The organism is Synechococcus sp. RS9909, from assembly GCF_014279595.1.
In the GTDB taxonomy this organism is placed as follows: domain Bacteria; phylum Cyanobacteriota; class Cyanobacteriia; order PCC-6307; family Cyanobiaceae; genus Synechococcus_C.
In genome coordinates, this window is sequence record NZ_CP047943.1 from 279,346 (window position 1) to 389,604 (window position 110,259).

Below are 110,259 nucleotides of genomic sequence, written 5' to 3' on the forward strand. Positions count from 1 at the left end.
GGCGAATAGGCGCCGGTGGTGGTGATCGCCGAGCCGCTGAAGTTGGCCGACACGCTGTTGCCACTGCCCCCGGCGGAACCGGAGCCACCCACCGACGGGGCGACGGCACCGGCACCGGCGGAGATGCTCAGACTCTGACCACCGCTGCCGCCACCGCCGCCGATGCTGGCGGCATTCAGACCGGGAGACTGGAATCCAGATGTGGCGATCGTGCCATCGGCAAAGACATTGACCGGGCCGGAATCACCACCACTGCCACCAGTGCCGCCCACGCCGACGCTGGCGCTGATCCCAGCGCTGAAGGAGATGGCGCCCGCGCTGCCACCGGCGCCGCCGCCACCGCCAATGCTGGTGGCACTGATGCCTGGTGAGAAATCACCACTCGTGCTGATGTCAGCAGAGAAGGGCGTGCCGCTGGTGCCCACGTTCACAGTGCCGCCCGTGTTGCCGGATCCGCCACTACCGCCCACCGCGACGCTGACGGAGAACCCTGCTCCGACAGAACCGGACGTGGAGCTGCCGCCGTTACCGCCGCCGCCGCCGATGCTCTGCACCAACAGACCGGGGGAGCTGTTGCCGGAGGTGTTGATCGTGATCGGATCGGCGCCGCCAGGTGCGGTGACCTGAGCTGTGCCCCCCTTGCCGCCGGCGGCACCATCGCCACCCACGGCCACGGAGATGCCAACACTGGCCGAGCTGGCATTGCCGCCATTGCCGCCGCCGCCGCCGACCGATTGCACGATCACACCCGGGGCGAAGTCTTGGAGGGTGGTGATGCTGCCGCCGGAGAGTTCGGCCGAAGCTGTGCCGCCATTGCCACCGGTGCCGCCTTCGGCTCCGAAGGCAATCAGTCCGGCGCTGGTGCCGGCACTGCCGCCGCCGCCACCGATCGACTGCACCAGGATGCCGGAGGAAAGGGTGCCGGCGCTGCTGGGGCCGGTGGTGATTGATCCGCCCGAAAAGGTGAGTGAGGCCGTGCCGGCATTGCCCCCTGCTCCAGCTGTGGAGGATGACCCCAACGTGATGGCTGAGGTCATGCTGCCGATGGCGCCGCCGCCGCCGCCGATCGACTGAACGATGATCCCCTGGGAGTTGTCACCGTTGGTGGTGATCGTGCCGGCGCTCATCGAGGCGGAGGCCGTACCGCCATCACCGCCGGCCCCCCCCTCACTCAGGCCGAGATTGACGATCGATGTGGAACCGGGGACGGAACCGCCACCGCCACCGACGGACTGGGCGTTGATGCCCGGAACACTGTTGCCGGTGGTGCTGATCGTGCCGGTGTTGCTGGCGCTCACGTTGCCGGCGTTGCCGCCGGTGCCACCGGTGCCGCCATAGGTGACGATCACGCCACCGCTACCGGAAGCGCCACCCTGGCCGCCTACCGATTGCACCAGGATGCCGGCGCCGCCGGCGTCACCAGCGGAGTTGACGGTGATCGTGCCGGCATTGGTTCCGGTGGCTAGGCCGGAAAAACCGCCCGTGCCGCCCGTGCCACCGGAGCCGAAGGTGCCGCTGCCGCCGTTACCACCGATGCCACCGGTGTTCTGCGAGAGCACACCGATCGCTCCACCATTGTCGGAGCTGGTGGAGCTGTTGCTGACGGTGACGGACGCACCGCTCTGAATCGTGATTCCTGCCGTCTGGCTGGTGGAGCTGCCACCGACGCCACCATTGCCTCCACTGGCTAAGCCTGCATCACCTGCATCACCTCCCTGACCGGAGATGGCTGAGGCCTGAACGCCTACCAGTTTTTTGGCGTTGGCTGAGAGGGAAATCGAGCTGCCGCTCGACATCGTGACGGAAACGTTGCCTGGCGAGCCACCGGTTCCACCATCGCCACCATCGCCGACGGAAGTGCCACCCGTACCGCCGTTACCTCCTGTGGATTCGGAGCCCAGACCTCCACCCTCGTTGCCGGAGATCGCTCCGTAATTGCCAGTGACCGTCTGGGTGATGTTGGGGCCTTGCCCGCCGCTACCACCGGTTTCGCCGGTCGTGCTCCAGGGGTCATAGCCCTTGTTCGAACCGTTGCTGCCGGTTCCGTAGAGATAGGGATCGGACGGAGGAGAGGTGTAGTTTCCTGATCCGACGTTCTGCGTCTGGGCGAGCACACTCGTCGTCTTCCCCGCCATCAGCATGAAGGCGGGGAGGAGAGCCAGTACCGAAGTTGCTCGCCGATTCAATGCGGAATCCGCATTTCAACTCGGCAGAGATTAATGGCAGAGCGGGGCCTGTCATCGGTTTTGTTGCCAGATGCCGCCAGTTCCCGGAGTGGTTTCAGAGCAGCCGATCACTGCTTGAATCCCCCCAGTCGCCGTGAATTGCTTGGCTGCACGATTTGCTTCGGGGCGAGCTGCTTTTGGCTCGTTGGTGATCGCTGCGGGATTCGGTGCTGGAGGGCTGTTTTCAGCGGCCCGAGCGCTTCCCCCCGAGCAGGTGGATCAAGCCTTTGCCACGGTCACGGTCTTGACCCCGGTCACGGCAGCCGGCGAGGTGAGAGCCCTGAAAGACGTAGGCATGGTGGCGTTCTTCTCCCCACTGGCCGCCGATCTATTCGCTAGAAACTGGCGCCAGCGACAGCCCGGCGAAGCTGAGTTCCGGGTAGCGCCTCTGGCTCTGACCACGTTTGAGGCGGCCTATCTTGCGGCGCGCCAGAAGGATGAAGCGCTGCAGCGGGCCTACCTGCCCGATCCTGCCCAGATTCCGGCTGTGGTGGGTTTGCTGCAGCAGCAGGGTGTTCAGCCCGAGCGGGCCAGAACCCTGGCACGGCAGCAGCCCTACGTGCTGTGCCCCGATCCCTTGGTGCGGATCACCCCAACGGCTCAGGGGGCTGACCGCGGCGCGTCATCACGCACGGTGGTGCCCTGTGCCTTCTCCTTCACCACGATGGCTCTGCTGGTCAACCAGAGCAACGTCTCAGCCAAGCGGCCCACCGTGCTGAAGGCCTATTCGCTCGATGAGATGGTGCGCTTCCTTTCAAGTGAGAACGGGGAGGATGCCCGCAACCTGGTCATCACCTCCCCGATCCCCCGCCCCGCCAGCCCGGCTCAGGCGGCTTCGCCTTCCGATTGAGCGGCGTCAACCTGAGCTCCATCCACTGTGGCGATCGGCTCCAGGCCAGCGGCGGCGATCAATTGTGTGAGCGTGACCGTCATGCTCTGCTGAGCTGATGCCAGCTGACGCAGGCGGAAGCGGTGCTCATTGAGTTCGTTCTCACAACGGATGAGGTCGTTGAGCACCACCACAGCATCGGCGGGCAGGGCCTCCATCGGATAGACCCGACCGTCGAGGGTGAGGGTCTGCTGACCGCCATCTGCCGACGTTGGGTTCAGGGCTTCCGCCTGCACCATCTCTGAGGCGTTCTCGTGGTCGCTCATGGTTGTTGAGGTTCAACGGATGAAAAGTTGTCGAACCTTAGGTGAGTTCTTTTCGAGGGCTGCAGCGAATCCAGGGGTTGTGATGGCTCGGCACGGGGTCACCCTCCCGCAAGCCAGGGAAGCAGGAACGATGGAGGCCTTCACGCAGCAGGTGGGATTGGCCGCGCAGGCTCTGCGGAGCCAGGCTCATGGCCGGGGCCAGTCGCAGCACCCCTTCTCCGCAGCCATACACGGCCACAATCGCCAGCCGTTCACTGGCGGCCTCGTGGCGATCGCTGCCATGCAGGGTCCAGCCGTCGTGGTAGCTGCAATCCCCAGGCTTCAGGCCCAGCGTCGTGGCGTGGTCACGCCCATCGGCTGTCCAGGTGCGTCGATTTTGGCTGTGGCTGCTGCTGCTGCTGCTGCCATCCAGCAGCTCACAGCAGGGATGGGGCGCGCGCCAATACTCCAGTGGTGCGTCGGCCTGGGATCGGATCGAGCTGAGGGGGATCCAGATCGTGAGGAACTCGCAGCCCTCCACCGGAATGAACAGGGCATCCTGGTGCCAGGGGGTGTGTTCACTGCCGGGGCGCTTGCAGTAGGTCTGATCGCGCAGCAGCCACACCCGATCACTGCTGAGAAGATCGGCGGCCAGTTGGGCCGGTTCTCCCTCAAGCAGCCAGCGCTCCAGTTCCGGGTGGTCTTTCCAGAGATTTTCGCGAAAGTCCCAGTGCTGGCCGTAGCCCCGCACGCTCGCTTCGAGTGAGCTCTCTGAGGCGGATGGCTGCTGAATCAGGGAGCGGATCCGCTCCACCTTGGTGACCGCGCAGAATCCGCGCATCACCCCCTGGCGATCGATCCAGGCTGCAGCAGGCACGCTCGGATGGCAGGAGGCTGTCATCATGACGCTCCTGAGGTTGTTGCATGCGCCCCACCTGGGACTCCTTCTGGCATGGTTCGCCGGCCGCATCGGCGTTGCTCGAACCCCTGAATCCCTCCCCGGTGCAGCGCAACTTCCTCTGCGGTCTTTCGCCGTTCGATGCCCCGGCCATCGGTCTGGAACTGTCCAAACGGGGCCTGCGTCGCCGCCCCCACATGGCGGCCCTGATCCTCAGCAACCGACTCCAGCGCTGGCAATCCATCCTCGCGCCGTTTCTCGATGGTGACGGCGGTTGTTCCGGAGGACTGTCGCCTCGGGATCTGCAGGGCCTGCTCGAGCCGATGGTGTGCCTTCAGGCGGAGACCTGGCTGGAATTCACCGAGGCTCCCCGCGTCTGCGCCGGCCAGTCGTTTCTGCTGTTCCGTCGTCTCGCCGACGCCATGCCTCAGGAGAGGGTGGGCGCATGGCTTCAGGGATGGCATGCCGGCCTTGCCCCAGTGCTGCGCTCCAGGCTGCCTCTGCCCTCCGGGGATTGGTGGGCCGATCTGGCTCCGCTGTCGCTCGGATCCCTCGATCAGGTGGGGGTGGATCTCCATCCCGGCCGCGAGGAATGGCGGTTGCTGTTCCTCGTGCCATCGCCCCAGGCCCTGTTGCAGCAGTTGAATCTGGCACCGCCGCTCCAGGCGGCGTTGCAGGGGTTTCCACTGGCTCTGGCGCTCGGTAGTCGCCAACGGTTTCGGGATCGCTACGCCCTCGAGGTGTTTCCCCTTTATCGCCTGCAGCACACGATCACCGGTCATCCGGGGCCGATTCCCACGGGGCCTCAGCAGTGGCCGCGTTGGCCGGCCCATCCGGCCCTGCTGCCGGCTCGAAAGCTCGACGCGCTCACCCAGCTCGGGTTGTATCACCCCTCCCTTCCCTGTGGCTCCCGAAGGGTTGCGCTGCGGGGCGGACTCAGTCATCAGAAACTGGTGTTTGAGGCCTCCGCGTTGGTCGACCACAAGGCCTACATGGGGGCGATGGTCAGTACTCCCATCGCAACGAGCTGGGATCATGCTCTCGCCTGGTTGGCCCAGGCCGATCAGGGCTGGGGTGGCTTTGCCCTGCGTCCGGGGGTGTCGGATCAGTGGGTGCCTCTGGCCTGTCTCACCCTGCTGGCTGACTGGCGAGAGCATGCCCGCCTGAAGGCGGCCTATACCCATCAGCAGCGAGCGCTGGAGTTTCTGCTCGAGTGTCCCCGTCCGGTGGGTTACAACCGTCACACGCCGGTGGATGGCGACAGTTCGATCTGGCTGCGCCGCTGTCTTCTCGCTCTCGACCGCCCCTCATCCCCGGAGCTGGATCGCTGGCTCGAGCGGATCTGGCGAGCGGATGAGGGGGTGCGCACCTATCCCGACCCTGGGTCGATCGCCGCTTTCATCCAGCGACCCGTGGCTCAACTCAGGGGTTGGTGTGCTCCCCACGACTGTGTCCTGGCCAATTTCGCCAGCGATCCAGGCCTCCCCCATGCGGCAGAGGCACTGCAGCTTCTGCGTCAACGTCTCGATCAGGGCTTCTTTCGCAGCACCTGGTGGCCCCATGACGGCCTGATGCTCAGCCTGCTGCCGCGCGGCTGTCTGCCCCGTTTGCTGGTGCGGCGTGTTCAGGCTCAGACCCTCACGCCGGCCGTGCGAGCAGCGATGCCCGAAGAGGCGGCGGAGCGCCTCGAGCGCTTTGCTCATGCGCTGTTTCTGCTGCGTCACGGCACCACCCCAGAGCAGCACCTGGCCAGTGAGCAGTTGGATCGACTGATCACCGCACCGGCGGCCTTTCAGTCGTTGCTCGTGATGCAGCTTCCCGATCCGGATGTTGAGGATCCGGCGGATCAGGCCAACTGGCGCTGGGCTGGTGACCGGGAAGGGGGCCTGGCGCCTGACCCCCATGGCTATCTCGCTGCTGCGTTAGTGCTGAGCGCTCAGGTGCGATCCAGATAGGCCTGGAAGTCGTTCATGCCGAAGAGGTCGTCGATGCCGCCCTCCACCAGTAGATCGAGGTCGTCGTCGCTCATCGCCAGGATCTGCTCCGCCTGGGCCCGGAGCAGGTCGGCTGCCCTCACCTGAAATCCCTTCTCCCTGGCCAGGCTCAGTACCCCCTGGAGATCGAGGCTGCTGAGCTGGTCCTGCAGGTCGGGGCTGCTGTCGATGCTGTTGAGAAAGGCCTCGAGATCTTGGCTGGCCATGGCAAGGCAGGTGGACGCTCTGGTCTGAATCCTGTCATCAGCGCGATTGGCGCCCCATAGGATCGGGCCACGTGGCTGAAATCAACGTGCATCTCCACTTTCTGATCCCTTGTTACGGCGGTCAGATCTCGGAAGTGACCTTCACCAGCTTTGTGCGTTTCATCGCCAGGGCACCGCAGTGGGGACTCGAGTGGAGCCTGGACACGTTGGTGAATGAAAGTCTGATTCCCCGCGGCAGGAATGCGCTGGTGGCCAGGGCGATGAACAATCCCCGGGCGACCCACCTGATGTTTGTGGATGCCGATATCGGCTTCGACCCTGAATACATCCTGATGCTGCTTCAGGAGGATGTCGATGTGATCGGGGGCGGCTACCCCAAAAAAAGCCTGCCGATCGACTACGTGATCAATCCGCTCCCTGATGGCGAGGTGGATGACACCAAAGCGGAGGTGGAGCGCATCGGCACCGGTTTCTTGCTGTTGAAGCGTGAGGTGTTCACACGGATGGCGGAAGCGATGCCGGAGCTCCGTTACACGGACGACTGTGGCCTCGACCCCTCCATCAACACCCATCTCCATGCCTTCTTCGAATGCGGGTTGTTCGGTGAAAAAGTGTTCATGAGCGAAGACTGGCTCTTCTGTAATCGCTGGCGCTCCCTTGGGGGCAGGATCTTCATTTCCAAGCGTTTTGCCCTCACCCATGTGGGCAGCTATGCCTTTTCGGAGGCTTCGCAGGCGGCTTTGTTATCGCGCCTGAGTTCCCAGATGGCAGTCAATCCGGCCTCGGCCGCTTCGGTGGCAGCGACGTCTGTTGTCGACCTGGCGGTGAAAGAGGCGAAACCCGGGAAATCAGCCAAAACCAGCAAAACCAGCAAAACAGCCAAAACAACGTCCAAAACCACTGCGGCGGCCCGGCGTCGCACCAAGCCGGCCGACAGCCGCCCGGCAGACTGAGCGACGGTTTGTCGCTCAGCCCTTCCATGACGCAACTGCAGAGCCTGCGCGGCATGGTGGATCTGCTGCCGGAGCAGACCCGGCGCTGGCAGGCGGTGGAGGCCGTGGTTCGGGCTCAGATGCAGCGGTGGTGCTGTGAAGAGATTCGAACACCCCTCCTGGAAGTCACCGAATTGTTTGCCCGCGGCATCGGCGAGGGCACCGATGTGGTGGGTAAGGAGATGTATTCCTTCATCGATCGGGGTGATCGCTCCTGCACGCTTCGGCCGGAGGGAACGGCCTCCGTGGTGCGCGCGGCCCTGCAGAACGGCCTCCTCGCCCAGGGGGTGCAACGCCTCTGGTACGGCGGCCCGATGTTCCGCTACGAGCGACCCCAGGCTGGCCGACAACGCCAGTTTCACCAGATCGGGGTCGAATGGCTCGGCGTCTCCACAGCCGCCAGCGATGCCGAGGTGATCGCCCTTGCCTGGGATCTCCTCGCGGAACTGGGCGTGACGGGTCTGGCCCTGGAGGTCAACAGCCTCGGCACTCCGGAAGACCGAAAGCTATACCGCAGCACGCTGGTGGCCTGGTTGGAGAAGCGAAGCGACGCCCTCGATCCCGACGCTCAGCAGCGGCTGCAGACCAATCCCCTGCGCATTCTCGACAGCAAACACCCCCAGACCAAGGCGGTGCTGCAGGACGCTCCCACCCTCGAGCAGAGCCTTGCTCCGTCCAGCCGGGCTCGCTTTGAGGCCGTGCTCGAGGCGTTGCAGGATCTGGCGATTCCTGTGCAGCGCAACCCCCATCTGGTGCGTGGTCTGGATTACTACGGCCACACCGCCTTTGAAATCACCAGCAACCAGCTGGGTGCCCAGGCCACCGTGTGTGGAGGCGGTCGATACGACGGCTTGGTGCAGCAGTTGGGTGGCCCGCCAACGCCGGCCATCGGCTGGGCCCTCGGCATGGAGCGCCTGTTGCTGGTGCTCGAGGCGGCGGCCCAGGTTGATCCAGCTGGCCGGGCCGCGCAGTTGGTGCGTGCCCAGGGGCCTGTGGCTTATGTGGTGCATCGTGGCGAGGCGGCGGCGCGCCAGGCGCTGGTGCTCTGTCGCGGTTTGCGTCAGCGCGGTGTGGCCGTGGAGCTGGATGCCACCGGATCGGCCTTCGCCAAGCAGTTCAAACGGGCTGATCGCAGCGGCGCTGACTGGGCGCTCGTGCTGGGTGACGCCGAAGTGGAACGGGGCGTTGTGAAGCTCAAGCCCCTGCAGGCTGAAGTCGGCGAGACGGCCCAGGAGGAGCTGCCGGTGGCCGATCTCGATCGACTCGCCCTATGCCTTGGCCATTGACATGCCCGCAGCTCAGAAGCCCCCCGCAGACCTGCACGGCGCCGCGATCGGGCCCAGGGGAGCTGCGGTGGTGACGCCTTATCACCTCGAACCGCTCGAGTGGCTGGAGCGTTGTCATCGCAGCTGCCTGGATCAGCAGGGTGGCTGGGCTCTGCGTCACGTGATGGTGGCGGACGGGCATCCGCGCGACGACGTGGACGCCTGGGATGTGGAGCACATCCGCTTGCCCCGGGCCCATGCCGATAACGGCAACACCCCTCGCTGCCTCGGTGCAATTTCCGCGATCAATCAGGGCTATTGGCCGATCCTGTTTCTCGATGCCGACAACTGGTACCAGCCTTGGCATCTCGACAGTGTGGTTGCCTTGCGTCACCGTCATCCCATTGCTGATGTGCTGGCGATGGGCCGTCAGTGCGTGCTCCCCGACGGCACCCCCATCCCCGGCCTGCCCGAAGAGGACCTGGAGCATCGCCATGTCGACACGTCCTGCTACGTGTTCTATCCCTCCGCTTTTCGTGCCCTGCCCCTGTGGGGGATGATGCCTCCGGCATTAGGCCCTGTGTGCGACCGTTTCATGCTGGGATCACTTCATGAGCTTGGCCTTGTGATCGCCGGCACCCATCACCCGAGCGTCGTCTTCACGACTCACTACAGCTGGGGCTATCAGGCTCTGGACCAGCCTGTTCCCGATGACGTGCATGACGTCGATTGGAAGCGGGTGAATGCCGGCTTTGATCCGGTCGAGGTGTTTCGTCGCACCGGCCTCTCCGTTCAGCTCACGCGGCCGTCGGTCGGTGCGCCTCTGGAAGCGTCCTCTCGGGGGTCGAGCGTCAGTGGTCCTCCCCTGGATGCCGCCACGACCATGCCAACGATGATCACCTCGCGCCCCACGGCATGACATTCCCTTCGATCCGCACCATCTGCTGCATCGGCGCCGGCTATGTGGGCGGTCCGACGATGGCGGTGATCGCCGACCGCTGCCCGGCTGTGCAGGTGACGGTGGTGGACATCAACCAGGCCCGCATCGAGGCCTGGAATGACGCTGACCTCAGCAAGCTGCCGGTGTATGAGCCGGGGCTGGATGCGGTGGTGGGCCGGGCCCGCGGCCGCAACCTCCACTTCTCCACCGCCGTGGAGGAGCAGATCGCCGCCGCCGATATGGTGTTCATCTCCGTGAACACCCCCACCAAAACCAAAGGGCTCGGGGCTGGGCAGGCCAGTGACCTGCGCTGGGTCGAGGCCTGCGCCCGCAGCGTCGCCAAAGCCGCCACCGGCCACACGATCGTGGTGGAGAAGAGCACCCTGCCGGTGCGCACCGCCGAGGCGGTTCAGTCGATCCTTGCTGCTGCCGACCCCAACGGCGGCGCGCGCAGTTTCTCGGTGCTCTCCAATCCGGAGTTTCTGGCGGAGGGCACCGCCATCCGCGATCTGGAGGCGCCGGATCGGGTGTTGATCGGCGGTGAGGACCCTGCTGCGATCGAGGCCCTCGCCGCGATCTACGCCAGCTGGGTGCCCGATGAGCGGATTCTGCGCACCAATCTCTGGAGCAGTGAGCTGTCCAAGCTCACCGCCAATGCCTTCCTGGCGCAGCGGATCAGCTCGATCAACAGCATTGCCGCCTTCTGTGAGGCCACCGGCGCCGATGTGCGGGAAGTGGCGCGGGCGATCGGCACCGACAGCCGCATCGGCCCGAAGTTTCTCCAGGCGGGGCCGGGGTTCGGCGGCAGCTGTTTCCAGAAAGACATCCTCAATCTGGTGTATCTCTGTCGCCATTTCGGCCTGCCCGAGGTGGCCGATTACTGGGAGTCGGTGGTGCAGCTCAACACCTGGCAGCAGCACCGCATCGCCAGGCTGGTGGTGCAGAAACTCTTCGGCACGGTGACCGGTAAGCGGTTGGCGATCCTGGGCTTCGCCTTCAAGGCCGACACCAACGACACGCGCGAGGCACCGGCGATCCGCATCTGCCGCGATCTGCTCGAGGAGGGGGCCCAGCTGGCGATCCACGACCCGAAGGTGGAACCGGATCAGATCGAGCGCGACCTGCGTCTGTCCGCCAGTGAGGCGCCCGATGCGGAGGCGGGCCCCACCCGGGCGGCCCTGAGCGGTGAGGGCACCTGGTGGAGCAGCGCTGTGGTGGAGGAGGCCCTGGCCGGTGCCGATGCGGTGCTGATCCTCACGGAATGGCAGCATTACCGCTCACTCGATTGGGCGGCCCTGGCGCCGCTGATGCGTCAGCCCGCCTGGGTGTTTGATGCCCGCTCCGTGGTGGATCCCGATCAGGTGCATGCCGCCGGCCTGAAGCTCTGGCGCATCGGCGAGGGCCAGCCATGAACAGTGAACGTTCGAGGCCGGTGCTCGTCACCGGTGCGGCCGGTTTCATCGGTGCCGCCCTCTGCCAGCGCCTGTTGGAGCGCGGTGATCGGGTGATCGGTATCGACAATCTCAATAGTTACTACGACCCGGCCCTCAAGCGGGCCCGCCTCGCTGAGGTGGAGGCCGTGACCGCTGCACCTGGCGCCGGTCGCTGGCGTTTTGAGCCGATCGCTCTTGAGGATGCTGACGCCCTGATGGCTCTGTTCGCAGCGGAGCGCCCAGCTGTGGTGGTGAATCTCGCCGCCCAGGCTGGCGTGCGCTACTCCCTCGACAATCCTGCTGCCTACATCCAGAGCAATCTGGTGGGCTTCGGGACCCTCCTGGAGGGCTGCCGTCACCACGGTGTGGAGAACCTGGTCTATGCCTCCAGCAGTTCCGTGTATGGCGGCAACCGGAACCTGCCTTTCCACGAGCAGCAACCGGTGAATCACCCGGTGAGCCTTTATGCCGCCAGCAAGAAGGCCAATGAGTTGATGGCCCACACCTACAGCCATCTCTACGGTCTGCCCGCCACCGGTCTGCGCTTTTTCACTGTGTATGGCCCTTGGGGCCGCCCCGACATGGCACCGATGCTGTTCGCCAAGGCGATCCTGGCCGGTGAGCCGATCAAGGTGTTCAACCACGGCCGCATGCAGCGGGATTTCACCTACATCGACGACATCGTGGAAGGGGTGTTGCGCTGCTGCGACAAGCCGGCCACTGCCAATCCCAGCTTCGATCCGCTCGCTCCCGATCCCGCCACGGCGGCAGCCCCCCATCGGCTGTTCAACATCGGCAACAGCGAGCCGATTGAGCTGCTGCGCTTCATCGAGGTGATGGAGCAGGCCTTCGGCCGGGAGGCGATCAAAGACTTTCAGCCGATGCAGCCGGGCGATGTGGTCGCCACCGCAGCCGACACAACCGCCCTGGAGGCCTGGGTGGGGTTCCGCCCTTCCACGCCGATCGCTGAGGGGGTGCAGCGGTTTGCTGACTGGTATCGGAACGTCTACAGCCCCCTTCAGTCGTAGAAACGTTTGCCGTCAACCCTTTTCTGACGATGGCGGCGCGCTTCGCGTCGGGTGTATTCGCTCACTGTGGGGTTGGCCGCGATCGGATCCACATGGGCGACCTGCTCCCACAGCTCTCGAGGCGCCCAGCGCACGGTGTGCTCCACCCGGTCGTGTTTGGTGATGTGGCACCAGCGGGAGGAGCCGCATTTGGGGCAGAAGAGTTCTTCCAGCCACTCATTGCTCAGCACCAGCACCGGGTAGGCATTGATCACCAGCTGGGCTCTCTTGGCTGACATTCCCCGGCGTTGGAGTTCCTCGGCACTGAGCAGGTGGAGGTAGTACTTCTTGCCGTTCCCTTCGATCTTCTGCTCGGGATGGGCTGGGCAGAACAGTTCCCTGCGTTTGGGGCGGCGATCGCGGCGGCTCCGGGTCGGCTGGCTCTGATCAGGACGTCCCTTTGGGGAAGTGACCATGGTCAGCTTGCTGCAAAATCCAGCCTATGAGGCCGAGGCGACATCGACTCTCCTCTCGCTGAAACCAATCAGGATCAATGCGTTATTGGCATAAAAAACCCGGATGCAGAGATCCGGGGGCTGAGATTGAGGTCCAACGGGCTGAGGTTCAGGCGGAACCGACGCCGGTGTAGGAGCCGTAGAAGAAGAGGCCCACCACGAAGATCACGGCCATGCCGCCGGCGGTGGCCACAAGCCAGAGGGGAAGGGCACCCTCGGTCCAGCGGGAGCGCCAGGCCACCGCAGGTCGACCGTCGGGGAGGCGATCGGGAATGCGACCGTCAGGCAGATTGGATTTCTTGCCGCTCATGGGGTCAGTTCCTCAGTTGAAGAAGTAGCTGGAGAACAGGATCCCGGTGGTGAACACCAGCAGCAACCCCAGATAGAGGCTGGTGCGGTTCAGTTCCACCGGCAGGTTGTTCGGATTCGGGTTGCGCTGCATGGGAAGGGTCCGAAGAGGAAATCAGCGGCGGATGAACTGCATGGCAGCCAGAGCACCGAGGAAGAACACCGTGGGGATGCCCAGGGTGTGCACAGCGAGCCAGCGCACCGTGAAGATCGGGTAGTTGCGCGGCGTGGACGTGGCGGATGATTGGGTCATGGCTTATTGCAGGCGCAGGTCGAGCTGGGACTTGCCTTCATAGCGCTGGCTCACAACGGGAGCTTTACTTTCCGAGGCCTGGAAATAGGCGTCGGGGCGGGGTGTGCCGAAGGCGTCGTAGGCGAGGCCAGTGGACACGAACAGGAACCCGGCGAGGAAAATCGCGGGCAGGGTCACGGCGTGGATCACCCAGTAACGGATGCTGGTGATGATCTCAAAAAACGGGCGTTCCCCGGTGGAGCCGGCGGCCATGGCTTCGGGCGTATCAGCTTGGCGATCCTAAGGCGCGATGCTGGAGGGCCGGGGCTGGCTGAGGCGCTTGGTTACACAGCGTTGTGGCGCTCAGCCCTGCCAGCGCAGCAGCACCCCCCGTTCGCCGAGCAGGAAGATCTTGCCGTCGCTCTCTTCGAATCGGGTGAAGTTGGTGGGCTGTTCAGCGCCCACGGGATCCCGTTGCCAGCTCTCGCCGCCATCGCGGCTCATCAGCAGGGTGCCGTTGCCGCCACCGGCCCAGATGGCGCCATCGGGGGTCCAGGCCAGATCCATGTAGCCGTAGCCATTGGTGATCGGAATGATCGGCTTGCTCCAGCTTTCGTTGTTGCCGCGCTCGGTGTTGAAACGAATCTGGGCGCCGCGCGCCAGCATCCAGAGATTGCCGTCGGGCTGATAGCCGATGCTCTGCAGCCGCTGACTGCTCACCCGTTGGTGCACCTGCCACACATCCTGGCCGGGATCCCAGCTGGCATAGAAGTTGCCCAGGCTGCTGACGCTCACGTAGCGACCGTCATCGCTGCGGCGCAGATCACGCACGGCGCCGGCGGCATCGCTCACTTCCGCTTCCCAGCTGCCGCCGCCATCGCGGCTGCGATACACAGCCCCCACGTTGGTGGCCAGTTCGGCAGTGTTGGGGCCGAGGGCTGTGATCAGATAGGGCTCGCCGGGCAGCTTGGTGTCGAGGAACAGACGGGTCCAGTTGTTGCCGCCGTCAGTGCTGTGCATCAGCAGGCCGGGCTGGCCGGCGATCCAGCCGTCCTTCCCGTCGAAGTCGATGCTGATCAAGCGGAAGTTCTCCTCCTCCGGCAGGTCCAGGCTGCGCTCACTCCAGCTGCTGCCGCCATCGTTGGTTTCCAGAATCATCCGATTGCTGCCCACCAGGAAGCCATGCTCGGCATCGGTGAAGGCCACATCGAGAGGGTTGGCCTTGGTTTGCAGGTCTATTGCCTGCCAGGGGCTGGTTTCCGCCGCCGCCAGGCGGGTGGACACGCAGCCGCCGAGGCCGAGGCCGAGGCAGGCCACGAGCAGCAGGTGGAGCAGGGGATGGAGCAGGCGCTTCATGACGGTCGCGACGTGGGGCTGGGTCAACGAGGACTCAGCGGAGGGAATACAGGGAGAGGAAAAAGGCGAAGGCGAGGGCGAGGCTGCCGAAGATCAACACATTCTTCTGGCCGGGCGTCAGCCGGTTCACCCCGAGGCCGTAGTTGAGGTTCTCTTCGAAACCACTGGCCTTCGTGCGCGGACCGATGTCGCGGAAGGCCCCCACCTTGCTGCGACACACCGGGCAGCGGAAGCTGATCGCGTCGAGGTCCTCGAAGGCGGTGCCGGCGGTGATTCCCAGCTTTTTCACCCCCTCATCGGGGTCATACACATAGCCGCAGCTCCGACACTCGAAGCGGTGGGTGCGCGGATCGCTGCTGACGCTGTCCTGTTCGGGAGCTTCGGTCGGCTGCTCTGGCACGGGAGCGCTCGGCTCCTGTGCTGGGGTCTCGTCGCTCACCGCTGCTCGGCCTGGCCCCTCAACTCTATCGGGGGGCTCCAGGCAACAGAGTGCGGCAGCGAGTGTCAGACTGCCTTGAGATCGGGCCTGCCCAGATGTTTGCGCTGCCGGGTTATGACGCCTTTCTCGGTTTCCTGCTGATCGCGGCGGCGGTTCCGGTGCTGGCGTTGGTGACCAACAAGCTGTTGGCACCGCGCAGTCAGCAGGGGGAGCGGGAGCTCACCTACGAATCCGGCATGGAGCCGATCGGTGGTGCCTGGATTCAGTTCAACATCCGCTACTACATGTTCGCGTTGGTCTTCGTGATCTTCGATGTGGAAACGGTGTTTCTCTATCCCTGGGCTGTGGCGTTTCACCGCCTCGGTCTGCTGGCGTTCATCGAGGCCCTGATCTTCATCGCCATCCTGGTGGTGGCCCTGGCCTACGCCTGGCGCAAAGGCGCCCTCGAGTGGAGCTGACCGATGCCTGACCCAACCACCTCTTCGCTCCCCGCCACGCCATCCATCGATGCCGTGCGCGACCTGCGGGCCGCCAGCTGTGGTCCCGTCGCCGGTGCCGCTGAAGGGGCCCCTGCGGTGACCAGCGATCTGAGTGAGAACGTCATTCTCACCAGCCTCGATGACCTCCACAACTGGGCCCGCCTGAGCAGCCTCTGGCCTCTTCTCTATGGCACCGCCTGTTGCTTCATCGAGTTTGCGGCCCTGATCGGTTCCCGCTTCGATTTCGACCGTTTCGGTCTGGTGCCCCGCAGTTCACCGCGCCAGGCTGACCTTCTGATCGTGGCGGGCACCGTGACGATGAAGATGGCCCCGGCGCTGGTGCGGCTCTACGAGCAGATGCCGGAGCCCAAGTATGTGATCGCCATGGGGGCCTGCACGATCACCGGCGGCATGTTCAGCGCCGACTCCACCACCGCGGTGCGCGGGGTCGACAAGCTGATCCCTGTGGATCTCTATCTCCCCGGCTGCCCGCCCCGCCCGGAAGCGATTTTCGATGCGGTGATCAAGCTGCGCAAGAAAGTGGCCAACGAATCGGTGGCGGATCGTCGTCAACTGCAGCAGACCCACCGCTATTGCACGGTGCAGCACAGCATGCAGCGGATCGACCCAGCCGTGACCGGGGCTTACCTGCGGGCCGAAACCCAGGTGGCGGCCCTCAAGCCTGGGGCCGGTCTGGCGATGCCAGATCTCCCCGCATCCCAGCCTGAATCCGCCCCTGCGCTTGATCCCATCACCACTTCTGAGCCGTCATGAGCGCCACCCCTGAGAAGCAACCGGTTGCCGATGCGGTCGTTCCCAGCGCGCCGGAGCCTGGTCCGGTCAGCCAGTGGCTGAGTCAACAGGGTTTTGAGCACGAGTGCTTGCCTGCTGACCACATCGGTGTGGAGACCATCGGCGTGGAGGCGATCTTTTTGCCAGTCATCGCGGCTGCACTGAAGAGCCACGGCTTTGATTACCTCCAATGCCAGGGCGGCTACGACAAAGGGCCCGGCCAGCAATTGGTCTGTTTTTACCACCTGGTGGCGATGGCCGATGTGGTGGAAGGGCGCAGTGATGCCGTGCGGGAAGTGCGCCTCAAGGTGTTTCTCCCTCGGGAAGGCCAGCCCAGTGTTCCCAGCCTCTATGGCCTGTTTCGTGGAGCGGATTGGCAGGAGCGCGAAACCTTCGACATGTTCGGCATTCAGTTTGAAGGCCACCCCCATCCCAAGCGTCTGTTGATGCCGGAAGACTGGAAGGGCTGGCCGCTGCGCAAAGACTATGTGCAGCCCGATTTCTACGAAATGCAGGACGCTTACTGACTCCTTCAGATGTCCCGTTTGTGCTTTCGATAAAACCGCATCACCGCCAGGGCCAGGCTGCGGGGATCGTGCCGAAGGGTGGCCGTGGGGCGTGCACCTTGCAGGGGTGCTTCCATCACGTCGTAACCCTCTGCTTCGAGATGGTGTCGGTCGCAGATCACCGGTTCGGCGCCCCGTTGGCGGTAATGACCGATCAAGGCAGACTCCGCCAGTTTCTCCTGGGCCAGCACGGCACCGAAGAGCCGTTGGCTGACGCCGAGTGAGGCCAGCTGGGCTTCGATCGCTCGCAGATGGCCAGCCACATCCAGGCCATCGGTTTCACCGGGCTGGGTCATCAGGTTGCAGATGTAGAGGCGTGGCGCCCGGCTCCGCTGGATCGCCGTGACCAGTTCCGGCACCAGCAGATTCGGCAGCAAGGAGGTGTACAGACTGCCGGGACCGAGCAGGATCAGATCGGCCTGGGCAATCGCCTCCAGGGCCCTGGGCAGAGCTGGTGGCTGCTCCGGTAGGCAACCCAGGCGCACGATCGGGCTCGGAGCATGGCCAATCGCTGATTCACCTTCAATCCGGCTGCCGTCCTCCAGCTCAGCCCAGAGACGCACATCCACATTGGTGGCGGGTACCACCTGCCCCTGCACCGCCAGCACCCTGCTGGAGGCGGTGATCGCCGTTTCCAGGCTGCCCGTGATTGCGGTGAGCGCTGAGAGAAACAGATTGCCGAAGCTGTGGCCCTCGAGGCCGCCTCCGGCGGAAAACCGATATTGGAACAGCTTGGTGAGAAGCGGCTCCTCGGTGGAGAGGGCCGCCAGGCAGTTGCGGATATCGCCGGGGGGTTGCACGCCCAGTTCCCGGCGCAGCACGCCGCTGCTGCCGCCGTCGTCGGCCACGGTCACAATCGCTGTGATGTGGCTGCTATAACGCTTCAGGCCGCTGAGCAGGGTGGAGAGGCCGGTGCCGCCTCCGATCGCCACGATGTTGGGGCCCCGGTTCAGCCTGCTTTTCGCCCGCAGGGCATCCACGAGCACGGTGTCTTTTTCAGGCGCCAGGGCCTGTTGAATCGAGCCGAAGCTGCGGCTCTGCCCCCAGAGCACCAGGCCGATTCCCAGCAAGAGAACGAGAGGGCCGGTGATGCCGCGGGGCATCACCCGGGTGATCCAGCTCAGGGCTTCCTGGATTGCCCAGAGAGCCCAGTAGATCGGTTGGAGATCGGCCCAGACCGCCGCTCCGAGCAGGGCCAGCACCAGGCCGATGCCGGAGGTCAGCACCCAGCGCTTCACCACCAGGCCCGGCTGCAGCCAGCGCACCGCCCGGCGAGACCGGCTCATCAGATCCCTCTGGCGCATCGCCTGCTGCTGCCGCCGTTGGCTGCGGCGACTGTCGCGGCGCGGGCTGCGTTGGGAAGGGGGGATCGACGAGGTCAAACGGTCGGTCGCAGTTCGGAGCCACTGGGACGACTGTAAGGACGCTGGGCCGCTGCACCACCCTTGGCAGGGACAGGCAGGATGGGCCTGTTTCTGCTGCCAGATCCTCGTGCCCAGTTCCGCTGTGGCCACCCCGGTGGTGGAGATGCGCAACCTCACCATGCAGTGGGGTCCGAAGCCGGTGCTGGATCGGGTCAATCTGACGATGCAGCCCGGCGAGCGGTTGGCGGTGGTGGGGCCATCCGGCGCTGGCAAGTCGACCGTGCTGCGCTTGCTCGCAGGCCTGCAGCTGCCCACCTCCGGCGACCTGCACTTATTCGGTCAGCCCCAGATCTATCGCCGCCTCGATCAGCGCCAACCCCCCGATGTGCGCCTTGTGTTCCAGAACCCGGCCCTCCTGGCGTCGTTGACCGTGGAGGAGAACGTGGGTTTTCTGCTGAGTCGATTGGGGCGCATGCGGCCGGCGGAGATCCATACGCGAGTGATGCAATGCCTCGATGCGGTGGGCTTGAACGACGTGGCCGACAAATATCCCGGTCAGTTGAGTGGGGGCATGCAGAAACGGGTCAGCTTCGCCCGTGCCCTGATTGACGATCCGGATCGGCAGGAGGGGGCGATGCCCCTGTTGCTCTACGACGAGCCGACGGCGGGTCTTGATCCGGTGGCCTGCACCCGCATCGAAGACCTGATCATGACAACCACCACCGTCGCCAACGGGTGCTCGGTGGTGGTGAGTCATGTGCGCAGCACGATCGAACGCTCGGCTGAGCGGGTGGTGATGCTCTATGCCGGACAGTTCCGCTGGGATGGCTCGATCGAGGAGTTCCGTCAGACCGACAACCCCTATGTGCGTCAGTTCAGGACGGGTAGTCTTCACGGGCCGATGCAGCCCTCTGAGCACTGATCCCCATGCGTCGCAGCGTTCGAGAAGCAATCGTCGGTTTTTCCATCGTGGGAGCGATTGCGGCTTTCGCCGGCGCCATGCTCTGGATGCGCGGCATCCGTCTCGGGGCGGAGACCTGGACGGTGACCGTCAGTTTTGACGACGCCGGCGGCCTGGATGCGCGCTCCCCGGTCACCTACCGGGGCATCCTGGTGGGCTCGGTTCGCTCGATCAACGTCACCCCGGAGGCGGTGTTGGCCACCCTCGAGATCAATGAACCCGACCTGCGTCTGCCTCTGCCGGTGACGGCCAGCGTGGGTGCGGCGTCGCTGCTCGGCGGCGACGCCCAGGTGAATCTGATCAGCCAGAACAAGCCGTTGCCGGCCGATGCGCCGCGGCCCAAGTCGAAGCGCTGCTCCGGCAGTTCCGTGCTGTGCGATGGCGCCCAGATCAGCGGCGTGGAGGCTCCCAGCCTGGATACGGTCACCGCCTCGATGCAACGGCTGCTGCAACAGGCCGAGCAGGAGAAGCTGGTGAGCAACCTGGTGGGGTCCACCAAGCAGTTCGATGCCACGGCTGAAGACGTGCAGAAGCTGATCGAGCAGCTCAGCCGCGAAGTGGCCAGGGCTCAGCCCACGATCAACAACCTCAACAAGGCCACAGCGGAGGCCGCTGAAGCTTCCGTGCACATCAAGAACATCGCCGCTGCCTTCGACAATCCTCAGACAGTGAATCAGCTCAAGCAGACCGTGAGCAATGCCCGTTCGATGACGCAGAAATTTGATGCGGTGGGCGGTGATGTGGAGAAGCTCACCTCCGACCCCACCTTCATGAAGGCGGTGCGGGATGTGACCATCGGCCTGGGTGCCTTCTTCCAGGAGCTCTATCCCGCCCAGACCAGCCAACCCTGAAGCGGTTGCTGGTTGGTGTTCACCTGGCTGGTGGTCACACCGAGCTGATCGCCTCCATGGCAATGGCGGCGATCGCCTGGTCGCTCGCTTTTGGGAGCTGCACATACTTGCCGCCGGCGGCTTCGGCCAGGTCCTTGCCCATGCCGCTGCCGATGAACTTGCGCTCGGTGTCGATCACCAGCAGCTTGATGCCCAGCAGCCGGTAGCGGCTGGCAACATCCAACACCTCCTGTTTGAGGTCGGGCTTCTCATCACCCTCCAACTGGGGCTGGCCCAGAGACGTGCTCAAGGGCACATTGCCGCGGCCGTCGGTGATCGCCACCACCACCACCTGGCCGAGATCGCCCGTGGCCAGAGCATTGGCTCCCACCCGGGCGGCCTGGGTGAGGCCATGGGCCAGCGGTGAGCCGCCGCCGCAGGGCATCGATTCCAGCCGCCGGCGGGCGGCGGTGATCGAGCGGGTGGGGGGCAGCAGCACCTCCGCCTGGTCGCCACGGAAAGGGATCAGGGCCACTTCGTCGCGGTTTTCGTAGGCCTCGGTGAGCAGGCGGATCACGGCGCCCTTGGCGCTCTGCATGCGGTTGAGCGCCATCGAGCCGCTGGCATCCACCAGGAAAATCACCAGGGCGCCGGCCTTGCGCTGCAGCAACTTGGCGCGCAGATCGGCCTCCTCCACGATCACGGTGCGCTCCGGCTGGCGTGCCCGGCGCGCTTTCTGGTACGGCGCCGCCGCGCGCAGGGTGGCATCGACGGCGATCCGGCGCACGGGGCCGCGGGGCAGCATTGGTTTCACGTAACGGCCGCGGCTGTCGCTGAACACCAGCGAACGGCTGCCGCTGCTGCCGCTTTGGCTCTTGGCGGCATTGAAGAGCAGCAGATCGGGATCGATCGCCACCGCTTCCGGATCGAGCATGAACTCCTCGGGCACCGAGGGCGGTGCTTGGTCGTCTGGGGAGTCGTCCTCCGGGCTGTCGTCCTGGTCCGGATCGTTGTCGTCGCTGCTGTCATCGCTGCTGTCGTCGTCGGGCGGGTCGCTCTCGTCCTCGCCGGATCCTTCCGGCGGTGGCGGTTGATTCTCCGGGTCCTGATCACCGGCCTCCGGTGGCGGCGGGCTCTGGTCCTGCGGCTGTTCGGGGGGAGGTGGCGGCTCCATCTGCTGATCCGGTGGCGGCAGCTGGGAGGCGCGCGGTGCGATCACCAGGGCCACGGCCACCTGCAGGTCATCGGCCTCCACCCGGTCGCGGCCGCTCAGGGCGGCATGGGCCTTGGCGACGCGCACGGCATAGAGCTCGGAGCGGTGGCCCTCCACGCCGCCCCGAATCGCCTCGGTCACCAGGTATTCGATCTGTTCGCCGCCGATCTGCACATCCGGCAGCCATTGGCGGGCCAGCAGCAGCTGGGTGGCGAGGGCATCGGTCTCCTCGCGCCAGCGCTCGGCGAAGCTGCGGCTGCACTGGCCGTGGGTCAGCACCGCTTCGGTGATCTCCACCCGTTGTTCGGTGCTCACCAGCTGATTGGCGGACAGGGCGATTGCAAAGCGATCGAGCAGGTGATCGCGCACCGTGCCCTCCTCCGGGTTGTAGGTGGCGATCAGCAGCGGCCGGCAGGGATGGCTGAGGCTGAGGCCCTCCCGCTCCACCTGGTTCACGCCGCTACCCACCGCCGCCAACAGCAGATTGACGATGCCGTCATCGAGCAGGTTGAGCTCATCCACATAGAGCACGCCCCGGTGCGCCTCTGCCAGCAGGCCTGGTTGGAACACGGCGTTGCCACTGGCCAGCGACGCGGTCACATCCACGGATCCCACGAGCCGATCTTCGGTGACGCCCAGGGGCACCTGCACGAACGGCGCCGGAATCACCCGGGTGGGCATCAGGGCGTCGGAGCTCCTGTTGTCGGGATCGCCGCCGAGGGCGGTGATGCGTCGCCGGGCGTTGTCGTCCCAGTCGTCCGGCCTGGTGGGGTCGAGGTTGCGGCCGTGGCTCTGGGGGCCGTCGCCCCCCTCCACATCCAGCACCTCAATCGGTGGCAGCAGGGCGTGCAGGCCGCGGGCCAGCACGGATTTGCCCGTGCCCCGGCCACCGGCGATGATCACGCCGCCCAGGCCGGGATCCACCGCCGCCAGCATCAGCGCAAGTTTGAGGGTGCCATGCCCGGTGATCGCCGCCAGCGGGAAGGCGCGGTTGGCCTGATCCTGGGCTGCCGTGCTGGCCACTCCGCTTGCCACCATTGATGCGTCCAGCGCTGTTCAGGTGGCTCAGTCTCGCTGATGCCCTGCGTTCAGAGTGCGTAAGGATGCAGCACGTCGCCCAGGCTGATCGGGAAGTCCCTGCTGTTGCGCGTGGCCAGGGTCAGGCCATGGCAGCGGGCCGTCGCCAGGATGATCGCGTCGGGAGCTTTGAGGCCATGGCGCTGGCGGGCCTGCACGGATTCCCGAGCAACGTCGCTGTCCAGAGGGAGCCGCTCAAAGCAATCCAGCCAGGATTCCACTGCCCGGCTTTCCGCGGGGCGGCAGCCGACCAACACTTCGATCCAGGTGATCACGCTGACAGCGGGCTGCTGCTGCCGCTCAAGCCAGTCGCGTGCTGTGGCTTCACCTTTGAGAACGTCGATCAGCACATTGGTGTCGAGGAGCAGTCGCATCAGCGTGTCCACTCCTGCCGCAACTCGGATTCGAGCGTGAGGGCATCGGTGTTGCGGTCGCGCCAGAGGCCGAACACATTGTCTGATCGGGGTTGCTGGTGTTGCAGCCAGAGGTGCAGCGCTTCGCGGATCGCTGCGGCGCGGGAGAGGCCCCGTTGACGGCAGTGGGCATCGAGCACAGCGCGTTCGTCCTCGGGGAGATCGATGATCGTGCGCATGCAGGCAGCGTTATCAGATGTCGTCATCATAAGATTCAAGGTTTCTTCTGTCAGTTCGCGCGTGTCTGTTGCTTTGCGGGCCGCTGATCGTCCGCCCAGCGTCGGCAACGGCCTGGCGGTGGCCCTTGGGGCCAACCGGCCCAGTGCGGTTGGATCGCCCCGCGACACCCTTCTGGCAGTGCGGCCGCTGCTGGAAGAGCACGTGCGGGGCTGGGCTAGCCAAGATCCCTGCTTTCGCTGGTCATCCCTGCACGACACGGCACCCGTCGGGGGTCCTCCCGATCAGCCCTTCTACTGCAATGCGGTGCTGCTGGTGGAGGGGCTGAAGGCCTCGCCGAGCGGGAGCGCCGCTTTGGCGCTTCTGGATTCGCTTCAGGCGTTGGAACAGGCGTTTGGCCGTGACCGATCCCATGAGCAGCGCTGGGGCCCCCGCAGCCTCGATCTGGATCTGCTGTTTTGGGGTGAGCTGCGCCTGGAGCACCCGCGCCTGCTGCTGCCGCATCCGCGTCTGCATCTACGTGCCTTCGTGCTCGAGCCGCTGCTGGAGGCGATGGCTGGTTCCCGCACCCGTCATGCTGGTGCCGAGTCCTCCCCCTGATGTGATGGCATCCCTGCCGGCTTCCGAGCCCTGCGAGCTGCTCGAAACGCTCGAGACGGTGGAGGCCCGCAAAATCCGGTTTGAGCGCCAACGCATCAGGCTGCCGATGGGCGTGGAGGGCAGCTTCGGCATCATTCGCCATCCTGGCGCCTCCCTGGCGGTGCCGATCACGAACGAGGGCCAGGTGGTGGTGCTGCGTCAGTACCGCTTCGCCGTGCAGGCCCGCCTGCTGGAGTTCCCCGCCGGCACCCTGGAGACCGGGGAGGACCCCCTGGAATCGATGCAGCGGGAGCTCGGCGAGGAGGCGGGCTACAGCGCTGCCCGCTGGGATGCGCTGGGGCCGATGCTGCCCTGCCCCGGCTACTCCGATGAGGTGATCCATTGCTTCCTGGCCCGGGAACTCACACCCCTGGAGCACCCGCCGGCCGGTGACGACGATGAAGATCTTGAGGTGCTGCACATGACTCCGGTGGAGCTGGATGCCCGCCTCGCCTCCGGCGAGGAGTGGCTCGATGGCAAGAGCGTCACCGCCTGGTTCCGCGCCAAGCAGCTTCTGGGTCTCTGATCAGCTCGGCCATGAACGCTCTCCGCACCCTCTTCTGGCATCGCCGCGATCTGCGTCTGGCCGATAACACCGGTCTGCAGGCGGCTGTCGGCCTCGGCCCCGCCGTCACGGGGGTGGTTGTGCTCGATCCGGCGATCCTCTCGCCGCCGCCGCACTTGCCGCCGATGGCGCCGGCCCGGCTCTGGTTTCTGGTGGAGAGCCTGATCGAGCTGCAGCAGCGCTGGCGTGAGGCCGGCAGCCGTTTGTTGGTGGTGGCCGGCGATCCCGCCACCGTGCTGCCCCGGCTGGCCAGCCTGCTTGATGCGCCTGCGGTGGTGTGGAGCCGTGATGTGGAGCCCTATGCGCGCGAGCGCGACCGGGCGGTGGCCAGAGCGTTGCAGGCCGATGGCCGCAAGGTGCTGGTCGACTGGGACCAGCTCCTGGTGAATCCGGAGCTGCTCAAGACCGGCGGCGGTGATCCCTACCGGGTGTATGGGCCGTTTCTGCGCAACTGGCGCGGCCAGGTGGAACGCAGCGAGCCCAGCACGGTGGCGTCTCCCAGTGGATTGATCGATCTTGAGCCGGAGACGCTTGCGCTGATCAGCAGCGGCGAGGGGGAGCTGGGTCGTTTGTGCCTGGAGGGTCAGCGGCAACTGGAGCACTTGCGCGCCGCCCATGGCTTTGCGGGCATTGAGCTTTGCCCCTGCCGGCCTGGAGAGGCCGCGGCGGCGGAACAGCTGGCCACGTTTGTGGCTGGCCCGTTGATGGCCTACGAACCCGACCGCAACGTTCCGAGTGTGGTGGGTACGTCGTCTCTGAGCGCTGCGCTGAGTGTGGGCACCCTGAGCCCCCGTCAGGCCTGGTGCGCCGCTCAGGAGGTGAAGCAGTGCGTGCGCAGTGATGAACAGCTCCAGGCGATCACGGTGTGGGAGCAGGAGCTGGGCTGGCGTGAGTTCTATCAACAGGCGTTGTTTCATTTCCCTGAGCTGGCGGATGGCCCTTACCGGCCGCAATGGCGCCGCTTCCCCTGGGAGAACAACGACGACTGGTTCGACTTCTGGAAGGATGGCCAGACCGGCATGCCGATCATCGACGCGGCGATGCGCCAGCTGAATCAAACCGGCTGGATGCACAACCGCTGCCGCATGATCGTGGCGTCGTATCTGGTGAAGGATCTGATCTGCGACTGGCGCTGGGGCGAGCGCGCCTTCATGGAGCTGGAGGTGGATGGCGATCTGGCCGCCAACAACGGCGGCTGGCAATGGAGCGCCAGCAGTGGCATGGACCCCAAGCCACTGAGGATCTTCAACCCGGCCACCCAGGCCTCAAAATTCGATGCGGAAGGGGAGTACATCCGCCGCTGGTTACCGGAGCTCCGCCACGTCAACACCAACGATCTGTTGAGTGGTGAGATCCCTGCTCTGGAGCGACGCGGCTATCCCGAGCCGTTGGTGAACCACAAAAGCCAGCAGGCGCGCTTCAAGGCGCTTTACGCCACCATCCGCTCCACTTGAGCAGTGCGGGCCAGCAGGGTTCGCAACACGGCAATCACCTGATCCTGCTGCTCCAGGGACAGTTCCGGGAAGATCGGCAGGCTCAGCACCTCGCTGCAGAGTTGTTCGGTGACCGGCAGGCTGCCGGGGGCCGGCTGCTGGTCGGCGTAGGCCGGTTGACGGTGGATCGGGATCGGGTAATAGATGATCGTGCTGACGCCCTGCTCCTGCAGGCTCTGCTTCAGCCAGTCACGGCAGCGGCTGCTGGGTAATCCGAAGCCACTGGCTGGGTCGTCGCACCGGCCGGCGCAATGGGGCTGGTTCTCGGGGCAGAGGCGCACGCGCACCACGAACTGGTTCCAACCATGGCCGACTGCAGCGGCAGAGGCAGGGTGGGGGAGTTGCAGGCCCGGCAGACCTTCCAGGGCCTCCTGATAGCGGCTGGCGATGGCACGGCGCTTCTCGACCCAATCGCCCAGATGGGGCAGTTTCACGTTGAGAACGGCGGCCTGCAGGGCATCGAGGCGGCTGTTGTAACCCAGCGCGGTGTGCAGATAGCGCCTGGGCATGCCGTGCACCGCCAGTTGGCGCATGCGTTGGGCCAGCTCCGCATCACGGCAGGTGACGGCGCCGCCATCACCGGCGCCTCCCAGATTCTTGGTGGGGAAGAAGCTGAAGCAGCCCACATCGCCCCAGCTCCCCACGGCCTGGCCGTTCCAGCTGGCGCCGGTGGCCTGGGCGCAGTCCTCTACCACCTTGAGGTCATGGCGCCGGGCGATCGCCATCAGCTGATCCATGTCCACCGGGCGGCCGAACAGGTGAACGGGAATGAGGGCCCGGGTGGCGGGGGTGATCGCCGCTTCGATCTGATTGAGGTCGATCAGATAGGTGGCGGGATCCACATCCACAAACACCGGGGTGGCGCCCACGGCGCTGATCGCTTCGGCTGTGGCAAAGAAGCTGAAGGAGGCGGTGATCACCTGATCGCCGGGTCCGATGCCCAGGCCCCGCAGCGCCAGAATCAGGGCATCGGTGCCACTGTTGCAGCCCACGGCGTGGGGCGTGCCGACGCTGGTGGCAAACCGTTCCTCGAAGCGTTGAATTTCGCCGCCGCCGATGTATTGACCACTGCGCAGCACCCGCAACACGGCATCGTCGAGCTCCGGCCCCAGATCGGCGAGCTGCTGACTGAGACTGAAGGGAGGCACCTGCATGCCGGGCACCTTAGGCCGGGTTGCGACGCCAGCCATCACCATGGTGGAGCGTGAGAGGTCCATCGTTCCGTGATGACGCGTTGTCGGACTGCAGCACGGGCTCTGGTGCTGGTCAGCGGACTGTTGGCTGGGCTGTTGAGCGGTTGCATACCGGGCCAGCAGAAACCGAGCTGGAGGATCGTTCCCCTGCAGCGCAGCCAGCCCCATGACGGCCTCGGCGTGGTGAGCCAGCCGGATGGCTATGGCGTGCACCTCTACCTCGAAACCGACACCAGCGACCCGGCGATCTGCAAGCCGCGCTGGCTGGCGAGTCCGGCGCGGTTGTTCAACGGCAATGGCACCGCTCCCTTCTCATCGGGATTGGCCTCCCAACAGGAATTTTTTGCTGTTGTGCAGCGCCGCGACGTGCGCGAGGCGCTGAAGCGCGAGCTGGAAGCGCTCTGCAAAGCCCGTGCTCCCCAGGCCCGCTGGCAGTGGCAGGACCCTCCCACCAAGGCGTCGGAGGTCAGGCCCGTGCGCCTTCCCGCCTGGGAGGGGGAGGATCTGCTCACCGACCCGAGCGAGGAGCGTCGCCGCCAGGAGGCCCTGCTGCAGGGTGATCGGCTCAATGCGGATCAGCCCTGAAGCCTTCCCACACGATCGGCTCCGCTTCGCGCCAATAGCGGCTGAACCGTCCCAGCCGGGGCGGCCGCGGCAAGCGCACGAACGGTTCAGGTTCCAACAACCGCACCGGCAGCTCACGGTCGATCGCCGCCGCGATGCCTTGCAGCCGGGGATCCACCGCTTCACTGGTGATCACGCCATCGGCGCCGTGGCGCCGCGCAAAGCCGATCACCTCGGTGGCCACATCGCCGCTGCGGATGCTCACGGGCAGGGCCAGAGCGCATTCGTAGAGAAAGCCCAGGCGTTTGCGGCTGATGTGCTGCTCGCGGATCCAGCGGCTGTCAAACACGAACAATGCTGGCGCTCCAGGAGAATCCTCCAGAGCGGGATTGCTGGGGCCAAGCGCTTCCTCATGAATCCAGAGGATCGGCTGTCGGAGCTCCATCAGCGACGCCTCCGTGCGGTCACGGCCCGCACAGACCTGGGGGCGGCGAACAACTGCTGCTCCAGCTGCTCGTAGCTGCCGTCAAAGGGGCATTGGGCTGCACTGGCACAGTCGCGGCAGAAACGCCCGTTGCTGTAACGCTCCAGATTGTCGCGATTGAAAAAGTAAGGCTTGTGGCTGAAGCTGCTGGCCACCCACTGCCAGCTCAGGTGATTGCTGGCGGGGTCGCCATCGAGCAGGTGCTCGAGGAACCAGTCGGCGCCGGCCTTCCAGTGGACGCGTCGCCAATGCACCACATAGGCGGCCAGCCACATCCGGGCGTGGTTGTGCAGCCAACCGCTGTGCACCAGTTCCGCCCGGAATGCATCGATGCAGGCCAGTCCGGTGCGGCCATCCCGGATGTCTTCAGGAAGTTCCACGCGGTAGCTGGCGGGGTCATGGCCGGTTTTGAGCTCCTCCTGGCTGTCGTGGATGCGATCGCCGAGGGCTTGCCACATCCGCTGCCAGAAATCCCGCCAGCCCAGTTCATTGATCAATTTGGCGCCGTCATCGCGGCTCTGCCCTCGCTTCTGCAACTGCAGGAACACGGCATCGCGTACCTCCGCCAGGGAGAGCACGCCATGACGAATCCAGGGGGAGAGCCGGGTCACGGCGCCGTCCAGGTGGTTGCGACTGCGGCCATAGCGCTTCGGCTCCAGCTGCTGCAGCTGGGCCGCCGCCGCTCGGCGGCCGCCCTGGATTGGGCTCAGCGGCCCCTCGGCCTCCGGGAACGTGGCCGCGAGCAGTTGCTCCAGAGCGTCTCGATTGGGCAGATCGCGCGGCAAGTCTCCGGGCTGCGCCGGCCAGGGCAGGGGCGGAGAACTTGGCAGGGGTGGCACCGACGCGTGGGGGCAGGGGCCGTCATCCTGACGGTGATGGGAGAGAATCGCCCCCACAGACACCACCGCCGGTCCGATGCTTCTCGATCTCACGGGCAAGAAGATCCTCGTTACCGGCATTGCCAACAACAAATCGATCGCCTGGGGCATCGCCCAGCAGCTCCGGGCGGCCGGGGCCGAACTGGGTATCACCTACCTCCCCGACGAGAAGGGCCGTTTCGAAGCCAAGGTGCGTGATCTGACCGCACCCCTGGAGCCCAGCCTGTTTCTGCCCCTGAATGTGCAGGACGCGGCCCAGATGGAAGCGGTGTTCGCCGAGATCAAGCAGACCTGGGGCGTGCTCGATGGTCTGGTGCACTGCCTCGCCTTTGCCGGCAAGGAGGAGCTGATCGGCGACTACAGCGCCACCACTGCCGAGGGTTTTGCCCGGGCCCTGGAGATCAGCGCCTATTCCCTTGCCCCCCTCTGCCGCCACGCCAAGCCCCTGTTCAGCGAGAAGGCCGGCGTGGTCACCCTCACCTATCTCGGCGCTGAGCGGGCGATCCCTAACTACAACGTGATGGGTGTGGCGAAGGCGGCCCTGGAAGCCTCGGTGCGTTACCTCTCCGCCGAGCTGGGCCCGGAAAAGCAGGTGCGGGTCAACGCGATCAGCGCCGGCCCGATCCGCACCCTCGCCAGCTCGGCCATCGGCGGCATCCTCGACATGATCCACAACGTGGAGGAGAAAGCGCCCCTGCGCCGCACCGTCACCCAGACCGAGGTGGGCAACACCGCCGCCTTCCTGCTCAGCGAGCTCTCGAGTGGTATCTCCGGCCAGACGATCTACGTGGATGCGGGCTACTGCATCAACGGGATGTGAGTCCGGCATGATCGGTTGGTTCTGACTGAGTCAGCGCTTCGGGCGCCAGCTAGCCATGCGCACCGGCACCATCCATCGCGTCACCGGTGAAACCGATGTGCGCGTGAAGCTCAACCTCGACGGCAGCGGCAGCTGCACGGTGAGCACCGGCGTGCCGTTCCTCGATCACATGCTCCATCAGATCAGCAGCCATGGCCTGATCGATCTGGAGATCGAGGCCAGGGGTGACACCCATATCGATGATCACCACACCAATGAGGATGTGGGCATTGCCGTGGGTCAGGCCTTAGCCCAGGCCCTGGGCGATCGGCGTGGCATCCATCGCTTCGGCCACTTTCTGGCGCCTCTGGACGAGGCGCTGGTGCAGGTGGCCCTGGATTGCTCCGGCCGCCCCCACCTGAGCTTCGGTCTGCAGATTCCCGCTCAGAAGATCGGCAGCTACGACACCGAACTGGTGAAGGAGTTCTTCGTGGCGGTGGTGAACAACTCCGGTCTGACGCTCCACATCCGCCAGCTGGATGGGGTGAATTCCCACCACATCGTGGAGGCCTGCTTCAAAGCCTTCGCCCGTGCCCTGCGCCTGGCCACGGAGATCGATCCCCGTCGGGCCGGCGCGGTGCCCAGCAGTAAGGGGGTGCTGGAGCAGGCCGGCGCCGGCTGAGCCGTGCCGCGGGCTCCATGGCGGCCGCGCTTCACAGTCCGTTACGAGAGGATGGGGGCTGCCACGCCCGCCGCCCGTGACCGTTGCTCCCGCCGCTGATCGCTTCAACCGCGACGACTGGGCCAGCGCGTTCCGCAATGTGGAGCAGGAGCTCACCAACGTGGCCCTGCATCCCGTGCGCGGAACCGTGCCGCCAGAGCTGGTGGGCACGCTGTACCGCAACGGTCCCGGTCGCCTGGAACGGGGCGGCCAGCGCGTGCACCATCCTTTTGATGGCGACGGCATGATCACCGCCCTGCGCTTTGACGCTGGCGGTGCGGTCAGCCTCAGCAATCGTTTTGTGCGCACCGCCGGTTGGTTGGCGGAGGAAGCAGCCCAGAAGGTGCTGTATCGGGGAGTGTTCGGCAGTCAGAAGCCCGGGGGGCCGCTGGCGAATGCCTTTGATCTGCGCCTGAAGAACATCGCCAACACCGGTGTGGTGCGCCTGGGCGATGCGCTGTTGGCGCTGTGGGAAGCGGCTGAGCCCCATGCCCTTGATCCCGACACGCTCGAGACCCATGGCCTCTCCCTGCTGGGCGGCGTGCTCAGCCCCGGTGAGGCCTTCAGCGCCCATCCGCGGTTTGATCCCGGCCATCACGGCCGGCCGCGCCTGGTCAGCTTCGGCGTCAAGACCGGTCCGCGCAGCACGATCCGGCTGATGGAGTTCGCCACGGAGGACGATGCCGCTGCCGGCATCCGCGCCGGTGATCTGCTCAGCGAGCGACGCGACAGCTTCAACGGCTTTGCCTTCCTGCACGACTTCGCGATCACGCCCAACTGGGCCGTGTTCCTGCAGAACGCCGTGGCCTTCAACCCCCTGCCTTTTGTTCTCGGTCAGAAAGGTGCGGCCCAGTGTCTGCAGTCCAAGCCCGGCGGCCAGGCGAAGTTCTGGTTGATTCCCCGCGATGGCGGTGTCTTCGCCGGCCAGCAGCCGCGGATCATCGACGCCCCGGAGGGCTTCGTGTTTCACCACCTCAATGCCTGGGAGCAGGAGGGCGATGTGGTGGTGGAGAGCATCTACTACAGCGATTTCCCCTCGATCGGCCCGGATGTGGATTTCACGGCCGTGGATTTCGACCTGATCCCCGAAGGACTGCTGGAGCAGTGCCGCATCCACCTGGAGAGCGGTCAGGTCACAACGACGCGGTTGAGCGAGCGTTGCTGTGAGTTCGCGATGGTGAATCCCCACAGGGAGGGCCTGCCCTGCCGCTTCGCCTGGATGGCCGCGGCGGAGCGGGAGCGGGGCAATGATCCGCTTCAGGTGATCAAGAAGCTCGATCTCCACACTGGAGACCGCCAGATCTGGAGCGCCGCGCCCCGCGGTTTTGTCAGCGAGCCGCTGATGGTGCCCAGGCCCGGTGCGGAAGCTGAAGATGATGGCTGGGTGCTCGAACTGTTCTGGAACGGGGAGCGACAGGGCTCGGATCTGGTGATCCTCGATGCGGCTGACCTGCGTGAACTGGCGGCGTTTGAATTGCCCCTGGCCATCCCCCATGGCCTGCATGGCAGCTGGGTGCCTTCGCTTACGTCGGCACCTGCAGGCGGTTCACCAGATGGCGCTGCTCCACAGACGCGCGCCAGTTGATCTTTCGCCCCACGCGCATCCCCACGCTGGCGCCGATCTGACGCGCCGCGGGGTTGTTGCCGCCGAGCAGGGAGCCGATCCGGGCGGCGAGCGACTCGCTCAGGGCTTCGCCGGCGCTGTCGTCCACCATGCTGTTGAACCAGCGCCGTTTCCCCACCCCCTTCCAGCCCGTGGTGAGGTCGCTGCCGAGCTGGCCACCGAGCATGCCGCCGACGGCAAAGCCAGCCAGACCACCCACGGGGCCGGCGATCGCCAGGCCCAGCGCTGTTCCGGATCGGGTGCCCATCTCTTCTCCGAGCTGGGTGGAGAGTCGGTTCCAGGTGAGGGGAATCACCTGACTGTGGACGGGGTTCTTGCCATCCGCCAGGGCGCTGCCCAGCACGGATCCGATCACTGCACCGAAGAGGGACCCCGTGGCCCCCAGGATCAGGGCGCCCTTGGGGCCGAACAGCACGGCGCCCACCGTGCCGGCGGTTCCCGCCAACAGCACCTGACCGGCCACGGCGCCGATCATGCTGCCGCCCACGTCCCGGCTCACCTGATCCCAGCCGCCGGTCGCGGGCGCGGAGGGCTCCGGCGTTGTCGCTGGGCTGGCATGGTGGCCATCGCTCAGTTGCCAGCCCATGGCGGCCAAGGCGATCTGCCAGCGCACGGCGGTGCAGCCAGCCGCCAACGTGATCACCAGTGATCGGCTCGCGGCTGAGCAGCGCAGCGCGGCCACCCAGGGTTCCGCCAGCAGCATCGATTGCAGGCCTCGCTGCTCCTCGGCGGTCAGATCCGCCGGCCAGCGCAGCCGCAGGCGACCGGGCAGCTCATGCACCACCTGCAGGGTGTTGGATCGCGGGTTCATGGCGCCGGTTCACCTCCCAGCATGCTGCTCGAGCCTGGATGGATCTGGTGATGATTGGCATCCGGCCGGTCATGCCTGCGTCACATCGTCGGCAGCGGAACGACCTAGACAGCCAGGGTCATCGCCGTGAGTCGCTCGGATGCCTCCTCGTTCCCCCTTCTCTGCTCTGCCTCGGTTGCGCTCCTCCGGGTTCGCCGCGGTGTCGCTTCTTCCCGTGATCGCCCTGCTGCCCCTGGAGGTTCAGGCCCAGGTGCGCCCCGCCGCCTGCGCTGGCACGGTGTTGGAGCTGAGTGTGCTGGAGCGGGGGCAGACCCAAACGGATCGTTTCCGCTTTTCCCTGCGCCTGGAGGCGGAGGCGGCCACGACGGCGGCGGCACTGGATCAGCTCAACCAGCGGCTGGAGGCCACACGCACAGCGTTGCAGGGGCTGGCGCAGGGACCGCTGACGATTCCGGCACCACGTTCTTATGCCAGAGGCGGCGGCAGCCAGGGACCGCGGCGTCAGCTGGCCAGCACCAGCATCAGCGGTGAGGTGGGGCGGGGCGGCTATGACCAGCTGATTCAGGTGGCTGGCCGGTTGCCAGGTGTGCGGCTCCAGGGCATGACCTCCCTGGCCTCAACGCAGAACCAGAACGCCCTGGCCGATCAGTTGCTGGAGTCGGCCCTGAAGCAGGGACGGGAGCAGGCCGAGCGCACGGCAGCGGCGCTCGGCCTGCGGCGGGTGACGTTGCTGCGGATCGATCAGCGCCGCAGCGGCGCGGTGCGGCCCCTGGCCTATGCCGCTAATGCGGGCCGTCAGTTCCGACCCGAGGAGGCGCCCCAACCCAGTCAATCCCTGGCGTTGAACCTGGATTACTGCCTGTCCTGATCGCTCCCGCCACAATGGTTAGCAGCGGTTCGGCTGCTGAACACCATGCGCGCTCCGCTTCGCGCCCGTCTGCTCTGGTGGGTGAGTTTGGTGTTTGTGGCCTGGATGATCTGGGCGGAGACCAGCTTTCAGACCTACGACCGCTCGCTCGGGCAGGACCTGACGCTCACGCCCGCCCAGCTGGCTGTGATCGGCGGAGCTTTTCTGCTGCCTTACAGCCTGGTGCAGATTCCCGTGGGCTGGCTGCTCGATCGCTGGCCGGTGGAGCGACTGCTGCTGCTGGGCGCCTTCACGGCAGCCGCCTGCAGCCTCGGTTTCGCTCGTGCGGAAAGCTGGAACGCCCTGCTGTGGCATCGCTTCGGGCTCGGGTTGAGCTGCGCGGTGGCCTTCCCGGCCTCCGGTCTGCTGGCGCGACGCAGCCTGCCGCCTCAACGGTTTGCTCTCGCCATGGGAGCCACCGACAGCTTGTTGGGGTTCGGTGCGGTGGTGGCCGTGCTGATGCCGTTGCTGTTCGGAGGCCTGGGGTGGCGCCAACAGGTGCTGCTGCAGGCGATCGGCCTGATCGCTCTGGTGCTGGTGCCCCTGGCTTGCCTGCAGCAGCGCACAGCGATGACCTCTGCCGCTGCGCTTGCGGCTGGGGCGGCACCAGCTCGCTGGACCTCCCGTGCCCGCCGCACGGTGGCGCATGCGGCGGCGGTGTATGCCTGGGCCGGTGGGCTGTTGTTCGGGCTCGGCCAATACGGCCTGCTCTCGCAGTTGCAGCACTGGGGTGAGACGTTGATGCTCAACGTCACCCTGCTGCTCTCGCTTGGGTTGGTGGCCGGCATGGTGCTGGCCGGTGCTCTGGGGGGTGAGCCCCGCCGCCGCCGCACCCTGTTGCTGTGCGGGGCGGTGCTCACGGCGCTGGCTCTGGGGTGGTTGATGCAAGGGGATGCTGATCCTTCGCTGCGCCTGCTGGCTGGCGCCTTGTTCGGCCTTGGGCTCGGCCCTTGCGTGCTCGCTTTCCCGATGGCGGAGGCCGCCGCACCGTCGGGACGGACCGCGATGGTGGTGGCGATGGTGAACACCGCCGGCACGTTCAGCGGGGCGGTGATGACCCTCGTGTCGGGTTGGATGCTGCAACGGGCGGCCCAGGCTGAGCCGCCGCTGCTGTTGCCGATTTATGGCGCCCTGGCCCTGCTGGGTGTGCTGTTGGCCTGGACGGCCTCACGGCGTTGACGCCTCTTGTTGGCGCCATTCCTTCCAGGCCAGGCGCGGGGCGCTCCAGAGACTGGTGAGCACCAGTGGCGTCACGGGGACGGCTGTGATCACGATGAAGGCCTGCAGGGCATCGATCGAGGTGCTGTCGCCCAGGCCGCTGCCGATTCGTAGCAACACCAGAGTGAGGCTGCCGATCATCAGGGCCCAGAACAGCCGCAGCAGCGCCGGCGGCGTGCGTTGACCACTCACCACCATGGCGGCGGCGTAACTCATTGAGTCGGCGCTGGTGGCCATGAACAGCACCACCAGCACCAGGCCCACCGGAATCAGCAACCAGGCCAGGGGCAGCTGACCGAGGATCGCCAGCAGGGCGGCGGCCGCCCCGTTGTTGCTGAGCGGGCCGCTGACACTGCCGCTGTTGCTCAGCTCCAGGGCCATGCCGGTGCCCCCCAGCAGGGTGAACCAGAGATTGGTGACGATGGGGCAGAGGATGGCGACGGCCAGCACCAACTCCCGCACGCTGCGGCCGCGGCTGACGCCGGCGGTGAACAGGCCCATCAGGGGCGCGTAGCCGAGAAACCAGCCCCAATAGAAGACGGTCCAGCCGTTCACCCAGTTGTCGGGGCTGCTGTTGGCCGCCAGGGCCATCTGGGGCAGGTTGAGCAGATAGGTGCCGAAGGCGGTGAGGAAGTGGCGCATCAGCCACAGCCCCGGGCCCAGCAGCAGCAGCCCTGCGGCCATCGCCAGGGTGAGCCACACGTTCAGCTCCGAGAGCCATTTGATGCCGCGCTGAATCCCGCTCACCGTGGAGCTGGCGAAGATCGCGGTCAGCATCACCACCACCAGCGATTGCAGGCTGGCGCTGTCTTGCAGCCCAGGCAGCTGGCCGGCCGCATGGCTCAGTTGCAGGGAGAGGAAGCCGAGCGGGCCCACGGTGCCGGCGATCGCCGCCACCACCGACACCCCATCGGCCAGATCACCCATGCCGCCTTCAACCCAGGTCCTGGGCAGCAGCCCCACCAGCAGCGATCGGGGCCGCAGCGGTTCGCCGCGACGCTCGCGGATCGAGAGGGTGATCGTGACCGTGGTCGCCACAAGCGCCCAGGCCAGAAACCCCCAGTGCAGAAAACTCACGGCCAGGGCTGGATCCACCGCCGCCGCCGTCGATCCTTCGATGCCCGCGAAATAGGGCGCCGGCGTCTGGAAATGGAACAGCGGTTCAGCTGCTGACCAGAACACGCCACCGCCGGCCAGCAGGGTGCAGATCAGAACGGCACACCAGTCGAAGAATTTCAGACTCGGCCTGGCGTCGACGCCGCCCAGGCGCAGGCGGCCGAGCGGACTGATCGCCAGCCCCACGGCGATCAGAAAGAGCACCACGGCCATCCACTGCCAGAGGCTGCCCAGCAGGGCGCTGCTGATCGCTTTGCCCGACTCGGTGAATGCTCTGGCGGCCGCCAGGTCGGCCGCCGCCAGGACCAGAAACAGCACCAGTGGAAGCGCCCCGATCCAAAGCGGGGGCTGGCGCCACCAGGGGCGCGGAGCGTTGGGGGAGGACGGCACGGCGTCAGGCGCGGACGGCATCCCGCTGATGGCTCCAGCAGGTGAGATCGACTGCCGGTGGGCGGCCCGACGCCAGTCGGGCGAGCGACTCACCGATCAGGGGCGCAAACTTGAACGCCTGGCCGGAGCCGCCCGCGAACACACTGAGGGTCGGGGTGAGACGGTCGAGCACGAAATTCACATCACTGGCCATCGAGTAAGGGCTGATCACGGTGTCCACCCGTTCCTGCACTCCCTCCAGTGCGTTGAACAGGAAGTTGTCGAGCAGCTCCAGCAGGCGTGCCGGGACCTCTCGGGTCATCGCATTGGGGTCCTGCACCCGCAGCGCCTCGGGAGCCCAGTCGATGCCCGCCTTGATCCGGGGGCGACCATCGGCAGTGCAGCTCAACACCGGAAAGCCGTAATACAGGCCGCCGTCATCGCCCCGCTCCCGTTGGAAGCAGAACCATTGCGGGTAGCGCTCGGCCAGGGCCGGATCCACGGTGTAATGCGCCCAGAGCATGGGCCAAACCTCCAGCTTCGGGGCGAGGCCGAGGGGAGCGAGCAGCAACTGGCTCCAGATCCCGCAGGCCACCACCACCTGATCGGCGCTGATGTGGTGGCCGTTCTCCAGACTCACGCCCCCACCACGGGCATCGATGCCGGCCACCGGGCAGTGTTCGATCAGTTGATGGCCGGCAGCGCGGGCGGTGCGGATCCAGTGGGCCACCACCTTGTCGCTGCGCACGGCCCCGGCGGTCGGTTCGAACAGACCGGTGAAGTTGGGTTTCGGGCGGAGCGGGAAGCGGGCGGCGATCGCTTCGGCGTTCAACGCTTCATAGGGAATGCCCTGGTCGTCCATCACCCGTCGGGCGCCGGGGATGGAACCCTCGATCGTTTCCTCCTCCCAGCTTTCGCCGTAAAACAGCAGGCCATGGGGTTCGCGCAGCGCTTCGCCGGCGTGGCGTTCCTCCTCGCGCCAGAGCCGGTTGGCTTCCTGCGCCAGGCGGCAGAGCACGGGATCGGAATACATCTCCCGATACATGCGCGATTCACCGAAGCTGCTGGCGCCCGCATGGGCCAGGGTCTGTGCCTCCAGCAGCACCACGTCGCCCACGTCCTGGCGGGCCAGGGCGGCTGCGCAGCTGAGGCCTGCCATGCCGCCGCCCACGATCACAACAGCGGCGCGCTCGGGAAGCGTGGTGGTGCTCATGCTGCCTCTCCGAAACTGAGACCGATGGGGGCACCGCCGCCACCGGCCGTGACCCGCTCCAGGGCAGCATCAACGCTGAGTCCATCCCCGCGTTGGGCCAGAAATTCGTTGGCCCTTTGCCGCACTTCATCGCGCACAAAGCGATACACCTCATCGGCTGTGGCCGTTTTCCAGGCCTCGGGGGCGAAGCGCTCGATTGAATCGGCGATCACGGCGCCCGCATTCACCAGTGGATCCGGCAACACCCGAACGCCGCGGCGGCGCAGGTCATCCGCCAGCTGGGGCTGCTGGAAGGGGGCGTTGGCCGCCGGCACGATCGCCTTCACGGGCAGGGCCGAGGCCATCTCCGTGTTGATCAGACCGGAAATCGAGCAGGGCAGCACCAGGTCGAGCCTGAGCTCCCACCAGGGGCAGTCAAGCGGTAGCGGCGTGGCACCGGCAAAGCTGGCGCGCTCCCGGTCCATGTCGACGGTGAACACCGTCCAGCCATGGGCGACCAGCACCCGGGCGACGGTGCCACCGACGGCGCCGCAGCCGTGCACCAGCGCGCGGCCTGGCCTGGCCTCGGCCAACGCCTCACCCAGCACCGCTTCGATGGCGCCCAGGGTTCCATGGGCCGTGGCGGCACTGGCATCCACAGGGCTGCCGACGGCGGCGAGCACATGGGGCGTCAACTCCGTCAGACGCTCCATGTCTTCCAGGCTGGTGTTGAGATCACAGCCGGTGATCATCGAGCCATCCAGAGCCTCGAGCAGCGTGGCGGTCACGCTGATCAGCTCCTCCTTCACCGCTGCAGGTTCCGCGGCGCGGGCCACGATCTTGCCGCCGGCGAAACCGGTGCCATATAAATCATGTTTGTGGGTCATCAGGCCCGCCAGGCGCTCGCCATCGGCGATGCAGGCTGCGTCGGAGGGGTAGTTGAGGAGGCGCAGGCCACCGTTGGCTGGCCGCCCGGTGCTGGTGTCTTCGGCCACCACAAACACCGAGAGATGGTCGGAGACGTGTTCAGCCAACACCGACACCGCTGGGGCGGTGGGGGCGGTGGCGATCGGGGTGCTCATCAGGCCAGCTTCTCCATCATCTGGTGGTGCTCCACGTAATCCAGGCTCCAGTCGCTCGGGGCGTCGGCAATGCGTTGTTCCAGGCGCTGATACACCGCGTCGGCTGCGGCATCTCCAGCGGCGCTGGCGAAGCTGTGCCGGCTCCAGCTGCGGATCGTGGCCATCAGGCCGGCGGCGAAGGCGGCGGTGTCGCCATCGGTGTTCCAGCGCTGTCTGTAGGGGCAGCGCACGTGGACGGTGCGTTCATCCACCAGGCGCAGGCCGTTGCGGTAAGGGGCCGAGCTGGCGTCCTTCAGCGGCGCCATGAACTCCTCGGGCGACTTGTAGAAGTTCAGGATCGTGCCGTTGCGGTACTGCGCCTCGCTGATCACACCCTCATCGGCGAGGCTCCGCCAGATCCGGTGCAGCTCGTCGTGGACATTGCGCGTTTCGCCACCGTTGTGCCCCAGATAGCGACCCTCCGGATCGCGGGAGAGGTTCACCGTCAGCAGCCTGCCGCCCGGTTGCAGTTCGCGGCTGCGCAGCTCGAGGATCGCCGTCCAGTCCTTCAGCGCCTGGGCGGTGAAGCGCTTGATCGCCTCGGCATCACCGGACGCGAGCACGTGGGTGTGATGCGGCAGCGGGCCGGGGGATTCGCTCAGCCAGTGCATCGCCGTGGCGGAGAAGCCGAAGCTCACGCTGTTCGGCGCCACCGAGGGCTCGTAGAAGCTGCGGGCACTCACCAGCACGGTGGGCTGCGGTGGCCTGGGGATCTGCAGGGCCAGATTCGCCGCCAGGGCAACGTTGTCGTTGCTGGGCAGATCGTTGCCGATCAGCGTCAGATGGGCGTGGGGCTGGCGGCTGTGGAGGTGATCGAGCACCTGGTTCCAGAGGCCAACGGCGGTGCCGCCATCGGCAGCGCCGTAATCGATCAGAACGTGATGGTTCTGGTGGGGAAGTTGTTCAACACAAGTCAAGGCCCAGTCGGAGGCGGCATCGATGCAGAGACGTGCGCCTTCGGTCTGTGCGCTGTAACCCGTGGTCATGGCAATGGCCATGGACCTCGTCAGCGACAGGGTGCACCGTACAGGGTGGGTCTGTCAGGGCTTCGTGACAGAGAACACGCTGCGCTGCTCTCAGCAGGCTTCAACCCTGTTGGAGAAGTTGCTGGAGCTGGGGCTCGAGGAGGGCGAAGGCCCGGCCGCGGTGTCCGTGACGTTTCTTCTCCTCCAGGCTCATCTCGGCAAAGGTCAGTCCGGTATTGGCGACTTCAAAGATCGGGTCGTAGCCGAAGCCCTGGTCGCCCCTGGGGGCGGTCGTGATCAGTCCATGGCACTGCCCTTCCACCTCCGCCAGCACGCTTCCATCCGGCGCGGCGATGCAGAGGGCCGCACTGAAGTGGGCGTCACGGTTTGGGTTGTCGCCCAGTTCCTGCAGCAAACGAGCGATCCGCTCGGGATCCGTGGCTGCGTAACGGGCGGAGAACACGCCTGGAGCGCCCTGCAGTGCGTCCACGCTGAGGCCGGAATCATCCGCCAGCGCCCATGCGCCTGTGGCGACTGCCACCGCACAGGCTTTGAGGCGGGCATTGGCGGCAAAGGTGGAGCCGCTTTCCTCCACGTCCAGACCCTCGGGTTGGGGCTTCACCTCCAGCGGGACTGCGCTGAGCAGGCGGGCGAATTCGCGGATCTTGCCGGCATTGCCGCTGGCGATCACCAAGGTGCGCTGGCTCATTGTGTTCAAACCGCCGTCGCCAAGGCGCGGGCCCAGTCGAGCACCGCGGCGACCCGTGCGGCATCGGGGCCTTCGCAATAGAGGCGCAGCAAGGGTTCGGTGCCCGAGAAGCGCAGCATCAACCAGTGACTCGGTCCCAGTCGCAGTTTCACTCCATCGGTGCGGATCACCTCCTGAACGGGGGCTCCCGCCACCTCCTGCGGCGGTTCCTCTGCCAGCAGGGTCTCCAGACGCCGGCGGCAGTCCATGTCGGCCAGGCGGAGATCGAGCCGGTCGTAGTGGCTGGCGCCGCCACAGCGCTGCTGCAGAGCATGGATTCTGGCGCCCAGGGGCTGGCCACCTTCCACCAGAGCCTCGAGCACCAGCAGGGCTGCGAACAGCGCATCCCGTTCCGGCAGATGCATGCCGAAGCCCACGCCTCCGGATTCTTCGCCACCGATCAGCACCTCGCCAGCCAGCATTTCGGCGGCGATGTATTTGAAGCCCACGGGCAGTTCAAGCACCTCGCGGCCCAGGTCTTCCGCCACCAGACGCATCAGATCGGAACCACTCACGGTTTTCACCACGGAGCCGGGGAGTTGTCGGGCTCGGGCCAGGTGATCGATCAGCAACGGCATCAGCTGCTGGGTGCTGCAGAACCGCCCCTCTTCATCCACGGCGGCGATACGATCACCGTCGCCATCGAAGACCAGGCCAACGGCGTGCTGGCCCGCGGCGGTGGCCTGCTTCACCGCGGCGATCAGGTCGCCCAAATAGGGGGCGAGGGGTTCGGGTGGATGACCCCCGAAGAGGGGATCGCGCTGACTGCGGATTTCCTGCACCAGCCGACGATCATTGATCCCATCGCCGAGCAGTTCTGCCACGCAGCCCGCTGCCGAACCATGCATCGGATCCACGATCACGCGCAGGTGCATCGCCTCCAGGCCACGACAGAGGGAGGGCAGATCCAGCTTGCGGCGCAGCCCGTCGAGATGCTCGCCTCGCCCGTCGAATCGGGAGGTTTCCCCCGCAACGGGTGGCGTGATGCCACCAACCGCCAGGCGCTGCTCCACGGCGGCAGTGAAGTCTCCCTCCACTGATCCTCCGAAGGGCCCCTTGATCTTGAGCCCCAGCCATTCCGGTGGGTTGTGGCTGGCGGTGATCACCAGGGCGCCGAGGGCCTGGCGCTGGACCACCGCCCAGCTGCACGCCGGCGTGGGAACGGGGGTGTCGGTGAGCAGGGGCTCGAGGCCGCAGCCTCGGACGGCGGCGGCGATCGCCGCCGCCAGCTCAGGGGCGAGAAAGCGGCGGTCGTAGCCGATCACCACGGTGCGACTGCGCAAGCCTTCGGGCGCCCGGGCGGCGAGTTCCTGCGCCGAGGCGGCCGCCACCGGCAACAGGCGTTCCACGCTGATGTCCACGCCGAGGATGCCGCGCCAGCCATCGGTGCCGAACTTGATCGGAGCAGCAGCCAGGGGCAGGGGAGCGGAGGCCATGGGCTGCTGATGACAGGGAGTCTCTGACCAGGGATCTAGCAGCTGGCCGCCGTAACGTCGCTCCATGGGTGACACCCCTGCTGCTGACAAGCCCGAAGGGCAGGTGCTGAGTGATCGCCTGCTGCGCAGCTGGTTGCGCTGTCGGCGTCGCGCCTGGCTCGATCGGTATGGCGATCCCGCCGATCGTCGTTACACGGCCCATCGCACGCTCCAGCTCGATGATCAGCAGCGCTGTTTCGTGGCCCTGCTTCCGGAGAAACCCCGCCACGGCTTGCGGGCGATGGAAGCGGGCGCGGCGTCGGTGGTGGGGGTGCGTCTGCACGGTCAGGGGCCGCAGGGCTGGGCACTCGAGTGCCACCCTGCCCTGCTGCAGCGGGTGCCGGGCCAGAGCCGCTGGGGCGATTTCGCCTACCGGCCGGTGCTGGCGCGCCAGGGGCGTCGCCTGACCCGCGAGCATCGATTGCCTCTGGCTCTGGCCGGGCGGTTGCTGGCTCCTCTTCAAGCGGCGCCCGTACCGGAGGCGTTGGCGGTGGCCGGCGCCGGGCGCCGCCTGGAGACCGAGCGTCTGCCCCTCAGCCATGGCCTGCAGAGTCAGTTGGATGAGGCCCTCCGCAAGCTGGCGCAGGATCTGCAGCGGGGTGCTCCGCCGCCGCTGGCGGCGGATCGGCGCAAATGCACGCTGTGCAGCTGGCGTGGCGTCTGCAATCGGGAGGCGGCAGAGCAGGGGCACCTCAGCGAGGTGAGCGGCATCGGTGCCAAGCGTCGGGAGATGCTGCAGGAGCTCGGGTTTGCCGGGCTCGCCGATCTGGCGGCTGCGGATCCGCAGCAGCTCGCGGTTCGTTTGGAGCGCTTCGGCGAGCAGCACGGTGCGATGGCCGAGCCCCTCGTCGCCCAGGCCCGGGCCCAGCGGGACGGACGGGTGGAACGTCTGGATCCCCGCCCCGCGTTGCCGGAGTTGACCCATGCCCCCGGAGTGCTGCTCTATGACATCGAATCGGATCCCGATGCCCGTGATGACTTTCTGCATGGTTTTCTGCGGCTTCCCCGCGATCCCGCCGGTGGCTGGGCACTGGAGCAGGCGCGCTATCACCCGCTGCTGACGCTTCAGGAGCAAGGGGAGCGCTCCTGCTGGCGGCGGCTCGAGCGCCTGCTCGAGCGTTACGGCGACTGGCCCGTGCTCCATTACGGCGAAACCGAATCCCTGGCTTTGAGGCGGATGGCTCAGCGTCAGGGGCTGGGGGAGGCAGGGCAGGCCGCCATCCGGGCGCGGCTGGTGGATGTGCATGAACGTGTGCGCCGCCACTGGCGCCTGCCCCTGAACAGCTATGGCCTCAAAACGGTGGCGGCCTGGCGGGGATTCCGCTGGCGGCAGCCGGGGGTGGATGGGGCGCGGGCCCTGCTCTGGTGGCGGCAGTGGCGTGGCTCCGGTCGCCAGAACCGCGGGCACGTGCAGGCGCTGCGCTGGATCTTTGCCTACAACCACGACGACAACCTGGCCACCTGGGCCGTGGCGCAATGGCTGGCAGAGCAAGACAGCCTGTCCGATCAAGACAGCCTGCTGCGTCAGGATGATTCCCTCGGGTCGCGGAACCCCGTCGGTGGGGAGATCTGAAGCGTGAGCCCCTCGTCGCCCAGCTGCAGCTGCAGCTGCGGAGCCTCCAGGGCGGCTCGACGCACCAGCGCCAGCCCCTGCCAGCCACCTGGGGTGGGCAGGGCTGAGGTGATCAGCCCTGCCCGTTCGTTGCTGAGATTCAGGGGCGTGCCCGGTTCGATCGTCAAGCCGGTGGGAGCCTCGACCAGCTGCCAGTGGCGCAGTTTTTGTTTGACGCCATCGCGTGCCGTCAGCTTGGCGATCGTTTCCTGCCCCAGGTAGCAACCCTTGCTCAGGCTCAACCAGTCGCCCAGCCCCAGCTCCAGCGGATTGGTGTCTCCGTTGAGTTCGGCGGGGTGGCGTGGCAAGCCGACCCGCAGCCGCCAGGCCTCCAGGGCGCTGGCCTCGGCCCGCGGCAGCGCCTCCCATGCCGCCGGAAGGCAACTGTCGTCGCACCAGAGCACGTCGTCACTCCAGGGGCGATGGACGCCTGGGGCCTGCAGGCGCTGAAGGCGGCGTTGCTGCGCCAACGGCAACAGGCGCACCCGATCGGCCGGGAAGATCACCCGATCAAAGCCGCTGGCCAGCGCTGCCGCCTCTCCGCTCAGCACCAGCACATCGGCGCCCTCGTCATCGAGACGCACCTCCAGCAGCGCCTGCACCCGTCCGGTGGCCGTCAGCCAGCAGCTGCGGATCAGGGCATGGTCGGCGGCCTGCTGCAGGTCGGCGCTGGTCTGCCCATGCAGGAAGTCGCGGGCGCCCACGCCCTGAAGGCGTAGCAGGGGAAAGGTGGCATCCCAGAGCAACACGTCAGCGGTTGGTGCCGTCATGCCATCAGCTCCTGGGCGCGGGCGGCCACCTCGCTGAGGCGAAACAGGCTCACCAACTCCAGTTCGGCGGCGGTCATGGCGGCGGCGCCCCCTTCCTCCCGGTCGACGATCGTCACCACCCGACGCACCTGATAGCCCGCCTCACGCAGTTGGGTCACCGCCTTGATCGAGGAGCCGCCGGTGGTGACCACGTCTTCGAGCACGGTCACCCTGGCGCCGGCTGCTGGCAGGGGCCCCTCCAGCCAGGCACCGGTGCCATGGCCCTTGGCTTCCTTGCGCACGATCAGGGCGTCGAGATCGCGTCCCTGCTGGGCCGCGGCCATCGCCACGCAGCTCACCAGCGGATCGGCTCCGAGGGTGAGTCCGCTGACGGCGACGGCATCGGCGTCCACCAGGTCGAGCAGAGTGGGGCCGAGCAGGGCGAGGCCGCTGCCGCTCAGAGCCACCGGCTTGCAGTTCACGTAATGGGCACTGCTGCGGCCTGAGGCAAGCGTGAACTGGCCGTGGCGGTAGGCCTCCCGGGCGAGGCGACTGAGCAGTTGATCGCGCGCCTCACGGAGGCCGGGAGATGGGGTGCTCATCAGGGCTGGTGCAGGCAGCGTTCTGTGCCTAGTTTGCGCCTAGCCATCTGTGATCCGTGGCGCGGTTCTTCACGTCCCTGGCCCTGCTTCCCCTGGGCGTTGTGCTGGCAACGGCGGCCCGGGCCAACACAGTGGTCTGCACCACCACGCTGGAGGCGCCGTCAGGCCTGGCGCAGGTGGCTGCCGCTGAGCCGCCGGCCCCGGTGGAGGTGAGTCGCTGTGCCCCGGTGCAGACCACTGACGCTCTGGTGGTGAACCGCTTCTACACCTGGACCGCGCCTTATGCCCGCGGTGTCGACCTGATCCATCAGGTCACCGATCTGCTCGGCATTGCCATGGCCGGACCAGAAGGCAATCGCCTCATGGGCCTGGGTTTCCCCGACCAGACGATCATTTGGGATGGATCGGCGCTGCAGAACACCTACCAGGTGTTGCTGGAGCAGCAGAGCGCACCGATTCCCTGGCGCACGGTCGACATCTCCAGTGGTTTCAGCGGCAGCCTCGCGGCGGAGCAGGCGCAGCCAGCCGAAAGCCTGGAGGTGCTGATCCCGGTGGAGGCTTCGGCCCAGCCGGTGCGCGGCCTGTGGTAATCCTGTGGCGAGCCGGGGGTCTAGCAATCTGGTGAATGCAGCGAACTCATAATTCGCCTAAGGCGAGTTCGATCCTCGCGACCCCCATCACCAAAACCCTTTCCAGGACAAGGCTTTTCAAGGATTCTCCCTCCCTCGCACTCCGCTCCGTTTAGGCACCGATTAGGCACAAAAGGGCGCATTTCGGGGCAGAGTAGGCACGCTTTTAGGCACGCCTGCATGGCCACCAGGGACCCCTATCTGGCACGCATCAACCGGGCTCTGCGGGACCTCGGGTCTGCCGTCAGCCTGGAGGTGTCCCCCTCCGGCGGCCGCCTCAGGCTGCGGGCGTCATTGCCGATGCCGGATGGCAGCTGGAAGCAGAAGCGAATCAGTACTGCCTGCCCCTATCCCGCCGGAGTCGATCAGGCACGCCAACTGGCTGAGGAGCTCGGTCGGGATCTTGAGCTGCATCGCCGGGGCTTGGAGGTGTTCCCAATCGAGCGATGGCTGCAGCCCAGCAAACCGCCGGGAGAATCCTCTGATGCAGTCAGCGGCCAGGAAGCCGTCAGCCGCACCGAGACCTGGTGGAGACAACAACGCAAGCGTGGCCCCAGTGCCGATGTCACCTGGTCGACCACCTACGCAGCTCCATTGCGCCCTCTACTGGGCCAACGCGCCGTCACGATGGACACCCTGCGTGCGGTGGTGGAGGGCAAGCCGGTCGGGAGCTGCAGTCGTCGCAAAGCAGCCTTGGCGGCCACGGCTGTGGCCCAGGCGCTGGACATGGGTGGGGAAGCCGTTCAGGAGCTCCGGGCGCTAGGCAAGGGCTATAGCCCTCTGAAAGATGCGGCGCCTCGGGACCTGCCAAGCGATGAGGCGATCGTCGAAGTCATTGATGCCCTGCCATCGGGGTGGCAATGGGTCGCTGGAATCTGCGCTACCTACGGGGCCAGGCCCCATGAGGCGCTGCTGATGGCCACCGTCGAAGGCAACGGCCTCGTAGTCATCCGTGGCGGCAAAACAGGCGCCCGGCAGGGAATGCCGCTACCGAAAGCGTGGATTGAACGCTGGGACCTGGAGGCCAAGCGTTTGCCTGCGATCAATCTCGAACGGGATCACCGTACGGTTGGCTCTCAGCTTGGGGTGGCTCTGCGGCGTCACCAAGCTCCCTTTCTGCCCTACGACCTGCGCCATGCCTGGGCCGTACGAGCGATCCATAACCCGCAAATCAGCCCATCGCTTGCCGCCAAAAGCCTGGGGCACTCGCTGATGGTTCACACCTCCCTGTACCAACGCTGGTTCGATAGCGCCTCCATGGCGTCACTTGTTGCGCAGATGTGAGGCAAAGCCTTCGACATCGACATAAAGAGTGCGGCGCTTCCCGGTATCGCCAACGGTCGCACTCACAAATTGAGGGGGAATCCGGCCACGATCAATCGCGGTGCGCAAGGCGCGACTGCTCGGGAAATGCAGTGCTTTGGCGGCTTCAGATAAGGGCAGCCAGGGACTGCTGCTGAGCGTTGGCTTGAGTTCAAGACGTGCCTGAATCACATTGAGTTGGGCAGATATGAGATTCAGCTGCTGCTTGATGTCTTCTGTGGCTATAGGCGATGTGGTCATGGCAATTGGATTCGCACAAGACCATTTGAATCTCTAAAACACACGAAAGGGCGTATCTAAACCGTGCAAACCGTGCGGGTCTGGGGATTGCGCACGGTTTGCACGGTTTACGGATGTCTCATTCAGTCGATTACAGGCTCAAATGAAAAAGCCGCAGCGAAGTCGCCGCGGCCTTGGTGTTTCTGTAGATCAATTATGGCATCTCCGGCGACTGTCACGGCTTCTTTCTGCTGCACTGTTCCACAACAGAAAGGTGCAATCCGGGCTGCCTACTGCCAGGGGGATCGCCCATGACCCCTTGCGATTACGGCGCGATCAGGGAAGCGGCTGGTCATCTGGCCCAGCTGGGGCTCAGTCTGCAGACGGTGATCCCGGTGGAGCTGCCAACGGAGCTATACCCGAAGAGCCGCAAGAACCAGGCCACCGGCGAGTGGGAGCCTGTTCTCAAGAACGGGGCCTTGCAGCCTGCGATCACGGGCAAGAACCCATCGTTCTGGCGTGCCGATGGAAAGCCCCAGTTGATCAGCCATGCGCGCCTCGTTCAACCGAAGGTGCTGCTGGAGCGGATCGCGATCGCTGAGCGCCTAGGGAAGGAACTGGGGCTGGCGATCATCCCATCGAAGGACGTGGTTTCGATCGACTTCGATACCAAGAACTACGACAGTGTCCAGCATCTAGAAGCTGACTGGATGGCGCTGCTGGACAGGTTTCCAGTGCTCACCGGCACGCGCATGGAGCGCACCCCCAGCGGCGGGCTGCACATTTATGTCCGGGTCACGGATCGGATGGCCAGCTGGCAGCGACCAGGAGGTGGCCTGTACTGCCAATTCACGACCAAGCAGGGCGATGACGATCCGCATCGCGGCGAAGTGCTTGCTGGCACGCGGGTATCGGTCTGCGCTCCGACTCGCAATGGCAAAGGCCCCTATGAGCTGATCAACCCCGAGGCGGCCTATTGCTTCGTGGAGGTGCCTGATCTGGCCTCAATCGGCATCTACCCGAAGGTCAAAGCAGCGCCCGAGCCTGCCGCGCCGCAGCAATCGTTGCCATCGCCGCCGGCCAGTGCGCGGCAAGCAGCGACGGGTGAGAGCACCATTCCGCAGTTGGCCGACCTGATCGGTAGCAAGGCGCAGGAGGTGCTGCGGGGAGGACGGCCCTATGGCGGTGATGGATCGGCCGCGGCTGATCGGAGCCTCCAGCTCACCGGCTTCGTGAAGGAGCTCTGGAGCTGGCACAACCTACTGCTGGAGCAAGGGTGGAGGTTTGAGGGTGATCCCGATCAGCTGCTGGCGCAGGCGATCGCCGCCCTCGACATCGGCGACAAGGCGGAGCGGGTTCTGGCGTCGATCATTCGGGCGGATTGTCGCCATCGGGATCCCAACCGGGCGCAGCGTCATTACGCCTGGCTGGCCGGTAATCGCTCTCACCATTGGGGCGGCCGCGGCGATGGCTACAGCACGAACAGCAGCGCACGGGATGGTGATGTCTCTGATCCCAAGAAGCCGCCGCCGCTGAGCCGCGAGGAGTGTCGCGATCGGTTGCGGGATGCAGTTGCCGCCCATCGCTCGCCCACCGAACTGGAGCTGCTGCTCGGGAAGCTGGTGGATGAATCCCAGCTCCATCCCCAGGAACTACGCCAGCTGCTGGCCGCTGTTCGACTGGAGGATGAGCAGCGGGATGTCCTGCGGCAGGAAGCCAGCGCCCTGGAAGAGAATCTGGCTCGGCAGCAGGCCCGCGCACCCATCACCCTGGATCGCCTGTTCCCACCACCGTTGGCGGAGGCGATCCGGAGGATCACAGAACACCTGCCGTACTGCGATCACGTGGTGGCGACGGCCTACCTGGCTGGCGTGAGCGGCCTGGTAAAGCTGGGCACGAGCATCTGCGGTAACCCCTACACCGATTTCGTCACCCCGGCCAACCTCTACGTGGCCACAGTGGGGCGCTCCGGTCAGAAGAAAACGCCCCTAGAGAAGCTGCTGGTGCGCCGACCGGCGCAGGAACTCAAACAGGAAATGGCAGCCGCCAATACCCGTGCGATGGAAAGCTGGCGTGAGCAATGCAAAAGCTGCAAGAACAAGGACGAGCGACCACCCAAGCCGGTAGCGATCTACCTGCAGATTCAGGACTACACCGGGGAGGCCTTCGTTCAGCAGCTGCAGGAGCTCGATAAACGAGGCCTGAGTGTGCTGGTGCTGCGCGATGAGTTGTCGGGCCTGTTCGGTGCGATGAATGCCTACCGATCCGGCCGCGGGTCCGATGAACAGCAGCTGCTGGAGCTGTTTGACGGGCAGGCCTACACCTCGCTGCGGGTGTCAGCCGGCGATCGCAGTTATGAACGCTGTCAGGTGAGCATCTACGGAGCCATTCAGCCCGGCGTGCTGCGGGAGCTGATCAAGGGCGGCGACCCCTCAGGCAAATGGGCGCGATTCCTTTTTTCTCCCTTGCCGGAGAACACGGTGCCCCTGCCCACCGCGGTCAGTGCGGAGGGCGTGGCGGCCGTGAACAGGGCCAATGAGGATCTGCAGGCCTATGCCCGCCGGATCTACACGATGCCGCCGCAGCGCTATCAGCTCGATCTTGATGCGATCGTGGCCTTCAGTGCCTACGAGCACGACAAGCAGATCCAGGCCCAGCAGGCCCGACTGGATGCGCAGGGTGCGCTCTATGGCAAGTCAGCGGGCAAGGTGTTGCGGGTCGCGGTGTTGCTGCACCTGCTGGAGCTGGCGGTGCTCAACGAGCCTGGTGCGGTGGAGGTTCCGGTGGCCACGCTGCAGCGGGCCATCGAGTTGGTCGATGCCATGGATGACTGGGCCCTTGGCTTCCATGAGCAGGCTGCGGCGGTTGAGGAGGAAGGAGGCGTTTCGTCGCTGATGCGGCGCATCCACACCCTGGCCCGCAATGCCAAGGGGGCGGCGAGTTGGACGCAGCTGCGTCAGCAGATGAGCGGCCGCGAAAAGAGAGGCATTAACGCCGCTCTGGCTGATCAGGCGATGCGGGCCCTGGATCAACTGGGTGTCGGCAAAGTCTGCAAGGGGCCCCGTGGGGGCCTGCTGTACCGGGCCACAGCAGACCTGCCCATGTGAGGGAGAGGGACACCATGGGGGAGGCGGATGTGTCCCCCTGACGAGTCCAGTGGCCACAAGGGGAGAGAAGGAAGGGGGGAGAGGGAAACCTGTTGTTGCTCTTTCTTGGCTGCTGCTCCCCTTTCTGTGGGCGTGATCGAAAAAACACGACTCCTGCTCCCTCCTGTCCCCCCATGGAGAGAGCCCAGTCAGGCAGAGCGTTCTGGTGGAGGAGCGTGGTGCGTCCCCTGGGCCGTCCCCCCACTGCTTTGCGACGAAAAGGGCATGACTGAGCCTCAATGTGCAGGTTTTGTCGCATGATTGGTTCATGCTCCCCGTCCTGGACAGGAAAGAAACGGCCCTCAAGCTGGCCCGCAGCCGCGGCCTCCTACGCGCCAGGGAGGCCGCGGCGGCTGGCGTTGATCGTTCGACCCTGGCGCGGCTGTGCGACAGCGGCCTGCTGGAGCGGCTGGAGCGGGGGCTTTACGGCCTGCCGGCCGCGGCCGTTCGCGAGCACGTTGACCTGGAGATCGTCGCTAAGCGGGTGCCCCAGGCGGTGTTCTGCCTGCTCACGGCCCTGAGGCTGCACGGTCTGGGGACGCAGCAGCCCCGCCGGGTCTGGATCAGCCTGCCGCGGGGCGTCCATCGCCCCACCCTGCAGTTCCCCCCACTGGAGGTGATCCATGTGCAGCCGGAGCTGCATCGCCTGCAGGTGGAATCACGGCGCTCCGGTCCGATCCGGCTGAAGATCTACGGGGTGGAGAAGACCCTGGTCGACTGCTTCCGCCATCGCCGCAGGCTCGGCATGGAGCCGGTGCTCGAGGCCCTGAAGGATGCGATCAGCCAGAGGCGGCTGAACGTCGATGAGCTCTGGCGTCAGGCGCAGGCGCAGCGCATGCAGCGGGTGATGACTCCGTACCTGGAAGCACTGCTGTGAAGGCCAACAGGGCCGCCTCCATCCGCCAGCGGTTGCTGAACCGGTCCCGGCAGGAGCAGGAGACCTTCGATGCGGTGCTGAACCGTTTCGGCAGGGAGCGGCTGCTGTATCGGATCGGGATCTCGGAGTACTGCGACCGGTTCCTGCTCAAGGGGGCAATGCTCTTCGCCCTTTGGTACGACATGCCGCACCGGCCCACGCGGGACATGGACCTGCTGGGCTTCGGGCCGGGAGAGCTGTTCGTGCTGGAGCGGGTCTTCCGGGAGATCGCCCAGCAGCGGGTGGATGACGGCCTGGCCTTCTCCGAGACCGTCACGGCAGCAGAGATCCGCAATGAGGCCAACTACGCCGGTGCCAGGGTCACGTTGCTGGCCACCCTGGAGCAGGCCCGCATTCCCCTGCAGGTCGACATCGGCTTCGGAGATCCGGTGACGCCTGAGGCTGAGCAGATCGACTACCCGGTGCTGCTGGAAGACCTGCCCCCTCCGCGTCTGGGGGCCTATCCCGTGTACACGGTGATCGCCGAGAAGCTGCAGGCGATCGTCAGCCTCGGCATGGTCAACAGCCGCCTGAAGGACTACTTCGACCTGCAGGTTCTGCTGGTGCGAGAGGAGCTCGATGCGCAGGTGCTGGCGGAAGCCGTGCGGCGCACCTTTGCCGTGCGCTCCACACCGTTGCCGCAGCAGGTTCCCCTGGGGCTGAGCAGTGAGTTTGGCGAGGATCCGGATAAGCAGGCCCAGTGGCGGGCCTTCCTGCAGCGCAACGAGCTTGCCGAAATACCACTGCCTGCGGTGGTGTCGCAGATCCGGGAGGGCCTGGTGCCTGTGTTGTTCCAAGCAGGAGAGCTGTAACGCCGTAGAGGCAGCACCCGTCATCGGCATCTGCTTGCCGCTGGGTTCCGGCTGCGCTGACGATCCGCTGCGGTCGTCGTCGGCCGTCCTGAACTTGCCACGGCTACGCCGTGGCTGACGTCAGACGTCCGCCGCCGCCCTCCGCTCCGGGGCCGGTGTTGGGGTGGCAGGCAGAGCTGCTCTCCCGCGGCTGCGGTGCCGCCAATGCTCTGTAGCGAGAGGAGTGAATCAGAGAGGGGCCTGATTGCAGGGGCTGCCTCGCGCGGCTGCGCGGCCGAGTGATGATTCAAAGCTGAATCTGATGGATCTTGTTGTGAATGTTTGGGTCTGCTAGCGGATGGCTTTGATGCGCTTGGATCCATTGCCCTGCAACCAGTCTGGAGGGTCAAAGAGTGCATCTCTACTGGTAGAATAAGGGCTGCGCCAAAGGCCACGAGCCCATCGCCTGCGGCATTGTCATCCCCTGATCTCGCCATCGCTGTCGCACTCTCATCAGCGGCATGATGCCCCGGTCAGTTGTCCTTCAAGGCAGCTGATTTCATGGTTTTTTGTCATTTGTCTCAGCCAGGCTCGGGCCCCGCTCGTTCGCTTGTGATCGCCGCCGGTGGCGGTCGTGATCTGGCCTGGTCTCATCAGCGGGTTGCCGCTGAGCTGCTGGCCCGCAGCGGTGGCCGGTTGGTTCATCTGCTCCTTCACGGCGGCGCCCGCGGCGCCGATGCCGCCATTGCTCGGGCCGCTCATCAGCTGGGCTGGCCCTCTTGTGTGATGCAAGCCGAGTGGCAGCGGCATGGGCGTGCCGCTGGGCCGATCCGCAATCGCGAGCTGCTCGAACAGGCCATCGCCCAGGCCGTGCTCCACACCTCCCCCGGCTCGATCGCCTCGGTGCTGGTGGTGGCCTTCCCCGGTGGTGCCGGCACCGCCTCACTCGTGCAGCAGGCGCGGCGCATGGCGTCCCGCTCGCCGGTGCCGATCTCCGTGGCTGAGGTCCAGCCGCCATGCGCCTGCCCCATCCCTTGAAGCCTTCTGCGCCTGCTGGCGCTGCCTGTTCCTTTTTTCTCCTTCTCTTCATCGAATCGTCATGACCGTTCTGATTCCCAATCCCGCAGCTCCAGCCGATGCCCCAGCGCCAGGCCCCTCGGCAGGAGGCCCTGCCTGTTCGCTGCAGCGGTCCGGTTCCCTCTGGCAGCTGGGCATCGAGGCCCAGGAGCTCACCGCTGCCATCGGCCAACTGGCCCAGCAGCTGGAAGCTGATGACCCCGAACAGCGGGCCTCAGCCCTCGCTGAGCTGGAGGCCGCCCTGCTGGCAGAAGAGGGCAACAAGAAAGCCCTTGCCGCCAAGGCCGATGCCACCTGCTGGGTGATCGAGCACCTGCGCGGCCAGGCCGCTTACCGGCAGCAGCAGGCCAAGCGCCTTGCGGCCCTGGCCACTGGTGACGCCAGCCGTGCCGATGCGCTGGAGGAGTCGCTGCTGTTTGTCCTCACCCAACTGCAGCCGGCGGCCACCCGCTTCTCCTTCCCCAATCACGAGCTCAGCAGCCGCAAGTCCCAGGCCGTTGTGATCGACGACGAGGAAGCCCTCGATCCCGAGTGGCTCGCCGTCACCACCAGCAGCAAGCCGGACAAGAACGCCATCAAAGAAGCCCTCAAGGCCGGCCGGCAGATCACCGGCGCCCAGCTGCTCTTCCGCCGCTCCTGGCGCATCCACTGAGGGGCAGAGCCCCCTTCGAAATCGGCCTGCGCCATCGGCAGGCCCTCTTCTCCAAACCCCATCCCTCCTCACTCCTGAGCACTGTTATGACGTGCACCTTCTCCGCCGAGCAGATCACAGCCCTCTCTGCCCCTCTGGATCGCGCCAAGGTGCGTCAGCGGGAGCAGGGCCGCAGCCAGGTGAGTTACCTGGAGGGGTGGCAGGTGATCGCCGAGGCCAACCGCATCTTTGGTTTTGACGGCTGGCAGCGGGAAACCGTTGCTCTCCGGTGCGTCAACCAGAGCGAACGCACCATCGGTGCCAGGGGCACGAGCCGGGACCAGAAACCCGGCTGGGGTGTGACGTACATCGCCCGGGTGCGCATCAGCGTCAGCAGCGCCGGTCAGCCCGCCTTGATCCGCGAGGGCTGTGGCGCCGGCCACGGCATTGATGTGGATCTGGGTCAGGCCCATGAATCGGCCCTCAAAGAAGCTGAGACCGACGCCATGAAACGCGCCCTGATGACCTTCGGGAACCCGTTCGGCTTGGCGCTCTATGACAAGCGCCAGCGGGAAGTAACAGGAGCGTCGGAGTCGAGGGAACAGCCCCGTTCCAGGCCGGCCAGCAGCGTCAGGCCCTCGTCGCTGCGGGTGGTGGCTGCACCGGCCTCCAGGCATCAGCCTGGTCAGGAGCCCGAGGCGGAGGCGACATCGAAAACTGAGCCACCCAGATCAGACAGGTCAGCAGCTCCAGAGGATCCAGGCCTGGCGCCCCTCGATTCAGCCACCATCCACCAGCTCTGCGACACGATCCGGGCCCTCCCCCGGCCAGCTCTGGAGGGCTTCACCAAGGCCTTCCGCAAGCGGTTCCAGGTGCCGCCGGAAGTCACGACGATCGCTGATCGGATCTGCGAACGCAGGCATCACGACTGGATCGAGGCGTTTCTGGTGCAGCGCCGTGCCAGCTTCTCGACTCAAGAAAGTCGCATCCAAGGAGCTTGTGACTGATCGGTAGCTGCTGACCAAGCTGGGAAGTGGTCAATGGATGTAGATCGGCGAAAAGTTTCTGGCGGATGGAAGGTGGATTTGTGAAGCGAGCAAGAGAATTCATTTCCTGAGCAAAAAGATTTTGAACATGGCGCTCGAGTCAGTTCATTGTCTGCCACACAGCGGGCTCTCTGTTGCGGATTGCCTCTTGAGTGGTTTGGCTTGGATGCCTGAGAACCCCTGCGCTACATGCGTTTACGAGATTTCTGCATGTAATCTTTAGGCCTAATAAATGAATCGTTCTTGTCATTAAATGAATTTCCTGTTTATCGATTTTCGGGCTATTGCACTATCCGGCTATGTCGGTTCATTGTGTGGAAGTTGATGCGGTTTAGCTATGCGTTCGCTCCTGAGAGAGGCTGAGTGCCTTGGGTGGGTGATTTCCCGAGGCTCGAAGCATTGGAAGCTACGTCATCCTGTTAGTGGTGGCACAACGATCCTTCCTTATGGGTCGCGTATTTCAACTTCGAGTGTCAGGAATATCCGCTCTCGCCTGCGCTCTGCTGCGCGACTTGAGCTGAATCGTTGAAGTGGCTCTCAAGGTTCACCTCGTGTCGACGTCCATGTACATCCTGCGCATTCCTTCAATGAACGACATCTCCACCCTTCTTGAGCAAGCTCTTCAGGAACACACGCTGGAACGCGAACGCGCCATTGCCGAGGCTGCCTCAGGTCGAGGCCCTCAGCCGTGGGAACGAGACTGGCCTTTGGGAGAGTTTGATCTTGCGGAGCATCTCTCCTCTGCTGCGTTCAATCCTGACGACGAGGTGTTGAGACATCTCCTAACCATGGTGAGCTGGGCGTTGGAGTCCCCGTTGGGCCGGAAGGCCCTGATTGCAGACGGTGTTGCCACCAACCCCGGCCAGCACACCCTGGATACCTTGCGTGTCTTCCGATCCGCCTTGGTTTCACGCCGGCGCCAGCTGCTTGCTTCACGCTTGGAGCAGGACGCTGAGGGCTGGGTGGAGAGTTACCCTGTGGGCGAGTTCAACCTCTTTGAGTACATCGCCACCTGCCAAGACTTCAAGCCTGACTGGTTCACAACCGGAGAGCTGCTTGAGATGGCTGATTGGGCTCTTGCCTCACATCACGCCCAGCAGGGAACTTTCGAAGATCTCCTCGACTGGCAGAAGAAGAAGCCTGTTCTTCAAGTCATTCGACAGTTTGGTGAGGGCCTCGGCATTCACCGGCGGCGTTTATTGCTGGAGCAAGCTCATCTCAGTCTGGGCTATTCCGGGCAGGCGTTGGCATGCCTCAAGCGCTGTCTGGAGGAACAGCATTCAGCGTGAGATCGCCAATATCAAAGCATTGATGAGCCAGGTGTCGTTGGATGGCTGTTGAAGATGCTCTGGGCAGGCCCTGCATGCCCTCCTCCCTTTATGGGGCGTCAAGGAATGCCGATACATCCATGGCGGGGATGTATCGGCGAAGGTGAGAAACACTGAGTCGCCGTTGGGATGCAGAGCATCTGCAGTGTGCATAGAACCAACAACCTGGTGGACAGCACCCGGGGAAGCCTTCACCACCCCTCCAGCAACCGCTCTGCGTCCCGGGCCGACTGCTCGAGTGCATTAAACCAGTACTCCTGAAGCATGGGCTTGAGTTCGCTGGCTACCACGTCGGTGAACCAGTTTCGGCTGGAGCGGCCCGCCAGGCTCTGGTGGGGGGGGTGGCGTAGCTGTGACCAATGCAGAAGGCCTGACCGATGCGGCTGTCGGCGCTGATGATGGCGTTGAGCTGCTTCAGGCGCTGCCCGATCTCCCGGGCGGCGCTTTCCTCCATCTGCTTCTGGTTCACCACCCAGGTGCCCCAGGGCTCGCTTCGGCTGGGCTCGAGGTCGATGAAGGCGAAGCGGCGGCGCAGGGTCAGATCCACCATGGCCAGGGAGCGGTCGGCGGTGTTCATGGTGCCGATCACAAACAGGTTTTCAGGCACGTGCACGGGGCGGTTTACGCCATCGACATCGTGGTAGCAGAGCTCCATCGCCTCAAAGAGGGGTGCGCTTGACGGCCTCAAGGAGGGTGAGCAGCTCCCCAAAGATTTGGGCGGGGTTGCCGCGGTTGCCGCTGGCCTGTCCCATGACCTGATCGTCGGTCTGCTGGATCGCCATGCCGCCCGCGACTGGGGCGACCTCGATGCCGAGGACAAGGCGGCCAATGACTCCGATCACAGCTACGCAGAAGGGCGCCTGTTCTCCAGCTACGACATCCCCGAGCACGGAACCATTTGGGTGATCACGGAAGACCTGCGCAGCGAAGGCGGCGGCCCGATCACCACCGCGCTGTTCCCCGAGGACTACTGAGCACCGGGAAGCCTGGGCAGCACCAAAACAACCGTGCTAGTACAGGTGTACGCATCTGAAGCGGTTCATGGGTGTCCCTCTGCCCCGGCCAGCGGCCCTGGTCGCCCGACTCAAAACCCCACCCGAAGAGTGGCCCTACCTCGATGAGGGCACCCTGGTGAAAACCCGCAGCCGCAAGGTCTGCATGACCTGCCACTGGTTCAGGCATCACGCCGGCGTCAACTGCATCCCGGTGCTGACCTGCCAGCTGCACCAGGGTCTGATCGCCCATGGCGAGCACCTGTTGAGCCGCTGCCAGGGCTGGACTGACGACATGGTCCGCCAGAACGGCTGGGCGCCGGAGGTGTCCTGAGCAGCGCTCAATGGACGTCGTCGACCGGCCCGGTCGTCCGCCGCTCTCGCCTCAGGAGGGCTGGATCAGCGATGGCCGGCAGGTGCTCCACTTCAAGCCGCTCCGCTACGACCGCTGGAGCCAGGCCCTTGAGGTGACACTCGGGGAGGAGATGCCTGCCGGGGAGCCACCGCTGCTGAAGAGCAGTAAGGAGATCACCCGTGAGCAGGCCATCAAGCTGTGGAGGCAAAAGCGCCAGCAAGGCTGGTGGACCAGTGGGCCGCAGTGGCAGCTGCAGAAGAGATGCCAAGGCACGAGCTAGCTAGCACTGCCTTGCAATAAGCAAGTTGGCTCTACAGTGAATCATTGTCCATTGATAAGTGACTTGGAAAAAGATCGTATCGAGAGCCTCATGAGCGAATTCGAGCTCCATGCGCAGTGTCACGAGGATGGTGTGGAGTATTGGCTAGCACGAGATCTGCAGCACCTTCTTGGCTATGGCGAATGGCGAAGCTTCTGCGGTGTAATGTCAAAGGCAAGGACAGCATGCGAAATATCTGGCAAGGCGGTAAAAGACCATTTTGTTGAAGTCACCAAAATGGTCAAACTTGGGTCTGGCAGCGAGCGGCAGATTGACGATCTCATGCTGACCCGACTTGCCTGTTATCTCATTGCGCAAAACGGAGATAGCAGCAAGCCGCAGATCGCATTTGCCCAAAGCTACTTTGCAGCTCAAACCCGTCGGGCCGAGTTGATCGAAAAGCGGCTCTTAGAATCTGAGCGGTTGACGGCTCGCCAAAAGCTTAGCTCGACCGAGAAAGAGCTTTCTCAAATTATATTTGAACAGACAGGCGACGAGAAGGGGTTTGCCCTTATCAGGAGCAAAGGTGATCAGGCCCTTTTCGGGAAGAACACCAAAGCCATGAAATCCCAGTGGAAAGTCCCCGAAGGGCGACCTTTAGCGGACTTTGCGCCTACAATTATCCTCAAGGCCAAAGACTTTGCGGCTGAAATAACGATATTTAATTCAAAGGCTAACGATCTAAAGACAGAGCCGGAGATCTCTTCAGAGCATGTTACCAATAACAGTGCGGTGCGCGAGACTCTGCTTCAGAGGGGTATTCGGCCTGAAGCCTTGCCAGCAGAAGAAGATATCAGGAAGGTAGAGCGTCGTATTGCTTCGGAAGACAAAAGCATCGTCAAGACAGCCGAATCCTTGCCTGGTGATCAATAAGGGTTTTTGCGATGCAGTCTGTTGGCTCCAGAGCCTGCCGGGCGTTTGGCACGACCTGCCGATGACCTCCCTGATCCACGTGGGCATGAAGCTGCTGACGCCCGATCAGGACTCAGGGCTGGGGATCGAGGCGGAGTACCAGGAGGCGGTGCGGTTGCATGGTGCCGGAGGTAGGAAGCCATGACCCTCTGGCTGATCCGCGCCGGATCCCGCGGCGAACACGAACAGAAGTTCCTTGATGAAGGCAGGGTCTATGTGGCCTGGGACGGCCTGGACGCTGATCTTGGAGCTTTACCTGATCGCGAGGGTTTGATCCGCGAATTAGAGGTGCGCTTCCCAGACGAGAAGGCCAAGGCGCTGATGAATTGGTCATCCCAGATCTGGCCGTTTGCCCATGGGATGCAAAGCGGCGACTGGGTGGTGATGCCCTCGAAGCTGCAATCCGGTCTCTACTTCGGGGAGCTGACTGGGGACTATCACTTTGAGGCGGCAGGACCGAATCCTTACTACCACTGGCGATCGATCAATTGGTTCAGCGGCCTGATCCCCCGCAGCGTCTTCCCCCAGGACCTCCTCTATTCCTTCGGGGCGTTCATGACGATCTGCCGGGTGCAACGTAATGACGCTGAGGCCAGGGTCAAGGCGATGGCCGCAACCAACTGGCAGGCCGAGGGTGTTGCAGCCTCTGCTCCCCGCATGCCGCAGACACTTCAGGAAGGTTCTGATCGTGCAGGGGTTCCAGAAACCGGTGACGTCAATCTCGAAGAGCTGGCCGGTGATCAGATTGAGCGTTTGATCGAGGCGCGCTTCAAGGGGCACGAACTGGCAACGTTGGTGGAAGCGATTCTCCAGGCGGAGGGCTACGCCACCTATCGCAGCCCGGCAGGTGCCGATGGCGGTGCCGACATCCTTGCCGGGGGTGGGGAACTGGGTTTCGAGAAGCCGCAGATCTGCATCGAGGTCAAGTCAGGCTCCGATCCAGTGGATCGCCCGACGGTCGACAAGCTGATCGGCGCCGGACAGAAGTTCGGGGCGGAGACCTGCCTGTTCGTGAGCTGGGGTGGCTTCAAGCCGAATGTCCAGAAGGAGCTGGCACGGGACTTTTTCCGCGTTCGGCTGTGGAGTCGCAAGGAGCTGCTCGAGAAGCTCTTTGCTCATTACGACAAGCTCCCTGAAGACCTTCGCCTGGCGTTGCCACTGAAGAGGGTCTGGATGGTGGCCAATCAGGGGCTGGATTGAGCTGGTCTGGCCGAAATCGTCATCCAGCAACAATGCATCTATGCATGCGCTGCATAAAACCAGTGCCGACAGATTCTTCCGGTGGCTGGGCTCACTACACCGGCTGCCAGAAGGTGCAAACTGATGAAGACTGCTGCTGAGCTGCATGCGCACCCAATCGCAGTGCGGCCTTCACCAGGGCCTTCCCAGGGCAGCCCAGACCATCAGCTGCATGCCTGCCCGCCGTTCAAAACCCAAGCCCCCAAAGGCCCAAAACGCCAAAGGCGACCTGACGGCCCAGGGCTTCCGGGTGGCCGACAGCGGCCCCCACACCAGCAAGACGCTGATGCTCCAGGAACTGGAGACCCTTCTGGCGGCGGTCCCGGATGACGCTCCGGCCAAGGCCTACCGAGCAGCAATCGTGGAGGAGAACGTGCTGGGCAAGCGCACCCTCTCCACGCGCAAGGAAACCGCCTCCCGGCTGACGGCCCTGCACGCCCTTGACCCCACCAAGCCCCTGTTTCGGGTGCTGCGCCGGCTCTGGGACGTGGAACCCGCTGCCCGGCCCCAGCTGGCACTGCTCAATGGCCTGGCCCGCGACCCGCTGCTGATGGCAACCAGAGAGCAGGTGATGGGGATGGCCGCGGGCCAACAGGTCCAGCGCTCCGAGATGGTGGCGGCGGTACAGGGTTTCACCCACGACCGCCTCAGCGCCAAGGTGCTCGATGCGGTAGCCCGCAACACCGCCAGCAGCTGGACCCAGAGCGGCCACCTCAAGGGCAAGGTCAAAAAGCTGCGCCAGCCCCTCCAGCCTCACCCCGTCGCCCTCGCTCTGGCGATGTGGCTGGGCTACGCCAGCGGCAAACGCGGCAAGGCGCTGCTCAACACCCCCTGGGCCAGGGCGCTCGACACTTCAAACTCAGGGCTGCTGGAACTGGCGGAGCAGGCCAAACGCCTCGGACTACTCAAGCTCTCGCATGGAGCTGGGGTGGTGTCGATCGATCCCAGTGGCTTGGATCCACTCCACGGAGGCCAGCAGTCATGAGCCGGATCGATGAACTGGCGGCGCAGTACGCAGACCACATCACCGTGCCCTGGCAGCAGGGCCTACCCGCTGCCAACCGGGTGGTGATGCTCGTTTACGAGAAGGAGCTGGAGCGGCACCTGCGGGCCAAGCTGCTCGAGTTCGAGCAGGCCACCAAGACCGCCGGGCATGGCTGGCAGTTGGTCGACCTCACCACCGCCTTCGCGGAGTGGATGGGGGCAATGAAGTACCGCGACGAGTACTTCGAGCGGCCCGATGACATCCGCCTCAAGCTCGATTCCAGCTTCCTGCGCCACGTGGCGGACCTGATCAAAGCCCAGCTCAGCCAGGCGAGTGAGAACGACGTGGTGGCGCTACTCGGGGCCGGGAGCCTGTTTGGCTTCCTGCGGCTCTCGGATGTGATCAAAGAAGTGGAACGCGAGATCCAGGGCCGTCTGGTCGTGTTCTTCCCCGGTCAGAAAGACGGCAACAACTACCGGCTGCTCGATGCCCGAGACGGCTGGAACTACATGGCGGTGGGCATCTCCCGTCATCACACAGGAGCGGTGGCATGAGCCAAAAAATCTTTGAGACCCTGCAGCGCGACCCGCGCTCCAGCCCGCTGGCCAACAACGGCCAGGCACGCATCACCACACTCGACGACGACAACTCCCGCATCGAGCTGGAAGGTGAGCTGACCACCTTCGTCTGCGACGGCCAGTACGGCCAGGCGATGGAGCGGATCCTGCAGAGCTACCTGGCGCAGCAGGGCCAGGCCCGCCAGAACTGTGCCTGGGTATCGGGGTTCTTCGGGAGCGGTAAGTCGCACCTGCAGAAGATGCTCGGCCACCTCTGGGCCAACACCGAGGTGAGCTCGGGCAAGCGAGCTCGCGATCTGGTTCTGGAACTCCCAGATGGCGTGAGGGACCAGTTCCGCGAGCTCGACACGCTCGCCGCAAGAAGTGGCAAGCCGCTGATGGCGGCCAGTGGCGCCATGCCCTCCGGAGCCAAGGACGCGGTGCGCAAGACCGTGCTGGCGATCCTGCTCAAAGCGGTGGGCATGCCCGAGAAGGTGCCCCAGGCACGCTTCTGTTTCTGGCTGCGGGAGAAGGGCTACCTCGATGCCGTTAAATCCACCGTCGAGGCAGATGGAACTCTTTGGCTGGAAGAGCTTGATGAGCTCTACGTCAGCCCGTTGATCGCTGGGGCTGTGCTGGAGCAAGACCCCGACTTCGCTGCTGGCAATCGGGAAGCCCGCGATGTGATCCGCCAGCAGTTCCCCAACAGCGACGGCGACATCACCACCGCCGAATTCGTGCAGCTGGCCCGTAAGGCCTTGTCGCCCGATGGCGGCGAGCTGCCCCACACGATGCTCGTGCTCGATGAGGTGCAGCAGTACATCGGCGACTCCAACGACCGTGCCACCGACTTCGTGGAACTGGCCGAGGCACTGCAGACCGAACTCGATAGCCGCGTGATGTTGGTTGCCTCCGGGCAGTCGGCGCTGTCGTCGGAAACGCCACAGCTGCAGAAGCTCAAAGACCGCTTCCGCGTCACGGTGCAGCTCTCAGACACCGACGTGGAAACGGTGATCCGCAAGGTGATCCTGCAGAAGCGGGCCGATGCCCAGGCCGATGTGCAGCAGGTGCTGGAGACCAATGCCGGCGAGGTGTCCAAGCAGCTGGAAGGCAGCCTGATCAAGGAGCGCTCGGAGGACCGCCAGGTGGCCGTTGCCGACTACCCGCTGCTGCCCACCCGCCGCCGCTTCTGGGAGGAATGCTTCCGCAGCGTCGATGTGGCCGGCACCAACAGCCAGCTGCGCTCCCAGCTGCGCATCATTTTTGACGCGGTCAAAGACATCGCCGAGGAAGACCTGGGCCGGGTGATCACCGGCGATGTGTTGTTCCAAGCGATGGGGCCCGACCTGGTGAACTCGGGTGTGCTGCTCAACGAGCTCAACAACCGCATCTCCGGGCTGGATGACGGCAGCGAGGAGGGCAAACTCAAGCAGAGCCTCTGCGGCTTGGCCTTCCTGATCAGCCGGCTGCCGCGGGAGCAGGGGGCCGACAAGGGCATCCGAGCCACGGCCCGCACCCTGGGCGATCTAATGGTGCCCGACCTGCGCAAGGACAGCGGCCCGCTGCGCAATCAGATCGCCGGCCTGCTGGAGGCGATGGCAGAAGACGGCACCTTGATGAAGGTGGGTGAGCAGCCGGGGCTGGAGGAATACCGCCTCCAGACCACTGAGGGTGCCCAGTGGCAGCGCTTGTTTGACGAGAAGCGCCAGGCGGTCCGCAGTGACACCAACGAGGTGAACACGTTCCGTGAGCAGCTCCTGGGGGCTGAACTGCAGAAGGAACTCAAGGCTGTGCGCCTCCTACATGGCGACGCCAAGATTTCCCGTTCGATCGTTCCATGGGTCAATCCTGAGCCCCCTGCGCCATCGAATGAGCAGGTGGTGGTGTGGGTACGCGACGGCTGGGGCTGCAGTGAGAAGGAGGTGCGAGAAGCAGCTCGCGAGGCCGGAACCGATGACCCCGTGCTCCACGTGTTCCTGCCACGCCGCAATGCGGAGGAACTCAGGAGCCGGATCATCGACGCCACGGCGGCCAGGCGGGTGCTTGGTCACTACAACCCGACAACACCAGAGGGCAAAGAAGCACGGCAGGCGATGCAGAGCCGCCTGAGCCGGGCAGAGGAAGACTGCAACGAGCTGATCGCTGATGTGATCGCCAATGCGCTGGTGCTCAAGGGCGGCGGCATCGAGGAGTACGGCACCAAGCTGGGCGAAAAATTGCAGGCGGCAGCGAACGAGTCATCGCTCGCCAGGCTGTTCCCGGAGTTCCCCAAAGCCGATCACGGCAGCTGGGGCACAGCCGTCAAGCGCGCCAAGGAGGGCAGCGACTCGCCGCTGGGCGTCGTCGGCCACCAGGGCAGCAACGACAGTCACCCAGTGGCTCGCCAGGTGATTAATTCCATTGGTGGCGGAAAGGAGGGAACCAACATCCGCGTCGAGCTACGCATCGCCCCGTTCGGCTGGCCGCAGGATGCGATCGATGCGGTGCTGCTGGCGTTGCATCGCGATGGCACCCTCAGCGCCAAAGACAGCCAGAACAACCCGATCGCAGTCGGCCAGCTCGATCAGCAGAGCCTGGGCAAGGCTCGCTTTTACCTGCAGGAGGTGCGCCTCACCACCCGCGAAAAGCTGGCGGTACGTGGCGTCTTTGGCATCGCCAGCGTCAGCGCCAATCAGGGGCAAGAGGAAGCCAAGGCAGTCGAGTTCCTCGATGCCATCGAGAACCAGGTGGCGCAATCCGGGGGTGAGCCGCCCCTGCCGCAACCGGTCAGCGCTGGCCTGATTAAGCAACTGCGCAGCCTCAGCGGCGCGGAGCAGCTCAAGGCGATCCTGGATGCCAAGGAGCAGTTGCAGGAGCTGTGGGATCAAGCCTGCAGCCTGGTGGACCGCAAGCAGAAGCGTTGGCCCAGTTGGGAGAGCCTGACTGGTCTGCTTCATCAAGCCCAAGGTCTTGAGATCCATGGGGAGCTGGCCCCCCAGGTGGAAGCGATCCGTTCCCATCGCTCATTGCTCGACCCCACCACCGACTTTGTGGCCCCGCTGCTGCAGCAACTGGAGCAGGCGCTGGCCGTTGAACTGGAGCAGGCCCAGCAACAGTTCAGCCAGGTGGTGGCAGCTGAGCTGCAACAGCTGCAAGCCAGTGCCGAATGGCAGGGCCTGCCGGAAGCGGAGCGCGACCGCATCAGCCAGAGCCTGCAGTTACCGGCCACGGCTCCGGCGGCTGAGCCTGTTGAGCGGAGCCAGTTGCTGGAAGCGCTCCAGCAACGTTCCATCACTGGACGCAAAGAGCAGGCCGAGAGCGTGCCCACGCGTTTTGCCAAGGCCCGCACGGCAGCGGCCAAGGCACTGGAGCCCTCCACCCAGGCCCTCAGGCTCAATAGCGGGGTGATCAAAGACGCAGCAGCACTCGATGCCTGGTGGGCGGCTGAGCGTCAGAAGCTCGCTACCGCTCTCGAAAACGGTCCGATCCAGATCAACTGATCCCCATGCCCACTCTCGCCTCCGATCTGCGCAAGACCCTGGAAAACACCGTGGTGAAGGCCAGGGATCTGGCCGAGCGCGGTGCACGCGATGCCCTCACGGCCCTGGCGGTGGGAGCCAGCGAGCCGTTCTCGTCGATGAGCGATGAGGAACGCAAACTTCGCAACCGCCTGCGCGCCCGCGGCCGCCAGCTGGGGGATCAGCGCGATCCCCAGAAAGGCACGCAAAGCATTGAGCGGCTGGTGCGGGAGATGGCCTACGAGCACTGGCACCGCATGCTGTTTGCTCGCTTCCTGGCCGAAAACCAGCTGCTCATCGAGCCCACGTCCGGGGTTGCGATCAGCCTTGATGAATGCGAAGAACTGGCAGCAGAGGAAGGAATAGATCTTTGGGAGTTGGCTGCGCAATTTGCTCAGGAGATGCTGCCGCAGATCTTCCGGGTTGATGATCCGGTGCTGGCAGCCAAGTTGCCACTGGAGATCCGCCAACTGCTGCAGGGGTTGGTGGCCGGCCTAGAGGTGGAGGTGTTCACCGCCAGCGACAGCCTTGGGTGGACCTACCAGTTCTGGCAGACGAAGCGCAAAAAAGAGGTCAATGACTCCGGCGTCAAGATCGGCGCCGATGAGCTGTCCCCGGTGACACAGCTGTTCACCGAGGACTACATGGTGGACTTCCTGCTGGACAACACCCTCGGTGCCTGGCACGCCGGCAAAGTGTTTGCGGCTAATCCCCAGCTGGCTGCCTCAGCCGAGAGCGAGGATGAACTCCGCAAGGCCGTATCTCTACCTGGCTGCCCGTGGGCCTATCTGCGTTTTATTCAGACAAAAGAAGGTGCCTGGACTCCTGCTGCTGGCATCTTTGAGGGCTGGCCGAAAACAGCGGCAGAGCTGAAGTGCCTCGACCCCTGCATGGGGAGTGGACATTTTGTTGTCGCGATGTTTGAGCGTCTGGTGGCTCTTCGTATAGCGGAAGAGGGGCTTGCTGAAAAGGCAGCATTGGCGACGGTCATCGAGGACAACCTGTTCGGATTGGAGATCGACACGCGCTGCACGCAGATTGCCGCGTTCAACCTGGCGCTGGCCGCGTGGCGGCGAGTGGGACACTGCAAGCTGCCCGCCATGAACCTGGCTTGCTCAGGCTTGGCGCCCAATAGCAGTGAGTCCGCTTGGCTGGCCTTGGCTGGCGATAACGAGCGACTCAGGAATGGAATGGAGAGGCTTTACAGGCTGTTCCAAAAGGCTGCGGTGCTGGGCAGCCTGATCAACCCGCGCGCTGCTGAGGGCGATCTGCTGGTAGCCGCGTTCCATGAACTCCAGCCGCTGCTGGAACAGGCACTGGTGCAGGAGGTCCATGACTACTCCACACTTGAAATGGCCGTGGCTGCGCGCGGCCTAGCCAAGGCGGCTGAGATTCTTGCAGGCCAATTCACGCTCGTCGCCACCAATGTTCCTTACCTCGGACGACGCAAACAGGACGAAGTACTCAAAAACTACTGCGGGCGCTTTCACCCCGATGCAAAGACAGAACTCGCAACATGCTTCATTGAACGTTCCTTGGCCTTCTGCGCCAGCAGTGGCTCTGCCGCTCTTCTTGTTCCGCAGAATTGGCTCTTTCTTGGGACATTTCAAGCACTCAGAGAAAAGCTACTCAGGAGCGCCAACTGGGATTTCGCCTGCCGGATGGGCTCAAAGGCATTTCAGACACCCATGTACGACTTTGGGGTGGTCATGCATTCTTTCACGAAAAGGCTTCCCCAAATATCTTCGAGCCTCGTTGGCCTAGATGTGGGCTCTGAATTATCACCTGAGAGCAAATTGGAGGTTTTGCCAGATTGCTCAATCTCCGTTGTCAACCAGCTTGGACAGCTCAGCAATCCTGATACAGCGATTGTTTTTGAAGAAGCCTCTAAATTACCTCTCCTTCAAAACTACGCCGATTCCCTGCAAGGCTGTGGTCTGGCGGACATCGTGATCTTCAGAAAGTTGTTTTGGGAGATTAAGGCGCTCACAAACGGATGGGTTGCACATCAAAGCTCACCAGATGGGGTCGGGCTCTACACCGGGTTGCACTTTGCTGTGAAATGGGACGATGGAAAGGGCGCTCTTGCCAATACGCCTGAAGCCACGATTCGGGGACGCTCCGCTTGGGGTAAGAATGGGATTGCTTGTGCATGGCTGGGTCGTCTGCCCGCCGGACTTTATATTGGTACACTTTATGACAATAGTGCGGCTGCAATAATTCCAAAGAATCCAGCCCATCTCGGTGCAATTTGGTGCTTTATTTCATCCCCTGAATTTGCGCGAGAGGTTCGAAAGATTAATCAGAAAGCTCAAGTCGCCAATGCCACGTTGGTCAAAGTTCCATTTGACCTCGCGCTCTGGCAGAAGGTGGCGGCGGAGAAATATCCGGAAGGACTACCCAAGCCGTTCTCCAGCGACGCTACCCAATGGCTATTCAACGGCCACCCTGCTGGTGCAGACCAGCCATTGCATGTGGCAGTGGCGCGACTTGTTGGTTACCTTTGGCCGCGCCAGACAGGCTCAAGTTTCCCCGATTGCCCCGCCCTCGGACCCGATGGCCTGGAATCCATGGCCGATGAAGATGGCATCGTCTGCCTCGCGCCCGTTCGAGGCGAAGCCTCCGCCGTTGAGCGTCTGCGCAAGCTGCTCGCCGCTGCATTTGGAGATGAGTGGTCTGCGGCCAAAGAACGCGAACTGCTGTTGGCAACAGCCGTGGATAACAACGCCAAAAATGCTGACCCGGATCTATGCACTTGGCTGCGCAATTCCTTCTTCAGCGAGCACTGCAAGCTGTTCCTCAGTCGGCCCTTCATCTGGCAGATCTGGGATGGGCACCCACAAGGCTTTAGCGCCCTGGTCAATTACCACAAGCTCGCCGCTCCTAATGGTGAGGGCCGCAAAGCCCTTGAGCTGCTTACCTTCACCTATCTAGGTGATTGGATCGATCGCCAGAAGCTAGATCAGGTAGAAGGTGTCAATGGCGCGGATGATCGCCTTGCTGCAGCGCTTGATCTGCAAGGCCAGCTCAAGAAGATCCTCGAAGGAGAACCGCCCTACGACATTTTTGTGCGCTGGAAGCCTCTGCAGCAGCAACCAATCGGCTGGGAGCCCGACATCAACGATGGCGTACGCCTCCACATCCGCCCGTTCCTGAATGCCCAGCTACGCAAGGGTGGTAAAGCCGGTGCTGGAATACTCCGCGCCAAGCCCGGCAGCATCAAGTGGACCAAGGACCGCGGTAAGGAGCCGATGCGGTCCAAAGAGGAGTTTCCCTGGTTCTGGGGGATGGATGAAGACAACCATGCCACGGTCATGGATTTCGGAGCTCCGATTCCTGGTGCACCGCCTGTAGGCGAAAGCTTCGATGGCAACCGCTGGAACGACCTGCACTACTCCCGTGCGGCCAAGGAAGAAGCCCGGATAAAGCAGCAAGGAAGGAACTGACCATGCCCGCTCTCGCTTCCGATCTGCGCAAGGCCCTCGAAGCCACAGTGGTTGATGCACGCGACAAGGCCGAGCGAGGCGCTCGTGATGCCCTCACCGCCCTGGCGGTGGGAGCCAGCGAGCCGTTCTCGTCGATGAGCGATGAGGAACGCAAACTTCGCAACCGCCTTCGCGCCCGCGGCCGCCAGCTCGGCGATCAACGCGACGCCCAGAAGGGCACGCAGAGCATCGAGCGGCTGGTACGCGAGATGGCCTATGAGCACTGGCACCGCATGTTGTTTGCCCGCTTTCTGGCGGAGAACCAGCTACTGATCGAACCCAGCTCAGGGGTGTCAATCACGCTCAATGAATGCGAAGAACTAGCTGCAGAAGAGGGAACCGATCTCTGGGGAATGGCTGCGCAATTCGCGCAAGGGATGTTGCCGCAGATCTTTCGCACGGACGATCCGGTGTTGGCGTTGAGCTTGCCCCTGGAGATCCGCCAACAACTGCAGGCTCTGGTGGCGGGGTTGGATGCCGAGGTGTTCACCGCCAGCGACAGCCTGGGTTGGACCTACCAGTTCTGGCAGACAAAGCGCAAAAAAGAGGTCAACGACTCCGGCGTGAAGATCGGCGCCGATGAACTCTCCCCGGTCACGCAGCTGTTCACCGAGGACTACATGGTGGACTTCCTGCTGGACAACACCCTCGGTGCCTGGCACGCCGGCAAGATACTTGCCGCCAATCCTGAGCTAGCCAGCAAGGCCCAAACCGAGGACGAACTGCGCCAGGCAGTAGCTCTTCCCGGTTGCCCCTGGAATTACCTGCGGCTTATCAAGTCAGACGATGGTGTGTGGGCACCGGCGGCTGGAACCTTTGAAGGTTGGCCCAGAGCTGCAGCAGATCTGAAGTGCCTGGATCCCTGTATGGGTAGCGGGCACTTCGTTGTCGCGATGTTCGAGCGGCTGGTGGCATTGCGCCTGGCCGAAGGCGATCAGATGGAAGCGGCGGCTATGGCGGCTGTGATCAAGAGCAATCTTTTCGGCTTGGAGATCGACCCGCGCTGTACACAGATAGCCGCATTCAACCTGGCTCTGGCTGCATGGCGCCGCGTTGGCCATTGCAAGTTGCCTGCGATGAACCTGGCCTGCTCTGGCCTGGCGCCGAACACAAGAAAAGCAGACTGGATTGCGATAGCTGGTAACAACGAGCGGCTCACCAATGGGATGGAGCGGCTTTATTGGCTGTTCCAGAAAGCTTCTGTGCTGGGCAGCTTGATCAACCCACGCGCTGCTGAGGGCGATTTGCTTGTGGCCGATTTCCATGAACTGCAGCCGTTGTTGGAACAGGCGCTGGCGCAGGAGAGCCAAGACGACAACGCGCATGAAATTGCCGTGACTGCGCGGGGCTTAACCAAGGCGGCGGAGATGCTTGCAGGCCACTTCACACTTGTAGCAACAAATGTGCCATACCTCGGTCGAGGCAAGCATTCTGAGGCGATCAAAGAATACTGCGATCGAGCTCACCCGGAAGCGAAGGCAGACCTAGCAACCTGCTTCGCTGAAAGGTGTCTTCATCTGTGCTCAATTGGGGGATGCAGTGCGCTCGTAACACCCCAAAACTGGTGGTTCTCTGGAACTTACTCCAAGTTCCGCGCTTCCATACTTCAGGAATTTAGTTTTAGTTGTGTCGCCGCTCTTGGAGAGGAAGCCTGGCAAAGCTTTGGCGACAGAGGGCCAGCGGCCGCCTTGATGGTCGTTCAAAAACGGAAACCTGATAACGACCAAGAAATAATCGGAATAAATGCGTTACCCAGGAAGACAATATCCGAAAAGGCTCGAGAAATGGCAAGTGGCGAGTTCTGCTGCCTGAGCCAGCGCGATCAGCAAAAAAATCCCGACCATCGAATCACGATTGAAAAAATAATCGATGGCGTACTTTTGCAGAACTATGCCGAATCCCCGAATGGCTCTCACGGAGGAGACGCCTTCAGGCATCGCAGAGCTTTCTGGGAGTTCCCCTGGATAAATGAAAACTGGCGCTTTTTTCAAGGAACCGTAGACAAGACTCAATACTACGGCGGCCGCGAATCCGTCTTCTCCTGGTTCGCAGATGGCAGAGAGCACAAGGAAAATCCCAGCGCTTACATCAAGGGAGAGCACGTAGCAGGAAAGATGGGTGTTGCCATAAGCATGATGCGCGAGCTTCCGACAACCCTTTACTCTGGCGAGCTCTTCGACATAAGTTGCACTCCCATTGTCCCTAAGTCGCCAGGCGACTTGACTGCAATCTGGGCCTTTTGCTCTTCGCCCGAATACTGTACCGCGGTCAGAAAAATTGACCAGAAGGTCAAAGTAACCAATGCAACGCTGACAAAAATCCCCTTCGATTTAGCACACTGGCAGAGAGTTGCCGCCGAGAAATATCCCCAGGGACTGCCGAAGCCGTTTTCAAGCGATTCCACGCAATGGCTTTTTGACGGCAACCCGGCTGGTGCAAGCCAGCCATTGCATGTAGTAATTCCTCGGCTTGTTGGTTACCAGTGGCCGCGCCAGACCGGTTCCAGTTTTCCCGATTGCCCAGCCCTCGCCTCTGATGGCCTAGAAGCATTGGCAGATGGCGATGGCATCGTATGCCTATCGCCTATCCGCGGAGAAGCAGCTGCTGCTGATCGACTACGCGGCCTGTTAGCCGCAGCCTTCGGTGATGAGTGGAGCAATTCGAAAGAACGTGAGCTGCTACTAGAAACCGCCGTGGCCAATGACACCAAGAAAGCCGCTGCCGACTTAAGTGAGTGGCTGCGTCAGAGCTTCTTTACTGAGCACTGCAAGCTCTTTCAATCGAGGCCTTTTGTCTGGCAAATCTGGGATGGCAATCCCCACGGATTCAGTGCCTTGGTGAACTACCACAAACTTGCTGCGCCCAACGGCCAAGGCCGCAAAACTCTGGAGCTGCTCGCCTACACCTATCTGGGCGACTGGATCGATCGCCAGAAGCTAGATCAAGCAGAAGGTGTCAATGGTGCGGATGATCGTCTGGCTGCAGCTCTCGATCTGCAGGGGCAACTTAAGAAGATCCTCGAAGGTGAGCCGCCCTACGACATCTTTGTACGTTGGAAGCCACTGCATCAACAATCAATCGGTTGGGATCCCGACATCAACGACGGGGTACGCCTCAACATCCGCCCCTTCCTCAATGCCCAGCTGCGCAAAGGGGGCAAAGCCGGGGCCGGCATTCTTCGCGCCAAGCCCGGCACCATCAAGTGGAAAAAAGATCGCGGCAAGGAGCCAATACGCTCCAAAGACGACTTCCCATGGTTCTGGGGTTGGGACGAGAACAACACATCCCTGGCCATCGACTATGGAGCTCCGATCTCTGAAGCTCCCGCTGCAGGCGACAGCTTTGATGGCAACCGCTGGAATGACTTGCACTACACCCGAGCTGCCAAGGAAGCCGCCAGGGCTCGGCACCGAGGAGAGGCTTAAAGCATGGCACCACAGTCCCTGCTGGATGCACTAATTCAGAAACTGCATGGCTGCAACGTCAGCGGAGATGCAGAGGAGGCACCAGTTGCTGTCATCTGGACCGATCCCCGCAGCGAGTGGAAACCACTGATACCTCTGTTGCGGCAGCAGCTTCCTGAACTGCTCTGCCTGGGCGACTACGCCCCAGAACAGCAGCAAGGCCCATCGCTATGGCTGCGCTGGGTCGTTGATCGCAGCCTTCCTTCTGAAGTTGACGCCGCCAAGCAAATCCCAGTGATCTATCTGCCGGGGATCAGCCGGCAGGAATTGCGGGCTGGTGAAGGTTGCCCCTGGGAGTTGGAGCCACTGATCGAGCTGATGTTCCGCGGCACCCCATGGCTGCAACGCAATGGGCGCGATTGGACCCTTGCTGCTTTCCTCGGCTCTGCCGATGCGCTGAATCTCGACCTCGCCGCTGATCAGAACACCAAGGCAGCCCTCAGCCGAGCCCTCACCGAACTGGCCACCGTGCCCTTAGATCAGCTGCGCGGCAAGCGTTTGGAAGCAGAAGACTTCGACGCCTTGCTGGCCGACGACCCAACCCGAGACCTGCTGCAGTGGATGGCGGATCCCCAGCCGTTCCAATTGCGTTGCGGTGAGGAGCGCTGGAGCGCACTCACCTCCATCTGGAAGAAAGAGCTCAAGTTCGATCCCGCCAAAGATGGCGAGCTCTCTGCCGCTGAACGGCTGGCCAAGGGGCATGGCAACTGGGCCAAGGTTTGGCAACGCTTTGCCGACACGCCTGCAGCGTTTCCGGGCCTCCCAGATCTGCTGAGGAGGGCTGCCCCTGCCGACATCCAGGGTGATCTTCTTGGCAGCAAAAACGATCTATCGCGCTGGCCGACCCATAACGAGGCTCGCGAGCTCGAAGTGCTCGAAGCACTCAAATCCCTGCCTGGCAAATCCCACCCCGACGCCTGCCGTTGCGTTCGCGAGCTGGAGGCCCAGCACAGCGAGCGGCGCAGCTGGATCTGGGCCCGGCTGGGCCTGTCACCGCTGGCACTGGTGCTCGAACCGCTCGGCCGCCTGGCCCAGCGAGCGGATCAAACACTGGTGGGGTCCACGCCGGAAGAGTTCATCGCGCCCTACACAGCCGATGGCTGGGAGGCCGATCTCTCCGCCTGGCAGGCGATGGCCATGGCCCAGACCGCCCAGGAGGAGCTGGTGCGCAAGGGGGTGGCGGCCCTGCTGCGCCCCTGGCTGGATGACACCGCCAGCCGCTTCCAGAAAGCTGTGGCAAGTAGTGGCCTGCCGACCCCAGCAGAGCAAGGCGCCATCACCGCCGAACCAGGCGAAGTGCTGTTGTTTGCCGATGGCCTCCGCTACGACGTAGCCCGCCAACTGCAGAAAGAGCTGGAGGTGATGGCGATCACCGGCAGCCTCAACACCCGTTGGGCGGGGCTGCCCACGGTCACCGCCACAGCCAAACCCGCCATCACGCCCCTCATCGGTGACATCCAGGGCCAGGCTCTTCCAGACGATTTCGCTCCAGCCTTCCGCTCCGGCAAGCCCACCAGTGCCGCCGAGCTTCGCAAGGCCCTCACCGCCCAGGGCTACACCGTCCTGGGCGATGGGGAGCTGAACATTCCGTCCAGCCCGGAAGCGCGTGGCTGGCTGGAGATCGGCGACCTCGATCACCGCGGCCACCAGCTGCAGAACGATCTGCCCCAGGTGATCCACGCCGAAATCGATCGGCTGGCGCTTCGGATCCAGAAGCTGCTCGATGTCGGTTGGCGCTCCGTGAAGGTCGTCACCGACCACGGCTGGCTGTTCTGCCCTGATGGTCTGCCCACAGCTGAGTTGCCCAAGCACCTCACCGCCAGCAAGTGGGCCCGTTGCGCCGCCATCAAGGGCGAGTCCCAAGTTCCGGTGCCCACCGCCGCCTGGAGCTGGAACCCAAGCGAGCAGTTCGCCACACCCACTGGCGCCGCCTGCTTCAACACAGGGGGCACTAACGCCTATGCCCACGGCGGCATCAGCCTGCAGGAGTGCCTCACGCCTGTGCTCGTCGTCTCCGGTGGGGAGAACAAAGCACCAGCTGCGACCATCACCGAGGTCAGCTGGAAGGGTTTGCGCTGCAACCTTGAGGTCAACGGTGCCACCACTGATCTGAAGGCTGACCTGCGCCGCGACACAGCCAATGGCCCTTCAGTGGCCACCACCGCCAAACCCATCGACGATGGTGCTGCCCGTTTGCTGGTCGAGGATGACGAGTTGGAAGGAGCTGTGGTGATGGCCGTGTTGATCAGCCCTGAAGGGCGCGTGATCGCCCAGCGCCGCACCCTGGTTGGAGGAGAGTCCGAATGAGCCCCGCCGACATCGCCACCACCAGCGAGATGGACCAGCTCGACCAGCTCGGCGCCAAGGCCTTTGATGGCTTCCTGGTCCGCAAGGACCTGGTGCGCAAGTACTCCCGCCAGTACCCGGTGCCCACCTACGTGGTGGAGTTCCTCCTCGGCCGCTACTGCGCCAGCACCGATCCGGCCGAAATCGAAGAAGGGCTGCAGATCGTGGAAAAGCAGCTCCAGGGCCGAACGGTGCGCACCGGCGAGGAGGAGCTGTTCAAAGCCAGGGCCCGGGATCAGGGCAGCGTCAAGATCATCGACATCGTGCGAGCTCGACTCGACACCCGCAGCGACTCCTACATGGCTGAGGTGCCCAGCCTCGCCATCCGCGATGCCCAGATCGACGACGAGCTGGTGCGCGCCAACGAGCGCATGCTCACCGATGGCTTTTACGCCGAGGTGTCGCTCGAATACGACCCGGTGATCGCTCAGGAGCGCAACGGCCGGCCCTTCCGCATCGCCGGGCTGCGTCCGATTCAGATGTCCAACCCCAACGTGCTGGGGATCCTGGCCAAGGGCCGGGCAGCGTTCACCACCGATGAGTGGCGCGATTTCCTGATCCGCTCCATCGGCCTGGAACCGAGTGCCCTCGATGAGCGGGCCAAGATGGTGGTGTTGCTGCGCATGGCTCCCTTCGTGGAGCGCAACTTCAACCTGGTAGAGCTGGGCCCGCGCGGTACGGGCAAGAGCCACCTGTTCCAGCAGATCTCCCCCTACTCCCACCTGATATCGGGCGGCAAAGCCACCGTCGCCAAGATGTTCGTCAACAACAGCAATGGCCAGCGCGGCCTCGTCTGCCAGTACGACGTGGTCTGCTTCGACGAGGTGGGTGGGGTGTCCTTCGATCAGAAGGACGGCGTCAACATCCTTAAGGGCTACATGGCCTCCGGCGAGTTCAGCCGCGGCAAGGAGAGCATCCGCGCTGAAGGCGGCGTGGTGATGGTCGGCAACTTCGATGTCGATGTGGAGCAGCAGCAGCGCATCGGCCACCTGCTAAGTCCCTTGCCGCGTGAGATGCGTGACGACACGGCCTTCCAGGACCGCATCCACGCCTACGCACCCGGCTGGGATTTCCCCAAGCTCAACCCCAACGAGCACCTCACCAGCCACTTCGGCCTGGTCAGCGATTTCCTCAGCGAGTGCTGGAGCCGCCTGCGCGATGGCAGCCGCCTGGCGGCAATGCAGAACCGCATCCACCTGGGCGGTGCCCTCAGTGGCCGCGACATCGAGGGCGTCAACAAAACGGTCAGCGCCCTGATCAAGCTGCTGTTCCCCGATCCCGAGATGGAGATCCCCGACGAGGATCTCGAATGGATCGTGCGCCTGGCGCTCGAATCACGCCGCCGGGTGAAGGAGCAGCAGAAGCGCTGCCTCAAGAGCGAGTTCCGCAACACCCACTTCAGCTACACCCTCGGCCTCGACGGGGTGGAGAAGTTCGTGGCTACGCCCGAGCTCCACAGCGACGACGCCATTGATGGCGATCCCCTGCCGCCCGGCCAGGTCTGGGCGATCAGTCCCGGCACGGGTGAAACCGGCCCCAGCCTCTACCGGATCGAAGTGGCCGTAGGCCCGGGCAGCGGCGTCAAGATCCTGAATCAGCCCGTACCGCCGGCCTTCCGCGAGAGCACCAAGGTGGGCGAGCAGAACCTCTATTCCCGCGCCAAGGGCCTGGTGGGCGACCGTGATCCTCGCGGCCACGAGTTTTCCATGCAAATGCGCGCGATGGACAACGACCGCAGCGGCGCTGGCCTCGGCCTTCCGGTGATGGTTGCCCTGGTCGGTGGCCTGCTTGACCGCAACACCCGCGGCAGCACCATCGTTGTGGGTTCACTGAACCTGGGCGGCTCCGTCGAGATGATCCCCAACGCCGTCGCCATTGCCGAACTGGCCGTGGAGAAGCAAGCCAAGGTGTTGCTGATGCCCGTTTCAGCTCGCCGCGGGCTGAACGACCTACCCGATGACCTCTGGACCAAGATCTCGATTGAGTTCTACAAGGATCCGGAGGATGCGGTGTTTAAGGGGTTGGAGGAGTAAGCGAGAGCTCTAAGTATCAAGAATGCCATGTTGTCGTCCTGTCAGCTTGATTACTCGGAGCCTGCTGCCGCCAAGAAGGCTGCATGAACACCCCTTGGTCAGACCCGCTTCCACTTTGTCGATACCGTGAGGCCCCGCGGGAGAAAGGCCTCTATCTCATAGGTACCAGCAATATCGACTCGCTGCCAGTAAAGGCGGGGGACTCTTCTGATCTGTATCTCGGAGAAAACTTTCCCGACAACTTCTTCATGCTCTACGTCGGCCAGTCCATCGACGGGAAGAGCACCATAAGAAAAAGGCTCTCCGATCATGCATGCGGACGAGGCAACAAGCACATCGGAGCGTTGGCGAGGATCAACTACCCTTTATTCTTTGCAACCAGGGCAGGCAGGGAGGAAGCAGGTCTTGAAGTCACCTTCCTGATCGGGATCGACCCTCCACCTATATTTAATAAAAGAGATGAAAGAACGAGGTCGTCTCTGCGCCTTTGCAGAGAGGTGTGGGAAAGCGTTTCTCAAGCCGAAAAAGACCACATATCTCGTCAGGTCGCTCTAGACGATGAGTTTGATCCCTATTGAATGAGTCACAACGAGAATCTCTAGGAAGACTTTCCGAAAGTTTCGCGTTATTTCCGTCCTTGGTTCATGCGAAAACTGTGAAAGATCTCTCGCATCTTCAGACTGCGGGGCGGCGGCAAGGATCGGAGCCGCGCCCGCGGCTGGCTGATGGTGGTGCCGCATGACGCTGCACACCACAACGCGGCGCTTGGGGGAACACTGAGAGCAGATGCTCATGCCGCCATGGACTATCGCTATCAGCGGCTGGCTGTGCTGCGCAGAGAGTTGGCTCAGCTCACTGCCCAGATATGCGCCACTCCCGTGGGCTCACCCGAGCGGGATGTCTTGCTGATCCCGATGGAGCCTCTGATGGACACGGTTCTGGCGCTTGCCGACGAGCTGCACTGTTGAGCGGCTAGCTCCCAAGGCCACAGACCAGACCCCCGCATCGGGGCTGGGCTTGATCCTGCGTGGTGGCATCGGAGCGGGCTGCTTCCTGCAGGCCCGATCTCACGGCCCTGGGCAGAGGGCGTAGCAGCTCTGGCTTGGCTGCTGTTCGTCAGGAGTGGAGGTGGGATCGCCATCAGTGCAGCGCACACCCACCGCATCCCTCGGCCAGTCCTTACGCCGCGTCAAGGATCAGGCCAGGCGCCCCTGCGGGGCGTCCTTGTCATGGCGCTGCGGCCGGCCGGTGGGGGTGGGGTTCTTCGCCGTCCTCAAGGTGGCTTCCCCGCTTTCCCCCTCCCGCCGCCGCCAGTCAGCTGCAGCCCTCAGCCGCTCGGCCCTCAAGGCCCGTAATGCTCTGGTGCTGGAGCACCTGCCCCTGGCCGATGCCATCGCCTCCGTCATGGCCCGGCGCTTGTTCCCGCTGGTGGAGCGGGAGGATCTGATCCAGGTGGCCCGAGAAGCTCTGATTCGCTCAGCTCCACTGTGCAGAGCCGGCTCGCCGGCTGCGCCCTATCTGCGCCGTTGCATCAGCGGGGCTCTGCAACACCACCTGCGCGATCGGGTGCGCCTGGTGCGGGTGCCGCGCCGCCTTCATGAGCAGGGCCAATGCCCACTGGGGCACGCCAGCCTCGATGCCAGCCTTGATGGCGAGCAGTGCCGGCTCGATCAGCTGGCTTCCCCCGAGCCCGAGATTCCAGCCAGCGGCGTTGAGCAGGGGCTGGCGCTGGAGCAGCTGGTCGATCAGCTGCCCGCCGCCCAGGCCACGGCCCTGAGGCTCACAGTCCTGGAGGGCCTGTCGCTGCGGGCTGCGGCTGAGCGGCTTGAGATCAGCTGCATGTCGGTGCAGCGAGCTCTGTCAGATGTCAATCAGGTTGATGTGTGGCGTCAATCAGGTTGACCGGTGAATGAGCTTGGTTTCGGGACCTGCTTCTGGCTTGAAATCCAGTTGGGATCTGGATCGTGACCAGGCCTGTCGCGGCGCGTCAATTCGGTTGTCCTGGTGGGCTTACTGATTGGGTGGGTGGGCCAGTTTTCGTGTCGCCGCCTTGGTTCTGTTTGCTTAGGCCGATGGTGGTTGTGATCGTGCCGGCGATGACGCTCGCGTCAATTACGTTGGCGGGTTGCTCTGATCACTGGAAACCCTTGCAGCAGCTGCTTTCTGCCGGTAGCTCTCGCCTTTGATGCCGATGATGTGGCAGTGGTGCACCAGCCGGTCTACCGCCGCCACAGTCATCGATCCGTTGGGAAAGATGTCGTCCCACTCCCGGAACGGTTGGTTGCTGGTCACCAGCAACGAACGGCGCTCATAGCGGTGGCAGATCAGCTCAAACAGCACCGAGGTCTCCAGTTCGCTGCGGCGCACGTAGGAGATGTCGTCGATCACCAGCAGGCTGTAGCGGTCCAGCTTTTGCAGAATTGCCGGCAGGTCATAGGCCGCCTTGGCCTTCTGCAGCAGCTGCACAAGCGCCGTGGCCGGGAAGAAGCGGCAGGCCTGGTCCTGCGCAGCCATCGCCATCGTGATCGCAATCGCCAGGTGGGTCTTGCCCACGCCGCTAGGGCCAAACAGCAACAGGTTTTCCGCCTGCAGCAGCCAGGTGGTCTGCTGCGTCAGGCCTTGCAGCTCCTGCCATTGACGCGGGTCGAGATGCTGGTGGTCAAACCCGTCGAGCCCTTTCTGCCAAGGGAGATGGGCGCCGCGCAGCAGGCGCTGCTGGCGGGCGATTTGCCGCTGCTCCAGCTCCAGTTCACAGAGCGAGTAGAGGAACTGGCCAGGGCTCCAGCCCTGGGCCTCAGCCTGCTCGGCCAGCGGCTGCCAGTGGCTGCGAAAGCGCGCGAGTTTCAGCTGTTTGAGCAGCAACGGCAAGGTCGCTTCCACCGCCTGAGAGCGAGGAACCGGTAAGGAGGTGGTCATAGGAAGCCAGCAGGTGTTGAGGAATCACGGGATCAGGCAGGGCGCTCCGCCGCGGCGGCAGCCGGAAGCGTTGCTGCAACAGCGAGAGCGACAGGGCCTTGCGTTGGTGGGCTTGCTGCAGGAAGCTGAGCACAAGCTCAAAAGACGCCACCCGCACGGCGACATACAGTGCCTCGACCATCAACCGGGCCGCGCCGTCACGGTCACCGCCGGCCAAGAGCTGTTGCCACAAGCCCCACCAGCGCTCATCGGGGAACAGGTGGCGCTGGTAGCGGCAATGGAGCAGAGCCCGCGGCTTGGCACGTAGGCCATCGATCAGGTGCTCCAGATCGATGCACCAGGCTCGCTTCTCGCCAGAAGCGCCATAAGCGCGTGGGAGCTGGCAAACCCAGTCGCGACCGAGGTAAACGACCAGTCGGTCATGGTGCAAGCGCACCGCAACCTGGCGACCGATCAGGCTCGGCGGCACCGAGTAGACGACCTGGCGCACCTCGATCGTGCTGGTGCTCCGCACCCGCACCGTGAGCAGCTCGTAGTCGGCAAAGCGAAAGGCCGGCAGCGGGCTGAGCACCTCCAATTCCTGTTCGTAGCGCCGTTGCCGCGGGGCATTGAGCGTGCTGAACACCTCAGCGACCAGCTTGCCGTATTCGGCGGGTTCCTCGAAATCGCAGCTGCCGCGCAGGATCAGCTTCTGCTCCAGCCGCCGTTTCACGTGGCCATGGGGTGCCTCGACGATGCCGTTCTCATGGGCCACACCACGGTTATTGCGGCTGGGGCTCAGGCCGTAGTGGCTGCAGAGCGCCTGGTAGCGGGGCGTGATGTCGAGGGCGTAGCTGCCGTCACGGTTGCGGCTGGCGGCCGATAAGCGATCAGTACGCAGTTCTTTTGGCACCCCACCGCAGGCAGCCAGGGCGTTCTGCAAGCCCTCGGAAAGGGCCACAAAGCTCTCGCCGCCATGGATCACCTGCCCGTAAGCCCAGCCACTCCAGGCCAGGCGGTAATGGAACAGCAGGTGCGGGAATGGTTCTCCCCGCAGGGTGATCTCCACGCGCTTGACCTTGGTGAAATCACAGAAGCCGATCTCGCCGGGCTGGTACGCCAGCGGGAACATCACCTCAGGCGTTTGGCCATGGAGGGTCTTCCAGTGCTGAACCCGCCGCTGCAGGGTGCGTTTGACAGAACTCCAGTCCTGATCAGGATTTTGCTCCTGCAGGTGCTCCAGCAGCGTGGTGGGCGTGAGGGCTGGATGGCGTTCAAGCAGGGGAAGCAGCAACGGCTCCCACACCGCCGCCAATGGGTCAGGGCGTCGTCTACTGCGGGGCTTGGCGGCTTTGGGTTGCAAGCGACCGGAGTCGATCCGGTGGGCACTGCTCACCGAGATGCCCGCCGCAGCGGCAGCCACCTCCTGGCGGCTGCCGGCTCGTCGTTTGGACATGTACAGCGAAATCTGTTGAGCGGTGAGGGGAGCAGGCATGTCCCGGTGCCCTGCGCATGGCAACCGGATTCAGCAGAACCCCTCAAGAGCGGTCAACCAGATTGGCGTGACCCCTCAACCAGATTGTCGTCGAACAGAGCTCAAAAGAAAGCCCTGGCAGCTCTGCGCCAGCAACTCACTGATGGGGGCTGAGGCCCCTTTCGCTTCACGCGCAGCGGTGTGGCTTGCTCGGGTCCTCTCCAGTCTGAGGCCCTCCTGGTGTCGGGCCTCCCCTGGGATCGGTCCCGTCGCTGCGCCGCTCTCGGCGCCGATTCCATGGCCATGCTCTCTGCTGCTGCCTCGCCGTTCTGCCGGCCAGAAGAGGATCCGTTCCTGCTGCTTGAATCCAGCCTCAAGGCGATCGAGCGGATCCTGCAGTTGCGGCGGGGGCTGCCGCTGCGCCGCACCTGGATTGATTATCCCTACGGAGAAGAAGAAATTACCCGGCTGGAGGAGGAGGTGATCCCGGCGATCCAGCGGTGTCTGGCGCGTGTGGATGAGCTCGATGAGCGGCTTCTCGCCCAGCAGGAGCGGCTGCAGCGCTGGCAGCCGATGGCCTGAGGCCCAGGGCCCGCCGGGAGCCCTGATCCCGGCATCAAGGCCCAGCCAGCTCGTCTGGCCATGCCGGCGGTGGCGGAGCGCACTAGCTGGTCAGTGCGGGTGTTGCGGTGGTCCTTGAGCGCAGGAGAACACGGCCCCGATGATCCGCCTCTCGGTCAGGAACCACCCGTAGCGGTGGGCTGGCCGCACCACAGCGTCAAGGCCAAGGCGAGCACCGAGCGGTGACCTTGACCCCGTGGCTCAGGGGCGTGGAGGGGGGCGTTTCTTCTCCCATGCGCAATGGAAGCCACCACCAACGCTCCCTGCCGGTCCCGCCTAACACACCAGAGCACGCCCCTGCGGTGTCATCCCGTGCAGGTCGCCCGTCAGCTCGTGTTGTTCTCACTGCCGGATCTGCAGCCAAACGGCAGCTGCTGGGATCTGATCTGCCCAGAAACGGGCTGGGAGGAGCCTTTGCCCTGGGGCGTTTGACAAGCGTGTCAACAGATCAGGTCCACCGCGGCCAGAGCAGACCGCTGCTGGGGCGCATCGAGCCGTTGCCGTTACCGCTGCCGCTGCCATCCCCACCTGGTTCGCCTCCCCCACCGCCACCAGCACCGGAGAGCAGAGGCCCCTGCTGCGGATGCTGACGGGCGCCCACCGCGCTCAGGGACGGGAAGTGATTGATGAAGTCAGCCGAAAGCGGCAGGAATTGCACATCGCTGGCGTGAGCGCCGACCACAAAGTTGAGTTCATTGCATTCCTGCCAGTCACTGAACAGCAGCGGGTTGATCCAGGGGCTGCTATGGCTGTGGCTCGTGCCGGTGGGCATCCACAACCAGACGTCGTAGCTGCTGGAGCGCTGGCCCAGTTGCAGCATGACGCCATCGGCAAAGGTCACCTTCCCGAACTGGATGGTGGGACCGCCCTTGCTGGTGTTGCCGATGAACAGCTTGGGCGGCAACTGCACCAGTGGCAGAGGAGCCTGTAGCAGGCCCTGGGCTGCGAGGGTGTTGTCGTAGAAGCCCAGATGCAGGCCGCTGCGGAGCTGCTGGGTGTAGGTGGGCAACGCTGCCGCAAAGGGTGAGGCAAAAGCGGAGAACTCCATGCCGGTGTAACCAGCCAGCACCGACTGCCCGTAGAACTGCCTGGCAGTCCTGGGAAAAATGGCGATCGAATGCCAGCCCTGACTGCCGGGACTTTTGTAGAGGGCATGGCAGCAGTCGCGGTGCAGGTCCTCGTTACCGCCTGTGGTCTTGAGCGCCCAACAGAACCATTCCGCTCCTGGAGTGGTGTCCTGGGCGATCAGCAGCAGCGCTCCGACGCTGGAGTACAGGCCGGTGGTGGTGTCGAGATAGGCCAGCGCTGTCATCCAGCTGCTGGAGTTGCTGTAGGAGCCGTAACCACCGTTGCTGCTGGTGTCTGAGAAGGTGCTCGCCTTGGCGTAGCCAAAGCGGGCGCTGCTACTCGATTGGCTGTCACCTTGGGCGGTGAGGCTTTCGGTGATCAGCCAGATGTGAGCAGGATCGGTGGGATGGCCCAGCTGCCAGGTGTAACCCCAGCGATTGCTGCTGGCATCGGCATGGCTGCGGATCACCGCAAGGGGGAAGGCCGCGTTGCTGGGATGGGCGTTGACCGCATCTGCAAAGGAGCGGAAGGCCCCATCCAGTTGCAGGCCGACTCCGGCCGGCTCTTTACCGGTCCACTTCCAGCTGCCGGGAGCAAAGACCTGGGCGAACACCTGAAAGGTCATGGGCCCGTCGCCTCTTCCTTGGTGCGGAGCAGCAGGCCATGGCCGCCGAGGGCCAGCCATTCGCTGCCATCAGCGGCCTTGTAGTAACTCAGTGCGGCGCTGCTGAGGTTCACCGCCGCGAAATCCGGCGGCAGGATCAGCGGGTCAAAGCGATAGGCCGGCACGTTGACATTGGCTGCATAGCCCCAGTCCGTCATGGCAAGCACCAGTCCGGCCGGTCGCTGGATGCGCACGGTGGTGAGCAGGGTGTCGCGCAGCAGGCCGCGGGAGCCGATGGGTTGGCCGGATTTCTTGTCCCAGCTCACTGCCCGCAGGCCATCGGCGGCGGCAGTTGATGCTGGCGTCGCCGCCAGGATCCAGTGGCCCGACACCTGATCGCGGGCGATCAGCAACGGCACCGCCTGACGGTTGGTGTAGCGGTGCTGGCTGTAGGCAAAGACGAAATATTCCTGCCCTGACTGCAGTGACCAGCCCACCTGGGCCGTGAACGGCAGTGGGTTGCTGCTCCAGGTGCCATGGGCAGGGCCCACCTCGCGACTGGGGAAGATCCAGCCGTTTGCATCCTCATCACCGAGGAGGGGTTCGCTGTTGCCGATGCCCGGCAGGATCTGCAGCGCTGTGCCGGTGACCATCACCTCAAGGATCAGCACCGCCGGATGGCCAGCGGGGGTGAGCTGCGCGAGGGCCGCCTCGAGGCGCCAGCCGCAGGGATCGGTGGCGGTGGCCTCCGGGTTGGGCGGCGTGACGATGCGCAGCTCATGCTCGTTCACCTGGGCATTGGCCGCAGCGATCCAGGTCTGCAGGTAGCCGTTCACCTCTGTGGCGACAGAAGGCCAGGTGGTGCCGGTGCCGAGGCGGCTGATGTCGAGCAGGGTGCGGCTCATGGGCTGGTCCTCATGGCGCCAGCACCACCGCGGTGACGGTGACGGCGATGGCGGCCTGGCTGCTGCCGGTGTTGCGCACCAGCGCCCGCAGCGGCGGTAAAGGCAAGGCGGTGGTCACCTCGCTGGTGAAGTAGGTGCCGCCCGGTGGTGCTGTGATCGAGAGGGCCTCGGCGGTGGTGGCCAGATCGAGCAGCACGCCGCTGCCGGCTGCCGGGTCCTGGCTGATGGGGCGGCTGCCATCGGCCTCGCGGGCAGCGGCCGAGCTGTAGAAGCTCACCCAGGCGGGTGCATCGGTGCTGATGCTGAGGAAATGCCCCAATCGCCCCAGGCCAGGCAGATTCAGCAGGGCGCTGGCTGCCGGCAGCAGGGGCGTGGTGGTGGCACGCACGCTCACCTGCTGGCCTGGGAGCTGGGTGCGCGGCAGCCAGTTGGCCATCAGCCGATCCCCATCAGCTCAGCAGCTCCGTCGACGCCGCATCAGGGCACCACCTCGATGCGACGGATCGCCCGCACCTGGTTGGTGAAGGTGCTGGTCTTGCTGCCCGAGAACTGATCGCCCGTGTAGGTCGTCCGTTGGTAGGCGGCACTGCTGGTGGCCTGCGTCGAGGTCCAGTGGAAAAACGCCTCATCACCAACGTTCTCATCGAAGTGATAGAGCGATTCAGCACCACCAGCCAGGAAGGCGGTCAAGGGTGTACGGGCCGGGTTGCTGTCGGTGTAATCATCGCCCTGGGGAACGGCATAGGGGTTGGCCCCAAAGCCCGTCCCGGAGTAGGTGCCGTTCGCGGTCGTCTCCGGCTTGAAGGCCCGCCAGAGGATGTCCCACTCCTGGGTGGCGGGGAGATACCAGTCGTCGTAGCCGGCGATGCTCAAGCCACGGCAGAACTGCGCCGCCGGATGGCTGGTGTTGTTCATCGCCTCGCTGTTCGCCCACCCATCGAAGACGCTGGTGGTGCCAGCGCTGGAGGTGTTGGCCGTCTTCCAGGCCAGGTTGAGGGCCGAGCCCGAGGCCTTGGGCGAAATGATCAGCGCATGGGTGGCGACGCCATTGGCGGTGTGGCTGATCAGACCGGCGTAGTAGCCACCCTCAAAGACAGCACCGATCGCTGGCAGGTCCGCCACCCGGATGGGACCGAGCTGATAGACGGTGCCGGTGAGCAGATCGAGGTAGAGGTCGCCATCCATCGCGCCTGGGATGGAGGAGGGCGGAGCACCGCTGCCGGTGAACCAGCCCGTGCCGCGTGGACCGATCAGGCCATCGGCGCCAGCAGGACCCTGAATGCCTTGCGGTCCCTGCGGGCCAGCAGGTCCCTGGGGACCGGCAGCACCCTGAGCACCCGCTGGGCCAGCCGGACCCTGGGGCCCCTGGATCGAGCCGCCATCCACCCAGCTGCTGCTCGCGCTGTCCCAGACCCGCAGCGAGTCATCGCTCTGCACGATGTAGGCATCGCCCTGATCCGGGTTGGCCGGCAGGTCATTGACCGTCGCCACCGAACCCTTGAAGTTGATGCCGATACCGGCCGGGCCCTGGATGCCCTGGGCACCGGTCGGGCCCGTGGGACCGGAGGGTCCCGCCGGACCTTCTGGCCCTTGCAGGCCGGCAGGTCCTTGCTGTCCCTGCGGACCAGCAGGGCCTTGAGAGCCTTGAACCCCAGGTGAACCCTGCGGGCCGGCAGGTCCCTCAGGACCGCGAATGGAACCGGTGGAACTCCAGGACCCCATAGCAGCCAGTGGGCGGTTTGCCCGTCGCGTCACCAGCTATTGCCATGCGGTTGTGCAGGGGCTGTCGAGCCTGGTTGGCCACACCCCGTGAAGGACTGTTGAGGCAGCGGTTTCGCTCCATTCAGCAGATCTATGAAGGATGTAGAGACCAAGACCGGGGCGGTGTCAGCCGAAAGCCTCGCAACAGGTCCAAGGGCGCTCCCTACGGGGCGCCCTTCCCATTGATGGGGGTACTCGTCGGGGCTGAGAAGCCGCTCCGTCATGCTGTGGAGCAGAGAGAGCGCTTGATGCCCCAGTCCACCCTTGAGCGACCTGCCGCCCTGCTGAGCACCATCCCGACCGTGGCGGCGAGCACGACACGATGCAGCTGGTGAATGGGGCGCGGGATCTGTTGCTGGGCCGCAGCCTCAGCTGAACTGCACAGACACCGTCAAGGCCTGAGGCGAGCCGGATGAGGCCGTGACCTCGAGCCACAACCACTGGCCCTCAGGGATAGCCGGGACTTGGAAGCTGGTGATCACGCTGCCGCTGGTGGTGCTGGCGGTGGTGATCGGATCGGTTGTGACTGCCGTGCCCGCAGCGGAGACATCGGCGCCATGGCGCAACGAAAAACTGATGCTCGGACTGGTGCCGCCAGTGAGCACGGCATCGACGCGGCCGATGGTCAGGGTCTGGGGGGCGTGCAGCAGGATGCGCCGGTCATTGGCCTGGGGATTGGCCAGCCAGACCAGCTGGGGCGGCATCGGTCCAGGAGGTCCGATCAGAGAGGCCAGTTGTCGCCAGGAGAGGGGCATCGTTCAACAGGGGCCTTTCTCTGCTTTTGCCATCAAGGCGAGAGCTCATAGACCTGGCCGCTCAACCGATCCAGGTAGAAGTCACCCACCGCCGGTGGTGGCTGCAGGGTTGATGGCGGCGGGCCATCGCCCGAATACCAGCGGGTGGCGCGGCTGCCGACGCCCGATTCCTGCACCACCGCCAAGGCCGGCTCACCGCTGGTGGGGTCTGGCATGAAGCCCAGTCCCCCATTCGGATGCAGCCTGAGCTTCCAGACGACGGCATGGCGGCCGTCGTAGGGCTCACCGCTGATGCCAGCACTGGGGATCAGCGGCTGGATCACACCGCCAGTGCCACCACCACCATCGCGGTTGTTCAGCAGCTGCTGCGGCGGCACCGGGCAGCCCACCAGGGCGACACTCAGCGTGGCGATCAGCATCCCCAGCTGCACCTGCACCGTCACATCGGAGCGCTGGGCATAGACATGCCGCAGGCGGGGCGCCTGCCTGGAAACGGCAGGCCAGGGCACGATGTTGCTGCTGCCATCACCCCAGCTCACCGAGATCGGTGATGGGATGCTCTGGCGTGGGTTGATCACCAGCTCGATGGCGGCCGAGCCGATCGGTTCGCTCCAGCGGCTATCAGCCGGCAGCCAGAACAGCTCAAGGTCATCAGCTGGGATTGGGCCTCTGCGATAACCGAGCTCGGCCCAGCGAGCGAACTCCATCGGCAGCACCCATTGCTCCACGCCTGGACAGCCGAGCGGGGGAAGCAGCCTTACGCGCTGACCGCCCACGGTCCGTGGTTGCTGGGGCAGGGGATAGGCCATGGCCAAGAGGCGGGTGGATCAGAGCAGCGGGTCGTCGAGCAGGTCCTCCGGCAGCGCGGTGAGCGCAACCTCCTCCACTGCGCTGGGGTCGTCACCTGGCTCGGTGGTGGGCGCCGCTGCCACTGCCAGGTCATCGGTGCTGATCGCAGAGGGTTCTGGCGTGGACTCTGTGGCTGCAGGAGGCTGCTCCTGGTCCTGCTCCTGCTTCCGCTCCTGCTCGTTCCTGCGGCGCTTGCCGCGCCTGCTGCGGCTTGATGCAGGTTTTGCATCATCCGGCTCAGGGAGTGCAGCAGCAGCTGCGGCGATCGGTGCCGGCGGCTCTGCCCCGGCCACACGCCAGCCGAGCGCCAACCAGCCGGGCAGGTGCACGGGCCAGATGTAGCGCTCCTCGCTGCCCTGGCGGATGCGCAGCATCCCGGCCGGCAGCGGTCCCTGGGCGGCCATTCCCGTCATCTGCGCTCCTGTCATGGTCAGGCTGGCAGGGTGGCGGTGAGACCGACAACCATCCCCTCGGGAGTGGAGGGGGTGACGACCGCCTTGGCAAAGCAGAGCGCCGGCAGATCGGCGTTATCGACATCGGCGGTGTCCAGCAGGATGTCGTGACCGGAGATGTAGGCCTCCACCCGGCCGCCTTCTGCTGGGACGGCGACAGTGGCGACGGGGACAAAGGTGCCCATCGTGCCGTCCCGCAGCTGCGGTGCGAGATGCAGCACCACCGTCACCGCATCGCTGTGGCCAGGGTGGGAGACGAGCAGGGAGAAGCGTGCGGCGGCATCAAGCTTGGTGTTGAGCTTGACCACCTCCCCGCTGCTGAACACCTTCTCGGTGTCGCGGGTGGCGGAGCGGTTGGTCCAGCCCACCAGCAGGGTGGCGGCATCAATGAGGGGATTGGCTTTGAGGCGAGTCATCGGTCGGTCTCCAAGGAATGGGTACGGAATGGCGATCAGGAGATCGGAGCAATCGAGTGCAGCCGGCCTGCAGCACGGGGGTGCATGACGCCAAAGCCGACGTACCAATCGATGCGAGTGCGGAACACCGGTGCATCGGGCACCTCACCGAGGTCACGGACGGAGATGCCGTAGCGGCCTTGGAAGGGGCCCTGCAGACCGGTCACCGCCTGATCGCCAAAGGTGCAGCAGTAGATCGAGCTGGTGCCACCCGCTTCCCCGTAGCCGAGCACTTCCAAACCCTGGGCGTCGCGATCGACGGTGAGGATCTGGCACTCCTGGTAGTGATGCACCATCACCCCCAGGTTGTTGGTCGAGACGTTGTAGACGCCCTGGCCAACGGTCTGGCGAGCGAGGGCATTGAGCTGGCGGCGCATCGCCTTGCTCATCACCAGATACTTCCTGCCGCCGTAGGAGTTCACCGAGTCGATCAGCTCATCGAGCTTGTCGAAATCGAGGGCGCCGCCACCGTTGTTGAGCGCCATCTCAGTGCCAGGGGCAAGGCGTTTGGCGAGGCCGTCAAAGCCACGGCCCTGGCTGGCGGTGGCATCACCGTTGATCAGTGCCGCTTCCAGCGTCAGCCGCATCGAGCGCACCTTCATCTCGGTCTGAGCAGCACGGGCTTCCGGGCCCTGCAGGTCAACGATCGAGCGGTCCACGTCGACATCACCCCCGAAGAGGTGCACGGCTTCTGACTGGGGATCGACAACGCCGTAGCTCTGCTTGTAGCCCTCGTTCACCGCCCGAAAGCCCACCGAGGGGAGCTCTTTCTCGACGGAATAGAAGAGGCCGCCGCCGGCGATGTTCATGAACGGCAGCCAGCTGAGCAGTTCGCCCTCAGCGAAGGTCTTGATCACCGCCAGGTGCTCCAAGCGGGTCTCGTACTTGGCTGCCTCGATCAGGGTGAGGCCCATCGGTGCTGCACTCCCGGGGCCCGGCCCCAGTTGACGTCACCAGCTATTGCCATGCGAGCAGACAGCCGATGCGATCCATCTGGCCGCCGCCATGCACGGGGGCTGTGATGCGCTGCCTTGCGCCTGATTGTCCGGGTGCAAGCCGCCAGCTGGCAGATCACAGCGGGCCTGTGCAGGACATCGGTGGCCATCCAAGTCGGCGCGGGAAAGAACGGATGCACCGCTGCCCCAGCCGTCTCGCCCTGGCAAGGATCAGGCCGGGCGCCTCTGCGAGGCGTCCTTGCCAGGGCGCTACAGCCGGGGCTGATCGCGGTTGTCCCTCGCCTCCTCTGTGATGGCCTCCTCCTTTCTCTGCTCTCCGGCCGCTGTTGAAATCCGCCAGCTGATGGTGCACGTCTATCCCGGCGGGATCAAGGCTCCTGATGCCGAGCGCATCACGGTCTTCTATGGCCGCCAGGGCAAGCCGGTGAAAAAGCCCCGCTTCCTGCCGGCTGAGCTGGCCCACAAGCTGGCCCGCAAGCTGCAGGCCAAGCGCATCGGCACCGTCTCAGTGCTCTGAGCCTGGGGCCACGGGCCCGCCCCGGTGGAGCTCCTGGCTCCACCGGGCTTTGTGCTGCTCTGCTCTGGGCATGGCCAGACTGGCGCCAGTGGCCACGTTGTGTTGATGACGGTGCAGACCGCACGCCTGTCGCTGCTGAACCGCATCGCCAGGGTGCTCCTGTGCCTGGTGTTTGTGCATGCCGTGATCGGCAAGCTGACGGGCTTTGCAGGTCCAGCAGCTGCAATTGCGGCTAAGGGACTGCCGTTGGCGCCCGTGCTGCTGGTGGCGGCGATGGCCTTGATGGCGGTGGGCTCAGCCCTGGTGATCAGCGGCTGGAAGTCCCGTCTCGGAGCCGTGCTGCTGCTGGTGTTCCTGGTGCCCACCACCCTGCTGTTCCACGCTGATGTAGCCGATGCCGGTGAGCGGATTCAGCTGTTCAAGAACCTGGCGATCATCGGCGGCTTATTGCTGATTGCCGATCAGGACAGCAGGGCTTGAAAAAGGGGATTTTCCAGAAGCTGAGAAATTTTCGAGGCACCCTGCCCAGCTTCTACGTTTTTGGGGGAATACCCCCTTTATTTGAGTCTTGATTCGTTCCCGTCTGTGAATGGTCGGGGATCGGGCTTGATTGATTGGCACGCACCACCGGCAGGTCTTGCCAGTCCTTCCAATCGAAGTGCCACCACTCGGTGGGGAAGGCGCGGAAGCCATGGCGCTCCATGGCCTTGCGCAGTCGGCGGGCATTGCTGGCTCGATCGTTGCTGATGCCAGGGGCATCCACATGTGCGGCTGCGGAGAAGTCATCGAAATCCGTGGGCATCGGCAGCTCCTTGCCGCGTCGGTCCACCAAGGTCACATCCACCGCTGTCCCGCGGGTATGGCGGCCAGCATTCATTGCAGGGTCGGAGACGTAGCGCGGGTCGCGGATGGCATCCCACATGCGCTGCTGCACCGCCAGCGGGCGATAGGCATCCCAGACCTTGAGGCCCAGACCCTCGCGCGCTAGATCGCGTTGCACCCGTTGCAGGGCGAGAGCGACTGGGCAGCGCAGCTGGGGATCAAGCCGTGGGTAAAGGGTGGCGCCCAGAAAGTTGTAGGGACTGGCGTAGCGCAGCTCCAGCAATGGCCTGGGCTGCAGCGCCAGCAACGACACCAACCCATCGCCGCTGCAACGCAAACCGGATGGGGCCGACGTGCTGGCTGGAGCGGCCACTGTTGCTGCGCTGATCACTGGGGCAACTGCGGCCAGCAGAGCAATCGCTGTGCGCAAACCAGAAGACATGACGATCGCTCGCCAGATCGAGCCATGACCTTAGGGAGTCGTCCTGGCCGTGGATCTTGATCATCGCTGCCGCTGCCGGCGGTCGCGATTCGTGGTTCGTTGGGCTGCTCGCTCGGCTGCATTCATCCGGCGTGCGAGTGCTGTGGCCCAGCGGCGGCCGGGGTCACCGCCCCAGCCATCCCAGGCCTGCCGTCCTTTGCCGTACTGGTGCCAGGTTGAGCCCTGCTTGTCCACCTCGTGCCGCGAGAAGAAGCGCACCATTCGATCGATGGTGGTGGGTGAGAGCTCCTGTCTGTTGCGCAGTTGCCGCGCCCGGGCCAGCCCCACCGGCGTCATGCCGCGCTTGGAAGGCGGCTGCTGGGCCCGGCGCTCCAGGGCGCGATCGGCTGCAGCAGCCACAGCGGCAGGGGGTCGGAAGGAGAGTCCGGCGTAAAAGCGGCGCGGTCGTCGTGCCATCAGCATCAGGTGTGTGAGCAGGTGGAGTCAGCGGCGAGCACTGCGGCCGTTGACTGCAAAGGACGCCCGGTAGAGCTCAGAAGCACTCATCGCCTGCGGGTTGATCGGTTCACCGTTGCTGCCGATCCCAGACACCGTCAGCCCAGCAGCGGCCTGCATGCCGGCCGGACCTCGCTGTTGGAACAGGAAGCCGTAGACGGGATGCACACGCATCTGATCGAGAAATTCGCTGGTGGTCATCGGCCGGCCGTCATCGCCGAGCAGCGGCTTGCCCTGGCTGTCCAGCGGTTCGAGCACGTCCTTGCCATCGCTGCCGCTGCTGAGCCGGAAGCACGCCCCCAGCTGACCCTTGAAGATGTCAAAGAACGTGCCGCGTGCATCACCACCAGTGCGGCCCTCGGCTTCTGAGAAAGCCCGCTCGAGCAGGCTGTCTTTGCGCAGCTGCAGGATCTGCTGCTTGGCCTCATCGCGCTCGGCTGCAACAGCAGCCACCTTCTGGGCGGAGGCCTCTTCCATCTGGCGTTCGCGCAGTTCCATCTGCTGTTCCAGCACCTGCTTCTGGCGTTCGGCCTCCTGCAGCCGGGCGTATTCCTCGGGGTTGATTTCCGAGAAGCGGTTCAGCTGCTGCCGCAGGGTGCGGATTTCTTTTTCGAGCTGGTTGGTCTTGCGACGCTCATCCCGCAGTGGATCTGAACTGCGGCTCTCGGCTGCAGGAGCTGACGTTGTTTCGGCTGCCGTAGCCGGCGCTTTGTCGGCTTCATCGGTGTTGGCCGAGGCCTCTACCGCTGTGGTCTCGCCAGGGATTGACGTAGCGGCATAGAGGTCATTAGCGCTTGGGCCGCTGGGGGCGGCAGGCGCAGTGGTGGACGTGGAGGAAACAGGGGAAGTGGCCATGACCCATCGCGGCTGTCGTGGAGTGAGCACCCCATCCGGGCTGTGCTCACCAGCTGTTGCCATGCCGCCGCTGGCTTACAGATCGAGCGCCGGAGCAGCACTGGCCGCCGCTCGTCGCCTGGGCAGGAACAACCAGCTGCCGGCCGGTAGGGGTGTGGAAGGCCGATACAGCGGCACCACCAGGGCTTCTCCAACCGGCAAAGCTGTGGAGGGCCTGATCGCGAACAGGTTCAACACCTCCCCCAGCGGTAGCGGTGCATCACCGGGCCACTCGCGGAAGTCGCTGTAGGCAGGGTTGAGCTTGCGCAGGGTGGTGCGGGTGGTGCCGTACAGCTGGGCAATGAAGGTGAGCGTTTCGCCCTCGGTGACTGTGTGGCCCTCAGGCCTGAGCAGCCAGGCATTCTCCGGTTGGTCTCGCAGCCAGCTCACGCTGGTGCCGTGCAGCTGGGCCAGGCCGTTGAGCGTGTCGCCCTCGGCGGTGCTGATCTCGGTGATAGCGCTGATGTCGTTGTTGAGCGCGCGCAGGGTGTCGACGGTGGTGCCGTAGCGCTCGGCGAGCGACAGCAGCGTGTCATCGTCCTGCACCACGGCGATGCGGTTGGGTTTGAGCACCAGCTCCAGCCGCTCACCGAGCAGTGGTTGGGCCAGCGAACCAATGCCACCGGCGCCAAAGGGTCCGGCGAACTCGGTGACGGTGAGGCCGGCCAGTTGGCCTCGGCTGATTGGTGGCAGCAGACCAGGGGATTGAAGCTGCGCCAGCGACCCGAGCCAGATGGCACCAGCGGCCGGCGCCTCGCAGAAACGGCCATCGGCCAGGGGCGGCCGGTAGCCCACCTGACTCCATGTCATCTCAGCGTTCAGCCAGTCCCAGGGATCGCTGGGTGATGGATCCAGCAGGGCGGAGCGGCAGAGATAGCCCGTGTATGTGAAGTCACCGCTATCGATGCCCAGATTGCCGCTGCTCACGCTCACTATGCGGCCACGCTTGAGAAAGGCCTCGCAGACCATTCGTCCGAGGCGTGGTGAATCAAAACGGCCAGGCAGTTGGTGGATGAACAGCAGCAGGCGGGCGTTGGCGTAGGGCTGCAGCACTGAAGGAGGCAACGCCCCAGACGGTGTCCCCGGGGCAGGGGTGAGCGTCATGGTTCAGCCCCGCTCCAGCGCGGCGGTGAACCCACTGCCCTGGCCGCCCAGCTGCGGGTCGCGGCTCCAGCCCGCCAAGGTGGGCAGCATCAGCAGCAACGCCTGGGCATGGCTGGAGCGCTGACGCCGCAGCGCCTGCTCGATCGAGAGGCCACTGCCGTAGCGAGTGACCGTTTCCTCGCGCAGCAGCTCGGTGTCGAACTCGATCACGTCCGCCTTCTTGATCGGCAGCGTCCCGTCCTCCGGCAGAGCATCGGGGCTGGCGGCCTTGCGGCGGGTCTCGATCGGTGCCTGCAGCTGCTCGGGGCCAAGCCCCGCCAGCTCGGTGTCGATGGCGCTGATCGCATCCAACTCGCGGCGAGCGGTGGGGATCGCGTCGGGGTAGAGCTGCTCGAGATCGACCATCGCGTCATTGATGGCGCGGATCGCCGCCATGTGCGCCGGGACCTGGAGGGCAATGCGGATGCCCTCCAGGTCAGCAGCGCGCCAGCGGTAGGGCGAGTCGGTGGGGGTCTGGCTCATGCGGCTGCAGCTGCGGCGTCTGTCTCCTCTTGCCTTGGAGGCAGCAGTGGCGATAACGCTGCCGCTGCTGCGCTTCCCTCCCCAGCCTTGGTCGCCGGGCTGTCATCCAGCGTCGGGCTGCTGATCGCATTGGCCGTCGCCAGCGCCAACTGGTGTCGCAACTCCTCCCGGCTGATCACCCCCTTGTCGAACAGCTCGATCCATTCCTTGACCTGGGGCTGGGGCTGGATCGGTGGGGTGAGCGGGCTCACCGTCACCTGCAAGCCAGCACCCGGATCGAGGGGTTCACCGGTCAGCGCACACCAGTGCTGCAGCAGGGTCGAGAACAGCGATGCCTTCTGAATCGCCATCGCCTGCAGCAGCGCATAGCTCTGAGAGGCCGTGAGGCTGATCTCCATCTCGGTGCGGGCCGCCCCGCGGTTCTGGGATGGGATCAGCGCATCGCGGCGCATGGTGTCATCGAGGATCTGCAGCCAGGCCCGGTGCTCCGCAAGCGACCGTGCCCGGATCTCCACGAACTCAAAGGACGCATCGGCCGGCAGGTCCATGCAGGTGTTGGGGCCCAGCACCACGGGGCCGGCCTGGCTGTTGCCCATGGCGTCGACCATTCCCTTGCGCACGCCGACAGGGAGAGCCGTGCGGCTCAGCAGTTCCTCGTATTCGCTCTTGCAGCGGAAGTGGTTGAGGTACTGGTGCGCCAGGCCCAGGTGCGGCAGGTCGCCCTCGCCAAACCCGGAGCCATCGGAGGTGTACCAGCAGGCCGGCAGGCTGTGGATGCCCTCGTAGGTCGTCACCACCGGCTCATCGCAGCGCCAACCGCTGCTGGCCTGGGGGTCAGCGCAGACCGGGTGATGGGCCAGCTGCAAGCCGGTAATGCTTTCGCCAGCGGTGAGCAACTGCAGGCTGCGGTAGTGCCAACGGTCGGGGCCATCGGCATCGCCCAGCAGGGCGTTGATCTGGTCGGTGACAGCAACCTCGCTGCCTGGAGCCTCGGTGCTGATCGGCCTGTTCACCGGCTCCCGCCAGATGATCCGGCCCGGCGGGCCATACGAAACCGGCAGCTCCCAGTTCAGGCAGTTGGACCGCGGCACCAGCTGCAGTCGAGGGAGGGATAGGCGATCCCCTCGGCGCAGGGCCTCCTGCCGGTCGCCCTCGCTGGGCCAGCTGTGCTCAGGGGGCAGCACAAGGACCAGGGCAGCGCCATCGCGCAACACCAGCAGGTCGGCAGCGGCCAGAAACACGCCGAGGTCCGTGCCCCGGCCGTCCACGTCAGTGAGCACCGAGCTCAGGCTTGCGGGGAGGCTGATCCAGCTCCCCCGGCTGAGCATGCCGGCGTAGGTGCGCAGCGCGTCGCGGAAGAAGCCCGACGGGCGAGCCGCATCGAGGCGCTTGCGGTAGGCGGTCTCAGGCTCCCGTTCACCCTTGGGCAGGTAATGCTCCTTGCGGCTGGAGCCGTCAGGGGCGGCGAGCAAAGCCCAGCAGTCGGCGGTGACCTGCAGCGACCCCGCCAGGGCCAGCAGGCTGGGGTGTTGCTGCCAGGGCGTCTGCTGGCTGGCGAGACTGCTCACGCGGCATCGAGCGGCTACGAGCTATTGCCGACTGGGGCTGCTGCTGCCCTGCTCCGCGCTCAGCAGTGAAGCCTCAACTGGACGCGGTTGTGTCGGCTGGTGGAACTGATCTGTTGGAGACGCAGCAGAGCTGATGACAGAGCAATCGCGGCCACCGGGCCTGATCCAGCGCTACCGGGAGGAGCTGCAGGCCCGCCACTACGCGCGTCGCACGGTGGCCACGTATGAGCAGTGGCTGCGGCGGTTTCTGCGGTTTCATGGCATGCGCCATCCGCGGGAGATGGGCAGCGCGGAGGTGAATGCTTTTCTCACGCACCTGGCAGTGGAGGGGAAGGTGAGCGCCTCGACGCAGAACCAGGCGCTTTCGGCGCTGCTGTTTCTGTACCGGGAACTGCTGGAGCGGGACCTGGAGCTGGAGGGAGTGGTGCGGGCGCGCACCAGGAGGCGGCTGCCGGTGGTGCTGAGCGAGGCGGAGGTGAGGGCGGTGCGGCTGCATCTGGAGGGAGTGCCGGCACTGGTGGTGGGGTTGCTCTACGGCAGTGGTCTGCGGTTGATGGAGGCCCTGCGGCTGCGGGTGAAGGATCTGGATTTCGAACGGCGGGAGCTCACGGTCCGCGATGGCAAGGGCGGCAAGGACCGCATGACCTTGCTGCCCCAGAGCCTGGTTCCTGAGCTGAGGCAGCACCTGCTGGTGGTGCGGCAGCTGCACCGGGCCGACCTGAATGCAGGCTGGGGGAAGGTCCTGATGCCCTATGCATTGGCGAGGAAGTATCCCCATGCCGATCGTGAGTGGGGATGGCAGTGGGTGTTCCCTCAGCAGAGGCGCTGGCGCGATTCCGTGAGCGGTCAGCAGGGGCGGCACCACATCGATCCTGCCCTGGTGCAGAAGGCGGTGAAGCAGGCTGTGGCGGAAGCGGCGGTGACCAAGGCGGCCAGCTGCCATACCTTCCGCCATTCCTTTGCCACCCATCTGCTGGAGCGCGGCCAGGACATTCGCACGATCCAGGAGCTGCTCGGCCACCAGGACGTGTGCACAACGATGATCTACACCCACGTGCTCAACCGCGGGCCACTTGGGGTCAACAGCCCTGCGGACTTTGTGTAGCATTGAGAACCGGTGGTTCTCGGACCCGTGAACAAGCACTATAAGTAGGGTCGTCCGCAGGAAAAGCCTTGCCCAGCCTGGCGCCCCCTGGATCACAGCTTCAAGTGAGGTGTGGTTTGCAGAAGGGGAGCCTGGGGCCCGCGTGGTTCTCGGAACCGTCCAATGACTAGTTCGCTTCCACGCCAATGGTCCGGGAACGGCAGCCGTGCCAACATTTTTGTTAGGTTTATAGTTGTAACAATTTTCATAATAAGCGTGTGCTTTTTCATGTCACAAGGCTCGCGCATCAGTGCCTGGTTAATAATCACGTAAAAAGCGCCAACATTAATAATTGACATAAAAACTGAAACATGCTAAAATGTAATTAGATACATGTATTGTTATGGCTGAAGCCCAGTTTGAAAAGCCACAAATTAGGCTATCACCCTCAGGAGTAGCTTACGTCAATGCCGCTGACATCCTGAGAAGCAGAGTTGGCAGAGAAGAAATTGACAGAATTTCGAGAATAGTTGTATCCAGGCATATTAGGAGAAGCGCCACTAAAGATAACAAAAAGCCACAGGCTGGCTAATGCCTTTCAATTTACTTCTGTTGCCACTGCTTGGCGGGTATATATTTATCTCTAAATGCAACAAGACACTCTTTGATTCAAAGAGACACTCTGGGCAACGTCTTTTAATCGAGTCAGCAGTTTGGGGGCTGATATTCTTAATCATCTCACATATAACGTCTAAGTTTCTGATTTCGACTTTTCCCGCTTTTTATGAATGGTGGAAGTGGCTTGTTCCATTCAGACACTCTGGAGTCGCATTTGGAGCATTTCTTATTGGATTGTGCAGTTGGCCAATTGTCAATAAGTTCTCTTCAAGAAGGCATGAACAAAAGAAAGCAATTAAAAAATGGAATGACTACCTTGAGATAATTCTGGATCAAGCTCTTGAGAATACCAAGCAGCTTATGGTAACTCTTAAAAACGGAAAAGTCTATATTGGATTTGTGCTATGGCCATTCAATCCAGAGTATGATCGCAAGTATATTTTTATCTTGCCCACCGTCAGTGGCTATAGAAACAAAGATACTCATGAACTTGAGCTTACAACTCAATATACATCCGTGTATAAACAGATGATTGAAGAAGAGGCCGAGCGCCTGGTGCTTGGGGTTGAAGACTTCCGCATCCTCGTGCCTATATCTGAAATAGTATCTGCGCACTTATTTGATAGCCTAGCCTTCGAGAAGTTCAATCCACTGCCATCTGCCACCGAAGAAGAATAACTTATCGCCCAAGACAAGAGGAATCATGTCATATGAACTTCAATCAGACTTTGCTGCATTAAGCTATAATTTGCAATTTACTTTGCCTCAGGGTGGGAGAGCAATGAATTTTATCCGCCCACTGAGGAAGAGTCTTTGCCGAGATCGATCTGCTGAACTTTATTTCCAGCGAACCCCCCGGTTTCAGGAAAGTTGTCACCCCTGTGATCAGTACACCCGGGGGCTTGAGGACATGACCAATGCGTCGTTACAGCGAGGCTGTAAAGGCTGACGTGAGGAGGCGAATGAGCCCACCGCAGCGGCAAAGCGTGGCCCAGATCTCCGAGGAGCTGGGCATTCACGTGGTGACCCTTTACAACTGGAGGAAGGCATGGCGGTTGCAGGGAGAGGTGGTGCCGGCATCCGAGAAGGAACCAGAGGGCTGGAGCGCTGCCGATAAGTTCACGGTGGTGATGGAGACGGCTGGCTTGAACGCCACCGAACTCAGTGCCTACTGCCGAGAGCGAGGCCTGTTTCCTGAGCAGGTGGAGCGTTGGCGGCAGGCGGCCCAGGATGCCAATGAAAAGCCAGTGCTGACCTTGAAAGAGCAGAAGGAGCTGGAAAAGCTCCGCGCCCAGGACCAACGGGAGATCAAAGCCCTCAAGAAGGAGCTGCAGCGCAAAGAGAAGGCCATGGCGGAGATGGCGGCCCTGCTGGTGCTGCGAAAAAAGTGGGAAGCCTTCTGTTCGGAGGACGCGGAAGGCTGACCAGCGCCGCTCACAGGAAGAAGGCCATCGAGCTGATCAGCGAGGCACATGCCGCTGGCGCGGGTTTGGTGCGTGCCTGCAGCGAGATCGGGATCTCTCTGCGCACCCTCAAGCGTTGGCGCAAGGCCTTGACGGGTGATGACGGTGGTCACGATCGTCGTAAAGGCAGCCCACGCCTGGTCTCCCACAGACTGAGTGAAGAGGAGCGCCAGCGCATCCTGCTCACCTGCAACCAGCCCCAGTACGCCGCATTGCCACCAGGTCAGATCGTGCCAGCACTGGCAGATCAGGGGCTGTACATCGGCTCGGAGAGCAGCTTTTACCGGGTGCTCCACGCCCACGGACAGGTGCACAGGCGCGGTCGTGCACGGCCACCACAGGAACCGCGCCCCATTCCACGGCTCAGGGCCTCAGGCGCAAACCAGGTGTGGAGTTGGGACATCACCTACCTGCCCACCACCGTGCGCGGGATCTGGCTTTACCTCTACCTGGTAATCGACGTCTGGAGCCGCAAGGTTGTGGCCTGGGATGTCGCCGAACGGGAAGATCCAGCGATTGCAGCGGATCTGGTGAGTAGGGCTTGCCTGAGAGAACGGATCAGCAAAGGCAGGAAACAACCTCTGGTTCTCCATGCCGACAACGGCAACGCCATGCGTGCAGCCACGCTGGAAAGCCGGTTGGAGGAACTGGGCGTACTCAGGTCGTTCTCACGGCCACGGGTGTCCAACGACAACCCGTACTCAGAATCCCTGTTCAGGACAGTGAAGTACCGGCCTGATTACCCCCGCAAGCCATTTGCCTCCAAAGAGCAGGCTTGTCAGTGGGTGGCCGCGTTCGTCGATTGGTACAACCACCAACACCGCCACAGCGGGATCAAATTCGTGACGCCCCAGCAACGTCACAATGGCCGGGCTGTGGAGATCAGCCGCCATCGCGCTGTCGTCTACGAGCGAGCCCGACAGCTCAATCCAAGGCGTTGGTCACGATCAACCAGGTGTTGGCGTCAACCGGAGGTGGTCTGGATCAATCAGCCGCCAGATGAACTCAATGAACCAGGGCAGCTACCGTTGATGCAGGCGGCCTGAAAGGCAGCCCAGGAGTGACACCTTTCCTGAAAGTCACCGAACAAGCCCTTCGAGTGGACAGGCCACCACCAGCCCTCAGCTCCGCCAGCCCAAGCTCCCTGCCTGCCACTCAAGGGCAGCGTTCACTCCTCCCCCACTTCAAACGCAACCACACGCTGACTACAAGCCACCACGATCTCTCCCCACCGCTCCCGGCTGACCTCCAGTCTCTCAGGCACCTCCCCTGCAATAGTCCCCATCCTCATCAACTTCTGCCCCCGCGCATACAGCTCCCTCCAGCTGGCCGGCACCTTGATCAGGAAACCCTTATCCCTGAGATAGTGATACACCTCGCCGTTGGCATAGGTACGTGCATAGGGTCGAAAAGAGCCGCGCTCTTGTGAATAGCGACGGGCGGCCTGGATGATTCCGAGCATAGCGATCTGCTCCAGGTCCTCCTTGGGGTGACCGGTTCGGCGGGAGATATTGCCGGCTACGGTGACAGCAATGTCGCGGTGCTGCATCGCCAATTCATTAGCCGCGGCATGAGGATTTGCAGGACGATGCCGACGAGGTTTTGGTGGATAGGCGACGACTCGTGGATAAGGCCGATGTCGCTGATTTGGGTCTGCTGGTTGGCTCATTGATTTACCTCGAAAACACCATCGGCACTGGAGAAGTGCCGTAGCCCCTGCCGCGCCAGAACTGGGCCTCGATCCAGAGCACCCCCTGGCAGAAGGCATCCACCTGGTCGTCGACGCCGCCCCGGGGCGAAAAGGCCAGCAGCTCCTCGATGAGGGAATCGGCCTTGCGGGCAAAGCGCACCTGGCCTGCCTCCACCAGCGGGGCAACGGCGTGGGCCCGGGATGCCTTGCTGCCCTTGGGTGGGATGGCGATCAGCCCCGGCACCTGGCGCTTGAGCAGCTGGCAGACGGCCGGGCCGTTGGCGGCGTCCTCGATCAGCACGGCATTGGGGCGCAGGCCCTGGCGCTCCAAGGAGGCGAGCGAGGCCAGCAGGAACTTGATCACCCCCGGCAGATCCAGCCGCTGGCGGTGGGCCCAGAGCGCCTCAATCTGGAGTTCAGCCCAGGGATCAAGTCCCCCTCCTTCGGCTCCGCGTCCCGCAAGGGTGTCCGTTGAGCTGACACCCCTTGGCGAACCTTGAGCAGCAGCGGCATTGGCCGCCAGCACCAAGCCTTGCCTCCTGGCATCCGCCGCAAGATGACGCTGGGGTTCGAGCAGGCCCAGCAACGCAAAACCGCAGGCGTCGTTCTCCTTGCCTTCCTTGAAGCTCAGGTCGCAGCTCAGCACCAACGGCGCGTAGCGACGGGGCTGGCCTGGAGCGACCGGCAGTGGCGGCTGGATCCAGTCCTTGCGGAACAGCAGACCCTCCGCCGGGCTGGGCCGCTGCTGGTAGAGGGCATTCCACCAGTAGGAACCCAGGCGGGTGCGGATGCGCTGCAGCACCTCCAGCGGCACCCGCTCGGGGCAGAGCGGTTCGCCGGGTTGGCGCCAGTCGGGGACTTTCGTGCAGGTCTGCGGAATCTGCATAGAAATGGCCTCTGGCTCGGCGATGGCCGGCAGGTTGAGCACCGTCCAGTGCTCCGGGTTCTCTTCTGCCTCCTGCTCCAGGAGCCAGGCAGTCATGTCGTGGTGGTCCCAGCGGGTCTGCACCACCACCTGCGCTGCCGGGAGGAGGGCTCCATCGGCTGTGAGACCGGGCTCAGCCCGGGTGAACCAGACGCTCTTGAGCCAGTCGATTAGCCGCTCCCGCTGCAGTGCCGACTTGGCATCTTCCGGCCCCTTGTAGGGGTCGTCGATGATCCCGAGGTTGTAGCCCTTGCCCGTGAACGGACCCTTCACGCCGGCAGCGATGCAGCCGCCCCGCTGGGGGGTGAGCCAGTTGCCGACAGCCGCGGAATCCTTGGAGAGGGCATGACCGGTGATCCGGTAGTAGTGCCGCGCCTCACGGCTATGGGCATAGGCCAGCTCACCCGAATAGCTGGCAATGGCGCAGAACAGTTCGGGGTGGCGGCTCACCCAGTAGGCGGGGAACAGGCGTGAGACCAGCTGACTTTTCCCGTGCCGCGGCGGACAACAGACGATCAGGCGCGTCAGCTGCCCATCAGCCACCTGCTGCAGCAGATCGATCAGGAGCTCGGAGAGCCGGTGGAACTGGAAGCTCGGGAAGGCAGCGCGGATGAAGTCGCGGAACAGCAGCCCTTGGCGGGTCATTGACGCCCGGTCAGGGTCTGGAACACCGAGCAGACCCCAGTCGGCCCAGAGGTCGGTGGCGGGATCCAGCAGCAGCCCGCCATCGGTTGGGACCGTGGCCGTGGCCGACGTGGTGGCAGCAATGCGACCCATCAGCCCTTGGCCTCCGGCGGTTTGATCGGCGCCCGCAGTAGCCCGCCGATCTCGGCGATCACACGGAAGGCGCCCACCGCTGCTGAGAACTGCTCCGCGTCCATCGCCCGACGGGCGCACTCATTGAGGGCAAAGATCTGCTCGGCCTGGTGCCTGCGCCGGTCGGAGATCAGTTCCTCCACCATCCGTTCGCGGGCGAGGTTGAGGTAGCGCGCGACGGTTTTGGTGTTGGTGACCCCCCAGTTTCGGGCAGCATTCTCCCGAATCTGGATGAGCGGAAGTCGCTGAGCGATCCATAGCTGGGCCTCTGCAATTCGCCTTTCCACCTCTTGTTTGCTGGGCCTTGGCGCGAAGGGCTTGGCTTCAGTGGGGTGAGGTGGCTGGCGACATCTCGGGTGCGACTTGCGGGCATTCGCGTTGGTTTTTCCACTGGAGGCGGCTTCCGATGCAGTGGATGTCCAGATCGGACCACCCTCAGGATCTTCAGCATCAGGAGCGCCGCGCAGCGCATGAACGGGATCGTCATGCTCCGCTTCTGCGGGTTGCGAATGTTTGTCTTGTCCGCAGTCAGGATCTGCGGCCATGTCTGAGCGGCATATTTCCCCTCAGTCTATCGCTGTTTGATGACTAATTTTGACGTTTATTGGAGACTATTTGCTCCCTAATGGGGAGGTTTGTTTCGTTTGTAATGCTCTTTCTGCTGTGTCGTCACTGTTGGTGCGCTTGGGCAAAGCAGCGCTTCTGGAATTTCCAGCCGCATTTCCGGCCACCGCTTGAATCGTTAGGGGTGCCGACGACATACCACGTCAAGTCTTTGTCTAGCGGCTGAGGTAGGGCTCCACGGCTCCAGGCAGCTTTGGCCTTTCTTCGGATGGTGCCCTCGTCGTAGTTCATTATTATTGCCAGCTCATTCGATGTATAAATCCGAGGCTCGAGTTCAGGCTGTGCGCAACGATGGTTGGCTTTGGCGATGAGCAGTCCACTGCTCAAGAGCCGATCAAACCCTGGTTGCGTCGACAGTCCTTGTTGATGACGCAAGAAGGCGTGAATCAGGATATTGAGATTCTGGCCATCCTGGGGCCTGTGAGCCCTCTGGCCAAGCTTGTACCAGGCAATGGCGCTTGCAATCCCTTCTTTGGCATCTTCCGAAACCTCATCCGTCGCCAGAAAGTCGTTGAGCATTCTGAGCAAGTGCTTGACCTGTGCAGGATCAGCGAGTGTCTCGGGCTTGAACTCCAGCTCGCCATTGTTTGCGCGTGTGGGGATCAGCTGCGCACGTTTGGCTCGGTCTTGCTCAACGCCGTGATCACTGCTCTTTTCAGTATCGGAATCAACTAAGGCTGAAACCTCGATCGGTGTTGCATGGATCCGCAGCGAGAGATGCAGGCTGCTGAGAGTGTCGAGGTGTCGTGTCAGCGAACTGTGCATCAATTCGCTGGCTTTTAGAGCGGCCTGGGGTAGGACGACATCTGCAACAGAGGCTTTGAGCCCACCTTTTATCGCTTGGATGGCGCTTGCTGCAGAGGGCATGCACTCCAAGAGCTGAGCATGTGGGAAGGCCAGCTCTTGAAGGCGTCTCATCTGTTCGTGCTGCGCCTTCAGAACCGAATCCAGAGCGCTTGTTGTTCCGAAGGCACTCAGTGCCCCGCTCAACTGCGTATCAATCGTCGTTGGAAAGCTGATCCTTGGCGCCAGCCCAGAGATGATGTCGGGCATGCCGAAACCAGAGAGTGCGGCCACGGCTTGGGAAAATTCGTTCCCATCGCCAGAATTGCTTGAGCGGCGCCTCCTCGCCTTGGTGAGGCTGCTCTGATGGCTACGGCTGGTCGTGGCTGGCTCCTGGAGTGTCGCTGCAGGCATGGAGTGGATCGTCATCCGAACCTCTATGGGAGCCAGGCTCATTTGAGACAAATTATAACGATTTTTTCTTATCTGGACTCTCCTGTGTGCACCATCCCTGGTGCTTGATCCCCGACAGCCGGCGCTGGTGGCCCCATGAGTGGATTCGCGCCATCTGAGACTGGTTGGAGATCGGAGGTGAAGATTTGACAAATGGACTCAGCTAAGACCAGTGCTAGGCACTCGGTAGGCATGGCTTCGCTGAGATCGCTTGCCAGATCTCGACTCCAGGCAGTCTCATAATTCGCCTAAGGCGAGTTCGATCCTCGCGACCCCCATTCACCTCACCTGATGCGCCTGCTGCTGCTGCTCGTCTTGCTGGCTTTGCCGGCCTTCTTCGCAGCGGTTGAGGTCGCGCTGTTGCGCTTGCGCCCCAGTCGCGTGCAGGTGCTGAGCGAGGAGGGGGTGGCGGGGGCTCCTTCGGTGCAACGTCTGCAGGGCCGTCTGCGCCGGGCGCTGTTGATGTCGCAGCTCGGTGTCACCCTGTCGCTGGTGGCCCTCGGCTGGGTGGCGCGCAGCATCGCCCAGAGCTGGTGGTCGCCGGCTGCGGCGGCCGGCCGCTGGTGGGATCTGCTCTGGTTCCTGGGGCTGGTTGCAGTGTCAACGCTCCTGGCCGGGTTGTTGCCCCGCGCCTGGGTGCTCAACCGTCCGGAACGGGCGGCGCTGCAGCTCGCCCCGATCCTGGAGGCGGTGATGCGTGTGTTGCGCCCTCTGCTCACCCTGCTCGAGACCTGCGCTTCGGTGTTGCTCCGACTCGTGGGACTGACGCCCCGCTGGGATGCCCTGGTGCCTGCTCTCACCGCCGGAGAGCTGGAAACATTGATCGAGAGCGGTGGCGTCACCGGGTTGCGACCGGATGAGCGCAACATCCTTGAAGGGGTGTTCGCCCTGCGCGACACCCAGGTGCGTGAGGTGATGGTGCCCCGCTCCGGCATGGTCACCCTGCCGGTGAGTGTGCGTTTCGCTGAGTTGATGGATGCGGTGCATCGCACCCGCCATGCCCGCTTTCCGGTGATCGGCCAGTCGCTGGATGATGTGCGCGGGGTGCTCGACCTGCGCCGTCTGGCGGAACCGATCGCTCGCGGGGTGTTGCAGGAGGATTCCCCGCTCGAGCCCTATCTGCTGCCGGCACAACGGGTGCTGGAAACAAGCACCCTGGCGGAACTGCTGGCCCTGATCCGTAGCGGCCATCCCCTGCTCCTGGTGGTGGATGAGCATGGCGGCACAGAGGGATTGGTGACCGCCGCCGACCTCACCGGGGAGATCGTCGGTGATGAGCTGGAGCCTGAGCCCGCCGTACCCGACCTGCAGGCCGTGCCCGATCAATCCGGCGTCTGGCTCGTGGCAGGGGACCTGGAGATCTTTGAACTCAACCGCCAGCTGGGCCTGGAGCTGCCGGAAGCCACCGATCACCACACCCTGGCCGGATTCCTGCTCGAACGCCTCCAGCACATTCCGGCGCCTGGCGAGGCGCTGCGTCATCAGGGGGTGCAGTTCGAAATTCTGGAGATGGAAGGGCCGCGGATTGTGCGGGTGCGCATGGTCCTGCCTGAGGAGCGGGCGCCTTCCTTAGCGGAACCGGTCCAGGATCACCGATAATCTGCTGCGATCCTGCACCTTCGCCGATGACCGACCCCATGGTTCCGGTGAAGGTCGGCGTGATCGGCATCGGCAACATGGGGTGGCACCACGCCCGGGTGCTCAGCTTGCTCAAGGACGCGGAGCTGGTCGGCGTTGCAGATCCCGACGCCAAGCGGGGCCAGCTGGCCACTGAACAGTTCGCGTGTCGCTGGTTCGCGGATTACAACGCGATGCTCACGGAGGTGGAGGCGGTCTGCATCGCGGTGCCCACCCTGCTCCACCAGGCCGTTGGTCTGGCCTGTCTGGATGCCGGCCTGCATGTGCTGATCGAAAAGCCGATCGCCGCCAGCCAGGACGAGGCCGCCACCCTGATCGCGGCGGCCAGCCGCAACGGTCGCCTGCTTCAGGTGGGTCACATCGAGCGCTTCAATCCCGCCTTCCGCGAACTCACCAAGGTGGTGGCCAATGAGGAAGTGGTGGTGCTCGAGGCACGGCGCCACAGTCCCCATGCCGATCGCGCCAACGATGTGTCGGTGGTGCTGGATCTGATGATTCACGACCTCGACCTTGTGCTGGAGCTGGCCAGGGCGCCGGTCGTGCGCCTCGCTGCTGCCGGTGGAGCCAGCGCTGAAGGACCGCTGGATTACGTGAATGCCACGCTCGGATTCGCCAACGGTGTGGTGGCGAGCCTCACCGCCAGCAAGATGAGTCACCGCAAGATCCGCAGCCTCAGCGCCCACTGCCGGGCCAGCCTGGTGGAAACCGATTTCCTCAATCACACCCTTCACATTCATCGGCGCGCCCACGAGTGGTATTCCGCTGATCATGGTGAGTTGCTCTATCGCAACGATGGCTTCATCGAGGAGGTGAGCACCACCTCGATCGAACCGCTTTACGCCGAACTGGAGCACTTCCTGCAGTGTGTTCGCGGCCGTGAAACGCCGGCAGTGGACGGTCAGCAGGCTTCACGCGCCCTGCGTCTGGCCGATCTGATCGAACAGGCCGTCGCCCACCCCGGCATGGGCGTTCCCCTCAGCGAGCCGATCTGATCAGCTCGCGCAGCGCAGCGATCTGCCAGCGGCGGCAATCCGCCGGGGACGCCCGGTAGAAGTGATCCCAGGCTTCCGCCTTGTGGGCTCCGTAAGCACTGGGTTCGATCTCTGGATGGGAGAGCGACCAGCCAACGCGAACGGCATGGCCGATCACTACATCGAGGGCGACGTCATCGTCGATGTGCACGGAGGGGTTGGTGGCCACGAAGGCCATCAGGGAGAGCAGGCATTCGGTGCACAGCTGCCGGTATTCCGGGGCGGGGATCCGGCTGAGCAGGTGCTCCACCAGGGTGGCGAAATTGCGCTCTCCGGCTGTTTTCTCCAGCAGCAGGGCACTAGTGAGCCGGTTGCGACGTTCGAGTTTGTCGCCGATCACCAGGCCGCGGCAGTGCTGCAGCAGCGACCAGATCCCGGCATGGAAATCCTTGGGCACCCGTTGCAGCGAGCCCAGCCGGATGCGGTGTTGCAACCAGTCGCCACCACTGGGCGGTTCCTCCAGGGGCGCCGGAACGGCCCACTGCACCGGGCCACGCAGATGCAATTGTTCGTTGCGCTGCAGGGAGGCGTGGGCCTGGTCCAGATCGGTCAGCACGGCCCGCAGGCGGCTGCCAATCGCGTGGGGTGGTTCGCTGCAGAGAGCTTCAAAGGCTTCGTCCTGACTGCGTCCTGTTTCTGCTGCCAGCTCCGAGGTGAGCATGAGCATCAGCTGTCCGAGCTGCAGCGTCAGCGTGCCGCTGAGCCGCTGCGGTTCCCGTCGGGCAATGCCATCGAGGGCCAGCAGCAGCTCCTGCTGCAGGGCCTGTTCCCGGGTGTCGTGGCCGCAGGTGCGGCGGATCCCGGCGGCGATCAAGGCGCTGGAGAGGGGGGTGGCGAGCAGGGAATCACTGCTGTAGCTACGGCCCACCACCACGGTTTTCTGGCGGGCGAGCAGATCGATCAGGGCATCCTCCAGTTGCGGGTGCACCAGGCCCAGCACACCGGCGCAGCGGCGCACCACATTCCAGTCTTGCTGATTCAGGCCGCGGTGATAGATCTCCTCCAGCAGGCTGCGCAGCTCCACCGGGGCGCCACCGGGCGCCTGAAGGATCGCTGCATCCCCTAGGTGGCGATGCAGCAGTTCCAGCACCTCCGCCTGCTCGCGCAGTGAGGAGCTGCTCCAGAGGCGCTCGCGCAGTTCCGGCAGGGAGATTTCATCCAGCTCCTGTTCCTGGGCGGCGGTGAGATCCTGCAGGTCGGTGGAGGCCTGCAGCAGGGCGGCAGCGCTCGATGCCGCGACGGCGGGCCTGGTGATGGGGGCCTGGGTCGGTTCGGGCAGCAGCAGCCACTGCCCCTGGCTCGCCAGGTCTTCGAGCGGGGCGAGCTGCACGGCCACCCCCTCCAGCTCTCCGCTGGCTAACCGGGTGGCCAGCTGCTGCACACTCTCGAGTCCCCGTTCCAGCAGCGTGGGCTCGATCGGAATCAGCAACAGGGGGGCGCCGGCACCACGCCAGTGGCGCTGCAGCAGATGCAGTTCATTCACCACCGTGTCCACCAACTGTTCGGGGTCATCCGCCAGGTAGTAGGTGTCTTCCTCCAGCACGGCCGGCAGGAAGGCCAGCTGTTCCTCTCCCTGTCGATAGAACCGTGCCGTGGCGGCGGTTTCAGCGCGGAGCGGCGGATGGCCACTCAGCCCGAGGGCCGGGTTCGCACCGAGTTGCTGCAACCGCTCGCTCAGGTGCTCCGATGGCAGCACCCGGATCGGGCCATGGTCTGGGTCGCTCACCGGCAGCCCGAGGCCTTGCAGGCGCTCCGCCACGGCTGATGTGCCGGGAATCAGGGCCACCAGCACCTCTTCGGCGCCAAGGGGCTTGGGCAAGCGGCGGCCACATGGGTCCAGATCCTCCGGGAGGAGCAGGCCGTTGAGCAGCATCTCGCCCAGCCAGGCCAGGCTCTGGGTCCAGAGCAGGGGGATGTTGTCGTTGGCCTGACGGCGCTGACTGCCGGGCGAGCGGCGTTCCAGCTCCACGGCCGCTTCCGGCACCAGGTAGAGCTCGGGATACAGCCGTTGTCCATCCCGGTCAACGGCAAGAACGTTCAGGCGCTCGCGCCAGTGGCACGCCTCCTCCCAGCGTTCTTCGCAGCAGGCGGTGACCAGTTCATACGCGAGGAACAGGGGCCATTCCGACTCGATCCCCTCGAAGGTGGCCAACTCATCGCGCTCGTAATGCAGCCGGCTCACGTCCTCCACCACGGTCTGATGGCCGTCGCGCAGAAATCGTTTGTAGCCATAGGCGCCTCCGAGCAGGCGGCGGATCCGCTCGCAGGTGCGTTGCACCAGCTGGGGATCCTCGACCGCCCAGGCCGGGTAGCCCACCACCGAAAGGCAGGCACTGTCGGCTTCCTTGCTGGCGGATTCGCGCGGCAGCAACCCCTGCAGGGCCCGGCGCAGGCGCACCACCGCTCCCTGGGGAATCAGCACCTGCAGGCTGCCATCGCCATGCACACCGAAAAGGTCGAGACCATCGAGGGCCTCCAGTGCCGCCTTGGCCATGCCGATCGAGCTGGCATTCCGTTCCGGCAGGCCGTGGTTGCCTTTGTCGCCCCGTTCCCAGATGCCGTAGTCGGGAACCCGATAGGCCCGAGCGACGTAGTAGATCAGGTTCTGAATGAAGTCCGCTTCATGGCGGCTGCGCAGCACCGTCAGTCCGCCGCGTGTGAGCTGGGCGAGCTGAAGCAGGAACAGGGAGGTGGCATCCATCTGGAGATGCCCCCAGCCGTCATCGGGCACGACGGTGTCGCCGCTGGCGGTGTCGTATTTGGCGTGGAGAGCATCGAGGGGATCGAGGCTCTGCTTGAACCGCTCCACCTTTTCGGCCTGGCGCATCATCGCGTTCAGCACCCCACGCATCAGGGCCAGCACACGCTGCTCCAGCTCCCACGACCGGCTGGTGTGGCCGTTGTTCAGGCGTCGGTGGGCTAAGGCCAGGCCCCAGACGCACTGGATCGAATACACGCAGTCGCGCACCCAGGCATCGCCGTAATTGCCATGCACGGTGTGGGCCGTGCTGGCGGGCAGCAGGCCGGTGATCGGATGCTGACGCTGCAGCACCACCCGGTCGATCGCCGCATCCAGGCTGTCCAGCAAGGCCCAGCGCTCGTCGTCGGAGCGAGTGTGGGGGCTGAGGGAGGTGGGGGGCGACAGAACCATGACCTCCAGGTGAACCGGATCTAAATTCTCCCCTGAAGCTCAACCGCGGATGGACGCCGTCAGTACCGATCCGTGTGATCAGCACCGCTACCGGGTGCTGGGTGTGGGCGTGGATGCCTGCCGGGATGTGCGCGCGGCCGCCATTGGCCTGCATGCCCGCGGTGGCGGCCAGATCGTCACCCTCAATGCGGAGATGACGATGACGGCCCGGGCCAATCCGGCCCTGGGCGCCGCGATTGCGGCGGCCGACCTGGTGATCCCCGATGGTGCCGGAGTGGTCTGGGCCCTGCGGCGTCAGGGGGTTCGGGTGCGTCGCACCCCCGGCATCGAACTGGCGCGCGCGCTCCTCTCGTATGCCGAAGCTCACGACTGGAGCGTGGCCCTGATCGGTGCGGCACCGGAGGTGATGGAGCAGCTGACGGAGCGCCTGCTCGAGGCGTTGCCGTCCCTGCGCCTGGTGCTGGCGGAGCATGGCTATCAAGCCGCCGAAGCCTGGCCCCAGCTCGAGCAACGCCTGCTGAGCCTGAAGCCCGATCTGGTGCTGGTGGCTCTCGGTGTTCCCCGGCAGGAAACCTGGACTCAACGTCTGCATGCCGGGCAACCAGGGCTCTGGATGGGCGTGGGCGGCAGTTTTGACGTGTGGGCCGGTGTCAAACAACGCGCACCAGAATGGATGAGCCGACTCCAGGTGGAGTGGGCTTACCGACTCATCCAGGAACCGAGCCGCTGGCGCCGCATGCTCTCGCTGCCGGCGTTTGCCTGGCAGGTGTTGCGCCGCGGTGAACGCCGACGACGCTGAAGCTCAGCGGAAACCGACGGAGGCTTGCCACACA

General features: G+C 64.3%; 110 protein-coding genes and 1 tRNA gene (2 of these 111 cut by a window edge). 58 read left to right on the forward strand and 53 right to left on the reverse strand.

Annotated elements, in window-relative coordinates:
- Window positions 1-2,135 carry the 5' portion of an autotransporter outer membrane beta-barrel domain-containing protein gene (locus SynRS9909_RS01285; RefSeq protein WP_186593777.1) on the reverse strand. Its footprint begins 25,255 nt before the window's first position, so the window shows 2,135 of its 27,390 coding nt (coding positions 1-2,135); it begins with the start codon at window positions 2,133-2,135; the stop codon falls past the left edge of the window.
- A 238-nt stretch (window positions 2,136-2,373) separates the two neighbouring features.
- On the opposite strand from SynRS9909_RS01285, the gene SynRS9909_RS01290 reads away from it, so the two are divergent.
- Window positions 2,374-3,075: a hypothetical protein gene (locus SynRS9909_RS01290; RefSeq protein ID WP_240307814.1), complete on the forward strand. Its 702-nt coding sequence runs from the start codon at window positions 2,374-2,376 to the stop codon at window positions 3,073-3,075.
- Here the strand turns inward: SynRS9909_RS01290 and SynRS9909_RS01295 are convergent.
- Window positions 3,051-3,380 (reverse strand): hypothetical protein, encoded by a 330-nt coding sequence (locus tag SynRS9909_RS01295; protein WP_007100882.1) that lies wholly within the window; start codon window positions 3,378-3,380, stop codon window positions 3,051-3,053. The genes SynRS9909_RS01290 and SynRS9909_RS01295 overlap by 25 nt on opposite strands.
- Before the next feature lie 37 nt (window positions 3,381-3,417).
- Window positions 3,418-4,236, reverse strand: coding sequence for a phytanoyl-CoA dioxygenase family protein (locus SynRS9909_RS01300; RefSeq protein ID WP_240307728.1), 819 nt, complete (start codon window positions 4,234-4,236; stop codon window positions 3,418-3,420).
- 47 nt (window positions 4,237-4,283) lie between these two features.
- Between SynRS9909_RS01300 and SynRS9909_RS01305 the strand changes: the two genes are divergently transcribed.
- Entirely contained in the window at window positions 4,284-6,212 is a 1,929-nt protein-coding gene (locus SynRS9909_RS01305) for a hypothetical protein (protein WP_007100880.1), read from the forward strand.
- Here SynRS9909_RS01305 and SynRS9909_RS01310 read toward each other — a convergent pair.
- Window positions 6,194-6,457, reverse strand: coding sequence for a Nif11-like leader peptide family RiPP precursor (locus SynRS9909_RS01310; protein WP_007100879.1), 264 nt, complete (start codon window positions 6,455-6,457; stop codon window positions 6,194-6,196). The genes SynRS9909_RS01305 and SynRS9909_RS01310 overlap by 19 nt on opposite strands.
- A 71-nt stretch (window positions 6,458-6,528) precedes the next feature.
- Here SynRS9909_RS01310 and SynRS9909_RS01315 point away from each other — a divergent pair, with 71 nt between their 5' ends.
- From SynRS9909_RS01315 to SynRS9909_RS01335, 5 genes are read left to right on the forward strand one after another with little or no spacing between them, the layout of a single operon-like run.
- Window positions 6,529-7,410, forward strand: a complete 882-nt coding sequence (locus SynRS9909_RS01315; RefSeq protein ID WP_007100878.1) for a hypothetical protein — start codon at window positions 6,529-6,531, stop codon at window positions 7,408-7,410.
- A 26-nt stretch (window positions 7,411-7,436) separates the two neighbouring features.
- Window positions 7,437-8,735: a histidine--tRNA ligase gene (gene hisS, locus SynRS9909_RS01320; RefSeq protein WP_007100877.1), complete on the forward strand. Its 1,299-nt coding sequence runs from the start codon at window positions 7,437-7,439 to the stop codon at window positions 8,733-8,735.
- 1 nt (window position 8,736) lies between these two features.
- Window positions 8,737-9,633 carry a glycosyltransferase family A protein gene (locus SynRS9909_RS01325; RefSeq protein ID WP_007100876.1) on the forward strand — a complete coding sequence of 299 codons (897 nt, stop codon included), beginning with the start codon at window positions 8,737-8,739 and terminating at the stop codon, window positions 9,631-9,633.
- Complete coding sequence (locus tag SynRS9909_RS01330) at window positions 9,630-11,066, forward strand: nucleotide sugar dehydrogenase (RefSeq protein WP_007100875.1); 1,437 nt, start codon at window positions 9,630-9,632, stop codon at window positions 11,064-11,066. The genes SynRS9909_RS01325 and SynRS9909_RS01330 overlap by 4 nt, the downstream gene beginning before the upstream one ends.
- On the forward strand, window positions 11,063-12,115 hold the full coding sequence (locus tag SynRS9909_RS01335; protein ID WP_007100874.1) for an NAD-dependent epimerase: 1,053 nt from the start codon (window positions 11,063-11,065) through the stop codon (window positions 12,113-12,115). Before SynRS9909_RS01330 ends, SynRS9909_RS01335 begins: the two co-directional genes overlap by 4 nt.
- Here the strand turns inward: SynRS9909_RS01335 and SynRS9909_RS01340 are convergent.
- From SynRS9909_RS01340 to SynRS9909_RS01370, 7 genes are all read right to left on the reverse strand, one after another.
- Entirely contained in the window at window positions 12,106-12,570 is a 465-nt protein-coding gene (locus SynRS9909_RS01340; RefSeq protein ID WP_007100873.1) for a hypothetical protein, read from the reverse strand. The genes SynRS9909_RS01335 and SynRS9909_RS01340 overlap by 10 nt on opposite strands.
- A gap of 148 nt (window positions 12,571-12,718) precedes the next feature.
- Window positions 12,719-12,919 (reverse strand): photosystem II reaction center protein J, encoded by a 201-nt coding sequence (locus SynRS9909_RS01345; RefSeq protein ID WP_007100872.1) that lies wholly within the window; start codon window positions 12,917-12,919, stop codon window positions 12,719-12,721.
- A gap of 12 nt (window positions 12,920-12,931) precedes the next feature.
- Window positions 12,932-13,051, reverse strand: a complete 120-nt coding sequence (locus tag SynRS9909_RS01350) for a photosystem II reaction center protein L (RefSeq protein ID WP_007100871.1) — start codon at window positions 13,049-13,051, stop codon at window positions 12,932-12,934.
- A gap of 21 nt (window positions 13,052-13,072) precedes the next feature.
- Window positions 13,073-13,210, reverse strand: coding sequence for a cytochrome b559 subunit beta (psbF, locus tag SynRS9909_RS01355; RefSeq protein ID WP_007100870.1), 138 nt, complete (start codon window positions 13,208-13,210; stop codon window positions 13,073-13,075).
- A 3-nt stretch (window positions 13,211-13,213) separates the two neighbouring features.
- Complete coding sequence (psbE, locus tag SynRS9909_RS01360; protein WP_007100869.1) at window positions 13,214-13,462, reverse strand: cytochrome b559 subunit alpha; 249 nt, start codon at window positions 13,460-13,462, stop codon at window positions 13,214-13,216.
- Window positions 13,463-13,552: 90 nt separating this feature from the next.
- Window positions 13,553-14,545 (reverse strand): photosynthesis system II assembly factor Ycf48, encoded by a 993-nt coding sequence (locus tag SynRS9909_RS01365; RefSeq protein ID WP_007100868.1) that lies wholly within the window; start codon window positions 14,543-14,545, stop codon window positions 13,553-13,555.
- A 34-nt stretch (window positions 14,546-14,579) separates the two neighbouring features.
- Window positions 14,580-14,984, reverse strand: a complete 405-nt coding sequence (locus SynRS9909_RS01370) for a rubredoxin (RefSeq protein WP_038000929.1) — start codon at window positions 14,982-14,984, stop codon at window positions 14,580-14,582.
- A 95-nt stretch (window positions 14,985-15,079) separates the two neighbouring features.
- Here SynRS9909_RS01370 and SynRS9909_RS01375 point away from each other — a divergent pair, with 95 nt between their 5' ends.
- Genes SynRS9909_RS01375 through SynRS9909_RS01385 form a run of 3 tightly spaced genes read left to right on the forward strand, consistent with a single transcriptional unit; the run spans window position 15,080 to window position 16,782 of the window.
- Window positions 15,080-15,442, forward strand: a complete 363-nt coding sequence (locus tag SynRS9909_RS01375) for an NAD(P)H-quinone oxidoreductase subunit 3 (RefSeq protein ID WP_007100866.1) — start codon at window positions 15,080-15,082, stop codon at window positions 15,440-15,442.
- A 3-nt stretch (window positions 15,443-15,445) separates the two neighbouring features.
- The gene (gene nuoB / locus SynRS9909_RS01380) at window positions 15,446-16,237 is read left to right on the forward strand and encodes an NADH-quinone oxidoreductase subunit NuoB (RefSeq protein WP_038000926.1); all 792 of its coding nucleotides are present in this window, start codon (window positions 15,446-15,448) and stop codon (window positions 16,235-16,237) included.
- Window positions 16,234-16,782 carry an NAD(P)H-quinone oxidoreductase subunit J gene (locus SynRS9909_RS01385; RefSeq protein ID WP_007100864.1) on the forward strand — a complete coding sequence of 183 codons (549 nt, stop codon included), beginning with the start codon at window positions 16,234-16,236 and terminating at the stop codon, window positions 16,780-16,782. The genes nuoB and SynRS9909_RS01385 overlap by 4 nt, the downstream gene beginning before the upstream one ends.
- A 5-nt stretch (window positions 16,783-16,787) precedes the next feature.
- On the opposite strand, the gene yvcK is transcribed toward SynRS9909_RS01385, so the two are convergent.
- Window positions 16,788-18,107, reverse strand: a complete 1,320-nt coding sequence (yvcK, locus tag SynRS9909_RS01390) for a gluconeogenesis factor YvcK family protein (RefSeq protein ID WP_038000923.1) — start codon at window positions 18,105-18,107, stop codon at window positions 16,788-16,790.
- 256 nt (window positions 18,108-18,363) lie between these two features.
- Between yvcK and SynRS9909_RS01395 the strand changes: the two genes are divergently transcribed.
- Window positions 18,364-19,107 carry an ABC transporter ATP-binding protein gene (locus SynRS9909_RS01395; protein ID WP_038001712.1) on the forward strand — a complete coding sequence of 248 codons (744 nt, stop codon included), beginning with the start codon at window positions 18,364-18,366 and terminating at the stop codon, window positions 19,105-19,107.
- A 5-nt stretch (window positions 19,108-19,112) separates the two neighbouring features.
- Window positions 19,113-19,997, forward strand: coding sequence for an MlaD family protein (locus tag SynRS9909_RS01400; protein ID WP_007100861.1), 885 nt, complete (start codon window positions 19,113-19,115; stop codon window positions 19,995-19,997).
- Between the two features lie 34 nt (window positions 19,998-20,031).
- Here SynRS9909_RS01400 and bchD read toward each other — a convergent pair whose 3' ends face one another.
- The 3 genes from bchD to SynRS9909_RS01415 are packed head-to-tail and all read right to left on the reverse strand — an operon-like array spanning window position 20,032 to window position 22,858.
- Complete coding sequence (gene bchD, locus SynRS9909_RS01405; protein ID WP_007100860.1) at window positions 20,032-22,227, reverse strand: magnesium chelatase ATPase subunit D; 2,196 nt, start codon at window positions 22,225-22,227, stop codon at window positions 20,032-20,034.
- Window positions 22,228-22,277: 50 nt separating this feature from the next.
- The gene (locus SynRS9909_RS01410) at window positions 22,278-22,640 is read right to left on the reverse strand and encodes a type II toxin-antitoxin system VapC family toxin (RefSeq protein ID WP_007100859.1); all 363 of its coding nucleotides are present in this window, start codon (window positions 22,638-22,640) and stop codon (window positions 22,278-22,280) included.
- Entirely contained in the window at window positions 22,640-22,858 is a 219-nt protein-coding gene (locus SynRS9909_RS01415; RefSeq protein ID WP_007100858.1) for a CopG family transcriptional regulator, read from the reverse strand. The genes SynRS9909_RS01410 and SynRS9909_RS01415 overlap by 1 nt, the downstream gene beginning before the upstream one ends.
- Before the next feature lie 61 nt (window positions 22,859-22,919).
- Between SynRS9909_RS01415 and folK the strand changes: the two genes are divergently transcribed.
- From folK to SynRS9909_RS01430, 3 genes are read left to right on the forward strand one after another with little or no spacing between them, the layout of a single operon-like run.
- Window positions 22,920-23,456 (forward strand): 2-amino-4-hydroxy-6-hydroxymethyldihydropteridine diphosphokinase, encoded by a 537-nt coding sequence (gene folK / locus SynRS9909_RS01420; protein ID WP_240307727.1) that lies wholly within the window; start codon window positions 22,920-22,922, stop codon window positions 23,454-23,456.
- Window positions 23,457-23,460: 4 nt separating this feature from the next.
- Complete coding sequence (locus SynRS9909_RS01425; protein WP_038001708.1) at window positions 23,461-24,021, forward strand: NUDIX hydrolase; 561 nt, start codon at window positions 23,461-23,463, stop codon at window positions 24,019-24,021.
- 11 nt (window positions 24,022-24,032) lie between these two features.
- On the forward strand, window positions 24,033-25,514 hold the full coding sequence (locus tag SynRS9909_RS01430) for an FAD-binding domain-containing protein (protein WP_007100855.1): 1,482 nt from the start codon (window positions 24,033-24,035) through the stop codon (window positions 25,512-25,514).
- On the opposite strand, the gene SynRS9909_RS01435 is transcribed toward SynRS9909_RS01430, so the two are convergent.
- Window positions 25,490-26,707: a DegT/DnrJ/EryC1/StrS aminotransferase family protein gene (locus tag SynRS9909_RS01435; RefSeq protein WP_038001707.1), complete on the reverse strand. Its 1,218-nt coding sequence runs from the start codon at window positions 26,705-26,707 to the stop codon at window positions 25,490-25,492. The genes SynRS9909_RS01430 and SynRS9909_RS01435 overlap by 25 nt on opposite strands.
- A 72-nt stretch (window positions 26,708-26,779) precedes the next feature.
- Between SynRS9909_RS01435 and SynRS9909_RS01440 the strand changes: the two genes are divergently transcribed.
- Complete coding sequence (locus SynRS9909_RS01440; RefSeq protein WP_038000916.1) at window positions 26,780-27,331, forward strand: hypothetical protein; 552 nt, start codon at window positions 26,780-26,782, stop codon at window positions 27,329-27,331.
- On the opposite strand, the gene SynRS9909_RS01445 is transcribed toward SynRS9909_RS01440, so the two are convergent.
- Window positions 27,312-27,755, reverse strand: coding sequence for a hypothetical protein (locus SynRS9909_RS01445; protein WP_007100852.1), 444 nt, complete (start codon window positions 27,753-27,755; stop codon window positions 27,312-27,314). The two genes, SynRS9909_RS01440 and SynRS9909_RS01445, sit on opposite strands and share 20 nt — an antisense overlap.
- On the reverse strand, window positions 27,755-28,633 hold the full coding sequence (locus SynRS9909_RS01450; protein WP_050752590.1) for an FAD-binding domain-containing protein: 879 nt from the start codon (window positions 28,631-28,633) through the stop codon (window positions 27,755-27,757). The genes SynRS9909_RS01445 and SynRS9909_RS01450 overlap by 1 nt, the downstream gene beginning before the upstream one ends.
- A 76-nt stretch (window positions 28,634-28,709) precedes the next feature.
- On the opposite strand from SynRS9909_RS01450, the gene fabI reads away from it, so the two are divergent.
- From fabI to SynRS9909_RS01465, 3 genes are all read left to right on the forward strand, one after another.
- Window positions 28,710-29,492 carry an enoyl-ACP reductase FabI gene (gene fabI, locus SynRS9909_RS01455; RefSeq protein ID WP_007100850.1) on the forward strand — a complete coding sequence of 261 codons (783 nt, stop codon included), beginning with the start codon at window positions 28,710-28,712 and terminating at the stop codon, window positions 29,490-29,492.
- Between the two features lie 55 nt (window positions 29,493-29,547).
- Window positions 29,548-30,153, forward strand: a complete 606-nt coding sequence (gene hisB, locus SynRS9909_RS01460) for an imidazoleglycerol-phosphate dehydratase HisB (protein WP_007100849.1) — start codon at window positions 29,548-29,550, stop codon at window positions 30,151-30,153.
- A 76-nt stretch (window positions 30,154-30,229) separates the two neighbouring features.
- A complete protein-coding gene (locus SynRS9909_RS01465; protein ID WP_007100848.1) occupies window positions 30,230-31,777 on the forward strand; it encodes a carotenoid oxygenase family protein in 1,548 nt (515 codons plus the stop codon).
- On the opposite strand, the gene SynRS9909_RS01470 is transcribed toward SynRS9909_RS01465, so the two are convergent.
- Complete coding sequence (locus tag SynRS9909_RS01470; protein ID WP_007100847.1) at window positions 31,716-32,627, reverse strand: hypothetical protein; 912 nt, start codon at window positions 32,625-32,627, stop codon at window positions 31,716-31,718. The two genes, SynRS9909_RS01465 and SynRS9909_RS01470, sit on opposite strands and share 62 nt — an antisense overlap.
- A 139-nt stretch (window positions 32,628-32,766) precedes the next feature.
- Here SynRS9909_RS01470 and SynRS9909_RS01475 point away from each other — a divergent pair, with 139 nt between their 5' ends.
- Together SynRS9909_RS01475 and SynRS9909_RS01480 are read left to right on the forward strand one after the other, a co-directional pair.
- Entirely contained in the window at window positions 32,767-33,495 is a 729-nt protein-coding gene (locus SynRS9909_RS01475; RefSeq protein WP_050752455.1) for an SIMPL domain-containing protein, read from the forward strand.
- Window positions 33,496-33,540: 45 nt separating this feature from the next.
- Window positions 33,541-34,713 (forward strand): MFS transporter, encoded by a 1,173-nt coding sequence (locus SynRS9909_RS01480; RefSeq protein WP_007100845.1) that lies wholly within the window; start codon window positions 33,541-33,543, stop codon window positions 34,711-34,713.
- On the opposite strand, the gene SynRS9909_RS01485 is transcribed toward SynRS9909_RS01480, so the two are convergent.
- The 6 genes from SynRS9909_RS01485 to SynRS9909_RS01510 all read right to left on the reverse strand — a co-directional run bounded on the left by SynRS9909_RS01485 (window position 34,702) and on the right by SynRS9909_RS01510 (window position 41,699).
- Entirely contained in the window at window positions 34,702-36,279 is a 1,578-nt protein-coding gene (locus tag SynRS9909_RS01485) for a BCCT family transporter (RefSeq protein WP_007100844.1), read from the reverse strand. The two genes, SynRS9909_RS01480 and SynRS9909_RS01485, sit on opposite strands and share 12 nt — an antisense overlap.
- A complete protein-coding gene (locus tag SynRS9909_RS01490; protein WP_007100843.1) occupies window positions 36,263-37,450 on the reverse strand; it encodes an FAD-dependent oxidoreductase in 1,188 nt (395 codons plus the stop codon). The genes SynRS9909_RS01485 and SynRS9909_RS01490 overlap by 17 nt, the downstream gene beginning before the upstream one ends.
- A complete protein-coding gene (locus SynRS9909_RS01495) occupies window positions 37,447-38,511 on the reverse strand; it encodes a glutamate dehydrogenase (RefSeq protein WP_007100842.1) in 1,065 nt (354 codons plus the stop codon). Before SynRS9909_RS01495 ends, SynRS9909_RS01490 begins: the two co-directional genes overlap by 4 nt.
- Window positions 38,511-39,548, reverse strand: coding sequence for an SAM-dependent methyltransferase (locus SynRS9909_RS01500; RefSeq protein WP_038000913.1), 1,038 nt, complete (start codon window positions 39,546-39,548; stop codon window positions 38,511-38,513). The genes SynRS9909_RS01495 and SynRS9909_RS01500 overlap by 1 nt, the downstream gene beginning before the upstream one ends.
- An 88-nt stretch (window positions 39,549-39,636) precedes the next feature.
- Window positions 39,637-40,224: an RdgB/HAM1 family non-canonical purine NTP pyrophosphatase gene (gene rdgB, locus SynRS9909_RS01505; RefSeq protein WP_007100840.1), complete on the reverse strand. Its 588-nt coding sequence runs from the start codon at window positions 40,222-40,224 to the stop codon at window positions 39,637-39,639.
- Window positions 40,225-40,229: 5 nt separating this feature from the next.
- Window positions 40,230-41,699, reverse strand: coding sequence for a phosphoglucomutase/phosphomannomutase family protein (locus SynRS9909_RS01510; RefSeq protein ID WP_038000910.1), 1,470 nt, complete (start codon window positions 41,697-41,699; stop codon window positions 40,230-40,232).
- Window positions 41,700-41,763: 64 nt separating this feature from the next.
- On the opposite strand from SynRS9909_RS01510, the gene SynRS9909_RS01515 reads away from it, so the two are divergent.
- The gene (locus tag SynRS9909_RS01515) at window positions 41,764-43,311 is read left to right on the forward strand and encodes a TM0106 family RecB-like putative nuclease (protein WP_007100838.1); all 1,548 of its coding nucleotides are present in this window, start codon (window positions 41,764-41,766) and stop codon (window positions 43,309-43,311) included.
- Here SynRS9909_RS01515 and SynRS9909_RS01520 read toward each other — a convergent pair.
- Together SynRS9909_RS01520 and pyrE are read right to left on the reverse strand one after the other, a co-directional pair.
- Window positions 43,263-44,120, reverse strand: coding sequence for a folate-binding protein YgfZ (locus tag SynRS9909_RS01520; RefSeq protein WP_038000908.1), 858 nt, complete (start codon window positions 44,118-44,120; stop codon window positions 43,263-43,265). The genes SynRS9909_RS01515 and SynRS9909_RS01520 overlap by 49 nt on opposite strands.
- Window positions 44,117-44,701: an orotate phosphoribosyltransferase gene (gene pyrE, locus SynRS9909_RS01525; protein WP_007100836.1), complete on the reverse strand. Its 585-nt coding sequence runs from the start codon at window positions 44,699-44,701 to the stop codon at window positions 44,117-44,119. The genes SynRS9909_RS01520 and pyrE overlap by 4 nt, the downstream gene beginning before the upstream one ends.
- A gap of 56 nt (window positions 44,702-44,757) precedes the next feature.
- On the opposite strand from pyrE, the gene SynRS9909_RS01530 reads away from it, so the two are divergent.
- The 3 genes from SynRS9909_RS01530 to SynRS9909_RS01540 all read left to right on the forward strand — a co-directional run bounded on the left by SynRS9909_RS01530 (window position 44,758) and on the right by SynRS9909_RS01540 (window position 46,614).
- Entirely contained in the window at window positions 44,758-45,291 is a 534-nt protein-coding gene (locus tag SynRS9909_RS01530; protein ID WP_007100835.1) for a hypothetical protein, read from the forward strand.
- A gap of 14 nt (window positions 45,292-45,305) precedes the next feature.
- Window positions 45,306-45,378: transfer RNA gene (locus SynRS9909_RS01535), tRNA-Ile, on the forward strand.
- A 132-nt stretch (window positions 45,379-45,510) separates the two neighbouring features.
- Complete coding sequence (locus tag SynRS9909_RS01540) at window positions 45,511-46,614, forward strand: hypothetical protein (RefSeq protein WP_007100834.1); 1,104 nt, start codon at window positions 45,511-45,513, stop codon at window positions 46,612-46,614.
- Here the strand turns inward: SynRS9909_RS01540 and SynRS9909_RS01545 are convergent.
- Complete coding sequence (locus tag SynRS9909_RS01545; RefSeq protein ID WP_007100833.1) at window positions 46,594-46,893, reverse strand: hypothetical protein; 300 nt, start codon at window positions 46,891-46,893, stop codon at window positions 46,594-46,596. The genes SynRS9909_RS01540 and SynRS9909_RS01545 overlap by 21 nt on opposite strands.
- Window positions 46,894-47,183: 290 nt before the next feature.
- On the opposite strand from SynRS9909_RS01545, the gene SynRS9909_RS01550 reads away from it, so the two are divergent.
- The 3 genes from SynRS9909_RS01550 to SynRS9909_RS01560 all read left to right on the forward strand — a co-directional run bounded on the left by SynRS9909_RS01550 (window position 47,184) and on the right by SynRS9909_RS01560 (window position 51,746).
- Entirely contained in the window at window positions 47,184-49,979 is a 2,796-nt protein-coding gene (locus SynRS9909_RS01550) for a DUF3987 domain-containing protein (RefSeq protein ID WP_007100832.1), read from the forward strand.
- A gap of 307 nt (window positions 49,980-50,286) precedes the next feature.
- Window positions 50,287-50,895 carry a type IV toxin-antitoxin system AbiEi family antitoxin domain-containing protein gene (locus SynRS9909_RS01555; RefSeq protein ID WP_007100831.1) on the forward strand — a complete coding sequence of 203 codons (609 nt, stop codon included), beginning with the start codon at window positions 50,287-50,289 and terminating at the stop codon, window positions 50,893-50,895.
- Window positions 50,892-51,746: a nucleotidyl transferase AbiEii/AbiGii toxin family protein gene (locus SynRS9909_RS01560; RefSeq protein ID WP_186593778.1), complete on the forward strand. Its 855-nt coding sequence runs from the start codon at window positions 50,892-50,894 to the stop codon at window positions 51,744-51,746. The genes SynRS9909_RS01555 and SynRS9909_RS01560 overlap by 4 nt, the downstream gene beginning before the upstream one ends.
- A gap of 492 nt (window positions 51,747-52,238) precedes the next feature.
- On the opposite strand, the gene SynRS9909_RS13850 is transcribed toward SynRS9909_RS01560, so the two are convergent.
- The gene (locus SynRS9909_RS13850) at window positions 52,239-52,487 is read right to left on the reverse strand and encodes a hypothetical protein (RefSeq protein WP_255479191.1); all 249 of its coding nucleotides are present in this window, start codon (window positions 52,485-52,487) and stop codon (window positions 52,239-52,241) included.
- Here SynRS9909_RS13850 and SynRS9909_RS13855 point away from each other — a divergent pair.
- The 4 genes from SynRS9909_RS13855 (at window position 52,401) to SynRS9909_RS01580 (ending at window position 55,768) form a co-directional block, all read left to right on the forward strand.
- Window positions 52,401-52,763 (forward strand): SLOG family protein, encoded by a 363-nt coding sequence (locus SynRS9909_RS13855; protein WP_370587898.1) that lies wholly within the window; start codon window positions 52,401-52,403, stop codon window positions 52,761-52,763. The genes SynRS9909_RS13850 and SynRS9909_RS13855 overlap by 87 nt on opposite strands.
- 61 nt (window positions 52,764-52,824) lie before the next feature.
- The gene (locus SynRS9909_RS01570; RefSeq protein WP_007100826.1) at window positions 52,825-53,454 is read left to right on the forward strand and encodes a siphovirus Gp157 family protein; all 630 of its coding nucleotides are present in this window, start codon (window positions 52,825-52,827) and stop codon (window positions 53,452-53,454) included.
- Window positions 53,455-53,540: 86 nt separating this feature from the next.
- The gene (locus tag SynRS9909_RS01575) at window positions 53,541-54,440 is read left to right on the forward strand and encodes an RAD52 family DNA repair protein (protein ID WP_007100825.1); all 900 of its coding nucleotides are present in this window, start codon (window positions 53,541-53,543) and stop codon (window positions 54,438-54,440) included.
- Between the two features lie 569 nt (window positions 54,441-55,009).
- The gene (locus SynRS9909_RS01580; protein ID WP_186593779.1) at window positions 55,010-55,768 is read left to right on the forward strand and encodes a hypothetical protein; all 759 of its coding nucleotides are present in this window, start codon (window positions 55,010-55,012) and stop codon (window positions 55,766-55,768) included.
- Window positions 55,769-56,090: 322 nt separating this feature from the next.
- On the opposite strand, the gene SynRS9909_RS01585 is transcribed toward SynRS9909_RS01580, so the two are convergent.
- Window positions 56,091-56,495: a hypothetical protein gene (locus tag SynRS9909_RS01585; RefSeq protein WP_186593780.1), complete on the reverse strand. Its 405-nt coding sequence runs from the start codon at window positions 56,493-56,495 to the stop codon at window positions 56,091-56,093.
- Window positions 56,496-56,520: 25 nt separating this feature from the next.
- Here SynRS9909_RS01585 and SynRS9909_RS01590 point away from each other — a divergent pair, with 25 nt between their 5' ends.
- From SynRS9909_RS01590 to SynRS9909_RS01660, 16 genes are all read left to right on the forward strand, one after another.
- The gene (locus tag SynRS9909_RS01590) at window positions 56,521-56,781 is read left to right on the forward strand and encodes a hypothetical protein (protein WP_007100819.1); all 261 of its coding nucleotides are present in this window, start codon (window positions 56,521-56,523) and stop codon (window positions 56,779-56,781) included.
- A gap of 67 nt (window positions 56,782-56,848) precedes the next feature.
- Window positions 56,849-57,133, forward strand: coding sequence for a hypothetical protein (locus SynRS9909_RS01595; protein ID WP_007100818.1), 285 nt, complete (start codon window positions 56,849-56,851; stop codon window positions 57,131-57,133).
- Window positions 57,134-57,143: 10 nt separating this feature from the next.
- Window positions 57,144-57,434, forward strand: coding sequence for a DUF1651 domain-containing protein (locus tag SynRS9909_RS01600; protein WP_007100817.1), 291 nt, complete (start codon window positions 57,144-57,146; stop codon window positions 57,432-57,434).
- 63 nt (window positions 57,435-57,497) lie between these two features.
- Complete coding sequence (dinD, locus tag SynRS9909_RS01605) at window positions 57,498-58,346, forward strand: DNA damage-inducible protein D (RefSeq protein ID WP_038001684.1); 849 nt, start codon at window positions 57,498-57,500, stop codon at window positions 58,344-58,346.
- A 61-nt stretch (window positions 58,347-58,407) separates the two neighbouring features.
- Complete coding sequence (locus SynRS9909_RS13860) at window positions 58,408-58,530, forward strand: hypothetical protein (RefSeq protein WP_007100815.1); 123 nt, start codon at window positions 58,408-58,410, stop codon at window positions 58,528-58,530.
- Window positions 58,527-59,585: a restriction endonuclease gene (locus SynRS9909_RS01610; RefSeq protein ID WP_007100814.1), complete on the forward strand. Its 1,059-nt coding sequence runs from the start codon at window positions 58,527-58,529 to the stop codon at window positions 59,583-59,585. Before SynRS9909_RS13860 ends, SynRS9909_RS01610 begins: the two co-directional genes overlap by 4 nt.
- A gap of 211 nt (window positions 59,586-59,796) precedes the next feature.
- The gene (locus SynRS9909_RS01615) at window positions 59,797-60,609 is read left to right on the forward strand and encodes a hypothetical protein (protein WP_186593781.1); all 813 of its coding nucleotides are present in this window, start codon (window positions 59,797-59,799) and stop codon (window positions 60,607-60,609) included.
- Window positions 60,606-61,163 (forward strand): BREX protein BrxB domain-containing protein, encoded by a 558-nt coding sequence (locus SynRS9909_RS01620; protein ID WP_007100812.1) that lies wholly within the window; start codon window positions 60,606-60,608, stop codon window positions 61,161-61,163. The genes SynRS9909_RS01615 and SynRS9909_RS01620 overlap by 4 nt, the downstream gene beginning before the upstream one ends.
- Window positions 61,160-64,645, forward strand: coding sequence for a BREX system P-loop protein BrxC (gene brxC / locus SynRS9909_RS01625; protein ID WP_007100811.1), 3,486 nt, complete (start codon window positions 61,160-61,162; stop codon window positions 64,643-64,645). Before SynRS9909_RS01620 ends, brxC begins: the two co-directional genes overlap by 4 nt.
- A 5-nt stretch (window positions 64,646-64,650) precedes the next feature.
- A complete protein-coding gene (locus SynRS9909_RS01630; protein ID WP_007100810.1) occupies window positions 64,651-68,109 on the forward strand; it encodes a hypothetical protein in 3,459 nt (1,152 codons plus the stop codon).
- A gap of 2 nt (window positions 68,110-68,111) precedes the next feature.
- On the forward strand, window positions 68,112-71,573 hold the full coding sequence (locus SynRS9909_RS01635; RefSeq protein ID WP_007100809.1) for an N-6 DNA methylase: 3,462 nt from the start codon (window positions 68,112-68,114) through the stop codon (window positions 71,571-71,573).
- A 3-nt stretch (window positions 71,574-71,576) separates the two neighbouring features.
- Window positions 71,577-73,919: a BREX-1 system phosphatase PglZ type B gene (pglZ, locus tag SynRS9909_RS01640; RefSeq protein WP_038000893.1), complete on the forward strand. Its 2,343-nt coding sequence runs from the start codon at window positions 71,577-71,579 to the stop codon at window positions 73,917-73,919.
- Entirely contained in the window at window positions 73,916-75,991 is a 2,076-nt protein-coding gene (gene brxL / locus SynRS9909_RS01645) for a BREX system Lon protease-like protein BrxL (RefSeq protein WP_007100806.1), read from the forward strand. The genes pglZ and brxL overlap by 4 nt, the downstream gene beginning before the upstream one ends.
- Window positions 75,992-76,074: 83 nt before the next feature.
- A complete protein-coding gene (locus tag SynRS9909_RS01650; RefSeq protein WP_162858298.1) occupies window positions 76,075-76,569 on the forward strand; it encodes a hypothetical protein in 495 nt (164 codons plus the stop codon).
- A gap of 147 nt (window positions 76,570-76,716) precedes the next feature.
- Entirely contained in the window at window positions 76,717-76,959 is a 243-nt protein-coding gene (locus SynRS9909_RS01655; RefSeq protein WP_007100804.1) for a hypothetical protein, read from the forward strand.
- Window positions 76,960-77,119: 160 nt separating this feature from the next.
- Window positions 77,120-77,893 (forward strand): sigma-70 family RNA polymerase sigma factor, encoded by a 774-nt coding sequence (locus SynRS9909_RS01660; RefSeq protein WP_240307723.1) that lies wholly within the window; start codon window positions 77,120-77,122, stop codon window positions 77,891-77,893.
- A gap of 210 nt (window positions 77,894-78,103) precedes the next feature.
- On the opposite strand, the gene istB is transcribed toward SynRS9909_RS01660, so the two are convergent.
- The gene (gene istB / locus SynRS9909_RS01665; RefSeq protein ID WP_007102656.1) at window positions 78,104-78,859 is read right to left on the reverse strand and encodes an IS21-like element helper ATPase IstB; all 756 of its coding nucleotides are present in this window, start codon (window positions 78,857-78,859) and stop codon (window positions 78,104-78,106) included.
- The gene (istA, locus tag SynRS9909_RS13865) at window positions 78,786-80,342 is read right to left on the reverse strand and encodes an IS21 family transposase (protein ID WP_162858297.1); all 1,557 of its coding nucleotides are present in this window, start codon (window positions 80,340-80,342) and stop codon (window positions 78,786-78,788) included. The genes istB and istA overlap by 74 nt, the downstream gene beginning before the upstream one ends.
- 258 nt (window positions 80,343-80,600) lie before the next feature.
- On the opposite strand from istA, the gene SynRS9909_RS01670 reads away from it, so the two are divergent.
- Window positions 80,601-80,942: a hypothetical protein gene (locus tag SynRS9909_RS01670; RefSeq protein WP_240307722.1), complete on the forward strand. Its 342-nt coding sequence runs from the start codon at window positions 80,601-80,603 to the stop codon at window positions 80,940-80,942.
- A 487-nt stretch (window positions 80,943-81,429) separates the two neighbouring features.
- Here the strand turns inward: SynRS9909_RS01670 and SynRS9909_RS01675 are convergent, their stop codons facing one another.
- The 9 genes from SynRS9909_RS01675 to SynRS9909_RS01715 all read right to left on the reverse strand — a co-directional run bounded on the left by SynRS9909_RS01675 (window position 81,430) and on the right by SynRS9909_RS01715 (window position 88,744).
- Window positions 81,430-82,674, reverse strand: a complete 1,245-nt coding sequence (locus SynRS9909_RS01675; RefSeq protein WP_007100797.1) for a hypothetical protein — start codon at window positions 82,672-82,674, stop codon at window positions 81,430-81,432.
- Window positions 82,671-83,558 carry a hypothetical protein gene (locus tag SynRS9909_RS01680; protein ID WP_007100796.1) on the reverse strand — a complete coding sequence of 296 codons (888 nt, stop codon included), beginning with the start codon at window positions 83,556-83,558 and terminating at the stop codon, window positions 82,671-82,673. Before SynRS9909_RS01680 ends, SynRS9909_RS01675 begins: the two co-directional genes overlap by 4 nt.
- Before the next feature lie 10 nt (window positions 83,559-83,568).
- Window positions 83,569-83,994, reverse strand: coding sequence for a hypothetical protein (locus SynRS9909_RS01685; RefSeq protein WP_007100795.1), 426 nt, complete (start codon window positions 83,992-83,994; stop codon window positions 83,569-83,571).
- A gap of 41 nt (window positions 83,995-84,035) precedes the next feature.
- Complete coding sequence (locus tag SynRS9909_RS01690; RefSeq protein ID WP_222929181.1) at window positions 84,036-85,049, reverse strand: hypothetical protein; 1,014 nt, start codon at window positions 85,047-85,049, stop codon at window positions 84,036-84,038.
- Window positions 85,050-85,687: 638 nt separating this feature from the next.
- Window positions 85,688-86,074, reverse strand: coding sequence for a hypothetical protein (locus tag SynRS9909_RS01695; protein WP_007100793.1), 387 nt, complete (start codon window positions 86,072-86,074; stop codon window positions 85,688-85,690).
- 32 nt (window positions 86,075-86,106) lie between these two features.
- Complete coding sequence (locus SynRS9909_RS01700; RefSeq protein WP_007100792.1) at window positions 86,107-86,883, reverse strand: hypothetical protein; 777 nt, start codon at window positions 86,881-86,883, stop codon at window positions 86,107-86,109.
- 18 nt (window positions 86,884-86,901) lie between these two features.
- Window positions 86,902-87,351, reverse strand: coding sequence for a hypothetical protein (locus SynRS9909_RS01705; protein ID WP_162858296.1), 450 nt, complete (start codon window positions 87,349-87,351; stop codon window positions 86,902-86,904).
- Window positions 87,352-87,353: 2 nt separating this feature from the next.
- The gene (locus tag SynRS9909_RS01710) at window positions 87,354-87,791 is read right to left on the reverse strand and encodes a hypothetical protein (protein WP_007100790.1); all 438 of its coding nucleotides are present in this window, start codon (window positions 87,789-87,791) and stop codon (window positions 87,354-87,356) included.
- 35 nt (window positions 87,792-87,826) lie between these two features.
- The gene (locus SynRS9909_RS01715) at window positions 87,827-88,744 is read right to left on the reverse strand and encodes a major capsid protein (protein ID WP_007100789.1); all 918 of its coding nucleotides are present in this window, start codon (window positions 88,742-88,744) and stop codon (window positions 87,827-87,829) included.
- Window positions 88,745-89,078: 334 nt separating this feature from the next.
- Between SynRS9909_RS01715 and SynRS9909_RS01720 the strand changes: the two genes are divergently transcribed.
- Both SynRS9909_RS01720 and SynRS9909_RS01725 read left to right on the forward strand, forming a co-directional pair.
- Window positions 89,079-89,303, forward strand: coding sequence for a hypothetical protein (locus tag SynRS9909_RS01720; RefSeq protein WP_007100788.1), 225 nt, complete (start codon window positions 89,079-89,081; stop codon window positions 89,301-89,303).
- 24 nt (window positions 89,304-89,327) lie between these two features.
- On the forward strand, window positions 89,328-89,783 hold the full coding sequence (locus SynRS9909_RS01725) for a DoxX family protein (RefSeq protein WP_007100787.1): 456 nt from the start codon (window positions 89,328-89,330) through the stop codon (window positions 89,781-89,783).
- 52 nt (window positions 89,784-89,835) lie between these two features.
- Here SynRS9909_RS01725 and SynRS9909_RS01730 read toward each other — a convergent pair whose 3' ends face one another.
- From SynRS9909_RS01730 to SynRS9909_RS01755, 6 genes are all read right to left on the reverse strand, one after another.
- Window positions 89,836-90,567 (reverse strand): M15 family metallopeptidase, encoded by a 732-nt coding sequence (locus SynRS9909_RS01730; RefSeq protein ID WP_007100786.1) that lies wholly within the window; start codon window positions 90,565-90,567, stop codon window positions 89,836-89,838.
- Between the two features lie 60 nt (window positions 90,568-90,627).
- Window positions 90,628-91,023: a hypothetical protein gene (locus SynRS9909_RS01735; protein WP_050752451.1), complete on the reverse strand. Its 396-nt coding sequence runs from the start codon at window positions 91,021-91,023 to the stop codon at window positions 90,628-90,630.
- Window positions 91,024-91,050: 27 nt separating this feature from the next.
- Window positions 91,051-91,917, reverse strand: a complete 867-nt coding sequence (locus SynRS9909_RS01740) for a hypothetical protein (protein WP_007100784.1) — start codon at window positions 91,915-91,917, stop codon at window positions 91,051-91,053.
- Between the two features lie 75 nt (window positions 91,918-91,992).
- On the reverse strand, window positions 91,993-93,060 hold the full coding sequence (locus tag SynRS9909_RS01745) for a LysM peptidoglycan-binding domain-containing protein (RefSeq protein WP_083774440.1): 1,068 nt from the start codon (window positions 93,058-93,060) through the stop codon (window positions 91,993-91,995).
- 3 nt (window positions 93,061-93,063) lie between these two features.
- A complete protein-coding gene (locus SynRS9909_RS01750) occupies window positions 93,064-93,582 on the reverse strand; it encodes a hypothetical protein (RefSeq protein WP_007100782.1) in 519 nt (172 codons plus the stop codon).
- The gene (locus tag SynRS9909_RS01755; protein ID WP_007100781.1) at window positions 93,579-95,150 is read right to left on the reverse strand and encodes a DUF4055 domain-containing protein; all 1,572 of its coding nucleotides are present in this window, start codon (window positions 95,148-95,150) and stop codon (window positions 93,579-93,581) included. The genes SynRS9909_RS01750 and SynRS9909_RS01755 overlap by 4 nt, the downstream gene beginning before the upstream one ends.
- Window positions 95,151-95,283: 133 nt before the next feature.
- Here SynRS9909_RS01755 and SynRS9909_RS01760 point away from each other — a divergent pair, with 133 nt between their 5' ends.
- From SynRS9909_RS01760 to SynRS9909_RS01770, 4 genes are all read left to right on the forward strand, one after another.
- Window positions 95,284-96,255 carry an integron integrase gene (locus SynRS9909_RS01760; RefSeq protein ID WP_007100780.1) on the forward strand — a complete coding sequence of 324 codons (972 nt, stop codon included), beginning with the start codon at window positions 95,284-95,286 and terminating at the stop codon, window positions 96,253-96,255.
- A gap of 591 nt (window positions 96,256-96,846) precedes the next feature.
- Window positions 96,847-97,530, forward strand: coding sequence for a hypothetical protein (locus SynRS9909_RS01765; protein WP_162858295.1), 684 nt, complete (start codon window positions 96,847-96,849; stop codon window positions 97,528-97,530).
- Between the two features lie 284 nt (window positions 97,531-97,814).
- Window positions 97,815-98,276 (forward strand): helix-turn-helix domain-containing protein, encoded by a 462-nt coding sequence (locus SynRS9909_RS13875; protein WP_007100121.1) that lies wholly within the window; start codon window positions 97,815-97,817, stop codon window positions 98,274-98,276.
- Window positions 98,240-99,361: an IS3 family transposase gene (locus SynRS9909_RS01770; RefSeq protein WP_007100122.1), complete on the forward strand. Its 1,122-nt coding sequence runs from the start codon at window positions 98,240-98,242 to the stop codon at window positions 99,359-99,361. Before SynRS9909_RS13875 ends, SynRS9909_RS01770 begins: the two co-directional genes overlap by 37 nt.
- Before the next feature lie 122 nt (window positions 99,362-99,483).
- On the opposite strand, the gene SynRS9909_RS13880 is transcribed toward SynRS9909_RS01770, so the two are convergent.
- The 4 genes from SynRS9909_RS13880 to SynRS9909_RS01790 all read right to left on the reverse strand — a co-directional run bounded on the left by SynRS9909_RS13880 (window position 99,484) and on the right by SynRS9909_RS01790 (window position 103,609).
- Window positions 99,484-99,864 carry a sigma factor gene (locus SynRS9909_RS13880; RefSeq protein ID WP_007100778.1) on the reverse strand — a complete coding sequence of 127 codons (381 nt, stop codon included), beginning with the start codon at window positions 99,862-99,864 and terminating at the stop codon, window positions 99,484-99,486.
- Window positions 99,865-99,988: 124 nt separating this feature from the next.
- Window positions 99,989-101,707 (reverse strand): hypothetical protein, encoded by a 1,719-nt coding sequence (locus tag SynRS9909_RS01780; RefSeq protein WP_007100777.1) that lies wholly within the window; start codon window positions 101,705-101,707, stop codon window positions 99,989-99,991.
- A complete protein-coding gene (locus SynRS9909_RS01785; protein ID WP_007100776.1) occupies window positions 101,707-102,291 on the reverse strand; it encodes a hypothetical protein in 585 nt (194 codons plus the stop codon). Before SynRS9909_RS01785 ends, SynRS9909_RS01780 begins: the two co-directional genes overlap by 1 nt.
- Window positions 102,292-102,415: 124 nt before the next feature.
- Window positions 102,416-103,609 (reverse strand): hypothetical protein, encoded by a 1,194-nt coding sequence (locus SynRS9909_RS01790; protein ID WP_007100775.1) that lies wholly within the window; start codon window positions 103,607-103,609, stop codon window positions 102,416-102,418.
- 288 nt (window positions 103,610-103,897) lie between these two features.
- Between SynRS9909_RS01790 and SynRS9909_RS01795 the strand changes: the two genes are divergently transcribed.
- Together SynRS9909_RS01795 and SynRS9909_RS01800 are read left to right on the forward strand one after the other, a co-directional pair.
- On the forward strand, window positions 103,898-105,205 hold the full coding sequence (locus tag SynRS9909_RS01795) for a hemolysin family protein (protein WP_007100774.1): 1,308 nt from the start codon (window positions 103,898-103,900) through the stop codon (window positions 105,203-105,205).
- A gap of 26 nt (window positions 105,206-105,231) precedes the next feature.
- Complete coding sequence (locus tag SynRS9909_RS01800) at window positions 105,232-106,236, forward strand: Gfo/Idh/MocA family protein (protein ID WP_007100773.1); 1,005 nt, start codon at window positions 105,232-105,234, stop codon at window positions 106,234-106,236.
- On the opposite strand, the gene SynRS9909_RS01805 is transcribed toward SynRS9909_RS01800, so the two are convergent.
- Entirely contained in the window at window positions 106,220-109,426 is a 3,207-nt protein-coding gene (locus SynRS9909_RS01805; protein WP_007100772.1) for a glycoside hydrolase family 15 protein, read from the reverse strand. The genes SynRS9909_RS01800 and SynRS9909_RS01805 overlap by 17 nt on opposite strands.
- 49 nt (window positions 109,427-109,475) lie before the next feature.
- On the opposite strand from SynRS9909_RS01805, the gene SynRS9909_RS01810 reads away from it, so the two are divergent.
- Complete coding sequence (locus tag SynRS9909_RS01810) at window positions 109,476-110,225, forward strand: WecB/TagA/CpsF family glycosyltransferase (protein WP_007100771.1); 750 nt, start codon at window positions 109,476-109,478, stop codon at window positions 110,223-110,225.
- 3 nt (window positions 110,226-110,228) lie between these two features.
- Here the strand turns inward: SynRS9909_RS01810 and SynRS9909_RS01815 are convergent, their stop codons facing one another.
- On the reverse strand, window positions 110,229-110,259 hold the 3' portion of the coding sequence (locus SynRS9909_RS01815; protein WP_007100770.1) for a photosystem II reaction center protein K. It continues 113 nt past the right edge of the window; the window shows 31 of its 144 coding nt (coding positions 114-144); its start codon lies beyond the right edge, outside the window — the gene reads right to left on this strand; its stop codon occupies window positions 110,229-110,231.

Excerpts from the sequence above, each read along its gene's own strand:
- SynRS9909_RS01295 (WP_007100882.1), bottom strand. The coding sequence starts at position 3,380 with ATGAGCGACCACGAGAACGCCTCAGAGATGGTGCAGGCGGAAGCCCTG.
- SynRS9909_RS01305 (WP_007100880.1), top strand. The coding sequence starts at position 4,284 with ATGCGCCCCACCTGGGACTCCTTCTGGCATGGTTCGCCGGCCGCATCG.
- SynRS9909_RS01310 (WP_007100879.1), bottom strand. The coding sequence starts at position 6,457 with ATGGCCAGCCAAGATCTCGAGGCCTTTCTCAACAGCATCGACAGCAGC.
- hisS (WP_007100877.1), top strand. The coding sequence starts at position 7,437 with ATGACGCAACTGCAGAGCCTGCGCGGCATGGTGGATCTGCTGCCGGAG.
- SynRS9909_RS01325 (WP_007100876.1), top strand. The coding sequence starts at position 8,737 with ATGCCCGCAGCTCAGAAGCCCCCCGCAGACCTGCACGGCGCCGCGATC.
- SynRS9909_RS01330 (WP_007100875.1), top strand. The coding sequence starts at position 9,630 with ATGACATTCCCTTCGATCCGCACCATCTGCTGCATCGGCGCCGGCTAT.
- SynRS9909_RS01335 (WP_007100874.1), top strand. The coding sequence starts at position 11,063 with ATGAACAGTGAACGTTCGAGGCCGGTGCTCGTCACCGGTGCGGCCGGT.
- SynRS9909_RS01340 (WP_007100873.1), bottom strand. The coding sequence starts at position 12,570 with ATGGTCACTTCCCCAAAGGGACGTCCTGATCAGAGCCAGCCGACCCGG.
- SynRS9909_RS01345 (WP_007100872.1), bottom strand. The coding sequence starts at position 12,919 with ATGAGCGGCAAGAAATCCAATCTGCCTGACGGTCGCATTCCCGATCGC.
- SynRS9909_RS01350 (WP_007100871.1), bottom strand. The coding sequence starts at position 13,051 with ATGCAGCGCAACCCGAATCCGAACAACCTGCCGGTGGAACTGAACCGC.
- psbF (WP_007100870.1), bottom strand. The coding sequence starts at position 13,210 with ATGACCCAATCATCCGCCACGTCCACGCCGCGCAACTACCCGATCTTC.
- psbE (WP_007100869.1), bottom strand. The coding sequence starts at position 13,462 with ATGGCCGCCGGCTCCACCGGGGAACGCCCGTTTTTTGAGATCATCACC.
- SynRS9909_RS01365 (WP_007100868.1), bottom strand. The coding sequence starts at position 14,545 with ATGAAGCGCCTGCTCCATCCCCTGCTCCACCTGCTGCTCGTGGCCTGC.
- SynRS9909_RS01375 (WP_007100866.1), top strand. The coding sequence starts at position 15,080 with ATGTTTGCGCTGCCGGGTTATGACGCCTTTCTCGGTTTCCTGCTGATC.
- nuoB (WP_038000926.1), top strand. The coding sequence starts at position 15,446 with ATGCCTGACCCAACCACCTCTTCGCTCCCCGCCACGCCATCCATCGAT.
- SynRS9909_RS01385 (WP_007100864.1), top strand. The coding sequence starts at position 16,234 with ATGAGCGCCACCCCTGAGAAGCAACCGGTTGCCGATGCGGTCGTTCCC.
- yvcK (WP_038000923.1), bottom strand. The coding sequence starts at position 18,107 with ATGAGCCGGTCTCGCCGGGCGGTGCGCTGGCTGCAGCCGGGCCTGGTG.
- SynRS9909_RS01395 (WP_038001712.1), top strand. The coding sequence starts at position 18,364 with ATGCAGTGGGGTCCGAAGCCGGTGCTGGATCGGGTCAATCTGACGATG.
- SynRS9909_RS01400 (WP_007100861.1), top strand. The coding sequence starts at position 19,113 with ATGCGTCGCAGCGTTCGAGAAGCAATCGTCGGTTTTTCCATCGTGGGA.
- bchD (WP_007100860.1), bottom strand. The coding sequence starts at position 22,227 with ATGGTGGCAAGCGGAGTGGCCAGCACGGCAGCCCAGGATCAGGCCAAC.
- SynRS9909_RS01410 (WP_007100859.1), bottom strand. The coding sequence starts at position 22,640 with ATGCGACTGCTCCTCGACACCAATGTGCTGATCGACGTTCTCAAAGGT.
- SynRS9909_RS01415 (WP_007100858.1), bottom strand. The coding sequence starts at position 22,858 with ATGCGCACGATCATCGATCTCCCCGAGGACGAACGCGCTGTGCTCGAT.
- SynRS9909_RS01425 (WP_038001708.1), top strand. The coding sequence starts at position 23,461 with ATGGCATCCCTGCCGGCTTCCGAGCCCTGCGAGCTGCTCGAAACGCTC.
- SynRS9909_RS01430 (WP_007100855.1), top strand. The coding sequence starts at position 24,033 with ATGAACGCTCTCCGCACCCTCTTCTGGCATCGCCGCGATCTGCGTCTG.
- SynRS9909_RS01435 (WP_038001707.1), bottom strand. The coding sequence starts at position 26,707 with ATGCAGGTGCCTCCCTTCAGTCTCAGTCAGCAGCTCGCCGATCTGGGG.
- SynRS9909_RS01440 (WP_038000916.1), top strand. The coding sequence starts at position 26,780 with ATGACGCGTTGTCGGACTGCAGCACGGGCTCTGGTGCTGGTCAGCGGA.
- SynRS9909_RS01445 (WP_007100852.1), bottom strand. The coding sequence starts at position 27,755 with ATGGAGCTCCGACAGCCGATCCTCTGGATTCATGAGGAAGCGCTTGGC.
- fabI (WP_007100850.1), top strand. The coding sequence starts at position 28,710 with ATGCTTCTCGATCTCACGGGCAAGAAGATCCTCGTTACCGGCATTGCC.
- hisB (WP_007100849.1), top strand. The coding sequence starts at position 29,548 with ATGCGCACCGGCACCATCCATCGCGTCACCGGTGAAACCGATGTGCGC.
- SynRS9909_RS01470 (WP_007100847.1), bottom strand. The coding sequence starts at position 32,627 with ATGAACCCGCGATCCAACACCCTGCAGGTGGTGCATGAGCTGCCCGGT.
- SynRS9909_RS01475 (WP_050752455.1), top strand. The coding sequence starts at position 32,767 with ATGCCTCCTCGTTCCCCCTTCTCTGCTCTGCCTCGGTTGCGCTCCTCC.
- SynRS9909_RS01480 (WP_007100845.1), top strand. The coding sequence starts at position 33,541 with ATGCGCGCTCCGCTTCGCGCCCGTCTGCTCTGGTGGGTGAGTTTGGTG.
- SynRS9909_RS01485 (WP_007100844.1), bottom strand. The coding sequence starts at position 36,279 with ATGCCGTCCGCGCCTGACGCCGTGCCGTCCTCCCCCAACGCTCCGCGC.
- SynRS9909_RS01490 (WP_007100843.1), bottom strand. The coding sequence starts at position 37,450 with ATGAGCACCACCACGCTTCCCGAGCGCGCCGCTGTTGTGATCGTGGGC.
- SynRS9909_RS01495 (WP_007100842.1), bottom strand. The coding sequence starts at position 38,511 with ATGAGCACCCCGATCGCCACCGCCCCCACCGCCCCAGCGGTGTCGGTG.
- SynRS9909_RS01500 (WP_038000913.1), bottom strand. The coding sequence starts at position 39,548 with ATGGCCATTGCCATGACCACGGGTTACAGCGCACAGACCGAAGGCGCA.
- rdgB (WP_007100840.1), bottom strand. The coding sequence starts at position 40,224 with ATGAGCCAGCGCACCTTGGTGATCGCCAGCGGCAATGCCGGCAAGATC.
- SynRS9909_RS01510 (WP_038000910.1), bottom strand. The coding sequence starts at position 41,699 with ATGGCCTCCGCTCCCCTGCCCCTGGCTGCTGCTCCGATCAAGTTCGGC.
- SynRS9909_RS01515 (WP_007100838.1), top strand. The coding sequence starts at position 41,764 with ATGGGTGACACCCCTGCTGCTGACAAGCCCGAAGGGCAGGTGCTGAGT.
- SynRS9909_RS01520 (WP_038000908.1), bottom strand. The coding sequence starts at position 44,120 with ATGACGGCACCAACCGCTGACGTGTTGCTCTGGGATGCCACCTTTCCC.
- pyrE (WP_007100836.1), bottom strand. The coding sequence starts at position 44,701 with ATGAGCACCCCATCTCCCGGCCTCCGTGAGGCGCGCGATCAACTGCTC.
- SynRS9909_RS01540 (WP_007100834.1), top strand. The coding sequence starts at position 45,511 with ATGGCCACCAGGGACCCCTATCTGGCACGCATCAACCGGGCTCTGCGG.
- SynRS9909_RS01545 (WP_007100833.1), bottom strand. The coding sequence starts at position 46,893 with ATGACCACATCGCCTATAGCCACAGAAGACATCAAGCAGCAGCTGAAT.
- SynRS9909_RS01550 (WP_007100832.1), top strand. The coding sequence starts at position 47,184 with ATGACCCCTTGCGATTACGGCGCGATCAGGGAAGCGGCTGGTCATCTG.
- SynRS9909_RS01555 (WP_007100831.1), top strand. The coding sequence starts at position 50,287 with ATGCTCCCCGTCCTGGACAGGAAAGAAACGGCCCTCAAGCTGGCCCGC.
- SynRS9909_RS13850 (WP_255479191.1), bottom strand. The coding sequence starts at position 52,487 with ATGAGCGGCCCGAGCAATGGCGGCATCGGCGCCGCGGGCGCCGCCGTG.
- SynRS9909_RS01570 (WP_007100826.1), top strand. The coding sequence starts at position 52,825 with ATGACCGTTCTGATTCCCAATCCCGCAGCTCCAGCCGATGCCCCAGCG.
- SynRS9909_RS01575 (WP_007100825.1), top strand. The coding sequence starts at position 53,541 with ATGACGTGCACCTTCTCCGCCGAGCAGATCACAGCCCTCTCTGCCCCT.
- SynRS9909_RS01595 (WP_007100818.1), top strand. The coding sequence starts at position 56,849 with ATGGGTGTCCCTCTGCCCCGGCCAGCGGCCCTGGTCGCCCGACTCAAA.
- SynRS9909_RS01600 (WP_007100817.1), top strand. The coding sequence starts at position 57,144 with ATGGACGTCGTCGACCGGCCCGGTCGTCCGCCGCTCTCGCCTCAGGAG.
- SynRS9909_RS13860 (WP_007100815.1), top strand. The coding sequence starts at position 58,408 with ATGACCTCCCTGATCCACGTGGGCATGAAGCTGCTGACGCCCGATCAG.
- SynRS9909_RS01610 (WP_007100814.1), top strand. The coding sequence starts at position 58,527 with ATGACCCTCTGGCTGATCCGCGCCGGATCCCGCGGCGAACACGAACAG.
- SynRS9909_RS01615 (WP_186593781.1), top strand. The coding sequence starts at position 59,797 with ATGCCTGCCCGCCGTTCAAAACCCAAGCCCCCAAAGGCCCAAAACGCC.
- SynRS9909_RS01620 (WP_007100812.1), top strand. The coding sequence starts at position 60,606 with ATGAGCCGGATCGATGAACTGGCGGCGCAGTACGCAGACCACATCACC.
- brxC (WP_007100811.1), top strand. The coding sequence starts at position 61,160 with ATGAGCCAAAAAATCTTTGAGACCCTGCAGCGCGACCCGCGCTCCAGC.
- SynRS9909_RS01630 (WP_007100810.1), top strand. The coding sequence starts at position 64,651 with ATGCCCACTCTCGCCTCCGATCTGCGCAAGACCCTGGAAAACACCGTG.
- SynRS9909_RS01635 (WP_007100809.1), top strand. The coding sequence starts at position 68,112 with ATGCCCGCTCTCGCTTCCGATCTGCGCAAGGCCCTCGAAGCCACAGTG.
- pglZ (WP_038000893.1), top strand. The coding sequence starts at position 71,577 with ATGGCACCACAGTCCCTGCTGGATGCACTAATTCAGAAACTGCATGGC.
- brxL (WP_007100806.1), top strand. The coding sequence starts at position 73,916 with ATGAGCCCCGCCGACATCGCCACCACCAGCGAGATGGACCAGCTCGAC.
- SynRS9909_RS01650 (WP_162858298.1), top strand. The coding sequence starts at position 76,075 with ATGAACACCCCTTGGTCAGACCCGCTTCCACTTTGTCGATACCGTGAG.
- SynRS9909_RS01655 (WP_007100804.1), top strand. The coding sequence starts at position 76,717 with ATGGTGGTGCCGCATGACGCTGCACACCACAACGCGGCGCTTGGGGGA.
- istA (WP_162858297.1), bottom strand. The coding sequence starts at position 80,342 with ATGTCCAAACGACGAGCCGGCAGCCGCCAGGAGGTGGCTGCCGCTGCG.
- SynRS9909_RS01675 (WP_007100797.1), bottom strand. The coding sequence starts at position 82,674 with ATGACCTTTCAGGTGTTCGCCCAGGTCTTTGCTCCCGGCAGCTGGAAG.
- SynRS9909_RS01680 (WP_007100796.1), bottom strand. The coding sequence starts at position 83,558 with ATGAGCCGCACCCTGCTCGACATCAGCCGCCTCGGCACCGGCACCACC.
- SynRS9909_RS01685 (WP_007100795.1), bottom strand. The coding sequence starts at position 83,994 with ATGGCCAACTGGCTGCCGCGCACCCAGCTCCCAGGCCAGCAGGTGAGC.
- SynRS9909_RS01695 (WP_007100793.1), bottom strand. The coding sequence starts at position 86,074 with ATGCCCCTCTCCTGGCGACAACTGGCCTCTCTGATCGGACCTCCTGGA.
- SynRS9909_RS01700 (WP_007100792.1), bottom strand. The coding sequence starts at position 86,883 with ATGGCCTATCCCCTGCCCCAGCAACCACGGACCGTGGGCGGTCAGCGC.
- SynRS9909_RS01705 (WP_162858296.1), bottom strand. The coding sequence starts at position 87,351 with ATGACAGGAGCGCAGATGACGGGAATGGCCGCCCAGGGACCGCTGCCG.
- SynRS9909_RS01710 (WP_007100790.1), bottom strand. The coding sequence starts at position 87,791 with ATGACTCGCCTCAAAGCCAATCCCCTCATTGATGCCGCCACCCTGCTG.
- SynRS9909_RS01715 (WP_007100789.1), bottom strand. The coding sequence starts at position 88,744 with ATGGGCCTCACCCTGATCGAGGCAGCCAAGTACGAGACCCGCTTGGAG.
- SynRS9909_RS01720 (WP_007100788.1), top strand. The coding sequence starts at position 89,079 with ATGGCCTCCTCCTTTCTCTGCTCTCCGGCCGCTGTTGAAATCCGCCAG.
- SynRS9909_RS01730 (WP_007100786.1), bottom strand. The coding sequence starts at position 90,567 with ATGTCTTCTGGTTTGCGCACAGCGATTGCTCTGCTGGCCGCAGTTGCC.
- SynRS9909_RS01735 (WP_050752451.1), bottom strand. The coding sequence starts at position 91,023 with ATGGCACGACGACCGCGCCGCTTTTACGCCGGACTCTCCTTCCGACCC.
- SynRS9909_RS01740 (WP_007100784.1), bottom strand. The coding sequence starts at position 91,917 with ATGGCCACTTCCCCTGTTTCCTCCACGTCCACCACTGCGCCTGCCGCC.
- SynRS9909_RS01745 (WP_083774440.1), bottom strand. The coding sequence starts at position 93,060 with ATGACGCTCACCCCTGCCCCGGGGACACCGTCTGGGGCGTTGCCTCCT.
- SynRS9909_RS01750 (WP_007100782.1), bottom strand. The coding sequence starts at position 93,582 with ATGAGCCAGACCCCCACCGACTCGCCCTACCGCTGGCGCGCTGCTGAC.
- SynRS9909_RS01760 (WP_007100780.1), top strand. The coding sequence starts at position 95,284 with ATGACAGAGCAATCGCGGCCACCGGGCCTGATCCAGCGCTACCGGGAG.
- SynRS9909_RS13875 (WP_007100121.1), top strand. The coding sequence starts at position 97,815 with ATGAGCCCACCGCAGCGGCAAAGCGTGGCCCAGATCTCCGAGGAGCTG.
- SynRS9909_RS13880 (WP_007100778.1), bottom strand. The coding sequence starts at position 99,864 with ATGCAGCACCGCGACATTGCTGTCACCGTAGCCGGCAATATCTCCCGC.
- SynRS9909_RS01780 (WP_007100777.1), bottom strand. The coding sequence starts at position 101,707 with ATGGGTCGCATTGCTGCCACCACGTCGGCCACGGCCACGGTCCCAACC.
- SynRS9909_RS01785 (WP_007100776.1), bottom strand. The coding sequence starts at position 102,291 with ATGGCCGCAGATCCTGACTGCGGACAAGACAAACATTCGCAACCCGCA.
- SynRS9909_RS01790 (WP_007100775.1), bottom strand. The coding sequence starts at position 103,609 with ATGAGCCTGGCTCCCATAGAGGTTCGGATGACGATCCACTCCATGCCT.
- SynRS9909_RS01795 (WP_007100774.1), top strand. The coding sequence starts at position 103,898 with ATGCGCCTGCTGCTGCTGCTCGTCTTGCTGGCTTTGCCGGCCTTCTTC.
- SynRS9909_RS01800 (WP_007100773.1), top strand. The coding sequence starts at position 105,232 with ATGACCGACCCCATGGTTCCGGTGAAGGTCGGCGTGATCGGCATCGGC.
- SynRS9909_RS01805 (WP_007100772.1), bottom strand. The coding sequence starts at position 109,426 with ATGGTTCTGTCGCCCCCCACCTCCCTCAGCCCCCACACTCGCTCCGAC.
- SynRS9909_RS01810 (WP_007100771.1), top strand. The coding sequence starts at position 109,476 with ATGGACGCCGTCAGTACCGATCCGTGTGATCAGCACCGCTACCGGGTG.